Here is an 82,627-nt window from a genome sequence, read left to right on the forward strand (position 1 = left end):
TGGTGCCGACTACCGGAATCGAACTGGTGACCTACTGATTACAAGTCAGTTGCTCTACCTACTGAGCTAAGTCGGCACACTTTATTCTTTGTGCTTTTGTCCGTGTTATAACATTTCGTTAAGACACCAACAAATCAAATTGTGGTGCCCGGAGGCGGAATCGAACCACCGACACGAGGATTTTCAATCCTCTGCTCTACCGACTGAGCTATCCGGGCAACGGAGCGCTATTAAACGGATTTTCCCGCGTTGCGTCAACCACTTTTTTTAAATAATTTCAAAAAAGTGGTTGTTCGAACGCTTTTTATTCAACTGTCACTACAAAGTTTGCTTCGAGTTAAATTCCTTTTTGAAATTTGTAACTTTTTCTAGGTAGCGACGCGCTTCTGCGTTCGGGTGTTTCTTGGTTAACGCCCAATAAACTTGGTTGGGTTGCAATGAATTAAGATCTTGCATTGCGCGTTTGCGATCACTGCGATGAAATGTGTTTAAAACTCCTCCAGTACCGCCATTGTAAGCTGAAATCATGCTGTACTCGAGAGAGGTAGGGTGGCGGACTTCTCTTAAATAACGATTTTTTAAGATATAGAAATACGCAGTACCGGTATCTATGTTGTTTTCTGGATTAAACAAATATTCAGGGCTTGGTTGGCCCGAGCGCTTTTTCACGAGTTTGAACACATCTCGTCCCGCTGTTTTAGGTACAACTTGCATTAGGCCATACGCATTTGCCCAACTTACCGCGTATGGGTTGAAACTGCTCTCGGTTTTAATAATGGCGTATATCAAGTCTTCTGGAATGTCGTATTTCTTGGAAGCTCGACGCACGATATCGGCGTATTGGTAGCTGCGAGTTGAAAAGTGGTCTTCAACCATGGGAATTTCGACGTAATACGCTTTCTTGAAATCTACATTTTTGGTTTTTATTTTATTTGCGATGAGGTATTCCGCAAATCGGTTTGCCCGCCAAGACCATTGAATTGGCTTATTGTCTTGGTCGACAACTTGTTTATACAGGAATGGTTGCCCCTCTAACGTGATACCTTTAGAGGAGAATAAGTCGACGTGCGCGGGATCGTCTGGTGTTAATAAGGTGGTGACAATCGCGTCTTTTAGGTGTTTTTGGGGCTCGGTCGGTGATACGGTCTCTATCGTGATCACGCCTTTGCGAAAGTCGACCTCGGCGCGGCTAAGGTAGTTATCGATGTACTTAACGTAATTACTCTTGCCAGCGTACTTGATTTCTTTTTTACCCCAGCGCTTTTGAATATTGCCTGAAAAGCTATTGATTAAGGCATCTAGCGCCGCAGTATCTTTTTCAAATTGTCCTGGTAGCTCAGCTAAGTTATTGGCAAAACGGTTTGTTGGCTCGTAGTTGACGTCATAAATCTTTTCGACGAATTCACGGCTACAGCCTGCCATTAAAAGTGCGGCAGCAATAAAGACAATTTTTTTCATAAGTATCAGAGTTATTGAAGGTAATAGAAAAATGACACCACAAATGGTTGTGATGTCATTGTTTAACTCAAGCGACTTTATTCGCTCGGAGGTGTGTAACCTTCGATATGAACGTCTTTTCCTTCAAAGAGGAAATTTACCATTTCTGTTTCGATCAGTTTGCGGTGTTCTGGATCCATCATGTTGAGTTTCTTCTCGTTGATCAACATGGTTTGTTTGTGTTGCCACTGAGCCCACGCTTCTTTCGAGATGTTGTCGAAAATGCGTTTACCTAGTTCACCAGGGTAAAGTTGAAAGTCTAGACCTTCGCCTTCTTTCTTTAGTCGAGCACAAAATACAGTGCGGCTCATAATGACTCCTTGTATTCAATTAACGAAGTTCGTGGGGTAGCGTTTCCAGCAATAGTTTTACTGGCGCGGCTAAACCGACTTCTTCAGGTTTAGATAAGTTATACCAAAGACCTTTGTTGCCTTCCATTATCACGTCCGGTTGCTTTGATAAATCAATCAAAATTGGCGTGATATCTAGGTGGTAATGGCTGAATGTATGACGAAAGGTAATCAGTGTTTGCTTCTGTTTGATATTGCTGGCTTGAATGCCGCGTTGATCCAGTAGCAATTCAATGTCGCTTTCTGCATCCACATGTTCGGTTTGTGGGAAGCAGAATAAGCCACCCCAAATGCCTGTTTGTGGTCTTTGCTCCAACCACACCTCATGACCATTTTCGGTGTTGTGGTGAAGCATCACGAAACGAGTTTGCTTGATTGGTTTATCTTTCTTCGGTTTTTTGCCCGGGTAGTCGAGCACATTACCTTGTTGTTTTGCCACACACAGGTCAGCAACAGGGCAGAGGCTACATTTGGGTTTGCTGCGAGTGCAGACCATTGCGCCCATGTCCATCATTGCCTGGTTATACTTATCTACATCCGTTTGTGGGGTATGCGTTTCGGCAATTTCCCACAGCTGGTTTTCAACCTTTTTTTGTCCTGGCCATCCTGCAACTGCGAAACAGCGGGATAGGGTGCGCTTCACGTTACCATCAAGAATCGCGTGTGGTTGTTTATACACAGACGATAAAATGGCGGCAGCAGTAGAGCGACCAATCCCCGGTAGGGCGTTCATTTTCTCTATATCAAGAGGAAACTCACCATTGTATGTAGAGGCGACCTCTTGTGCTGCTTTGTGAAGGTTACGGGCTCGGGCGTAATACCCTAAGCCAGTCCAAAGGTGTAGGACTTCATCTTGCTCAGCATTGGCAAGATCGACCACGGTTGGAAAGCGCTCCAAGAAACGTTGGTAATACGGAATAACCGTAGTGACCTGAGTTTGCTGAAGCATAATTTCAGACAACCAGACACTGTATGCGGTCTTATTTTGTTGCCACGGAAGATCTTTTCTTCCATATGCGTCATACCATTCTAGGATGGCACTGGCGAAAGGTGTCACGACTTGCTCTGTATTCTATTATTGGTTAGGTGCAAAATTGCACCACATAATGGGCAAGAAGTACAACGGATAAACAGTAGGGATATAAAGAGGTGTGTCGTTGCTTTTGGGTTGCCATAGACCAAGAGCTCAACAAATACTTGCACCTAAGTAAATTCTTTGGATAATCCCCGCTTTGATTAATCAATGTGCAGGCAAAATCAATGAGTGAAGTAACCACTAACGAATACAACGAAGACGGAAAGCTGATCCGCAAAATCCGCAGCTTTGTACGCCGTGAAGGGCGTTTGACTAAAGGTCAAGAGAGCGCGATGAATGAATGCTGGCCTACGATGGGTATTGACTTCAAAGCTGAACTTCTCGATTGGAAAGAGGTGTTTGGCAACGATAACCCAGTAGTGCTTGAGATCGGTTTTGGTATGGGTGCTTCATTGGTTGAAATGGCAAAGAACGCGCCAGAGAAAAACTTCATCGGTATCGAAGTTCATAGCCCAGGCGTTGGTGCTTGTCTTGCCGATGCTCGCGAAGCGGGAATTACTAACCTGCGTGTAATGTGTCACGATGCGGTAGAAGTATTCGAACACATGATCCCAAATGGCAGCTTATCGACACTGCAATTGTTCTTCCCAGACCCTTGGCATAAGAAGCGTCACCACAAGCGTCGTATTGTTCAATTAGGTTTTGCGGAAATGGTGCGTGAGAAGCTTATCCCTAATGAAGGTATTTTCCACATGGCGACCGACTGGGAAAACTACGCAGAGCACATGATTGAAGTGATGAACCAAGCGCCAGGTTTCGAAAACATTGCTAAAGATGGTGATTTCGTTCCTCGTCCAGACGATCGCCCGCTAACGAAGTTTGAAGCTCGTGGTCACCGTCTTGGTCACGGTGTTTGGGATATCAAATATAAGCGTATTGCGTAACCAGAGGAGTTCATGGGATGTACCATTACGCGATATTAGCGAATCCGGGTCATAACCGAATTTACTTTGATAGCGCAATGACCATTGCCTGTTCTGAGCTAAAAGCAATTTTAGCTTCACAAGGCGTGGATGTGACAGAAATTGGTAGTAAAGACGTTGGCTTACCTGCTGCGTTGGTGTTTTCTTGTCAGGAAGCGCTAACCGATGAGCAGGCGCGAAGAATCGCAGCCTCTTCGATTTACTATGCGCTATTTGAAGTGCGCGAAGATGGTTTACTTCGACCAGTTCAAGCGCCCGTATTTAACACTTTCCCGGAAAGTATGAGCCAGATTTTGCGCTACACCGGGAAAACAAACGAGCAGTTTACCCGTTTGATGGTGAATATCGGCATTAGTGCGTCCAATACGGGAAGTGAACAACTGACCTTAATGGATCCAATGTGTGGTAAAGGTACAACCTTATTTGAAGGCTTGATCCACGGTTTGAACGTGGTAGGGGTTGAGATCAACGCCAAGTGGGTGCAAGAGATCCAGACCTTTATTGTTAAGTTCATGAAGAATGGCCGCTTTAAGCACAAAGTGAGCAAAGAAAAGCGCACTGCGGGTGGCAAGAAAGTGGCGGATGGTTTCGTGGTTGAAGCTGCAGCAAATAAAGAAGATTACAACCAAGGCAATCTTCAGTTTATGAAGCTGTATTCGGCTGATACTCGTATCGCTGATCAAGTCGTGAAAAAGAACTCAGTTGATGTGATGGTGTCTGATCTGCCTTATGGCGTGCAGCACGGCAGCAAAAATGCCAAGGACAGCAAACTGAACCGTAGTCCATTAGAGCTTTTAAAAGAGGCTCTGCCTGCATGGAAAGTGGTATTGAAAAAGCAAGGTTCAGTGGTGTTGTCTTTCAATGAATTCACATTGAAATGGAAAGATGTCGCGGCATTATTTGAAGAGCAAGGTTGGAAGGTACTTTCAGAAGAGCCTTACATCGGTTATCTTCACCGTGTTGATCAATCTATCAACCGCAATATTATTGTGGCAGTAAAACCATAATCGACTTGAGTCGAACGAACCCTATGGAAAAGCCAACGACACGTTGGCTTTTTTTACCTCTGAGCTCAACGAGTTCTCTTGTAAATAGAAGGTAGAGAATGAAACCGACAGTGGAAATTTTGACAGATATTTTGGCGGAAGTACGCCCTTTAATCGGCCAAGGTAAAGTGGCTGATTATATTCCTGCTCTGGCAAAAGTACCCAGCAACAAGTTAGGTATTGCGGTATACACCAACGAAGGTGAGGTTATTAAGGCGGGTGATGCCGATGAACCTTTCTCTATCCAATCTATTTCAAAAGCATTGAGCTTGACGTTAGCGATGTGCTTGTACAAGCAAGAAGAAATTTGGTCTCGAGTGGGAAAAGAGCCTTCGGGGCAGGCATTTAATTCGCTAATCCAGCTAGAAATGGAGCAAGGTATTCCTCGTAATCCATTTATAAATGCTGGAGCGATAGTAGTGGCAGATTTGTTACAAACTCGCTTATCTGCACCTCGTCAGCGCCTGTTGGAATTTGTGCGTCAGCTTTCTGGTGATACCCATATTGTGTATGACAAAGTCGTTGCGGCATCCGAAATGATGCATGGTGATCGTAATGCGGCGATTGCATATCTCATGCGTTCGTTTGGCAACTTCGAAAATGAAGTGATTCCAGTACTACAAAACTACTTCCACGCTTGTGCGCTGAAGATGAGTTGCGTCGATTTGGCTAAAACGTTTAGCTATTTAGCAAACAAGGGCACATCGGTACAAACGGGTAAGCCTGTAGTTTCTCCTGTGCAAACCAAACAACTTAATGCACTGTTAGCAACGTGTGGCTTGTATGATGGCGCGGGCGAGTTTGCTTATCGCGTTGGTATGCCTGGTAAGTCTGGTGTTGGTGGTGGCATTATTGCGGTAGTACCTGGTGAAATGACCATTTCAGTATGGTCTCCAGAGCTTGATCCTTCAGGTAACTCGCTTGCTGGTACTAAGGCGCTTGAGCTGCTCTCAGAGCGAATTGGCCGTTCAATTTTCTAATGTTGGAAATGTGTCAACCTTATTTAGGATGGTACTGTTTCTAAATAAAAAGCCTCTCAATTGAGAGGCTTTTTTTGTTTTGGGGTTGCGTTAGTCTTCGCTTTCTTCGGCCATAAAGGCTTCGAGCAAATCATTAAGGAAGAGCTTCCCTTTTTCAGTAATTTGCCAATGGGTAGCTGTTTCACTCAGGTAGCCCATTTCTATCGCCCAGTCGATGGTTTCTTGAATCGTACTGAGCGGTAAGCCCGTGGTGTCCACATAATCTTGCTTCGGACAGGCTTCGATTAAGCGGAATCGGTTCATAAAAAACTCGAATGGACGATCTTCATCCGCGACGACATGTTCTGTATGCAGATAAGGTTTGACCATATTTTGATAAGCCGCTAAATAGCCTCGCGGGTGTTTTACCTTTGTCGTTCGAATAATACGTCCGTCGGTAAAACTGAGTTTGCCATGAGAGCCACAACCGATACCAAGGTAATCACCAAAGCGCCAGTAGTTGAGGTTGTGCTGACACTGATAGCCCGGCTTGCTGTAACCGGAGATTTCATATTGCACATAACCCGCAGCTGCAAGTTTTTGGTGTCCGAGCTCGAAAATATCCCACAAGTCATCATCGTCAGGTAGCGTTGGTGGCTTGTAGTAAAACATGGTGTTTGGTTCGATGGTCAGCTGATACCAAGACAAGTGCGGCGGTGCCAACTCAATCGCTTTGTCCAAATCTGCCAAGGCTTGTTCGATGCTTTGATCAGGTAAGCCGTGCATGAGATCGAGGTTAAAGCTGTTCAAACCGATTTGGTGCGCCAGCTGAGCAGCGTTGACGGCTTCGTCTTGGCCGTGAATACGCCCCAAACGCTCAAGCTTTTGTTGCTCAAAGCTTTGCACGCCGATAGAGATACGCGTTACACCAGCTTTGCGGTAGCCAACAAAACGCTCTGCTTCGATGGTGCCTGGATTCGCTTCCATGGTGATTTCGATTTCAGGCTTGAACGGAATACGCGCTTCAATGCCCTTAAGTAGACGCTCGATGCCTTCTGCCGAAATCAAACTCGGCGTACCACCACCAATGAAGATTGAATGCAGTGGACGTGGCGCTTCGTTAAGTCGGTATTTCTCAATGTCGGTATCCAAATCTTCTAAAAGGGCACTGATGTACTCTTCTTCTGGAATCTCGGTTTTGAGCGCGTGAGAGTTAAAGTCGCAATACGGGCACTTTTGCATACACCACGGGATGTGTACATACAAGCTGAGTGCTGGGGGCGTTAACATGGTCTAATTCGCTCGTGATTACTGAGACACTTGCTCAGACAGTTGAGCAAACAATGACTTGAGCGCTTTACCGCGGTGAGACAGTTGTTTCTTACGTGCAGGTTCAAGTTCGGCTGACGCACAGTTGTCTTCAGGAACAAAGAAGATTGGGTCGTAGCCAAAGCCATTTTTACCGTGTGCTTCAGTTAGAATTCGGCCTTCCCATTTACCGTGACAGACGATAGGCGTTGGGTCGTTCTCGTGACGCATGAGGACTAATACGCAGTGGAAACGTGCTGTACGCTCTGCTTCTGGTACGCCTTCCATTGCCGCTAGCAATTTTTCTAGATTCTCTTGATCAGATGCGCTCTCGCCTGCGTAACGTGCAGAGTAAATGCCCGGAGCGCCTTTTAAGAAATCGACTTCTAATCCAGAGTCGTCTGCAATGGCAGGAAGCCCTGTTTCTTGTGCGGCATGGCGAGCTTTAATGATTGCGTTTTCAATGAAAGTTGTACCCGTTTCAGCTACTTCCGATACATTGAATTCACTTTGCGCTAATACTTCAAAGCCGAAGTCAGACAATAAATCTGCCATTTCACGAACTTTGCCTTGGTTACCAGTTGCTAGCACAATTTTTTTCATGGGAATCTCTTTTAATAGTGATAGAGGAGAACAAATCGTTCTCCTCTAGATATTCTTTAACTAATAAGTGGTTTTTAGCCTGCTTAGATCCAAAAGCTTTTGGAACATCACAACCCAATTACTCTTCAACATAAAACTTCTGGGTGAATTTAAGCTTACCTGAGCCTTTGTTTCCAGCTTTTACGTCAATATCGAAAGTAAAAGTTTCTTCGTGGGTAATTGGTAGTTCGGCTAAATAGTATATCGCATTGCCTTCTTTGACTTTACGAAAGGTCAAGGTCTGAGTTTGGCCGATAAGGTTCTTCGCGCGTCCAGCAATTTTTGCTTCTAATGCTGGTTTACCCAATGAAGCTCTATCTAACACGCTAATATTAACCACAGCGAGGTATCCATTACGTTTGATATCGTAGCTACGTGCGACTTTGGGTGTTAGGAATGTTGAGTTAAACGCGACATAGTGTACTTCGATATCTTTCATATTTTTAAACTGATCGGCGAAGCTTGGTAACGACAACAGGCTAATCAGTAATGCGGTAATCCATTTGCTCATTGTTACTTCCTCAAAGCTCTTGTTATAAAACAACCATAGCTGCAATTTTACCTTGGTCAGGGGGTAAAAAATGCGTACTCAGTCGTTGGTATTAGTAAGTGTGGTACAAAATCGTAAATAAAAAGCCATCATATGATGGCTTTAATTTCTGTCGGTATCTGGGTAGGCGATTCTATCCGAATTTGTTTGTGCCGTCCTAATTCACCTTTTTCTATGTGAACCAAACCCTTAGCGATTTTAAACTGCTTGGCTAAGAACTTAGTTAGGTGTGCATTAGCTTTGCCATCGACAGGTGGAGCAGTAATGGCGATTTTTAGCTCTTCACCATGCAAGCCAACGATTTTATCGCGGCTAGCTTTAGGTTGAATATAGAGCTTCAGGATGATGTCCTCACCATCTTGCCAAACTGCAGCTGACATTATAGCTGGAACCAAATTGGACCAATGATATCGCCCATTAAGAAGTTCGCGAACTGCAAGCCGATAAATAACACCAGTACGCTTAAATCAAGACCACCAATAGCCGGAAGAATACGACGGATTGGAGCGCACATTGGCTCGGTCAGTTGATGGAATACGTACTCGATAGGGCTGCGGCCTTGGCTTACCCAGCTCAAAATTGCACGGATCAATAGTACCCAGAACAATAGGCCACCTGCGGCTTTGATTAATGATAGTAAGCCCAAGAATAAGAAGTCAGCGCTGAAAGAGACGGAACCGTTCGAAGCTATTAGGATAAGCACGACAAATTTAAGCACACACAACACGTAGGCAAACAACACGGTTGCTAGGTCAATATTCCCCACGGAAGGGATAACGCGGCGCAATGGACCAATGACCGGCTGAGTCGCTTTTACTATGAATTGCGAGAATGGGTTGTAGAAGTCTGCGCGCGCAGCTTGCAACCAAATTCGCAAAATTACGACCATGATGTACAGGTCAAATAGGGTTGAGATGAGAAAACTCATTGAATTCATAAGGTACCCTTAACAAGTGATGGATGATACTAAACGGAGTTCATCCAAATAATTAAAACAGTTTTTCCATTTCTTCCGCGCGAGCCACAGCAGCTTGCATGGCTTTAGCGACAATATCTGAAAGTTGATGTTCGTTGAATGTACGCAGTGCTTCTGCCGTTGTCCCACCTTTCGATGTTACGTTCTCACGCAGGGTCGATAGCTCAGTTTCTGGGTTGCTAACCACCATACTAGCCGCGCCCAGTGCAGCTTGCTGAACCAATAGTCGAGCGGTCTCTTTATCAAAGCCTTGCGCAATCGCTTCTGCTTGCATCGCTTCCATAAACAGGAAGAAGTATGCTGGAGCACTGCCCGCTGCGGCAATCACATTATTGATACCTGACTCTTGCTCAACCCAACATACTTTACCGACCGCTTCCATTAACTCTGCGGCAAAAGCTTTGTCGTGCTCGGTTACATGAGTTGGTGCGAATAACCCACTCATACCCAACCCAAGTTGTGATGGCGTATTTGGCATAACACGAACCAAGTTCAATTTGGTGGCTAGCATATCATCCAATCGAGAACAGTTGATGCCTGCGGCAATAGAAATCACCAGTTTATTAGTGAAATCGATCGATTGCAGTGGTTTACAGACATCCGCCATCATTTGCGGTTTCACAGACAATACCACCACATCCGCCTCGGTCGCAGCTTGGATGTTATCGCTGGTGGTACGGATGCCAAAATCTTGTTCTAGCAGAAGGCGGCGAGCCTCTGAAGGAGCCGTCGCGGTAATGTTTTGCGCTGGGTATCCGTTAGCAACCAAGCCTGAAACAATGGCTCTCACCATGTTGCCAGCACCAATGAAGGCGATTTTTTTATGTTCCATTTGTCTGATTTCCATCATGATATTTAGAATTTGTTGTGCGCTCAGGTGTATAATGGCGCCGCTGTTACTTACTGCTCCTATTGGCGAGTAAGATGATTGCGCATTTACGCTCTAACGATTGACGACATAACTTATGTCGCGAGTGAGCGTTTTGTTGATTTAGCTGTAGTCTCGTGCGCCGAAAATAGCGGTTCCAATACGAACCATTGTACTACCAGCTTCGATTGCAGCGGTCATATCACCACTCATTCCCATTGATAATGTATCGATTTCTGGGAACTGTGCTTCGAGTGTTTGCTTCAACGTAGCCAACTTCTGAAATTCACGGAGTTGTGATTCGTAGTCAGACACGTTGGCAGGAATCGACATCAACCCTCTTAAAGTGAGGTTAGGTAGGCGAGAAATCAACTCCGCCAGCTCGAATACTTCCGCTTCAGTGACACCAGACTTAGATGCCTCACCACTGGTGTTAACCTGAATCAGAACTTGTAGCGGTTTAAGTTCGCTTGGCCGCTGATCATTCAGGCGTTGAGCTATCTTGGTTCGATCGATGGTGTGAACCCAATCGAAATGTTCAGCAACAAGTCGCGATTTATTGGATTGAATCGGGCCAATGAAGTGCCATTCGATTCGATTATCTGGATAATGCTCGACAAAGTGCTGAACTTTACTGACGCCCTCTTGAACGTAGTTTTCACCAAAGGCGGTTTGTCCCGCTTGGTAGGCTTCGAGAATTGCCTCGACAGGTTTAGTTTTGCTTACCGCTAGAAGTTGCACTGACTCTGGAGTTCGACCACATTTTTGCTCGTCATATCGAATTTGAGAGGTGATATGTTCAATATTTTGTTGAATACTACTCATAGCTGTACTTTAGACTTAAGGATTTTAAATGGATATCACTGAGTTACTGGATTTTAGTGTAAAACATAATGCCTCGGATCTACATCTTTCTGCAGGTGTCCCACCAATGGTTCGTATTGATGGGGATGTGAGAAAACTAGGCATTCCAGCGTTTACACACCAAGAAGTGCATCGTTTGGTTTTCGAAATCATGAACGATGCCCAACGCAGTGAGTTCGAAGAAAAACTCGAAGTCGATTTCTCTTTTGAGTTGCATAACGTTGGCCGTTTCCGTGTCAACGCTTTCAACCAATCTCGCGGTTGTGCGGCAGTATTTCGTACCATTCCAAGTAGCATTCCAACTCTGGAAGAGCTAGAAGCGCCAGAGATCTTCAAAAAAATTGCGAACGCTGAAAAAGGCTTAGTTCTGGTCACTGGCCCAACAGGTTCAGGTAAATCGACGACCTTAGCAGCCATTGTTGACTACATTAACCGTAATCACAACAAGCATGTACTCACAATTGAAGATCCGATTGAATTTGTTCACAACAACAATAAATGTTTGATCAACCAGCGTGAAGTTCACCGTGACACCCATAGTTTCCAAAATGCTTTGCGTAGTGCATTGCGCGAAGACCCAGACGTTATTCTGGTTGGTGAGATGCGTGACAAAGAAACCATCAGTCTAGCGCTGACAGCGGCTGAAACCGGTCACCTTGTTTTCGGGACGTTGCACACCAGCTCGGCGGCAAAAACCATCGACCGTATTATCGATGTGTTTCCTGGTAGTGATAAAGATATGGTTCGCTCGATGCTATCTGAGTCCCTTCGTTCGGTTATCGCGCAAAAGCTTCTGAAGCGTAACGGTGGTGGCCGTATTGCATGCCATGAAATTATGATGGCAACGCCTGCGATTCGTAACTTGATCCGCGAAGACAAAGTCGCGCAGATGTATTCGATCATTCAAACAGGTGCGGCTCACGGCATGCAAACCATGGAGCAAAATGCTCGTCAGTTAATGGCGCAAGGCATGGTTGCTCGTGAAGAGGTCGATAGTAAGATCGGATTAGAAGTGCAGCAATTCTCGTAACGTTCATACAGATAATGGTGAATACGGAAGATGGATCTAGATAAATTTCTCGAAGGCATGCTGGCGCTGAAAGCGTCGGATCTTTACATCACGGTTGGAGCGCCAATTCTATTTCGTGTGGATGGCGAATTGCGTCCGCAAGGGGAAAAACTTACCGAGAGCGATGTGGCTGCATTACTCGACAGCGCTATGGAACCAGATCGGCGTCAGGAATTTCGTAAAAGTCGCGAGTCGAATTTTGCCATTGTGAGAGATTGTGGCCGCTTCCGTGTGAGTGCCTTTTTTCAACGCGAGTTACCAGGCGCAGTGATTCGTCGTATTGAAACCAATATTCCTACTTTTGAGCAGTTAAAGTTACCGTTAGTATTGCAAGATTTGGCAATAGCTAAGCGTGGTTTGGTGCTGGTGGTCGGTGCTACTGGATCGGGTAAATCGACTACCATGGCGGCGATGACAGGCTATCGAAACAGCAATAAAACCGGGCACATTTTGACGGTCGAAGATCCGATCGAGTTCGTGCATGAACACAAGCGCTGTATTGTGACTCAACGTGAAGTTGGGCTAGATACGGAAAGCTATGAAGTTGCGCTTAAAAACTCGCTGCGCCAAGCACCAGATATGATTTTGATTGGTGAGATCCGTAGCCGTGAAACAATGGAATACGCGATGACCTTCGCCGAAACGGGTCACCTGTGTATGGCAACGTTGCACGCCAACAATGCAAACCAAGCTTTAGAGCGCATTCTTCACTTGGTACCGAAAGATCAAAAAGAACAATTCTTGTTCGATTTGTCGATGAACCTAAAAGGTGTGGTTGGTCAGCAGTTGATCCGAGATAAAAATGGGCAGGGACGTCATGGTGTATTTGAGATCTTGCTAAATAGCCCACGTGTGTCGGATTTGATTCGTCGCGGAGATTTACATGAGTTGAAGTCAACCATGGCTCGCTCAAATGAGTTTGGTATGCTGACGTTCGATCAATCTCTCTATAAGTTAGTGATGCAAGGTAAGATCAGCGAAGAGGATGCACTACATAGTGCCGACTCGGCAAATGATCTGCGCTTGATGTTGAAAACGCAGCGTGGTGAAGCATTCTCTACGGGCAGTTTGGCGAACGTTAAGATCGATATGGATTAATTCAATCCAGAAACAAAAAAGGTTGGCAGGAGCCAACCTTTTTTCATTGTGCTTGAAGTGTTTACTCATCCCAAAGGACTTCAAACCAGCTTTCTAGAATCACCACTGCTGACTGGCAGTCAACATTACCTTTCGATAGGGCTTTGTAGCCGCCCATGCTGAACAACTCCGCACGAGCTTCTGCAGTAGATAAACGCTCATCATGCAGTTCAACAGGCAATCCGTATCGGCCTTGCAGACGCTTAGCAAATTTTCGTGCACGAGGGGTTATGGTCTCAAGGTCTTTACCATGCAGATCGGTCGGTAAACCGACCACTAGCAAATCTGGTTGCCACTCTTTGATTTGCTTTTCGATATCGTCCCAGTTTGGAATACCGTCATTGGCTTTAAAGGCTTTTAATGGGGAAGCTGTACCAGTAATTTCTTGGCCAATAGCGCTACCAATGCTTTTGGTTCCAAAGTCAAAAGCCATAATTGTGCGTGACATAAGGTGTCTCTATCTAATGTAACTGTATATTTGGACTAAGCATGTCCAGAGTCTGCTGAAAGGTGACTTGGGTCGATGCCCAGCTTTTCGACCGCTTTCTTCCAACGCTCGTTGATTGGTGTATTAAAGATAATTTCAGGCGTCGCTTCAATGGTGAGCCAAGAGTTTTCGACCAGCTCACTTTCTAATTGGCCTGCACTCCAACCGGAGTAGCCAAGTGCCACTAGGTAATCACTTGGTTCTGCTTCTGTTCCTAACACCGAAAGAATATCTCGCGAAGTGGTTACCGCGAGGTCGTCGGTCATTTGGACGCTGGACTCGTAGTAATCTTTGGGTTTATGCAAAATAAAACCACGATCTTCCGAGATTGGGCCGCCATTGTAGACTGGTCTATCTAGACTGGCTTCAAATAGGCGCGGGTGTACTGGCTGAACTTCCACCTGCTTGAGCATGTTGCCGACGGTGATATCAACAGGAGCATTGATCATCAGCCCCATAGCGCCGTCTTCGTTGTGCTCACAAACGTAGATCACGCTGTTTTGAAAGTACGGATCTTTCATCCCAGGCATGGCAACCAAAAAGTGATTTGTGAGATTCATACTCATATTGACCCTTAACTCTCGTAAATGCCCTTAAGCAAACATCATACAATTTACCATCTAGGTATGTGCATGAGTTTGCTTAAGTTAATGTACTACGCTCTCTATTAACTGTAATACAGTTTGAGTTATTCGCCTTTTACTCGACGCTCAATCGCATCCATCAGCTTGCCTGTGATTGAGATATCAAAAGCTGCTTCAATTTCGCGAATACAGGTTGGGCTGGTGACGTTGATTTCTGTTAGCTTGTCGCCAATTACGTCAAGGCCAACAAAGATAAGGCCTTTTTCTTTCAGTGTCGGAGCAACGGTTTGCGCAATTTTGAGGTCGGTTTCGCTTAGCGGACGAGCTTCACCAGTACCACCAGCGGCTAGGTTGCCGCGCGTTTCGCCTTTAGCAGGAATGCGTGCTAGACAGTAAGGCATAGGTTCGCCATCTACCACTAGGATACGTTTGTCACCGTTGCTGATATCTGGCACGAAGGTTTGCGCCATTGCGTAGTTTTGACCGTGGTTAGTCAATGTCTCGATGATCACAGAGACGTTTGGATCGTTTTCCTTCACACGGAAGATGGACGCGCCACCCATACCATCAAGTGGTTTCAGGATGACATCACCATGTTTTTCACGAAATTCTTTAATTTTTTCTGCTTTTCGCGTCACGATCGTTGTAGGTGTCAGCTCTGGGAACCATGCTGTAAACAGCTTTTCGTTACAATCACGTAAGCTTTGAGGCTTGTTAACGATCAGTGCACCTTGTTCTTCTGCACGCTCAAGAATGTAAGTCGCGTAGATGTATTCAGTATCAAACGGAGGATCTTTACGCATTAGCACCGCGTCTAGCTCAGACAGTTCGATAGTTTGCTCTGATTTGAACTCGTACCAACCGTTTGGATCTTCTTTTAGTTCCACCACTTTAGTATCTGCAATGGCAACGCCTTGATCGAGATGCAGATCATTCATTTCCATGTAGTGGATTTCATAGCCGCGTCGTTGCGCTTCAAGCATCATGGCAAAGCTAGAGTCTTTTTTGATGTTAATGGACGAGATTGGGTCCATTACGATACCGAGTTTGATCATTATTTTTCTCCGTTTAACCAAGATCGCCGAAACGAACTTGTAAGGCTGTAATTGCTGTCAGAGCCGCTGTTTCGGTACGCAGAACGCGAGGGCCGAGTAGCGTTTCTTCAAATTGGTATTCTCGAGTCATCTCGATTTCTTCAGACGATAAACCGCCTTCAGGACCGATCAGTAGACGCACTTTTTCAACCGGGGTTGGCAAAGTGTTGATTGAGTATTTAGCACGAGGGTGAAGGTTAAGCTTTAAACCATCGTACTCTTCTTTACACCACTCTTCCAAGCTCATAATTGGACGAATTTCGGGCACGACATTACGCCCACATTGCTCACAGGCACTGATGGCGATTTTCTGCCATTGCGCGAGTTTTTTCTCAAAACGCTTTTGGTCAAGCTTGACACCACAACGTTCAGAAATCAGAGGAGTGATGGTATTGACGCCAAGTTCAACAGACTTTTGGATGGTGAACTCCATCTTATCGCCACGTGAAATGACTTGACCAAGGTGCAGATCTAAAGGGGATTCAATACTGCTTTCTACACGCTCGGTGATGTTAACCAAAACTGATTTCTTGCTGACTTCACTGATAACCGCTGGGAACTCTGCGCCACTGCCGTCAAAAAGGAGAACGTCTTGGCCTTCTTTCATGCGCAAAACACGACCGATATGGCCTGCTGCGTCGTCACTTAAAGCAAGTGAGCCAAGTTGATGAATAGTTTCTGGATGATAAATTCGAGGGGTACGCATGAGATTTCCAGCAAGAGAATAAACTTAAACCCTAACATGGATGCTTTGCACCGAAAAAACAAGGGGCAAGAAGCGTTTCAATATCAGTAATTGAAACGCTTCGAGGTCGGAGGTTACAGTGCGCGGCAGGCTTCTTGAACAAATGGGTTGTGATTGCCCTGTACTTTTGCAATGCGCTCGTCACGCTCACATTCCCATTTATCGACAGGATAGGTTTTGTTCCAAGCACTCATTAATTGCGTTTGCTGCTTCGACAGTTTGAAACCGTACTCTTTGCTCATGTATAGATAGGTACGAGCAATTGAGCCACGCGCACGGTCTGGTGGCATGACTTTACGCTGCTTAAAGTTCACTTGCATCTCACAGCGACCATAACTCACGCCATCCATACCGTTCCATTGGCTGAAGTTGTAGTTCGAACGGTCACCGTTTACTTCACCAATAGCAGGAGTTAGGTTGTGCAAGTCTGCTTCCATCAAACGAAAAGTTTTGTCTTTTTTCTTACAGTTTTTACGTCCGCCATCTTGCCAGCATTGACGCTGGTGGCCAAATTGCCACGCAGGAACAACGTGCTCCCATTCGATTCGTGCAGCCCGTTTTTCTTGTTTACGGACTTGGTAACCGCAAGAGGCTAAATCGGGTAAGCCTTTCTTGCCTTGCCATTGAATGTTACAGCCACAGTAGAAGCTTGTTGGGTGGTCTTGATAAATTTTGACCGCCTCACGTTTGGCTGCAGAGAATGAGCTCGGTGGCGCGGCAATCGCAGTGCTAGAAAGCGCGATAAGCAACAGAGAGAGTAAGTATTTCATGATAAAAGTCTTTATAAAGTATGACTTTATTCATGATAACACGCATAAAATAGCTTTAGTGATGAGTAAGTTAACAATAATTGGCGAAGGTAAGGTTTTGATCAACTCGATCTTTATTTTGGGAACGCAAGTAACACTATGAGGTAAGGGCTACGATAATTGAATGCCGGTGAAGTTAAGTGGTTGGCGGCATTTTTGACAAGAGTACGTCGCCTCTTTGCGCAGAACTTTATTATGACGGCGAATCGATAGAGGGTAGGTCATACAACCACAACGATACTCAAAGGTTTTACCTTGAACGGATTTTACTTCAAAGCTGTGAGTGGTTTTGGCTGGTACGTTAAACACGGCTTCCATGACGCCTTTCCATTCTTTACCGTGAGGCCTAACTCGCCCGTAAACCTGATAAGTAATCAGGTGTGCTACTTCATGAGGAATGACTTCATCTAAGAATGCTTGGGTGTTTTCGCGAAATAAAACAGGGTTTAGGCGTACTTGATTTAATTGAAGGTAGGCTTTTCCTGCCGCTTTCCCACGGACGTCGAAGGTGATTGTTGGAATCGGGAAAGAACGTTTGAAAGCTTGTTCTGCCATCGCGATACAGCCCGCCATCACTTGCTTGGCTTTATAGCTGAGTTCTATATCCACAATTCACCTCGATAAATCAAATAAAAAAGCCCCCGCATTTGCGAGGGCCAGATCATAGCATCAGTTAATTATGGTGTGTGTTTTTTCTTGATGGTGGCATGGTAAGCGTGCCATGTACCGTAGCCTAGAATTGGCATGGTAAACAACATTCCGATCCCGTAGGTCGCAAAGCCGATAAGAATACCGCCACAGATGATCGCTGCCCAAACAATCATTGCTGGAATGTTGGATTTCACGGCATTAAAGCTGGTAAATACAGCGGTCATCATGTCTACGCGACGCTCCATCATGAGCGGAATAGAAAAGGCTGAAATGCTAAACACCACACAAGCCAAAACAAAGCCAACTAAAGAGCCGATGACAAGGAAGGGTAGGAACTCACTTAAAGGTGCCCCTTGAACAGAAGGGTAGAGCGCATGAAGTAGAGCGGCAATGCGCATCCAAAATATCATACACACTGCGAGTAACACGGCGAACGCCCATTGAGATGTTGAGTTACGACCGATCGCTTTCATTGAATGGAACAAGCTTGCTTTGTGTCCGCGCTCTCTCTCCCAACTGGCATCATACAAGCCCAGCGCGAGAAACGGACCGATTAACATGTAAACAATCAAACTGGGCATGACGACTAAGTGTGTGCCTTGCCACTGTACGAGCAAAACAATGCCTATCGCAGCTGCCATAAAACAGATGCCATAGAAAGCACTAATAAGCGGCATTCGCACGAAATCATGCAGACCTAATGCGAGCCAATGAAAAGGTGCAGAAAGATTGACCGTATTGCACGGTATGGTTCTGGCGTATTCGTTGTCTGGCACTTCCTTTCGTTTGTTGTGGAAGTCCGATGGATTAACAGTTCGAGGCATAACTCCTCCTTGATTTATTCCCACATTATCCGCTTATACCAACTGACAGCGGTTTTTGTTCAGTCAAACTTGAAGCGACTTTTTCAAGTTTACATCTGAGCATTGGCTTAGTTTGGTATCGGCCATAAAGATGCCTGACTCATGTCTTTACTTAAGTGTTGCTTCCACAGTCGCCAGCATCCGACGTCTCTATTTAAATTGGAGTTAACAATATTTTAACTATTGGCGGAGATGGGATAATTTACAAATAATTGCTTAAAATTTATTCGGTATAAAAATGAGGGAGAAACAGGACTGCTTTGTGGGGCAGGGCGGTATGAGCCGAAATGGCTGGATAAAAGTTGCTGAAAATAAAAAGCCCCCGCCATAGGCGAGGGCTTGATTGATTCTTGCTTGGCTTGATTATTTGATGCCAGCGAAATCGCGTAGAAGTGCAGCTTTGTCTGTCGCTTCCCACGGGAATTCTTCACGACCGAAGTGACCGTATGCCGCTGTCTTCTTGTAGATAGGTTGAAGAAGGTTAAGCATTTCTTGTAGACCGTATGGACGTAGGTCGAAGAATTGACGAACCGCTTCAATGATGATGTCGTGAGGTACTTTCTCAGTACCGAACGTTTCCACCATGATAGACGTTGGATCAGCAACACCGATTGCGTAAGAAAGTTGGATCTCACAACGGTCAGCCATGCCTGCCGCTACGATGTTTTTCGCTACGTAGCGTGCTGCGTATGCTGCACTACGGTCAACTTTTGATGGATCTTTACCAGAAAACGCACCGCCACCGTGACGAGCTGCGCCGCCGTAGGTATCTACGATGATCTTACGACCAGTTAGACCACAGTCACCCATAGGACCACCGATTACGAAGCGACCGGTTGGGTTAATGAAGAAGTTTGTTTCTTTGTTGATCCACTCAGAAGGTAGCACTGGCTTAATGATCTCTTCCATTACCGCTTCACGCAGGTCTGAAGTTGAGATTGAATCACAGTGTTGAGTTGAAAGAACAACCGCGTCGATACCAACGATGTTACCTTGATCGTATTGGAATGTTACCTGAGATTTTGCATCAGGACGCAACCAAGGTAGTGTGCCGTTTTTACGAACTTCTGCTTGCTTTTGAACAAGACGGTGAGAGTAAGTAATTGGCGCTGGCATTAGTACTTCAGTTTCGTTACAAGCGTAACCAAACATGATGCCTTGGTCGCCTGCACCTTGTTCTTTAGGGTCAGCTTTATCAACACCTTGGTTGATATCTGGCGACTGTTTACCGATTGTGTTTAGTACCGCACAAGAATCTGCGTCAAAGCCCATATCTGAATGTACGTAGCCGATTTCACGAACGGTTTCACGAGTTAACTCTTCGATGTCTACCCATGCTGAAGTCGTGATTTCACCACCCACCATTACCATACCGGTTTTAACGTAAGTCTCACATGCAACACGAGCCTTTGGATCTTGCTCTAGAATCGCGTCAAGAACCGCATCAGAAATCTGGTCTGCAATTTTATCTGGATGACCTTCTGATACTGACTCAGAAGTAAACAGGTGCTTAGCCATGTTAGCTCCACTATATCTGGTTTAAAACTGGGGAATGATAAACTCTCCAGCGCAAATTAATACTAATTTTTGTAGGTGTATCTACATCTAGACGTCTATTCTAAATTTGATTGCTCGAATTACAAGCTCTTTTTTGGTTTTTGTTATAACCAAACGTTTGCCTGATTTATTGATAATTTTAAGAACTTCGAACGATTTGGCGCGAAAGGTGCAATATTTGTGAGGTTTTGGACTGGAAAACGTTTGCACACCCAACAGGGCTTTGAGAGAATTATGACCTACTTTTCGTTTCGCTTAATGTACTCAGGAGCAGACATGTCGTCTCGTAAACATCTTGCCAATGCAATTCGTGCTCTAAGCATGGATGGTGTTCAACAAGCTAACTCAGGCCACCCAGGCGCACCAATGGGTATGGCTGATATCGCTGAAGTTCTTTGGCGCTCTCACCTAAACCATAACCCTTCAAACCCAGAGTGGGCCGACCGCGATCGCTTTGTGCTGTCAAACGGTCATGGGTCAATGCTTATTTACTCTCTACTGCACTTAAGCGGTTACGAGCTATCTATTGACGATCTGAAAAACTTCCGTCAATTGCACTCAAAAACCCCAGGTCACCCAGAGTACGGCTACGCGCCTGGTATCGAGACAACAACGGGTCCTCTAGGTCAAGGCATCACTAACGCTGTTGGTATGGCGATCGCAGAGAAAGCACTAGCGGCACAGTTCAACAAAGAAGGTCACGATATCGTTGACCACTTTACGTATGTGTTCATGGGTGACGGCTGTCTAATGGAAGGCATCTCGCATGAAGCATGCTCTCTTGCTGGGACGTTAGGTCTAGGCAAACTGATCGCGTTCTGGGATGACAACGGCATTTCTATCGACGGTCACGTTGAAGGCTGGTTCTCTGACGATACACCTAAGCGTTTTGAAGCGTACGGCTGGCATGTAATCCCAGCAGTCGATGGTCACGACTCAGACGCGATCAACGCAGCAATTGAAGCAGCAAAAGCGGACCCACGTCCTACGCTTATCTGTACCAAAACAATTATCGGTTTCGGTTCTCCTAACAAGTCTGGTTCGCACGACTGTCACGGTGCACCACTAGGTCACGATGAGATCCAAGCGGCTCGTGAATACCTAGGTTGGGAGTACGGCCCATTTGAGATCCCGGCAGATGTTTACGTTGAGTGGGATGCAAAAGAAGCGGGCGCCGCGAAAGAAGCAGCTTGGAATGAAAAATTCGAGGCATACGCTGCAGCTTACCCTGCTGAAGCGGCAGAGCTTAAACGACGTCTAAACGGCGAACTTCCTGCACAGTGGGAAGAAAAAGCGAACCAAATCATTGCCGATCTTCAAGCAAACCCAGCGAACATTGCATCACGTAAAGCATCGCAAAATGCACTAGAAGCGTTTGGTCAAATGCTTCCTGAGTTTATGGGTGGTTCTGCTGACCTAGCGCCTTCTAACCTGACCATGTGGTCTGGTTCTAAGTCTCTAGAAACGGAGGACTTCTCTGGCAACTACATCCACTACGGTGTACGCGAATTCGGTATGACTGCTATCATCAACGGTATCGCATTGCACGGTGGTTTCGTTCCTTACGGCGCAACATTCCTAATGTTCATGGAATACGCTCGTAACGCAATGCGTATGGCTGCGCTGATGAAAATTCAGAACATCCAAGTTTACACGCATGATTCGATCGGTCTTGGCGAAGATGGCCCAACTCACCAACCTGTTGAGCAAATGGCGTCTCTACGTGTAACTCCAAACATGAGCACATGGCGCCCATGTGACCAAGTTGAGTCTGCAGTTGCATGGAAACTAGCGATTGAACGTAAAGATGCACCAACTGCACTTATCTTCTCTCGTCAAAACCTAGCGCAACAAGAGCGTACTGCTGAACAAGTCGCAGACATCGCGAAAGGTGCTTACATCCTGAAAGATAGCGAAGGTAAGCCTGAGCTAATCCTTATCGCAACAGGTTCTGAGGTTGAGCTTGCAGTGAAAGCCGCTGAGCAACTAACTTCAGAAGGCAAGAAAGTACGCGTTGTTTCAATGCCATCAACAGACGCATTCGACAAACAAGACGCCGCTTACCGTGAATCTGTACTGCCATCAGACGTAACGGCACGTATCGCTATCGAAGCGGGCATTGCTGATTTCTGGTACAAGTACGTTGGCTTTGACGGTCGCATCATCGGTATGACAACATTCGGTGAATCTGCACCTGCTGGTCAGCTATTCGAGATGTTTGGCTTCACGACTGAAAACGTAGTGAACACAGCAAAAGAATTGCTAGCGTAATTGTAGGACCGTCTAAACAGTCAAACGTAAACGACGATTGTTAAACGCTAAAGTTAGAAAGGCCATCATTATGATGGCCTTTTATTTTTGTCAGGTTTTCCAACCTTGTGGAATGCTTTGGTGAATGCAGTCTAGAAGTACGGATAAGCGCAGTGGTGGTCGTCCTGCTGGTGTATAGCAGTTAATGGAAATAGGCTCAGAAAGCCAACCTTCTAAGCAAGGTGTGATTCGCCCTGGGTGATGTTTCTCATAGCCGCATGCTGTCCAAGTCGGCAGCAGTCCAATACCATGACCATTCGCGATACTGTCTATTTGCATTGCTATGTTGTCGCTGTATAAGCGACTAACAAAGGGCTCTAAAAAGAACTCACCGTGTTGAGGGTGTGCTAGCATCAATCCATTTTCTTGCACTGAACCAAAATCGATCCATGGATGTGCTTCAAGTTCTTTGGGGTGCGGTATAGGCCCATGTTGTTTTAGATAATTTGGAGAGGCAAAAGGCGTATAGCGAAATACCCCCAGCACTTCTTTTCGCCAGTCTAGCTCTTTACGTTCACCGAGCCAGATGAACAAATCTGGGTCATGATGCGCCTCAGAAAAGTCACTGGTAAGTTGAACTCTAACATCGGGATTATCAGCAAGAAAACGATTGAGTACGCCGCCGAGCCAGCTTCTAACTAAGGCAGTGTGACAAACAATATGAAGTGGCCCTGAAACTTGGTTCGTTAAACCTTGAAGTGCATCATAACTCTCTTCACTTAACTCAAGAATCTGGCGGCTGTAGTGGGCAAAGATTTCTCCAGCTCTTGTCAGAACTAATCGATTACCTTGTCTGGCGGTTAGAGCCTGACCGAAGTCTTCTTCTAATTGTGCCAAGCGACGACTTAGCGTTGATTTTGGCTGATTAAGGGCTTTAGCAGCGGCTGTCAAACTTTTATGCTGATTGAGCGCATCAAAGGCTCTAATTGATGCTAAGTCGTGCATATTTATTTTACTCCTTACTGCGTTATGTACGAGTTCCATAAATGGAAAGAACCGTTCCATAACTCTCACTATGCATCTCATTCTATTTGTGAATAATTCACTTTCGAAAATAATAATCATTATCAATTATGGAGATGTAGATGTCTACTCTTAGACTGCCAGTTATTACCGCAACTGGTATTTTAGCCTTCGTCAGTGTCCCTCATGTTTTTGCCAATGATGCAGTTTCTAAAATGGAAACAGTGGTTGTAACTGCATCAAGCTACGAGCAATCTCAAGCGGACGCGCCTGCAAGTATTAGTGTGATTTCACGTGAGGAGTTGGACTCTCGTTATTACCGCGATGTGACTGATGCACTAAAAAGTGTACCAGGTGTTGTCGTGACAGGTGGTGGTGATACCACCGACATTAGTATCCGTGGTATGGGTTCTAAATACACTTTGATACTGGTCGATGGTAAGCGTCAAAGCACGCGTGAAACTCGTCCAAATAGTGACGGTCCTGGTATCGAACAAGGTTGGTTACCTCCTCTTCAAGCGATTGAGCGAATCGAAGTTATTCGCGGTCCAATGTCGACGCTTTACGGTTCTGATGCGATTGGTGGTGTGATTAACGTCATCACACGAAAAGATGCGCTAGAGTGGACGGGTAATGTTCAACTGGGCACGGTACTACAAGAGAATAGCCGCTCAGGTGGAGAGCAGAGCGCGAATTTTTTCGTTAATGGTCCGTTGGCTGAAAATTTATCTCTCCAAGTATATGGTCAGTACACAACCAGAGAAGAAGATGACATCGAATACGGTTATGAAGATAAAAATATGCAGAGTATCTCTTCAAAACTGACTTACCAGATTAATGATCGCCACTCGGTGCAATTAGAAGGTGGCACGTCGGCACAAAGTCGTCGTGGTAATGTGGGCCTTTCAGTGCCGACCACAGGGTGTCGTGGTGGGTGTGAAGATTCACTGAATGAATATCGTCGTAATTACGTAACGGTAAGCCACAACGGTGATTGGGATTCGGTGGGAATTTCAGATACTTACTTACAGCGAGAAGAGAGCGAGAACAAATCTCGTGAGATGACGATCACCAACACCACGTTCAAATCGAGCTTGGTGACTGGTATTGGAAACCATACGTTGACGACGGGTGTGGACGCTACTCATGCAGAGCTTGAGGATTTCACCTCCAACAAAGCGTCATCGAAGACTGAAACATCGAATACGCAGTGGGCTGTTTTCATTGAAGATGAATGGAGAATTGCTGATCCGTTTAGCGTTACGCTTGGCGGCCGTCTAGATCATGACGAAAACTATGGCGCGCATTTTAGTCCGCGTGTTTACGGTGTATGGCGAGTTGATCCGTCTTGGACGGTGAAAGGCGGTGTGGCAACAGGTTTCCGTTCTCCACAATTACGTGAAATTACTCCTGGCTGGGCGCAAGTCAGTGGTGGCGGTAATATCTACGGTAACCCAGATCTTGACCCTGAAACGTCGCTAAACAAAGAAATCAGCGTCTTGTATCAAGGTGATTCTGGCTTAGATGTCTCTTTGACAGCGTTCCATAACGAATTCAAAGACAAGATCACACGTGTTGTTTGTCCAGACACTATCTGTACTGATGGTCCAAACCAATGGGGCGCAGATCCAACGTACCGTATTAACGTGGATGAAGCCGTCACACAAGGTATTGAAGCGACCTTAGCATCGCCGTTAACGGAAACCATTTACCTTAGCTCGAGCTACACATTTACCGACTCAGAGCAAAAAACAGGTGAATACAAAGGCATGCCGCTGCAGCAGTTACCAAAGCATCTGTTTAATGTGGATGTGACTTGGCAAACGACAACAGATCTAGAGAGCTGGGCGAAAGTCACGTACCGAGGTAAAGAAATGGATCCGGTTACTGGCCCATCAAGAAACAGTATTGTAGAACCAGCTTATACCTTTGTGGACGCTGGTGTGACATACCAGTTAACCGACAATACTCGTATTAAAGGCGCTATCTATAACTTGCTGGACGAGGAAATCAGTTACGAAGAATATGGATATATTGAAGATGGTCGTCGCTACTGGTTAGGTTTAGACGTCGCATTTTAATTATCTATCGTTGTAATAAGGTCGAGCATAGTCTCGACCTTTTTTAATCCTGCTTTACTTTGATTCAACAGGTGCGTTTGTCAGCCTGATCAGGTAGTATCTGTGACACGAAATTTTTGGTAGGGCGAAGGATAAATGCTAAAGGTTGCGATCAATGGATTTGGACGTATAGGTCGTAATGTTCTGCGAGCGGTGTATGAAAGCGGAAAACACCAGCAGATCAAGGTTGTGGCGGTAAACGAACTAGCACAGCCAGAGGCGATGGCACACCTACTGCAATATGACACCAGTCATGGTCGCTTTGGTAAAAAAATTTCCCATGACCAAGAACATTTGCATGTTCATCATGACAGCGGTGAATATGATTCCATTCGCATTCTCCATCTCTCCGAAATCGAATTACTTCCTTGGCGTGATTTAGAAGTTGATATCGTCTTGGATTGCACTGGCGTATTTGGTTCGCAAGCGGATGGGCAAGCGCATATAGAAGCTGGCGCGAAGAAAGTACTGTTTTCGCACCCGGGCGCAAACGACCTAGATAATACGATTATCTATGGCGTGAACCACGAAACTCTGAAAGACGAGCACCGTGTTGTCTCCAATGGCTCTTGCACCACCAACTGTATCGTTCCCATCATTAAAGTATTAGACGAAGCCTTCGGCATAGAGTCTGGCACCATTACCACAATTCATTCGTCCATGAACGATCAACAAGTAATCGATGCGTATCATAACGACTTACGCCGTACCCGTGCTGCAAGCCAATCTATTATTCCGGTGGACACTAAGTTGCATAAGGGGATTGAAAGAATCTTCCCGAAATTTTCCAACAAATTCGAAGCAATTTCTGTTCGTGTTCCAACGGTTAACGTCACTGCAATGGATTTAAGTGTCACAATTAGTACAAATGTGAAAGTTAATGACGTAAATCAAACCATTGTTAACGCATCTCAGTGTACATTACGTAACATTGTTGACTATACTGAATCGCCACTCGTTTCCATCGACTTTAACCACGACCCCCATAGTGCGATTGTGGATGGAAGCCAGACTAGAGTGAGTAACGGGCAACTCGTAAAAATGCTCGTTTGGTGCGACAACGAATGGGGCTTTGCTAACCGGATGCTGGATACTGCCTTAGCAATGCAAGCTTCTTCGCAAGTGGAACAGTAATGACGAAGAAGTGATGGAGAATTTTTATTTCTAGCCTTGAAATAAATCCATAATATCTCCATATCTATAACCAGTTTGAAGAATTAACAGGCTTGGCAGGGTTGCCGAGTTTTCAAAAACTTTAATTATTAAATATTTGAGAGGACACATCATGTCTGTAATCAAGATGACTGACCTGGATCTTGCAGGTAAACGTGTATTTATCCGTGCTGACCTAAACGTGCCAGTAAAAGACGGTAAAGTAACTTCGGATGCACGTATCATCGCATCTCTTCCAACTATTAAGCACTGCCTAGAAGCAGGCGCTAAAGTAATGGTTACGTCTCACCTAGGTCGCCCAACTGAAGGTGAATACGCTGAAGAGTTCTCTCTACAACCAGTTGTTAACTACCTAAACGACGCACTAGATTGCGAAGTGAAGCTGGCAAAAGACTACCTAGATGGCCTAGAGCTAAATGCGGGTGAACTTGTTGTTCTTGAAAACGTTCGCTTCAACAAAGGCGAAAAGAAAAACGACGAAGAGCTATCTAAGAAATACGCAGCACTATGTGACGTATTCGTAATGGACGCATTCGGTACGGCTCACCGTGCTCAAGCATCTACTCACGGCGTTGGTATGCACGCAGACGTAGCATGTGCTGGTCCTCTACTAGCGAACGAACTAGAAGCGCTAGGCAAAGCAATGGACAAGCCAGCTCGTCCAATGGTTGCTATCGTAGGTGGTTCAAAAGTTTCTACTAAGCTAACTGTTCTTGAGTCTCTATCTAAAATCGCTGACCAACTCGTTGTTGGTGGTGGTATTGCTAACACATTCATCGCAGCTGCTGGCCACAACGTTGGTAAGTCTCTATACGAAGCAGACCTAGTTGAAACAGCTAAGAAGCTAATGGACGAGTGTGCAATTCCAGTAGCAACTGACGTTGCATGTGCGAAAGCATTTGACGAGAACGCAGAAGCTGAAATCAAGCACGTTTCTGAAGTACAAGACGACGACATGATCTTCGACCTTGGTCCAGATTCAACTGCTGAACTAGCTGAAATCCTTAAAAACGCTAAGACTATCCTATGGAATGGTCCAGTAGGCGTATTCGAATTCAAGAACTTCGAAGCAGGTACTAAAGGTATCTCTGAAGCTATCGCAGCTTCTGAAGGCTTCTCTGTTGCTGGTGGTGGTGACACGCTAGCGGCTATCGACAAGTTCGGTATCAAAGCGGATGTATCTTACATCTCTACTGGCGGCGGCGCTTTCCTTGAGTTCGTAGAAGGTAAAGTTCTTCCAGCAGTAGAAATGCTAGAAGCACGAGCTAAGTAATTAAAGCAAAGCGGGGGAGTGATTCTCCCGCTTTCTTGTTTGCTGCAACGTGTGAGGAACTCTGCTAGAATAGCCTCAGTTGTGAGCAAACGTTTGCAAGATTTTCAACTTAACAAGTTTTGTTTAAAAACGACAGATAAATAGGATTACATCCATGTCTAAGATCTTCGACTTCGTAAAACCAGGTGTTATCTCTGGCGATGACGTTCAGAAAGTATTTGAAGTTGCAAAAGAAAACAGCTTTGCACTTCCAGCAGTAAACTGTGTGGGTACTGACTCTGTAAACGCAGTACTTGAAGCAGCTGCAAAAGTTAAAGCTCCAGTTATCGTTCAGTTCTCTAACGGTGGCGCTGCTTTCTTTGCTGGGAAAGGTCTAAAACTTGAAGGTCAAGAAGCTCAAATCCTAGGTGCTGTTGCTGGTGCGAAATACGTTCACGCTGTAGCTGAAGCTTACGGTGTTCCAGTAATCCTACACACTGACCACGCAGCTAAGAAACTACTTCCTTGGATCGACGGTCTACTAGACGCTGGTGAAGAGTACTTCGCGCAAACTGGTAAGCCACTATTCTCTTCTCACATGATCGACCTTTCTGAAGAGTCTCTAGAAGAGAACATCGAAATTTCTGCTAAGTACCTAGAGCGCATGGCTAAAATGAACATGACTCTAGAAATCGAACTAGGTTGTACTGGTGGTGAAGAAGACGGCGTTGACAACTCTGATATGGATGCGTCTGAGCTATACACTTCTCCAGAAGACGTTGCATACGCATACGAGAAACTAAGCGCAATCAGCCACCGTTTCACTATCGCAGCATCTTTCGGTAACGTACACGGCGTATACAAGCCAGGTAACGTTGTACTAACTCCAACTATCCTACGTGATTCTCAAGCGCACGTTTCTGAGAAATTCGGTCTTCCAGCGAACTCTCTAAACTTCGTATTCCACGGCGGTTCAGGTTCTTCTCTAGAAGAAATCCGTGAATCTATCGGCTACGGTGTGATCAAAATGAACATCGATACTGATACACAGTGGGCTACTTGGGATGGTATCCGTAAGTTCGAAGCTGAAAACCACGATTACCTACAAGGTCAGATCGGTAACCCAACTGGTGAAGATGCACCAAACAAGAAGTACTACGATCCACGCGTATGGCTACGTGCAGGCCAAGCTTCAATGGTTACTCGTCTAGAGCAAGCATTTGCTGACCTTAACGCAGTTGACGTACTATAATCGTTACTGATTAAGTTACTTAAAAACCCGCTCTTTGAGCGGGTTTTTTTATATCTATCATTTTCTTCCCCTCTGCTTTCTCCCGATATTTTTATGCGTTAGGTTGTATTTGCTAGTGAGATATCTCACCTTTAACGTTTTTTTTAAAGAAAACATGGGAATATCAGTCTTAAGAGTGGCGAAATCAGAGTGCATTGCGTAACCTGTAACAAGTCAGTGTCAGAAAGCTCTGATAAAGTCTTGTTTTGCATATCTTTGCGAAACTCTGACTTTGAAAAAAGTCAGAGTTGGGATATTGTGCCAAAAATCTGACACTGTTCAGTGGAGCAATAGGGATGTTGTTTTAGAAAAGAGCCTTTAAAAAACAAGGTTCATAAATTAACGGCAATTGGATTTATATCTCTTTATTTTTGAGGATAAGAATTATGGCAGGTGAATCGGTGGGTATCGATACCACTTTAACGGATGGTCTAACTCAGGCTGAAACTTGGCTGACAAACAATTCAGATCTACTGGTTCAGTACGGTGTGAACATTATCTCTGCGGTGCTTATTCTGTTTATCGGTAATCTTATCGTTAAGGCAGTCGCTGGTAGTGTTTCTAAAGTACTAGAAAAGAAAAACATGGATAAGGCCGTCGTTGAATTTATTCACGGTCTTGTTCGTTACTTGCTATTTGTAATCGTGCTAATCGCGGCTCTTGGTCGATTAGGAGTTCAAACCGCTTCTGTTGTTGCTGTGATTGGTGCGGCAGGTCTTGCTGTTGGTCTTGCACTACAAGGTTCACTATCAAACTTTGCAGCAGGCGTACTTATTGTTGCGTTCCGTCCATTCAAATCAGGCGACTACGTAGAAATCGGTGGTGTAGCGGGTAGTGTTGAAGCAATTCAAATCTTCCAAACAGTTCTAAAAACACCAGACAACAAAATGGTTGTTGTGCCTAACTCTTCAGTTATCGGCGGTGCCATTACTAACTACTCTCGCCATGCGACACGACGTGTCGACCTAGTGATTGGTGTTTCATACAAAGCAGATCTTAAACTAACGAAGAAAGTGATTCGTGAGACGCTAGAGAAAGATCCACGTATCTTGAAAGACCCAGATATCACAATTGGTGTACTTACGTTAGCAGACTCTTCAGTTAACTTTGTGGTTCGTCCATGGGTGAAAACTGCAGATTACTGGGGCGTATACTTTGATGCAATGCAAGGTATTAAAGAAGCATTGGATGAAAATGGTATCGAGATTCCATTCCCACAAATGGATGTTCACCTGAACAAAGTCGACGCTTAATCAAAAGCAGTCGATATTCAAAAGCGAGGCCAATAGGCCTCGCTTTTTTATATTTCGTAAAGGGTGTGATGACCAGTAAGTAAGAGGCGTTTTAGATGTTTACCTGCAAATCCAAATGTGAACTCAGGTAAGCCAGGCGTATAGAGCAACTCTTGATGTTGATAGAGATTGGTATCAACAATGATAGTGATGTATTCCGGTAAGCCTATTGGGCAAACCGCGCCGGGTACGCAACCTAACACTTCGACCATTTCATCGTCATTACAAATAGAGGGACGTTTACCTGTAATCGCTTTAATCTGCTTGGCATCGAGGCGCGAGTCCTTATCTGTCAGATAAACCGCGTAACCTTGTCCTTTGAGTGTTAAAAAGAGGCTTTTGGTATGCGTACCCGTCCAACCAAGCTCTCTCGCAATGCGTATATCTGTCTCAAAGTCTAAGATGGCTTCGTGCTGCCATTCCCGAAAAGGAATAGAGAGCGCGTTGAATCGCTCTCTATTGTTGTTATAAATACGTTTTAGTGACTCCATGTCTTTGCTGCCTTACTACCTTATGATTACCAATACTTATCAATAAGCTCACTCGCTAAGATATACGCTATTGTGAACATCATCATTGCGATTGCAATGTCGATGGTTTTTTTCACTTTTGGTTTAGAGAGTGTTGGACCTAGTTTGGCGGCTCCTATCGATAAAGTGTAGAACCAAACAAAGGAAGCCATAATCGTACCTAGTGCAAAAGCAATGCGATCATGGCCTTCAAATTGTCCACCGATCGAACCTAGAATAACGACTGTATCTAAATATAAGTGCGGATTAAGCACAGTGACGGCTAACGCACCTAGAATAACCGTTCGACAACCTCGAGCTACGATCTCCCCTTTTGATTCCGATTCACTCTCTGGCTTAAAAGCACTTTTTAGTGAGAGCAGTCCATAGAAGCTCAAGAAAGCAATACCACCAAGTGTCACCGACGTCAGTAAGATTTCATTTTGAGACAGAATTGCACCACCACCAAAAATACCTAGAGAGATGAAAATCATATCTAGCACGCTACAAATAGTGGCGGTTGTTAGGTGGTGGTTACGCTTTATGCCTTGATTTAAAACATACGCATTTTGCGCCCCGATCGGAATGATCATTGATGCTCCTAAACCAAAACCTTGCAATAGAACCCACAAGCTCACACTTCACCTCACTTCAAAATAACAAATACATTTACAGAAAGGGGAAAGATAAAGCGTTTATCTAAATAAGTATAATTAATGATTTTAATCTTACATTAGATAGACTAATTTAACGGGAGGCGTTTGATCAAGAGTGAGAGGAAAGGTATGCGAGGGTTAGATTACAAATGGATTGAGGCATTAGACGCTATAGTTTATCAGGGTAGCTTTGAGCGTGCTGCCGAGCATTTATTTGTTTCTCAATCCGCCATTTCTCAACGTATCAAGCAGTTAGAGAAGTTTCTCGCGCAGCCTGTTTTAATTCGAAGCCAGCCACCTAAGCCAACGCTAATTGGTAAAAAATTGTTGGGTCTTTATCGGCGAGTACGCTTGCTAGAGCATGAAATTCTCCCCGAATTAAAAAATGATACCAGTACGCGACCTGTGCAACTCTCTTTAGCGACTAATGCAGATAGCCTTGCAACATGGCTACTGCCAGCGCTGCAAAATGTTATGAAGCAGCGTCAAGTTGAACTAAAACTGACTATCTATGGTGAATACCGCTCTATTGAAAAACTCAAAAGTGGCGAAGTGACAGGAGCGATCAGCTTGGAGTCCCAGCCAATCCCCGGATGCAGAGCAGACTATTTAGGTCGCATCGATTATGTTTGTGTCGCGAGCCCAGAGTTCTATCAGCGTTATTTTTCTAAAGGCGTAAATAATCAGACATTGGCAAAAGCACTGGCCGTTTCATATGACCAATATGATGATCTACATAAAACATTTCTTACCGAGCATTTTAACGTCAATCCTGACAGCGTTATTCATCACAACATCAGTAGTTCTGAAGCGTTTCTAAAAGTGGCGTTAGCTGGTGTTGCTTATTGCTTGATCCCCCGCTTGCAAATTACCGACGAATTAGACAGAGGTGTGTTGGTTGATGTGACTCCAGGTTTTTTAATGTCCCATCGGATTTATTGGCACCACTGGCAGTTAGAAACTGGGGTATTACAAGAAATCTCACACGCGATAGTGGGGTATGCGCAGCAGCATCTACCTCAATAAGTTTGTCAGAGCTGCATATCGTTAACTTAAGTGTGTTTTGTTTAAAAATTACGCCAATGTTACATAGTCAAAGTTGTGTTAGAAGTCACTATGGGTGCTTGGATAATCGGCGGAAGTTTCTATTATGAAACCACACGCTTTCTCAGCCATGATAGTGATGTTGGAATCTGAGATTAAGTACTTAATTTTGTATGGATGGATTTATTGAATGAAATTGTATTCATTTTTGCTGGCTTCAGCACTCAGCCTTACCAGTGCTTCAGTTTTGGCGAATACGCCAGAGTTTGCTCATGTTACGACAACGGGGTATGGCGAAGTGACGGCCACACCTGATATGGCTACGTTTTCTGTAAAAGTAGTCGATACGACAATGACGGCCGAACAAGCGAAATTGTCCGTAGATAAAACCGTTGAAGAGTTTCTAAAAAGCTTATCGGATGCCGGCTTATCAAAAGACAATATTACTAGCTCGAATTTATACCTTGCTCCTCAGTACCATTACCCTAAATCAGGAAAAGCAGAACTTGTTGGGTATCGAGCATCTCGCAGTATTGATGTCACGGTGACGGATCTGAAAAACCTTAACCAATACCTAGATATGGCGTTAGAAGCGGGAATTAATCAGGTTGATAATATTCAACTTAAGGTAAGCAACCAAGCCGAGTATCAGCAAAAGGCACGAATGGCTGCGATTAAGGACGCAAGAGAAAAAGCAGGGTCATTAGCGACTGGTTTTGAGAAAAAGTTGGGCGATGTATGGCAGATCAATTACAGACAGATGCACGTTCAGCCTGTGTTAATGCGTTCAATGGCGATGGATAGTAAAGAAGGAGCGAATAGCTACCAAGATTCAACCATGATCATTCGCGATCAAGTCGATGTCATTTATAAGCTAAAGTAAGGCTTAGCAAACAGTAAAAAGCAAAAGGCAGGGAGTTACAACCCCTGCCTTTGTCATTTCTATTTCACAGTTTAATGCAGGATACGAGCACGGATTGTGCCTTCAATGTTTTTGAGCTTTGTTAGAGCTTCTTCTGAGCGTTCAGTTTCAACGTCGATCACTACGTAGCCTATTTCAGCGGCTGTTTGTAGGTACTGCGCGGCAATGTTAATGCCTTCTTCAGCAAAGATGGTGTTGATCTGAGTTAGGATACCAGGACGGTTCTTGTGGATATGAAGCAGACGAGAGCACTCACCACTGTGTTCTGGTAATGACACTTCAGGGAAGTTTACGCTTGAAAGTGTCGATCCGTTATCAGAGTACTTAGCCAGTTTACCCGCCACTTCTAAGCCGATATTTTCTTGTGCTTCTTGTGTTGAACCACCAACGTGTGGAGTGAGGATGACGTTATCGAATTTTTGTAAAGGAGACTCGAACGGGTCAGCATTCGTTTTTGGTTCAGTTGGGAATACATCAATTGCAGCGCCGGCAAGGTGACCAGCTTCTAAGCTATGGCAAAGTGCAGGAATATCCACAACGGTGCCACGTGCCGCGTTGATAAAGATGGAACCTGGTTTCATTCGAGCAAATTCAGCTTCACCCATCATGTTTTTCGTTTCCGGTGTTTCGGGAACGTGCAAAGAAATCACATCACATTTGTTCAATAGTTCACTCATGGTATGTACTTGCGTCGCATTACCAAGGGACAGTTTGTTCTCAATATCGTAGTAGTAAACGCGCATACCTAAGTTTTCGGCAATAATACCAAGCTGAGTACCAATGTGACCGTATCCGATAATGCCAAGGCACTTACCACGAGCTTCGTAAGAGTTGTCTGCACTTTTCTTCCAAATACCGCGATGTGCAAGTGCATTCTTTTCAGGAATACCACGCACTAGTAAAAGGATTTGCCCAAGTACAAGCTCTGCCACGCTTCGAGTGTTAGAGAATGGTGCATTAAAGACAGGAATACCGCGTTTTGCTGCTGCGTCTAGGTTTACTTGGTTAGTACCAATACAAAAACAGCCAATTGCAACCAGCTTGTTCGCCGCATTTATTACCTCTTCGGATAGGTTCGTACGGGAGCGGATACCAATGAAGTGTACGTCTTTTACCGCTTCAATTAGTTCTTCTTCCGGAAGGGAACCTTTATGGTATTCAATGTTGGTATAACCAGCTGCTTGAAGAACTTCAACTGAAGAAGGGTGGAGTCCCTCTAACAAGAGGATCTTAATCTTTTCTTTTTCCAGTGAAACTTTGGCCATTTTTTCTCGTCCTTAAAATGGAAAGGTGGGCTAATGTGGCGCACATTGGGCAAAACTATTAAAAAGGGGATAATTAACAGTTTTGTAGGAAGACAAACGTTTCCCTGTGCGTCTTCTGTTCAATAAAGTAACAAAAAAAAATTGCTTTGGGTAAGAAAATTACGGAATAAGAGATAATTTTCTTATAGAAAGGAATAAAAAACGGTGCCTTTCAGCACCGTATGTAATGAAATAACAGAAAAGTGAACCAGATAGGTTCATTTTGGGCTGTTATTTACTCTTCAATTTTTGCACCTTCTGGTGTGCCAGTGATCACTACGTCTGCACCACGATGAGCGAAAAGACCCACAGTCACCACACCAGCGATGCCGTTTATTTTGTCTTCCATTTCTTTCGGGTTGGTAATTTGCATATTGTGCACATCCAGAATCACGTTGCCGTTGTCAGTCACAACGCCTTCACGGTAAGCTGGATCACCACCTAGTTTTACCAATTCACGAGCCACGTAAGAGCGTGCCATTGGGATTACTTCAACAGGCAATGGGAACTGGCCAAGTACGTCAACTGCTTTAGTGCCGTCAACGATACATACGAACTTATCAGAGATTGCTGCGACAATTTTCTCACGAGTCAGAGCCGCGCCGCCGCCTTTGATCATTTCACGTGCTGGGTTGATCTCATCTGCGCCATCAACATACACATCCAGCTTCATTACATCGTTACACTCGTATACTTCAATACCAAGCTCTTTAAGGCGCTCAGTTGAAGCGACAGAGCTAGACACTGCACCTTTAATATCATCTTTGATAGTGCCTAGTGCATCGATGAAGTGATTCACGGTAGAGCCAGTACCAACACCGACAATGCTGCCTTTCTCAACATATTTTAGTGCTGCCCAACCAGCCGCTTTTTTCATTTCATCTTGAGTCATGCCAATCTCCTGAATAGATGTTCGTTAACGTTTGCGGGCGTGATTATAGCGGCTTACTTGTCACTTTCCCATTGCCATATTTGGCTTGGGGTCACGATCTTAGGTAATGGAATATCCCAGCTTTCAATTGGTAAGCGTTCTACATGTTGGCAGTCATGAGCGATACCGACAGGTTTAGCACCCTCTCCAGTTATAAACCAACGTGACAGAGTACGATCGTAGTACCCTCCGCCCATGCCTAAGCGGTGTCCGATACTGTCGAACCCAACTAAAGGCGTGCAGATTAAATCAAGCTGGCGAACGGGTTTGAGGTGTCTGATATCGAGCTTGGGCTCTAAGATGCCGTACTTGTTGTAGATGAGCTGTTCATCACTTATATACTGAAGAAACAGTAACTGACCTTTAGAAAAGGGATGGATGACGGGCAGATAAACCGATTTTCCCTGTTGCCATAACCATTCAATGAGCGGTTTAGTATCAAGCTCACCGTCTGCAGAAAGGTAGATGGCAATATGTTGCGCCTGATCGATTTCAGGAAGTTGGGAAAATTGAGTAATAAGGTCGATTCCCGCTTGGTATTGCGTATCACTGCACAGAGCGTTGCGCTTTTCACGAATCAGTTTGCGGAAGTCTTGTCGAGAGAGGTCTGACATAGAGAGAATACCCCAGGGTGCCGTTGAGGATTGTGGCCCTTGAACCAGCTGGTTCAAGGCGGATCAGCAATGACAACCGTAGGCTTCTCGGTGCATGCCGAGCTTGCTCAATAGTTACCAAATACTAACCCTTAGGTATTGCTTATCGGCTCAGGGACTTAAATCCTGCTGACGCACACCCCAGGGTAAATTTTGTATTTACTGCTGTCCTTGCGTAACTTTGCTTAGTGCGTTCTCTAAAGACGCGGTGAGCTTTTCCATTCGCTCAGTAATTTCTTGCTGTTGACCATTGGATTCGTATGACTTGGTGTGCAACTCATAGCAAATATTCAATGCAGCAAAGGTCAGCAGTTGGATTTCATTGGTTACCTTAGTACGTTCGCTCATTTCTTTCAATCGGCGATCAAGATCTTTTGCCGCTGCAACAAGAGACTCTTCTTGTCCTGTCGGACAATTCACTCGTGTAAGTTTGCCTAATATTTCAACGTCGATCGCTTGATTGCTCATGATGAATAAACTCTATATTCGCGCTATCTAAGGTGTTGCTTCATACAACTACCGAGGAGCAAACTATAGGAAAACCGCTATTAAGATTCAAGCATTTCCCATCACAGAAAGAGAAATGATGACGAGATCACACAGGAATTGGGCAAATTGAACAAATGCTGTCCAAAATTGAATTTGATAGCCGTTTCAGACCACTAACCTTGATGGTAGGATATACCAATACATTATTACGCAAGAATGAGCCAAGTTATGAGTGAAATCACCCTTCCTGAATACCAATCTATTGCTGCTGAACTGCAATCGGCAAGCCTGGCTGTGACACCGGCGGAGTTACATGGCTTATTTGTTGGCATGTTAAGTGGTGGATTGGCGATCAATGATCAAACTTGGCAGCCGATTCTTTTTGACTACACCAATGATGGGATGGGGTGGCCCTCGACAGCACTCACTTTTGCTCAGAGCATATTCAACGTTACTGTTAATGAGCTTACTGGCACATCAATGGAGCTGTCTTTACTATTGCCAGATGAGCCGGGCGAAGAAGGCTTATTCGCATTAGCCGACAGTGTGTCCGACTTTGTAAACCACTTTATTTCTGGGCTAGGTCTAGCAGGCGTTGCGCTTAACAAAGCATCTGATGACGCTAAAGAAGCACTGGCTGATCTAGAAGAGATTGCCAAATTAGGCATTGATGAAGATGACGATCTTGGTGAACAAGCGCAATTGCTAGAGCAAGTGATTGAGCACATCAAAGCTTGCGTACTAACGATTCATGCTGAATTTGGTGTTCGTCCTGAAAGCAGCGACAAAAAACCTACTATTCACTAATCGTAGACCGTCCAGAGGTTAGTATGAAGCAATATGATGTAGTCATTGCTGGTGGTGCCATGGCTGGTGCAACGTTAGCATTGGCGATTGACCATTTGTCTCAGGGAAAGCTCCGCATTGCCGTCGTTGAGCCTTTTAAAGCACAATCAGATATGCACCCTGGTTTTGACTCTCGCTCAATCGCATTGTCTTACGGTACTGTCAATCTGTTGCGTCAACTACAGCTCTGGACGTCAGTAGAACCGTTTGTCACACCCATTGAACATATCCACGTTTCTGACCGTTCTCATGCTGGGATGACGGAGATTACCAAGCAAGAGGTTGGGGTTGAAGCTCTAGGGTATGTTGTAGAATTAGCCGATGTTGGGCGTGTATATCAAGAATTATTAGACAGCAGCGAATCAATTACGCTGTTTTGTCCTGACTCCGTTACCGATATCGAGCGCGAGCAAAACTGTACCCATGTGACGTTGAAAAGTGGTGAGCAACTTGAAGCAAAACTGCTGGTGGCTGCAGATGGTGCTGTTTCGACCTGTTGTCAGAAAATTGGTCTAGAACTTTCTGAGCAAGATTTTGAACAAGTGGCTGTCATTGCCAATATTGTGACTCAAGAACCTCATCAAGGTAGAGCCTTTGAACGTTTTACTGAAAATGGCCCTGTTGCTTTATTGCCAATGAGTGACAATCGAATGTCCTTAGTTTGGTGTTTGCACCCTGAAGAAGCCCAAGCCGTTCTTGAGTTATCTGATCAAGCATTTCTCCAGCGTTTACAGAACGATTTTGGTTGGCGTTTAGGCGCGATGAAAAAAGTGGGGCGCCGTGCAAGTTACCCATTGCTTCTTCGCCATCGAAAGCAAAATATTTCACATCGCTTTGCGATTGTTGGAAATGCGGCGCAAACGCTGCACCCGATAGCTGGACAAGGCTTTAATCTCGGTATTCGCGATGTAGTCTCACTAGCAGAAGAAATTGTGCAGCAAAGTGAGGATGTGGGTCTTTATCAAGGCCTGATGCGCTTTAGTCAACGTAGAGAAGCAGATCGAAGCGAAACTATTTGGCTAACCAGTGCCTTGGTGCATGTTTTTTCAAATGATTTACCCGCGATGCGAATTGGCCGAAATACTGCCTTAGCAGCGATGGATAACCTTTCTATTTTTAAGCAGCCGCTACTACGCCATACTCTTGGCTTGGTAAAACGATGAACGGCCGCACTGAATTAGGTAATAAAAAGCAATGATGCAAAGTGTAGATATCGCCATCATCGGCGGAGGGATGGTTGGGTTGGCACTTGCTGCCGCGTTTAAAGACAGTGATCTGCGTGTCGCCATTATTGAAGGTAAAGTGCCAGATGATTCGTTGAAAGAATTACCCGATGTTCGTGTGTCTGCGTTGAGCCGCTCTAGTGAGACGATTTTGCGTAAACTTGGTGCTTGGCAGGGCATAGAACAGCGCCGAGCTTCGCCTTACCATGGCATGGAAGTATGGGAACAAGATAGCTTTGCCAGCATTGAATTTAATGCACAAAGTATGGCACAACCTGATTTAGGGCATATTGTTGAGAATCGTGTGATTCAACTTGCACTGCTTGAACAAGTCCAAAAGCTCGATAACGTCACTATGTTTATGCCTGCACGTTGCGCGACTCTCGCGGTCGGTGAGCAAGAAAGCTGGCTGACGCTCGATAATGGCCAAGCCATGACCGCTAAATTAGTGGTCGGAGCCGATGGGGCGAATTCGTGGCTTCGCCATCAAATGGATATTCCATTAACGCATTGGGACTATGGTCATCATGCTTTGGTCGCGAATGTCAAAACTGCCATGCCACACAACAGCATTGCGCGCCAGATATTTACTCCTCACGGACCGTTGGCATTTTTGCCAATGTCGCAACCAGATATGTGCTCTATTGTTTGGTCCACGGAGCCAAATCGAGCAGAGCAGTTAGTGGCAATGAGTGAACATGATTTCAATAAAGCGTTGACGAGTGAGTTTGATGCTCGACTTGGTCTATGTGAAGTAGTGGGAGAGCGTGCTGCGTTTCCTTTGAAAATGCGCTATGCGCGAGATTTTGTTGTCGAGCGAGTCGCGCTGGTTGGTGATGCAGCTCATACCATTCATCCATTAGCGGGGCAGGGTGTGAATTTAGGTTTATTAGATGCGGCCAGTCTTGCTCAAGAGGTGTTAGCACTTTGGAAGCAGGGACAAGATATCGGTAGTAAACGCAACCTAAGAAGCTACGAGCGTTGGCGAAAAGCGGAAGCGGCAAAGATGATCGCTACTATGCAAGGGTTTCGAGATTTGTTCTCTGGCGAGAACCCAGCTAAGAAGCTCGTTCGTGGCATTGGCTTAAGTTTAGCGGGGCAACTGCCGGGAGCGAAAGATGAGATCATGAAGCGCGCGCTTGGTTTAAAGGGACACTTGCCGGATCTGGCGCGTCAGTAAGTGCAAAGCGAACTTCAAATACACAAAAGGCTGGTTAATCCAGCCTTTGTTTTATCAACATTTTGCTAAGCATATGCGCATCGGAGTTTCATTATTTCTTGATTGATCTCTTTGACCGCTCGGAAATGGCGTTGCTCTGCTTTCTCCGGCAGTATTAACTTACCGTTATCAAACTCGAATCTACCGACCCCGTAAATATAAATTCTTCCTTTAAAAAGACGACTTATATGTTTAGCAATCATACTTGGTGTATAGCGCTTAAACAGTCTCATATTTACTTTCCTTTTATCTAACCTAGCCTAGGTATTCTACGTTCTGGACGCGAAAATTATTGTGACAGCAATAGTATTAAATACAGATGTAGGGTGTTGCGTCAGAGAATTGTGTTGTCTTAGACAATTTGACAGAGTCATCTCTTAAATAGCGTGAGGATTACCCCAAAAGTAACCTCTCTAGAGGAACCCTTACGCCAATACACTCCTTTTTACGTGACGCATTAAGCAATAGTTTTGTTACAGAATTAAGAATAGAACGAAAACGGTTGTTTGCTAGTTGTTTCTATTAAGGTCGTGCTCCGCGTAACACACTTTACGTTCTAACGATTAGAGGAAATGAAAGAGAAAAAGTTCCACGTAAAAAAAAGCCCGCTTCAGCGGGCGAATAGTCACAGATGCATTACACAAAAGTGGATAACTAACTGCATGAATGCTGTCACTCAGCTAGCTGACTCACTTTATATTGGTTAAGTGCTTGTTTGAAACTTAACCAACAAATTCAGCATATACGAGTTTTATCTTTGTGACTATTTATGTTTTATATGTGATTAAAAATTCTCATGTCTATTTTTGTAGATATGAGCGAGATCACGCAGTGATAGAAACACTACGTGTCATTACATTGTTTTTAGACGATTAACGACAGATCTCAGCTACGGTCGGCTGGCACAATTGGATAAGATCTTGAATAGAAAGCGCCAGCCCAGCCATTCGATCGCCACTGCTGATCGTGACTTCCTGTTCTTCTAGTAAGCTGGGGTCGAACACGATTGGCATATGACGTTTGAGTAACAGAGGAGTGACAGTACCAACTTTGTAACCAGTGATGGACTCAACATCGGCTTGATCAACACAAGTCATCCGGCGACATTTCAGTAACGAGCGCACTTTTTTGGGATCAACGCTACGATCACCTGGTGCACAGGCGAGTGCATATTGATTACCCATGTCTCGTAGCAAGATTGCTTTCACCATTTGAGAAGGGCGAATGCCGCGTTGGTGCGCGGCATCCTCAATGGTGGTTGCTGGTCTTTGATGCGGTAACAGACGAAACGGAATGTGTTGGTCTGTGAGAAATTGCATCAAAGGAGTATTGATTGTATTACTCATCATCAAGACTGTAAGGCAGTGATTCGATTGTCCATTCACATTCTGGTTGCGCAACTAAACGAAGACGAGTGTCTTCATCGAGATTATTAGGCAGTACGATCAGGCCAATCGCGTGATTGTCACTGAACTGGTAGTGATTTAATAAAGCACCTACTGAACGCCAGTTTTCACCTACGCTGCGTTCGAGCTCAATTGGTTCGTCACTGAATGGAGCAGAAGTTGCACCTTTTACGATATACATCGCACGTTTATTGGTACCGCGATACTTCGCTCGTGCTACCGTTTCTTGTCCCGTGTAGCAGCCCTTTGTGAAGCTTATGCCTCCTAAAGCTTGCACGTTAAGTGCTTGTGGAATGTGAGCATTCTGCGCGGATGCAGAGACAAATGGTAGACCTGCCTCAATATCGAAACGATTCCAAAGCTCATTTGTCGTAAAGACAGCGTCGGTAGTTTCAACGATTTGCTGTGCTTCTGGCGCACTTAATATCAGTAACCAGCGATCTCGTGCAACTTGCACTGCTGTGCCACCGTCAACTGGGCGAACGCTGCCAGTTGTCTTGCTCATTGTTGAAATGAATTCGTCGGCTTTGACGCCAGCAACACCTAAGATAACGTCATCAGAAGCTTCAATCGTTACTTTAGAGAAAATGGCGTATTTCTTTATTTCATTAAGTTCTACGTCAATCGCCGATTTTGGTTGGATCATGCCGTAGCCATCATGATGATGGAAAAGGCGGAACACGCTCCACACTTTGCCTTTTGCATCACAATGTGCGCCCAGTGTTGATTGGTCTTGTTCTAAAGAAACAACATCGCAGGTAACCTGACCTTGTAAGTATGATTTTTTATCGTCACCGATCATGGTGATCATGCCGAAGTTATCCAGCAGTGAGATAGATAACTCTGGAAGTGCGTCTTGAGTTGAGAGAGGTAATGCTGAAAAACGAGTTTGCCATTCCATAATTACAATGCCTTTTGAAGATATTTTTCCGCTATGTTATACCCAAATAACCTTGAGATACTAGGGGAGCGATTTACGAATCAACATTTGTCTGCTTTCACTATCGTATTGTGACCCGCACACTAGTGACGTAGCACATCCCTTGTTACACTCCGCACTAACAACAAGACATCTATGAAGGAATAGTGAATGTACACTCCGGAAGAAAAAGCGCGTATTAAATGGGCTTGTCGTCGAGGCATGCTTGAGCTTGACGTAGTAATTATGCCGTTTTTTGAAGAGTGCTTTGATACTCTGAGTGAACAAGAGCAGCGTGACTTTGTTTCTTTACTTGAATGCGATGATCCTGATCTGTTTACTTGGGTAATGGGGCATGGCCGTAGCGAAAATTTAGGTCATGCAGCAATGGTTGATAAAATTGTCGCCCATAACCTCAGCAAAGTTCGTTAATTTTACTGCTTCTCCCTCTCTGACTGCCCGAGTCCTCAATGTTGTACTTTTCTTATTGATGACTTGGGCTGTTATCCTCTCTAGCATTCCGCTCGTATTATCGACTTATTTGTTATTACTGATTGTTAAGGCTCTCTCAAGCCAAGGCCTTGTTCAACCTACAAGTCATGGGCATTGGTATGTGCACTGCGATGGCTCGGTTAGGTTTGATGCCCTTGAGTATGGCGAATACTCGGAAGATATTGAGTCCGAAAAGGGTCATTTACAGCGAGTCGATACATCGGCATCACCATTCAAGATAACATTCCAATTGCAATCTGGCCGTAGTGTTACGATTTGGCGTGATAGCTGTGACGATGAGCAGTATCGTCAACTATCTTTGGTATTACGCCAATGGGAAATGAAACAGGGAGCTAATGCTCCCTGCTGATGTAATAGTTTAATTGGTAAAGTTAAAGCTGTTTAGCTGGAACCAAAATCGTTGGTCCGCTGTTTTCCAGTTGGTTCGGATAGTCAAGCGTGTAGTGCAAACCTCGACTCTCTTTACGCTGCATCGCACAACGAACCATCAACTCTGCTACTTGTAAAAGGTTACGCAGTTCTAATAAGTTGTTCGACACTCGGAAATTGCTGTAGTACTCGTGTGTTTCTTGTTGCAACAGTTGGATACGGCGTAAGGCGCGCTCTAAACGCTTGTCAGTTCGCACAATGCCCATGTAGTCCCACATAAACAGACGAAGCTCGTGCCAGTTGTGCTGAATGATCACTTCTTCATCACTATTGGTTACTTTACTTTCATCCCAACATGGCACCTGTGAGGGTAGCTCAACGTTAGTGTGATGTTTTAGAATATCTTTTGCCGCAGACCAAGCATAAACCACGCATTCGAGAAGTGAGTTTGATGCCATGCGGTTAGCACCGTGCAGCCCGGTGTAGCTAACTTCACCAATCGCATACAAATTTTTCAGATCGGTGCAGCCATTTCTATCCACCATGACACCGCCACAAGTGTAGTGTGCAGCAGGTACGATTGGGATTGGCTCTTTAGTCATGTCGATGCCCAAATCCATCAAACGTGAATAAATGGTTGGGAAGTGTTTCGTAATAAAGTCAGCAGGCTTATGACTGATGTCGAGATACATACAGTCGGCGCCTAAACGCTTCATTTCGAAGTCGATAGCACGAGCCACGACGTCACGCGGAGCAAGCTCTTTACGTTCATCGAAATCTGGCATAAAGCGAGAACCATCTGGACGACGCAGGTAAGCACCTTCGCCACGTAACGCTTCAGTTAGCAAGAAGTTACGTGCTTCTGGGTGATATAAACACGTCGGATGGAACTGGTTAAATTCCATATTAGCCACACGACACCCTGCACGCCAAGCAATCGCAATACCATCACCAGACGACACATCTGGGTTAGAGGTGTATTGATAAACCTTTGAAGCACCACCTGTAGCGAGAACCACAAATTTGGCTCGCACGGTTTCGACATGCTCTTCGTTGCGGTTCCAAATATAAGCACCGATAACTTTGTTTTTATCACCGCCAATTTTGTCTTCGGTGATTAAGTCCAGAGCATTGTGACGTTCGAGAACATGAATGTTTGGATGGTTATGAGCGTTATCTTGCAGGGAGGTTTGCATCGCCATACCTGTCGCATCTGCCGCGTGAAGAATACGACGACGGCTATGACCACCTTCACGAGTTAAGTGGTAGCGAGGTTCATCGTCAGAGTCATCTTCTTCACGATCAAATGGGACACCACCGTCAATCAACCACTGTACACACTCTTTTGAATGCTCAGCAATGAACCTTACGGTCTCCTCATCGCAAATACCATCCCCGGCGATTTGCGTGTCTTCAACGTGTGAATCAATGGTGTCTGACTCATCAAATACGGCAGCGATACCGCCTTGAGCATAGTATGTCGCCCCTTCGCTGCGTGGTCCTTTACTCAGCACCATCACCTTACAGTGGTTAGCAACGCGCAAAGCCAACGACAAACCTGCCGCGCCACTCCCTACCACTAATACATCACACTCATGTTCACGATTTGTGTTCATATAACTTTTATAATCCCAAGCTAAGGTAACAAAGTTACCTTGTGTATTATTTGCACACCATGTGCATTCCATTATCGCGACATCTGTCGCTAAGGGCTAAGTTGGGAGACCTATCGACGTCCGTGTTACGGCGGTGACTGAGCCACTCTTCTTTTTCATGCAGAGCATGAGCATGCTTCCTAAGTTATAATTTGTAACGCGGTGTTCAGATAGCCATTAGCCATGCAAATGAAAAGTAATAGTTTGTCAATGCCATTGCTTTTCCATGCTCGACCCAGCACAATCTGGGACAGAGATCATTCATTATACCCATTTCCCTCCAAGATGCTCGCTTGTCAAACTTAGACTAAAGTCAGGCAGCGGTGGTCATTTGGGTACAGACATCACACTGTGAAAAAACAATGACAAAAAACTTGAGAAACCATGGAACTTTCTCATTCACGTTAGGGTCACAATAGTGCTCAAGTAAGCAGTGGTGTCAATACTACGTTTTGCATAATTAGTACCCATATCTGAGAAGAGTAGGGGCATAACAAATAGGAGTATCCGCTCGAATGAACGAGCAGCTGACCGATCAAGTATTGATTGAGCGAGTTCAGAATGGCGATAAGCAAGCATTCAACCTGTTGGTAACAAAGTACCAGAATAAGGTATGTAATCTTATTTCCAGATACGTTAGTAATCCTGGCGATGTACCAGATGTAGCACAAGAAGCGTTTATTAAAGCTTACCGAGCTATCCCTAGCTTTCGTGGGGAAAGTGCGTTTTATACGTGGCTGTATCGCATTGCAGTGAATACTGCGAAAAATCACATTGTTGCTCAAGGGCGTAGACCTCCAGCGACAGATGTCGATGCTGAAGATGCTGAATTTTACGAAACAGGTAGTGCACTTAAAGAAATATCGAACCCTGAGAACTTAACGTTGTCCAAAGAATTGCAACGGGTGGTGTTCAGTGCAATCGAAGCTTTACCTGAAGATTTAAAAACCGCAATGACATTACGAGAGCTCGATGGCTTGAGTTATGAAGAAATTGCAGAAGTGATGGATTGCCCGGTAGGAACGGTACGATCGCGTATCTTCCGTGCTCGTGAGGCGGTGGAAAAGAAAATCAGACCTCTTTTGCAACGCTAGTACAAGTAATAACTATGGTGAAAATAATGGCTGACAAAGAAAAACTTTCAGCTCTCATGGATGGAGAATTGGTCGATAAGGCTTTAATTCAAGAGTTAGAGCAAGACCAAGAGAGCCGTGATGCTTGGCAGAACTATCACCTGATTGGTGATGTGATGCGAGGCGAAGCGCCAGCAAAACCTGAGTGGAATATTGCTGAAAGCGTGGCGTTAGCGTTAGAAGATGAACCTGCACACCGTGCGTTTGATTCGCACAGTGCAAATGTTATCTCAATTGCGGATACGCCAAAAGAGTCGCAACCAGAACCGCAAAAAGCAAAACGTCAGTTGCCAGGTTGGTTGACGCAGTTTGGTCAAGTTGCTGTTGCTGCATGTGTATCGCTTGTTGTTATTTTAGGTGTACAGCAGTACGGTGGTAGCGATTCAATGTCGCCGCAAACAGATCAATTACCTGTATTGCAGACGGTTCCGTTTGCTGGCAGCGCAGAACCAGTGAGTTTGACTCGTGAGTCTGTAGAACGTTCTGTAGGCGAGGCAAATATGCAAGAGCAGCGCAAGCGTGTTCATGCTATGCTGCGAGACTACGAATTGCAGTTACGAATTAACAGTGATGCATCTCAACAAGATGCAAATCTGAATCCGGATATTGAATGAAAAAATTTCTGATCAGCGCTTGCGCTCTGTTCAGTATGATGTCTTCTCAAGCCTTTGCTGGTGACAAGCCAGCGGAGGCTTTATTGCATCAAATGAGCGAGGCGAGTAAGAATTTAAGTTACGAACTCTCTTATATCCTTATCAAAAAGAACAGCATTGAGCCGTTGCTGTATCGTCATGCCACGCATGGTGACGATCAATATGCTCATCTTGTCTACTTAAGTGGCCCTGTGCGTGAAGTGATTCGTCGCGGAACTGAAGTAAGTTATATCGAAACGGGTTTAGAACCGTTCACCATCGAGTCAGGTAAAATGGTCGCTCCGACTATGCCTATGCTCAACACCAATATCGATGAGCTAAACTTGTATTACGACTATGTAAAAGTGGGTAGAGCTCGTGAAGCTGGTGTGGCAACACAAGTGCTGCGTATTGTTCCTAAAGACGGTCTGCGCTATTCATACGTACTATGGATCGATGAAAAGAGTAAATTGCCGTTGCGTGCCGACCTTGTGGACCGCGATGGTGAAATGCTTGAACAATATCGCACTATTTCTTACACGGTAAACCCAAAAATCGCAGAGTTAATGAGTGGCCTGCAAGATGTTCAATTACCTGCTGTTCTCACCATGCCAAAAGGCGATATTGGGACAAGTAATTGGCAGGTTGGTTGGATCCCTGAGGGTTTCGAGCCGAACGAGCTCAACCGCTATCGTATGGCCGTTACTAACCAAATGGTGGAGAGCCAGCTGTATTCTGATGGTCTGTTTAGCTTCTCTGTTTACGTAGCAAACAAAGATGAGCATTCGTTAAAAGGGCAGTTGGTTCGCCAAGGCAGAAGAACGCTACACAGTTTTGTGAGCGGTCAACATGAAATCTCTGTTGTAGGAGACATTCCACCGACCACAGCACAGCGTATCGCCCAATCTGTCACATTTAATGTAACAAAGAGTAAATAACAATGATGACCGCGTTGGCTACCGTGACAGACGTGCATCGTCGCGGCAAGCAATTCGAAATTGATTTAAGTTGCGAACAGCAGACCAGTTGCAGTAGTTGCTCTTCACAGAAAAGCTGTGGAACGGGCGTTGTTACTAAAGCCATTGGTAACAAGAGTTTATCTTGGCACCTGCGCACGGATAAATCGGTGAAAATAGGTCAAGTCGTCGAGATTGGTTTTCCTGAGTCGAGCCTAATAAAATCAGCAATGGCGGTTTATTTACTGCCATTGTTTGGTTTGATTATCGGTGCGATGTTTGGTCACTTCCTATTAGCGCCGCTGACAGCCGGCGGGGAAGGCATCATCATATTGGCATCGGTATTGTTTGCCGCTGGTGGAATGTGGATCGCAAAACGTGTTTCTCGTCCGTTAGAAGATGAATCTAAGCGCCAAGTTACCCTCGTTCGGGTACTTGGAGAGCCAATCCAGTAAGTGCTGTCCCCCTCCACTAAAGGTTATTTGGGTATGTACTTTAAATTACGTGCGCCCGTTAACGAAATTCGGTAGAATCTGCCAACTTGATTGAAATGCCGTCAGTAGATGGCGTTTCTTACTGTCCCTATTTGTAAAGAGTTAGTCACCCTAAATCTATGAAGCACATTCGTAACTTTTCGATTATCGCCCACATCGACCATGGTAAGTCGACCCTATCAGACCGTCTAATCCAAGTTTGTGGCGGGTTAACCGATCGTGAAATGGCCGCACAGGTTCTGGATTCTATGGATCTTGAACGTGAGCGTGGCATCACCATCAAATCTCAGAGTGTGACGCTAAACTACACCGCTAAAGACGGTGAGACGTATCAGCTGAACTTCATCGATACTCCGGGGCACGTTGACTTTGCATATGAAGTATCACGTTCTCTAGCGGCTTGTGAAGGTGCGCTATTGGTTGTGGATGCGGGTCAAGGTGTTGAAGCTCAAACACTGGCTAACTGTTACACCGCGATCGAAATGGATCTAGAGGTTGTGCCAATCTTGAACAAGATTGACCTACCAGCAGCCGATCCTGAACGTGTAGCGGAAGAAATTGAAGAAATCGTTGGTATCGATGCAATGGAAGCAACCCGCTGTTCTGCGAAGACAGGCATCGGTGTTGATGACGTTCTAGAGAACATTGTGTCAGCGATTCCAGCACCGGAAGGTGATCCAGATGCGCCACTACAAGCGCTGATCATAGACTCATGGTTTGATAACTACCTTGGCGTTGTTTCTCTAGTGCGTATTAAAAACGGCGAACTGAAGAAGAACGATAAGATCAAAGTGATGAGTACGGGCCAAGTTTGGGGTGTAGACCGCCTTGGTATCTTTACGCCAAAACAAGTGGATACCGATACCCTTCGTACTGGTGAAGTAGGTTGGGTTGTTTGTGGTATCAAAGACATTCTTGGTGCCCCTGTTGGTGATACGCTGACTCTAGCGAAGAATGGTTGTGATAAACCGCTACCAGGCTTTAAGAAAGTTAAACCTCAGGTTTACGCAGGTCTGTTCCCTGTATCTTCCGACGATTACGAAAACTTCCGTGACGCACTAGGCAAACTAAGCCTTAACGACGCATCGCTATTCTACGAGCCAGAAAACTCTGCGGCACTTGGCTTTGGTTTCCGTTGTGGTTTCCTTGGCATGTTGCACATGGAAATCATCCAAGAGCGTCTAGAGCGTGAATACGACTTGGATCTTATCACCACAGCACCAACGGTAGTTTACGAAGTTGAGAAGACGGATGGCGATCTGCTGTATGTTGATAGCCCAGCAAAACTACCAGCGATCAATGACATTGAAGAAATTCGTGAACCGATTGCGCGTTGTAACATCCTTGTGCCTTCAGAGTACCTAGGTAACGTAATCACACTGTGTGTTGAAAAGCGAGGCAGTCAAGTTGATATGGTTTACCACGGTAACCAAGTCGCTGTGACTTACGATATTCCAATGGCTGAAGTGGTACTGGATTTCTTCGATCGTCTGAAATCAACATCACGCGGTTACGCATCTTTGGATTACAACTTCCAGCGTTTTGAAGCTTCGAACATGGTACGTGTAGACGTTCTTCTTAACGGTGACACTGTTGATGCATTGGCGATGATCACACACAAAGATCAGTCTCAGACTCGCGGTCGTCAGTTGGTAGAGAAGATGAAAGAATTCATCCCTCGCCAAATGTTTGATATCGCAATCCAAGCGGCAATTGGTAACCACATTATCGCTCGTTCAACGGTAAAACAGTTGCGTAAGAACGTTATTGCGAAATGTTACGGCGGTGACGTAAGTCGTAAGAAGAAACTTCTGAAGAAACAGAAAGAAGGTAAGAAACGCATGAAGCAGATCGGTAACGTTGAGCTGCCTCAAGAAGCGTTCCTAGCCATCCTTCACGTAGGTAAAGACTAAAGTTGAACTTTGTCTCACACTTGTCGGTCTTAAGACGTTAGATATTAAAATAAGTGAAAGGGTTTCGGCTCTTTCACTTTCGTATTTTTAGATAAGGGAATTTAATGGCGAATACATTCTCACTGATGTTGGTTATTGCGACTTTGGTAACTGGCGTGGTTTGGCTATTGGAAAAGCTGGTTTTCGCGAAAAAGCGTCAGGAAAAACTGGCTGAGATTCAAGCTCAGACGTCTAATGGTTTGGATGCAGTGACCTTGCAAAAAGTTGAGCGTCAGCCTTGGTGGGTTGAAAATAGCGTCTCTATTTTTCCTGTGATCGCGTTCGTTTTAGTATTACGTTCTTTTATCTACGAACCATTTCAAATCCCATCAGGCTCAATGATGCCTACCTTGCTGGTTGGCGATTTCATTTTAGTTGAGAAGTACGCGTACGGTCTAAAAGACCCAGTATGGCGTACTCAGCTAGTGGAAACTGGTAAGCCTGAGCGTGGTGATATCGTGGTCTTCAAATACCCACCACAACCAAGTGTGGACTACATTAAGCGTGTAGTTGGTTTACCTGGTGATATCGTGCGTTATTCAAGTGATAAGCAGCTTTGCGTGCAAAGCCAAGGCGAATCGGCATGTAAGCCAGTCAAACTGAGCAATGTTGAAGAAAGTCAGTTTAGCTCGAACGGTATTCCAATGATCCAACTGGATGAAAAATTGGGTAACGTTGAGCACAATATTTTGGTTAACCCTCTTGTGCGTAACCGCGTGGAGCAATATTTCCCACGCAGCGGCACGACAGAGTGGGTTGTACCACAAGGTCAGTATTTTGTGATGGGTGATAACCGTGACAACAGTGCTGACAGCCGTTACTGGGGCTTTGTTCCAGAAGCAAACTTAGTCGGTAAAGCTGTCGCGATCTGGATCAGCTTCGAGTTTGATCGTGGCGCAGATAGTGTTCTACCTTCATGGATTCCAACTGGTGTGCGTTTTAACCGCATCGGTGGCATTCACTAACCATTCAAATATCGAGAGAGTATGAATTCTCCAATTGATAAACTAGAGAGAAAGCTCGGCTACCAGTTTCAAGATGCCGGGCTTATCAATTTGGCGCTGACGCACCGCAGCGCCAACAGTAAGCACAATGAACGTCTTGAGTTTCTGGGCGATTCAATTTTAAGTTTTGTCATCGCTGATGATCTGTACCATCGTTTCCCAAAAGTGAACGAAGGTGACATGAGCCGCATGCGTGCTACTTTGGTTCGCGGACATACATTGGCGGAACTGGGTCGTGAATTCGATCTAGGAGATTATTTAAAATTAGGTCCAGGTGAATTGAAGAGTGGCGGTTTTCGCCGAGACTCTATTTTAGCCGATGCGGTTGAAGCCATTATTGGCGCAATTTACCTAGACAGTGATCTTGAAGTTGTGCGAGGCATTGTACTGAGTTGGTATCAGTCACGCCTTGAAGCCATTAAACCAGGCGTTTCACAGAAAGATCCGAAAACTCGCCTACAAGAGTTCCTACAAGGCAGAAGAAAACCGCTGCCTGTCTACACAGTGACTAATATTAAAGGTGAAGCGCACAACCAAGAGTTCACGGTTGAGTGCGAAGTAGCAGGTGTGGATAAGCCTGTAATCGGTAAAGGCACCAGCCGCCGCAAGGCAGAACAAGCGGCTGCTGAAACAGCACTTGAGCAATTAACAAATGGCTGATAACGAATTCGATATCGATGCGTTTTTCGCATCACAGGGTGAGCCAAGCTCGCCAGAAAACCAACACTGTGGCTTTATTGCTATTGTTGGTCGTCCAAACGTAGGTAAGTCGACACTTTTGAACAAGATTTTGGGTCAGAAGATTTCGATCACCTCTCGTAAGCCGCAAACGACACGCCACCGTATTATGGGTGTGGATACGGACGGCGATTACCAAGCGATTTACGTCGACACGCCTGGACTTCACATTGAAGAAAAGCGTGCGATCAACCGTTTGATGAACCGTGCAGCTAACTCGTCATTGAGTGATGTAAACCTTGTGTTCTTCTTAGTCGATGGTACGCATTGGACTAAAGACGATGAGATGGTGCTGACCAAACTTCAAAAATCGAACTTCCCAGTTGTGCTTTGTGTAAACAAGGTCGACAACGTACAAGATCGTAACGACGTGATGCTACACATGGCGGAGATGTCGAAGAAGATGGACTTCGTGGATGTTGTGCCAATCTCTGCCAAGCAAGGTAAGAACATTGACGTACTACGTAAGCACGTGCGTAATCACTTACCTAAAGCAACGCATCACTTCCCAGAAGAATACGTGACTGACCGTTCTCAGCGTTTTATGGCGTCTGAGATTGTGCGTGAAAAGCTGATGCGCTTTACTGGTGAAGAGCTGCCATACTCAGTAACGGTTGAGATTGAACGTTTTGATTACAACCCAGAAACCGACGGTTTCCACATCAATGCCTTGATTCTTGTTGAGCGTAATGGCCAGAAGAAAATGGTGATTGGCAAAGGCGGCGAGAAGATTAAAACCATTGGTCGCGAAGCGCGTTTGGATATGGAAGAATTGTTCGGTCGTAAAGTTTACCTAGAAACCTGGGTAAAAGTGAAATCTGGCTGGGCAGACGACGAACGAGCGTTGCGATCGTTGGGTTATATAGACGATTTATAATCTTGGCTGCGAAGGTGCTTCGCTCCAACATCGATGAAAAATCAGTATCGATTAAAATAAGGAGCCGCTCGGCTCCTTATTTTTTATTTCACACTTTTTAGGCACAATGACTTAGATGAGTAATCTGTCTTCCGAAGGTTTACAGCGCTGTTTTGTATTGCACCGACGCCCTTACAGTGAATCGAGCTTAATCCTTGATGTATTTAGTGAGGAATATGGCCGAATGACTTTAATGGCCAAAGGCGCGCGCAGTAAGCGTTCGAACTTAAAAGGCGCATTGCAACCTTTTACCCCGCTATTACTTAAATGGTCGGGGAAAGGCTCAATGAAAACTTTGCGTCAAGCCGAGCCGATAAGTCTAGGTTTGCCGTTAACGGGCATTAATCTCTACTCAGCCATGTACGTCAATGAACTGATTGGCCGTATTTTGATGGCTGAAGTGCCGATGCCAGCACTATTTCATGATTATTTGCATGCGTTAACCGAGTTGGCGCACAACGAGAACCCTGAGCCTGCACTGCGTCGTTTTGAGTTAGCCTTGCTGTCTGCGATGGGGTATGGCGTGGATTTTTTGCATTGTGCAGGTACCGGCGAGCCCGTCGATCCAGAAATGACCTATCGTTACCGGGAACAGAAAGGGTTTATTGCTTCGGTTAGGCGCGATAACCTCACGTTTTTAGGGAATGAACTGATTGCTATCAGTGAGCGGCGGTTCGTCACTAAAGAGCAGCTAAAAGCGGCAAAACGCTTTACACGTATAGCCTTAAAGCCGTATCTTGGCGGCAAACCTTTAAAAAGTCGTGAATTTTTCATTCAGACCCCCAGAGCACGGAGTAACGGAAAATGAGCTCAATTTATTTAGGCGTCAATATCGACCATATTGCCACTCTACGTAATGCACGTGGTACAAAATACCCAGATCCTGTTCACGCTGCTGAAATTGCTGAGCGTGCAGGCGCGGACGGTATCACTATCCACTTACGTGAAGACCGTCGCCATATTTTGGATCGTGATGTACGTATTCTGCGTGAAACCATTCAAACGCGTATGAATCTAGAGATGGCAGTGACGGACGAAATGGTTGAGATTGCGCTGCAAACTAAACCAGAGTTTGTGTGTTTAGTGCCTGAAAAGCGTGAAGAACTGACGACGGAAGGTGGCTTAGATGTAGTAGGGCAGCTTGAAAAAATTAAAGCTGCGACGAAAAAGCTGACAGATGCAGGCATCAAAGTTTCGCTCTTTATTGATGCTGACCGTCAACAGATTGAAGCTGCGAAAAAGTGTGGCGCTCCGTTTATTGAGCTACATACTGGCCATTATGCAGATGCGACGACAGAAGACGAGCAACAAGCTGAACTGAAGAAGATTGCCGCTGGTGCTAGTTATGCACATGATCTAGGTATTATTGTTAATGCCGGGCATGGCCTGACTTATCACAATGTCGCACCAATTGCTGCATTACCAGAAATTTACGAACTCAACATTGGTCACTCAATCATTGGTCGCGCGGTATTTGATGGTTTAAATAAAGCGGTTGCTGACATGAAAGCATTGATGATTGAGGCTCGCCAGTCATAGGGCTATCTAGATGGCGATTATAGGGTTAGGGACCGACATTGCAGAAATTGAGCGTATTGAAAAAGCGTTAGCTCGTAGTGGTGAACCTTTTGCTCAGCGGATTCTTTCAGAAGAAGAAATGGCCAAATTCTCACAGCTTAAGCTGCAAGGTCGTTATCTTGCTAAGCGCTTTGCTGTTAAAGAAGCGGCCTCAAAAGCATTGGGGACAGGGATCGCAAAAGGGGTCACGTTTCACGACTTTTCCATCTCGAACGATGAGCTTGGAAAACCAGTACTCGCATTGACGGGCACAGCCAAGCAAATAGCGGATGCGATGGGTGTTAACCACATTCACCTGTCCATTTCCGATGAGCGTCATTACGCTGTGGCGACGGTCATTTTTGAATCCTAGCTTGTAAGTCTTAAACAAAATACTAAAAAGCCAGAGCATTTGCTCTGGCTTTTGTTTCTCTTCAATAGATCACTGTTCAAGGTATAACTTTGCGGTTGTTGTTACTTTAATCATTTCATCTTGCAGCTCGAACATTTCAGGCTCAACCTCCTCAAGACTGATCCCTGAGCGCAGTGCTTGCTCAAGCGTCGCACAGAGTGACTTCAGTCTTGGAACGCCACAATATGAACTACTGCCGTGCAGCTTATGGATGACATGAATTAGGTCATCACGAGAGATATCTTCTTGCTCCAGAGCTTGGTCAACGACTGCTTCTACTTCAGGGATGAACTCAATCAACATGCGTAGCATGTCTTTAGCGAGATCCTCTTTATTCGCGCTCTGTTTCAAGGCTGCTTGCCAATCAATAATCACATCCTGCTGAGGCGAAGAAACGGATTGTGGTGCGCTTCCTTCAGGTTCATCAACGTATGAAGGGGCGACTTTGCCAATGCTCTCTGTACAAGCATTTGGGTTCCAGTGAACCAAAACCTGTTGTAGCACATGCTCTTCAATAGGTTTGGTCAAGTAGTCATCCATTCCTGCCGAGAGCAAGCGGTCTCGTTCCCCTGCCATGGCATGTGCCGTTACCGCAATCACTGGCGTGTCTTTATTTAGCTCCAACTCTTTAATGTGCTTACAAGCGGTCACCCCATCCATTTGTGGCATTTGAATATCCATGAAGATTAAATCGTACTTTTTCTCTGTCGCCAGGTTCACCGCTTGCTGGCCATTGCTACAGGCGGTGACGGTTTCTACTCGTTCGCGGAGCAGTGCAGAGATCAGCTTCAAGTTTGCAGGGTTGTCATCCACTGCTAGTACAGTGAGAGGTAAACGGTCCCCTTCGCTTGGCGTAATTGGAGCGCTTAATACCGGTGGCGATTCTACATGTTCGCTAATCAGGCTTTGTAGCAACTTACGGCGAGACAATGGTTTCGTCAGGCACTGGACGTGATGCTCTGTCATTATTTGGTCCGCAAGCGCCAATTCGGTACTCGGTGTCCCTAGGAGAATACTCGGAGCCATGCGTTTCGCTTGTTCTATCCAAGGTGTAATAACTTCCGCATCGTGAGTCTGGTTGGCCGCTAAATTCAACAGTACATAATCATATTGTTCTTCGTTGTTTGGTAGCGAAGAGCGGTAGGTTACTAAAATACCCTCCTGACTTAGAATCTGTTGGGTTACGGATGCGGCTTGCATGTTTGGTTCAATCAGCAGTAACTGCTTCCCAGTCAGAAGTTCCACTTCAATCAGTTCGCTCATTGGCATCTCGGTTGAGTGCAAGCGCACCGTAAACCAGAAGGTTGAACCTTGGTGTAGACGGCTGGTTAAACTGATTTCGCCGCCCATCTGGCTCACCAGTTTCTGAGTGATAACCAGACCAAGACCAGTACCGCCGTAACGACGTGAAATACTTGCATCTGCTTGGCTAAAGGCTTGGAACAACTGCGCTTGCTGACGCTCAGAGATACCAATACCGGTATCTCGCACCATGAATTGCAGTTCGACGGAGTCTCCTGATTGAGAGCGCATTTCTACGCTAACATCAATGTTGCCTCGCTCGGTAAACTTGATTGAGTTACCGACTAAGTTCGTCAAAATTTGCTGGATACGTAGTGGATCCCCAACTAAACCTGGTGGAATTTTAGGGTCCACTTTTAGGGTGATTTCTAACCCTTTCTCATGTGCACTTGTGGCTTGTAGGTTAATTACCTCTTCTAAACTTTCTCGGAAATCAAAAGGAATGTTTTCGAGTGCCAGCTTACCCGCTTCAAGTTTCGAGAAGTCGAGAATGTCATTGATGATATTCAGCAGGTTGTTCGCCGATTTCTCAATCGTCTGTAGGTAATCCGTTTGGCTGTTAGAAAGCTGCGTTTTAAGCATTTGACGAGTAAAGCCAATCACCCCATTGAGCGGAGTACGCAGCTCGTGCGACATGTTCGCCAAGAACTCTGACTTAACCCTGGCCGCTTCTTGCGCGCGTTTCTTCGCGATATCCAACTCAACGTTCTGAATTTCTAGCTGCTCAAGCGTTTCACGTAAGTCGGACGTGGCTTGGTCTATACTGTGCTGCATCTCCACGTGATATTCTGATAACGATACCGCCATGGCGTTGATGCCATTTTTTAGCTGGTCTAACTCACCGTGCATTTTGCCTTCGATACGCACATCCAGATGACCACGGCGAATGCGGTCAACGACATTCTTCATGTGGGTGATAGGTTGGGTCACATCGTGCATTAGACGTGAAGCAAACACACTTGCTAAGCCAAGGCCGAGAACCAGAACTAAAAAAGCAGAGAAGACTTCTTGATACTGTTGCAGCCTCAAGGAGGAGAGATCTAACTCGACGGCGATGTAACCAATCGCTTTTGTGCCTTGGCTTTCGTTCGACAACTCCGCTAAGTAGTGACCTTCTGACAAAATGGGGACACGCAATATCAGTGAGTTTTCGTAGATTTCCGAATTACCCAGTTGCGGGATCGGTTTATCTTTGGGAAACATCAAGGCTTCAAAATTAGGATGAAAGTTAGAGGTCACAAAGAGCTCATGATGTTCATCAAATACCGCGATACTACGAACCAGTTTGGAGTTTTTGCGGTGCGCGTAGCTTATCAAGCGACGTACCGCCTCTCGGCTTTCTGATAGTAGATGAGTTTCACTGGCAATCGCCAGCGGCTCAATAATGCTGTTACCAGTGGTGATAACTTGTTTCTCAAGGTCTTGGTAGCGGTTAAATGAGAAAAAGCCGCTCAGTAATAAACCAATAATGAGAGTGGGAGCGAGAGTTAGTGTAATTACACGTGCTCGTAAGCCATATCTGGTCATGTTATCTAATTACATCGGAGTCTGGATATGGGAAAATAACGCATTATTTCTCAAGCGCACGATAAAGCCTTGAGCAAAGAAGTGACGTCACCGAATAAACGGTAAGCATAATCAAGTCACTCGAATCACACAACGGCTGCAATCAAGAATAGTGAAGCCGAAGAGCAATTACACATAAATCAGGCATAGAGCATGGCACGCATCTTTCAACCGAAAAAGAAAACCCAACTCAATACTCGGCACCAAGCAGTGCAAGTAGAGCGTTTAGATCACCACGGCGCAGGCATTGCTTACCTCAAAAAGAAGCCATTGTTTATTGATGGAGCACTGCCGGGTGAGGAGGTGGTCACTCAATTGGTGGAAGAAAAGAGCAAATACGCTCGCGGTAAGTTGATTAAAATCCTTAAGCCGAGTGAAGCTCGTGTGGAGCCATTTTGCCCACATTATCATGAGTGCGGTGGCTGTGATTTGCAGCATCTAGATTATGACCAACAATTGACGTACAAACAGCAAACGTTGCGTCAGCTAATGCGAAAATTTTCAGGCAGTGACATTGAACTAGATGCCCCGTTATTGGGATATTCGCAGGCCTACCGTCGCCGTGCGAGAGTGAGCTTGTTTGTTGATAAAAAAACACGTCAGCTACATTTTGGTTTCCGTAAAAAGCAGAGTAAGCAAATTGCGCAAGTGACCGATTGCCCAGTGCTGGCACCGGAACTGAATGTTTTGCTGCCAGAGATTTACTCAGCCCTAAAAGCGTTCAAAAAGCCTGAACAATTGGGTCATGTAGAGCTGGTACTTGGTGATAATGGGCCGTGTATTACGCTGCGCCACTTGAGCGCTCTGACAACGAGTGAAACTCAATCTCTAACGGAGTTGGCAAAACGTCATGGCGCATCGTTGTACTTAATGCCATCGACAGAACAATTAGACCTTATCGAAGGCGATATGCCTTTTTATCAAGAAGTTGGAGTGAAAATCCCTTTTGCACCAAATAACTTTATTCAAGTAAACCAAGGTGTAAACCAACAAATGGTCAAGCAAGCGGTTGAGTGGTTAGACCCACAAAAGAGTGACCGAGTGTTAGATTTGTTCTGTGGTTTAGGCAACTTTAGTTTACCAGTTGCGAAATTAGCTAAGCACGTGGTTGGAGTAGAGGGTGTTGCAGAGATGGTAGAAAAAGCCACAAACAATGCATCTTTGAACCAAATCAATAACGCGCAATTTTATCACGCTAACCTTGAGCAAGATTTTGAAGGCCAAGCCTGGGCCGCAGAGCGGTTTGATAAAGTATTATTAGACCCGGCACGCGCGGGAGCGAGTGGGATCATCGATCAAGTTTCTGAGCTTGGCGCACAGCGTGTAGTTTATGTTTCTTGTAATCCTGCTACCCTTGCTAGGGATAGTCAAAGCTTGATAGAGCAAGGCTATAAATTAACGAAATTAGGTATGCTGGATATGTTCCCTCATACCAGTCATCTAGAATCGATGGCATTGTTTGAAAAGTCCTAACTTTAGGACTTTGACCCCTTATTTGTGGTGGGTGGTCATAAAGCCAGCGTGTACGCGCGGTAAAAAGAACTAACCTGGACGGTGTTAGTCAAACCACACGAATATAATAATTAGGATGATGAGATGGTTGCGGTAAGAAGCGCGCATTTAAACCAAGATGAACAGTTTGAACTCGAAAACTGGGTGGCTAGCCTAGGACAAGAGAAAAACACAGCCTCACGCTTAATCGAAGTATATCGAGATTGCCAGACGGTATTAGCTGATAACGAGCAAGCGGAGCTGTTGTTGTGGCGTGGACGAGAAATGATCGAAATTTTGATCACCTTGTCTATGGATCAAGCCACTTTAGTGGCTGCTCAACTGTTTCCTTTGGTTTCAAGTGGTGCTTTTAACAGAGAAATTCTGGAAGAGAAATACAGCAAAGAAATCATAAAATTAATCGACGGCGTTGAAGAAATGGCTGCTATTGGCCAACTCAACGTCAACATGGAAGGCAGTGCAGCGTCATCTCAGGTAGATAACGTACGCCGCATGCTGCTTGCCATGGTGGATGACTTCCGCTGCGTGGTTATCAAGCTTGCGGAGCGAATTTGTAACCTTATTGAAGTTAAAAAAGCGCCTGATGAAGTTCGACGTGCGGCGGCAAAAGAGTGTGCCAACATCTATGCGCCGCTAGCAAACCGATTAGGCATCGGTCAGCTGAAATGGGAAATTGAAGATTACGCTTTCCGCTACCAACAGCCGGAAACTTACAAACAAATTGCCAAGCAGCTTTCTGAGCGACGCATCGTTCGTGAACAGTACATCAAAGACTTTGTTGAAGACCTCACGCACGAAATGGAAGTGTCGGGCATCAATGCCGAAGTGAGTGGTCGACCTAAGCACATCTACAGCATTTGGCGAAAAATGCAGAAGAAGAGTTTGGCCTTTGATGAGCTGTTTGATGTTCGAGCAGTACGTATCATCGCAGACAAACTGCAAGACTGTTACGCGGCTTTGGGTGTAGTTCACACCAAATACAAGCACCTACCGAGCGAGTTTGATGACTACGTTGCTAACCCTAAACCAAACGGTTATCAATCGATCCACACCGTAATTCTAGGGCCAGAAGGCAAAACCATCGAGATCCAGATTCGTACCAAGCAAATGCATGAAGAGTCGGAGCTGGGTGTTGCCGCGCACTGGAAATATAAAGAAGGGGCAAGCAGCCGAAGCGGTTATGATGAGAAGATCACGTGGCTGCGTAAGCTACTGGATTGGCAAGAAGAAATGTCTGACTCTGGCGAAATGCTCGATGAGCTGCGTAGCCAAGTCTTTGATGACCGTGTTTATGCCTTTACACCACGTGGTGATGTTGTCGATTTGCCAATGGGGGCAACGCCGCTAGATTTTGCCTATCACATTCACTCCGAAGTGGGACACCGTTGTATCGGTGCCAAAGTCGGAGGTCGTATTGTGCCGTTCACGCATAAATTACATATGGGTGACCAAGTCGAGATTATCACTCAGAAAGAACCTAACCCATCACGTGACTGGTTAAACCCATCATTAGGCTTCGTTCATTCTGGTCGTGCGCGTGCCAAAATTAACGCCTGGTTCCGAAAACAAAGCCGTGAGAAGAACCTCGAAGCAGGTCGTGAAATCCTTGAGCATGAGTTAGCCAAAATTGGCGCAACGTTAAAAGATGCAGAGCATTACGCCCTCAAGCGGTTTAACGTCAAAACACCAGATGAATTGTATGTTGGGGTAGGTAGCGGTGATTTGCGCATCAATCAAATCATTAACCATATCAACGCGTTAGTTAACAAGCCAACGGCAGAGGAAGAAGACCAGCAAGCACTGGAAAAACTGCAAGAAGCTGAGCATAAATCACCCGCGCAAAGCCGACCGAAAAAAGACGCAGTTGTAGTAGAAGGCGTCGATAACCTAATGACACATCTAGCACGTTGCTGTCAGCCAATTCCAGGTGACGATATCTCTGGTTACATAACGCAAGGTCGTGGGATTTCAGTACACCGTAGTGACTGTGAACAGTTAGAAGAACTGCGCCATCATGCGCCAGAGCGCATCATCGATACAGTCTGGGGCAGCGGCTTTGTGGGGTCATACATCCTCACCGTGCGTGTTGAAGCGATGGAGCGAGGTGGTCTACTCAAAGACATTACGACACTGTTCGCCAACGAAAAGATCAAAGTGACCAGTATGAAGAACCGAGTCGACTACAGACGTCAACTTGCCATCATGGACTTTGACCTAGAAGTCACCAATATTGAGGTGCTTTCGCGGGTTTCGAAGCGCGTGGAACAGATCAAGGATGTCATGACGGTGAAACGCCTCGGCTAAAACTCTCGTCATAGTTATCGTTATAGCGTTGTTGACTGTACGCACTTGCTCCATCACATGGTGAACCATGCTCAGGAGTCGCGAAAATTTGTTGCCTTGTCAAAGTAACAATTACTTAGTGAAAGCTGCTGAGAAAATACAATGTGGAAGGTGAGTGGTTTTGGCTGCTCACCTTTTTCTTTAATAGAAAGGTTTAAAGGAACAAAAAATGAGTCATCCAATTGAACAGTTAGAACAAATCATGGCGAAGTTGCGTGACCCAGAAAACGGTTGCCCTTGGGACTTAAAACAAACCTTTGACACCATCGTTCCGCATACTATAGAAGAAACCTACGAAGTGGTGGACGCGATTCAAAATCGAGATTGGCCCAATCTAAAAGAAGAGCTAGGGGATTTGTTGTTTCAGGTGATTTTTTACAGTCAGCTAGCGAAAGAGCAAGAGCTGTTCGACTTTTCGGATGTCGTCGAAACCGTGAACGAAAAACTGACTCGTCGCCACCCGCATGTTTTTTCAGATGTTGAGTTTGAATCTGACGAGGAAATTAACGCGAACTGGGAAGCGGAAAAAGCAAAAGAAAAAGCCCTAGTAGGCAAAGCGGAAGAAAGTATCCTAGACTCAATACCAAACTCTTTGCCGGCACTTTCTCGTGCTACAAAAATTCAGAAAAAATGTGCAAAATTTGGGTTTGATTGGGATTCACTTGGCCCGGTTGTCGATAAAGTACGAGAAGAAATTGACGAAGTCATGGAAGAGGCACTGCAAGTTCAGCCCGATGAAGAGAAAGTTGAGTTGGAGCTCGGTGATTTGCTATTTGCGACTGTCAATTTGGCTCGCCACCTTGATAAAAACCCAGAAGTCGCACTAGGAAAAGCAAACGTAAAGTTTGCGCGACGTTTTAAACAAGTTGAAGGCAAGGTCCAGCAGTCAGGCAAAGTACTTACAGATTGTTCTTTATCAGAACTTGACCATTTTTGGGATGAAGTAAAACAAGAAGAATCGAGGCAGAGGTAAACTGGCAGAATACATAATATAAGGTCAGCTTGTTTGGTTACACGAAAACGGACTTTGGTTTGTCTTTGCTCACTTTGATTTGAAGCAAAAAATAAAAAATTACGGTGTGATAGATTTCACGTTGTGGCGGTAAGGAGCTTCTGGTATATTTATCTCCCGTCCAGAAGCACTCCATTTCCCTCATTCAACCAATTTCAGGTTAAACATGACGACAAATTACATTTTTGTTACTGGCGGGGTTGTATCCTCTCTAGGTAAAGGTATTGCAGCAGCATCTCTTGCGGCTATTCTAGAAGCTCGTGGTCTTAAAGTGACTATGATGAAGCTTGACCCTTACATCAACGTTGACCCGGGCACAATGAGCCCTACTCAGCACGGTGAAGTGTTCGTTACAGAAGATGGCGCAGAGACTGACCTTGACCTTGGTCACTACGAGCGTTTCATCCGTACCAAGATGACCAAGCGTAACAACTTCACTGCAGGTCGTGTTTATGCCGACGTACTTCGTAAAGAACGTCGTGGTGACTACCTAGGCGCAACTATTCAAGTTATCCCTCATATCACTAACGCAATCAAAGATCGCGTTATTGCAGGTTCTGAAGGCCATGATGTGGCTATCGTTGAAGTTGGCGGTACTGTTGGTGATATCGAATCACTACCATTTATGGAAGCGATTCGTCAGCTAGCTGTTGAGCTAGGCCGTGAGCGCGCAATGTTCATGCACCTAACACTTGTTCCTTACCTAGCGGCAGCGGGCGAAGTGAAAACTAAGCCGACGCAACACTCTGTAAAAGAACTTCTATCTATCGGTATTCAGCCAGACATCCTAGTTTGCCGTAGCGATCGCGTTATTCCTGCGAATGAGCGTAAAAAAATCGCACTGTTCTGTAATGTTCCAGAAAAAGCAGTAATTTCAATGAAGGATGTAGACTCTATCTACAAGATCCCTCAGTTGGTTAAATCTCAAGGGCTAGATGACCTTGTGTGTGCTCGCTTTGGTATTACTGCTCCTGAAGCAGACCTTTCTGAATGGGAACAGGTTATCTACGAAGAAGCAAATCCTACTGGTGAAGTAACCATCGGTATGGTTGGTAAATACATTGAATTACCAGATGCATACAAATCTGTGAACGAAGCGCTTAAACACGCTGGCTTGAAAAACCGCCTAAGCGTCACAATTAAGTATGTAGACTCACAAGATATCGAAACAAAAGGCGTTGAACTTCTAGAAGGTTTGGACGCAATCCTAGTACCAGGTGGCTTCGGCGATCGTGGTATTGAAGGCAAGATCCGTGCGGCTCAATATGCACGTGAAAATAACGTGCCTTACCTAGGTATTTGTTTGGGTATGCAAGTTGCACTAATCGAATACGCGCGTAACGTTGCGGGTATGGAAGGTGCACATTCAACAGAATTTAACAAAGAGACTAAGTACCCTGTGGTAGGTTTGATCACAGAGTGGGTAGACGAATCAGGTAGCGTAGAAGAGCGTACTGAAAAGTCTGACCTAGGCGGTACGATGCGTCTTGGTTCACAGCTGTGTCACCTAGAGAAAGGGACTAAAGCTCGTGAACTGTACGGTAGCGCGACGATCCATGAACGTCACCGTCACCGTTACGAAGTGAATAACGTGCTTCGTCCGCAAATCGAAAAAGCAGGCCTAAAAGTATCAGGTCTATCTGCGGACAAGAAGTTAGTGGAAATGATTGAGAACCCAGCTCACCCATGGTTTGTAGCGGCTCAGTTCCACCCAGAATTCACCTCGACTCCTCGCGATGGACATCCATTGTTTGCAGGTTTTGTTAAGGCTGCGGGCCAAAACGCACGCGGCGAATTCGAGAAGTAAAAGGATACGGGCGGCGGCGAAGGTTGTGCTGCTGCCCTTTAAGATTGACATTTATATTTGAAACGAGAGGAAACATTAATGTCTAAGATCGTTAAAGTTCTAGGTCGTGAAATCATCGACTCACGTGGTAACCCAACTGTAGAAGCTGAAGTACACCTAGAAGGCGGTTTCGTAGGTATGGCGGCAGCTCCATCTGGCGCATCTACTGGTTCTCGCGAAGCTCTTGAGCTACGTGACGGTGACAAAGCACGTTTCCTAGGTAAAGGTGTTCTTAAAGCAGTTGAAGCTGTAAACGGCCCAATCGCTGAAGCTCTAGTTGGCAAAGACGCTAAAGACCAAGCTGCAATCGACGCAGTAATGATCGAACTAGACGGCACTGAAAACAAATCTAAATTCGGTGCTAACGCTATCCTAGCTGTTTCTCTAGCAAACGCTAAAGCTGCTGCTGCTGCGAAAGGCATGCCTCTATACGAGCACATCGCTGAGCTAAACGGCACTGCAGGTCAGTTCTCTATGCCTCTACCAATGATGAACATCATCAACGGTGGTGAGCACGCAGACAACAACGTTGACATCCAAGAGTTCATGATCCAACCAGTTGGCGCTAAGACTCTTAAAGAAGGTCTACGTATCGGTGCAGAAGTATTCCACAACCTAGCTAAAGTTCTTAAGTCTAAAGGCTACAGCACTGCAGTTGGTGATGAAGGTGGTTTCGCTCCTAACCTTAAATCTAACGCTGAAGCTCTAGAAGTTATCGCAGAAGCTGTTGCAGCTGCTGGTTACGAACTAGGTAAAGACGTAACTCTAGCTATGGACTGTGCTGCATCTGAGTTCTTCGACAAAGAAGCTGGCATCTACAACATGAAAGGCGAAGGTAAAACTTTCACTTCTGAAGAGTTCAACCACTACCTAGCTGAGCTAGCTAACCAATTCCCAATCGTTTCTATCGAAGACGGTCTAGACGAGTCTGACTGGGATGGCTTTAAGCACCAAACTGAACTACTAGGTGACAAGCTTCAACTAGTAGGTGACGATCTATTCGTTACTAACACTAAGATCCTTGCTGAAGGTATCGAGAAAGGCGTAGCTAACTCTATTCTTATCAAGTTCAACCAAATCGGTTCTCTAACTGAGACTCTAGCTGCAATCAAGATGGCTAAAGACGCAGGTTACACAGCAGTAATCTCTCACCGTTCTGGCGAAACTGAAGATGCAACTATCGCTGACCTAGCGGTAGGTACAGCTGCAGGTCAAATCAAAACTGGTTCTATGAGCCGTTCTGACCGTGTTGCTAAGTACAACCAGCTAATCCGTATCGAGGAAGCTCTAGGTGAGCGCGCTCCTTTCAACGGTCTTAAAGAAGTTAAAGGTCAAGCTTAATTCTTCACTGAATTAGCAGCTTAACTTAAAGCTTTTAAAACACCCTGCTTTGGCGGGGTGTTTTTTTATATAACGGAAGCGCTAAGTCCATGTTTCAAGTAAGCGGTCTTAAAGAAGTTAAAGGTCAAGCTTAATTCTTATTGAGTAAAGTTTCGCTAAATAGCTTTTTGAAACCATCGCTACGGCGGTTTTTTTGTATTTATAAGTTTGTATTTTTGGCTCTTACTTTGGTCATGGGTAAGGAGCGCTTCCTATGAGCTTGTTTCATTTTGCTGCTTATTTCTTGTAAGGAGCGTGTGAGTCTCCCTTTCTCCCCTAGAGGCAACCTCGCATTTATGCTATATATGTCACCTTATCTAATTCCTTCCGGTACAGAATGTTAGCAGCGATATGCGAATCTTTGTTATAGCCCTTACGCTACTGTTTGGCTTGCTTCAATACACTCTATGGTTTGGTAAAAACGGAGTGTCTGACTACTACACAGTAAAAGATGAAATTGAAGTTCAGCAACAAGTGAACAGCAAGCTACAAGCTCGCAACAATGAAATGTTCGCTGAGATTGATGACTTAAGGCAAGGTCTTGATGCGATTGAAGAACGTGCGCGTCATGAGCTCGGTTTAGTTAAAGATGGCGAGACTTTTTACCGCATTATAGGTGAGGAAAACCATTAAAATGTTGGATATGAACTCATCGCATATCGCAATTGTGCCTGCTGCGGGTGTGGGTAGCAGAATGAAGGCAGATCGCCCTAAGCAATATTTATTGATCGAAGGTAAAGCGGTACTGGAACATACCGTAGAGAAACTGCTTTCTCACCCAAATATTTCTAAGGTTGTCGTTGCCATTACTTACGGCGACCCATATTACCCAGAATTGTCCATTGCTAAGCACCCAGATGTGATTCGTGTAGCTGGTGGTAAAGAAAGAGCAGACTCTGTGTTATCAGGGCTAAACTATGTCAATGAGCATCTGGAAAGCGAGTGGGTATTAGTTCACGACGCTGCAAGGCCATGTGTATTAACATCCGACATTGACCGTTTGATTGATGTTTGCTGCGCTCACTCAACGGGTGGCATTCTCGCATCTCCTGTGAGAGATACAATGAAGCGAGCAAACGCAGTACAAGATATCGATCATACGGTAGATAGAGAAGCATTGTGGCATGCACTGACTCCACAAATGTTTAAAACTCAGCAGCTTACTCAAGCACTGGCTGACGCATTAGAACAGGGTGTAACCATTACCGATGAAGCCTCGGCTTTGGAATGGCTAGGCGAGAAGCCAGCCTTAGTTCAAGGGAATGCGAACAATATAAAAATCACTCAGCCAGAAGATCTTGCGTTAGCCGAGTTTTATCTAAGCCGTGAGCGCGGCGAATAAGAAAGGATAGAAAATGATTCGAATTGGTCATGGTTTCGACGTACATAAATTCGGCGGTGAAGGTCCGGTAATTATCGGTGGTGTAGCGATTCCTTACGAACAAGGTTTGATTGCTCACTCAGATGGCGATGTAGCGTTGCATGCGTTAACGGATGCTCTACTGGGCGCGATTGCTGCCGGCGATATTGGTCGTCATTTCCCAGATACGGATGATAAATGGAAAGGCGCAAACAGTCGTGAATTACTGAAAGACGTTTACCGTCGAGTTAAAGAGCAAGGCTACCGTCTTGGCAATGCTGATGTAACCATCATGGCACAAGCGCCTAAAATGGCACCACACATTGACGCAATGTGTGCGGCGATAGCCGAAGATCTAGAAACCGACATTAGTAACATTAACGTAAAAGCGACGACGACAGAACGTCTCGGTTTTACTGGACGCAAAGAAGGCATTGCAACGGAAGCCGTTGTACTTCTGTTTAAGCAATAACTAGCAATTTGCTCCCCTAAGCTGTGATATCAGCGGAAACACATCATGTCAGACATTTTATCTTCATTGGCTTACCTAACGGGTAAGCCAGTTGCATCGGCAAAAATTAAAGCGCAGCCAGAGCATTTTCAGGTTCGCGAAGATTTAGGTTTTGCCTTTACGGGCGAAGGCGAGCACCTAATGGTTCGTATCCGTAAAACGGGCGAGAACACCAGCTTCGTTGCTAACGAGTTAGCGAAAGCCTGTGGTGTTAAGTCGAAAGACGTTAGCTGGGCGGGTCTTAAAGACCGTCATGCGGTGACGGAACAGTGGTTAAGTGTCCATTTACCGAAAGGTGAAACGCCAGGTTTTTCAGCGTTTTTGGCTCAATACCCAAGTATCGAAATCCTTGCAACAGATCGTCACAATAAAAAACTGCGTCCTGGTGACCTAGTAGGGAACGAGTTCGTGGTTACTTTGTCTGAAGTGACAGATATAGCGGATGTAGAGCAACGTCTTGAAAAAGTGAAACAAGTTGGCGTGCCAAACTACTTTGGTAGTCAGCGTTTTGGTAACGATGGCAACAACCTTGAAGAAGCACGTCGATGGGGACGCGAAAACGTTCGTACCCGCAATCAAAACAAGCGAAGCATGTATTTATCAGCAGCTCGTTCGTGGATTTTCAACCGCATCGTTTCAGCTCGTCTAGAGAATTGTGTGTTTGATAAGTTCATTGATGGTGACATTGCACAGACGAATTCTGGCACTCAGTTGATTGATGCAAACAACATCACTGATTTGCAAGTGCAATTTGCACAAGGTGAAGCGGCAATTACCGCTGCGCTTGCTGGCGATAATGCACTGCCTACTCAAGCCGAGGCTCTGGCATTAGAGCAACCGTTTTTAGACGAAGAGCCTGACCTCATGGCGTTGATTAGTGGTAATCGCATGCGCCACGATCGTCGCGATATTGCGCTGAAGCCAAAAGATTTAGCTTGGACGGTTGAAGGTAACAACATTACGCTGACTTTCTCACTGGATGCGGGATCTTTTGCGACCTCTATTGTTCGTGAGTTAGTTAATGAGGTTGAAGTAGAAAGAGAATACTAATGGAACAGGATTCACGAAACCCGAAGCCCTTAAGAGTCTTAATCAGCAATGATGATGGTGTTCATGCACAAGGGATTCATGCCCTCGCTGATGAGTTGAGAGATATCGCCGAAGTGACCATTGTCGCACCTGATCGAAATCGTTCAGGTGCTTCGAATTCACTCACATTAGAACAACCATTACGCGTGACTGAAATTGCCCCAAATATCTACTCAGTGCAAGGCACGCCCACGGATTGTGTGCATTTCGCGCTGAATGAGCTAATGAAAGATGATTTGCCTGATCTTGTTCTGTCAGGAATCAACCATGGCGCTAATTTGGGTGATGATGTTCTTTATTCTGGAACAGTAGCAGCCGCCATGGAAGGTCATTTCCTTGGCGTTCAGTCGGTGGCTTTTTCTCTAGTGGGTAAGCGACATTTCGAATCCGCCGCTAAAATTGCACGTCACATTGTACAACAGCATTTAGCGTCGCCGATTCCAACGAATCGTCTACTGAACGTAAACGTGCCTGACTTACCATCAGAGAATTTAGGTGAAATTGAAGTTACGCGTTTAGGTGCACGTCATCACGCAGAGAATATGATCAAGCAGAAAGATCCGAGAGGCCATGACATTTATTGGTTAGGGCCACCAGGAAAGGAGCAAGATGCAGGAGAGGGCACGGACTTTTATGCAATTGAGCATGGCCGAGTTTCAATGACGCCTCTGCAAGTTGATCTCACCGCTCACGAGTCGCTGCGTGCTATGGATAGTTGGTTAAAGGAAGAGAAGTAATGAGTAACCCACATGCTGACAGGTTGATAGCGTTTCTTATCTCCAGTGGCATCAAAGACCAAAGAGTTCTGGATGCTATCCAACGCTTGCCACGAGAAAGCTTTGTTTCTCAAGCGATGATGCACCAAGCCTATGATAACAATGCGTTACCAATTGGTCAGGGACAAACTATTTCTCAGCCTTATATCGTTGCGCGTATGACCGAGTTGCTTGAGCTAGAGCCGGCGAGTCGTGTTCTGGAAATCGGAACGGGATCGGGTTATCAAACCGCGGTACTGGCGCAAATTGTTGATCATGTATACTCCGTTGAGCGAATTAAATCGTTGCAATGGGAAGCAAAGCGTCGCCTGAAGCAATTGGATATTTACAATGTTTCAACTAAGCATGCTGATGGGTGGCAGGGCTGGGAAGCGAGAGGTCCTTTCGATGCTATTATTGTTACCGCTGCCGCTGAAGTGATTCCCCAAGCTCTTCTCTCACAATTAAGAGATGGCGGCAAAATGGTCATTCCTGTTGGAGATACGGAGCAACAGTTATTAAAAATAGAGCGTAAGGGAGACGAATATCTCTCTACCGTTGTAGAAATGGTTCGGTTCGTACCTCTGGTTGCGGGTGATTTAGCTTAAGGGTTAGGGATAGGTGAATAAGTTACTACGTCATATTGGTATTAGCTTTGTGTTTGCTGCAGGACTAGTTGGTTGTGCAGCGCATTCCCCTGCACCTGTCTCTAGCCTAAAAAAAGACTATTCAAGCCTTGAAAGAGGGAGTTACAGAGGGAGTTATTATGAGGTAAAAAAAGGCGATACGCTTTACTTCATAGCTTATGTCACAGATAAAGATGTAAATGATCTTGTTCGTTACAATGAGTTAACTCAGCCTTACACTATCTACCCAGGACAGAGGCTAAAACTTTGGGCTCCGAAATATGTCGCCCCTAAATATGGTCAAAAAGTTGAACCCGTTGTGGCTCCTGTTGTTACGACCCCCCCAGCTCCAGTGACGAAAACATCAACAGCCTCTAAACCTAAACCTTCGAGTAAAAACTCTAGTCAAAAACCTACAGAGACTAAGCCTAAAGTCGTACAAAAACAGCCTCCAAAGAAGGTTGAACAATCGAAAACAAAGGAGTATGTTGGTTCAAAAGATAACCAAAAAGTGAAGCAAAAAGCGCCAACTACCACAGCAAAGAGTGATAAAGTCTCAAAGTGGTTGTGGCCAACAAAAGGGAGAGTAATCAAGAACTTTTCGGCGGGAGAACAGGGAAATAAAGGTATCGACATCGCAGGACAGCGTGGTCAACCTATCGTTTCAACCGCAGCCGGCACAGTCGTTTATTCAGGCAATGCGCTACGAGGTTATGGCAACTTAATTATAGTAAAGCATAACGACAATTATTTAAGCGCATACGCACATAATGACAAACTGCTGGTCACAGAAGGACAAAGCGTAAAAAGCGGACAAAAAATCGCCACCATGGGTAGTTCAGGTGCAAAGTCGGTCAAACTACACTTTGAAATTCGCTATCAAGGTAAATCAGTGAATCCAAAACGCTATTTGCCTTAAAACTTTGAAAAACAACTTGCGACATCATTTAGCGACATATTGAGTTGTCATGTCTTGCTAACTCGCCAGGGGGAGGCGTTATGAGTATCAGCAACACAGTAACCAAAGTTGAAGAGTTTGCATTTGACAATGCGTCAGTGAAGACCATTGATAACGAACTCGAAAGATCATCATCCACAGAAAGCAAAGCGACTGCGCGTGAAGAATTTGACGCGAGCAGTAAAAGCTTAGATGCAACTCAGTTGTATTTGGGCGAAATTGGCTTCTCACCTTTACTTACTGCCGAAGAAGAAGTGCTTTACGCAAGACGCGCCCTACGTGGCGACGAAGCAGCACGCAAACGTATGATCGAAAGTAACCTACGTTTGGTTGTTAAGATTTCTCGTCGATACAGTAACCGTGGTCTAGCACTACTCGATCTGATTGAAGAAGGTAACCTCGGCTTGATCCGAGCGGTCGAAAAATTCGACCCAGAACGTGGTTTCCGTTTCTCTACTTACGCAACGTGGTGGATCCGACAAACGATAGAGCGAGCGTTGATGAACCAAACTCGCACGATCCGTCTACCTATCCATGTAGTGAAAGAGCTGAACATTTATCTGCGTACTGCGCGTGAACTTTCTCAAAAGCTCGATCACGAACCGACCGCAGAAGAAATTGCTGCTCAATTAGATATTCCAGTCGAAGACGTAAGCAAAATGTTACGCCTTAATGAGCGTATTAGCTCTGTCGACACGCCAATCGGTGGTGACGGTGAGAAAGCGCTGCTGGATATTATTCCTGATGCAAACAACTCTGATCCAGAAGTTTCGACTCAAGATGACGACATCAAATCATCGTTGATTCATTGGTTAGAAGAGTTGAATCCGAAACAGAAAGAAGTGCTTGCACGTCGCTTCGGCCTACTAGGCTACGAGCCTTCGACGCTGGAAGAAGTTGGTCGAGAGATTGGTCTGACACGTGAGCGAGTACGTCAAATACAAGTGGAAGGTTTACGTCGTCTTCGTGAAGTCCTAATCAAACAAGGTTTGAATATGGAAAACTTGTTTAACGTAGAAGACGATTAAATAATCCGTATTTCACTAGATACGCAAAAGGCTATGGTTCCCCATAGCCTTTTTTCTTTTTTGCTCGTTGGTGTGAGTCTGTTTACAGCATCTTCTTCAAGCGATACAGCTCTTCAAGAGCTTGGCGTGGCGTTAAGTCGTCAGGATCAATACCTGACAGAGCTTGTTCGACCTCGCTAGGCTCTGGAATCAGGCTCAACTGGTTAGCCACATCTACTGCACTTGGACGCGGTGTGTCACTGTTTTGCCCCAGTTGCTCTAGCTGAGATAGCTTGTTACGCGCATTTTTGATGACCGTTTTTGGTACGCCAGCTAAGCCCGCAACAGCCAAGCCGTAAGACTTACTTGCCGCACCTTCTTGAACTGCGTGCATAAAGGCAATGCTATCTCCATGTTCTACGGCATCCAAGTGAACGTTCGCTAAGCTTGGCAGTTGGTTCGGTAACTCTGTTAATTCGAAGTAGTGAGTTGCAAATAGGGTCATCGCACCAATTTGTGTTGCGAGCCATTCCGCACTTGCCCAAGCTAAAGACAGACCGTCGTAAGTACTAGTACCGCGTCCGATTTCATCCATTAGCACCAAACTGTTCTTAGTTGCGTTGTGAAGAATATTGGCTGTTTCGGTCATTTCTACCATGAAGGTCGAGCGGCCAGATGCAAGATCATCTGATGCACCAATACGAGTAAATATACGATCTAAAGAACCAATCTGTGCGGATTCTGCCGGTACATAAGAGCCGATATGTGCCATCAATGCAATCAGCGCAGTTTGACGCATGTAGGTTGATTTACCACCCATGTTTGGACCGGTGATGATCAACATCTTCCGGGCTGGGTTAAGCTCAATTGGGTTCGCGATGAACGGCTCTGTTGTTACTTGTTCTACGACTGGATGACGGCCAGCTTGAATGTGAATTCCTGCGTCTTTCACAAGCGTTGGGCGGCAGTAATCTAACGAATCTGCACGCTCTGCTAGGTTTTGTAATACATCTAGCTGAGACAGAGCAGAAGCTAGGTTTTGCAGCTTCTCAAGGTTTGGCATCAATAGATCAAACAGTTCTTCCCACAACTGTTTCTCAAGTGCTAACGCTTTAGACTTCGAGTTAAGTACTTTGTCTTCGTGTTCCTTAAGCTCTGGGATGATGTAGCGTTCAGCGTTTTTGAGTGTTTGGCGACGTACATAATGCGGTGGAACCAAATGGCTCTGGCCACGGCTCACTTGGATAAAGAAGCCATGAACGTTGTTATAGCCTACTTTAAGCGTATCGATACCGTGTCGTTCACGCTCATCTCGCTCAAGCTGCTCAAGATATTCTGTTGCACCGTCTGCCAATTTTCGCCATTCATCGAGTTCCGCATTGTAGCCTTCAGCGATGACGCCACCATCACGAATAACAACCGGCGGATTTTCTTTAATCGCGCGTTCTAACAGGTCACATACTTCGTCAATCGGAGCTGCATACTTCGCCAATTTCGTTAGGTACGGATGGGTCAAAGAAGCGGTGACAGATTCTAGCTCTGGTAGCTGTTGCATGGCATTGCGAAGTCTAGCCATATCGCGAGGGCGAGCAGAGCGTAATGCAAGGCGCGCTAAGATACGTTCAATATCGCCAATTTGCTTTAACGTTGGTTGAAGATCGGCAAACAGAGCTTGTTCTTTAATCTCACCAATCGCATCAAGGCGATTGTTTAACGTTTCAATGCAACGCATAGGCTGATGCAACCAACGCTTCAGCATTCGGCTGCCCATCGGAGTTGCACAATGGTCGAGTACTGCAGCGAGCGTGTTATCGGTTCCGCCTGCTAGATTTTGAGTAATTTCCAGATTACGTCGGGTAGCAGCATCAAGGATTACGGATTGATCCTGATGATCAAACGTTAAAGAGCGAATATGAGGTAAAGCCGTACGTTGAGTATCTTTTACGTACTGGATCAAACAACCAGCAGCACACAGCCCTAAGGACGCATGTTCTACACCAAAACCAACCAGATCTTTTGTGCCAAATTGTTGATTGAGTTGTTGCTTAGCCGTATCAAGCTCAAACTCCCAGACTGGGCGACGACGGTTACCATTGCGGCTCGCCATTAAATGTACAGGTTCAAAATCTTCTGGGAACAGTAGCTCACGTGGTGCAGTGCGTTGAAGCTCGGCTGTCATCGCTTCTTCAGTTTCTGGTTCTGTCAGTTGGAAGCGACCAGAGGTGACATCCAGCGTCGCATAACCGAACTTACCGTTGTGATGGTAAATTGCTGCGATTAAGTTATCGACACGCTCAGAAAGCAGCGCTTCATCCGTCACAGTACCTGGTGTCACGATACGCACAACTTTACGTTCTACCGGGCCCTTGCTGGTGGCCGGATCGCCAATCTGTTCACAGATCGCCACAGACTCACCAAGCTGAACAAGTTTTGCCAGGTAGCCCTCTACGGCGTGAAATGGCACACCCGCCATTGGGATAGGTTCACCTGCAGACGCACCACGTTTGGTCAATGAAATATCAAGAAGCTGAGAAGCTCGCTTGGCATCATCGTAAAAGAGTTCGTAGAAATCGCCCATGCGGTAGAACAGCAAAATCTCTGGGTTCTCAGCTTTTAGCTTGAGGTATTGCTGCATCATCGGAGTGTGTTTTTGTTCAGCTTTCACAGGTAAGTTCTTTTGTTTATTTCCGTAGCGGCTTAGGATACGTGAATCCCTATCAAGTAAAAAGAGACAAAGGGCATTTTGGCTATGGAAAAAACAACAAAATTGAGTGCCGATTTAGGCGCATTATTGGCTAAACACGGGCATCTTTTAACGACCGCAGAATCATGCACAGGTGGTGGTGTTGCAACCGCCATTACTGACATTGCTGGTAGTTCAGCGTGGCTTGACCGTGCGTTTGTCACCTACAGTAATGAAGCGAAAATGGAGATGCTTGGTGTGCAAGCTTCAACGTTAGAAGCGCATGGTGCAGTGAGTGAGCCAGTTGTGATTGAAATGGTACAGGGTGCAATTAAAAACTCCAATGCGACCATCGGTGTGTCCATCAGTGGTATTGCAGGGCCGGGTGGTGGCAGTGAAGAGAAACCAGTCGGCATGGTCTGCTTTGCTTTTGCTGATAACCAAAGTTGGCAGCAAGTCGAAACCATGCATTTTACTGGTGACCGTGCAGAAGTTCGCAAAAAAGCGGTCGAGCATGCGCTGACTCAATTGTATCAACATCTACTCTAGAATTTCTTAAATTGTTTTAGCCCAGCATTGATAAGGGCTAGAGCAAATCATGACTTTAGGTCAGCCAAATTTTTTTCATACAGGTATGGACACTGTATGAATCAACAGTATAATAACTTTCATTGCTGAGCAGTTCTTCTGCTTAAGAAAAATGAATTACTATTCGTCGCCCAAAGAAGATGAATAAATCGGAGAAAGTAATGGACGAGAACAAACAGAAAGCGCTCGCCGCTGCGCTAGGTCAAATTGAAAAGCAATTCGGTAAAGGCTCTATCATGCGCCTTGGTGATAACCGCGCAATGGACGTAGAAACCATCTCAACGGGTTCTCTTTCTCTTGATATCGCTTTGGGTGCTGGTGGTCTACCAATGGGTCGTATCGTAGAAATCTACGGTCCAGAATCTTCAGGTAAAACAACGCTAACCCTTGAGCTTATTGCTGCTGCACAACGTGAAGGCAAAACGTGTGCGTTTATCGATGCAGAGCACGCTCTAGATCCTGTATACGCGAAGAAACTTGGCGTTGATATCGATGCATTGCTAGTTTCTCAGCCAGACACAGGTGAGCAAGCGCTAGAGATCTGTGACGCACTTGCACGTTCTGGTGCTATCGATGTTATGGTTGTCGACTCTGTCGCAGCACTAACACCGAAAGCAGAAATCGAAGGCGAAATGGGCGATAGCCACATGGGCCTGCAAGCACGTATGCTTTCTCAAGCAATGCGTAAGCTAACGGGTAACCTAAAGCAGTCTAACTGTATGTGTATCTTCATCAACCAAATCCGTATGAAGATTGGTGTGATGTTTGGTAACCCAGAAACAACAACAGGTGGTAACGCACTTAAGTTCTACGCTTCTGTTCGTCTAGATATCCGTCGTACTGGCGCAATCAAAGAAGGTGACGAAGTCGTAGGTAACGAAACGCGCATCAAAGTTGTTAAGAATAAGATTGCAGCACCATTTAAAGAAGCAAACACACAAATCATGTACGGCCAAGGCTTTAACCGCGAAGGTGAACTTGTCGATCTAGGTGTGAAGCACAAGTTAGTTGAAAAAGCCGGTGCTTGGTATAGCTACAATGGCGATAAGATTGGTCAAGGTAAAGCGAATGCGTGTAACTACCTGCGTGAGCACCCTGAAGTGGCTAAAACTATCGATACAAAACTGCGTGAAATGTTGCTAGCGCCAGCACTTGCGGAAGCGCCTGAAGCTGGTGAAGCGCCAGAGCAAGCTGAAGAGTTTTAATCTCTCATAGATTAATAAATGACAAAGCCCTGCAATGCGGGGCTTTGTTGTATCTATTGAAATCAAAAATCGAATTATCACAAAGGCCATTGAGAGCCTGTACAGCAAAAATACTTTTAGGATCATCATGTACCAAAAACGCCAGGCGCCAACATTATCGAGCAAAGAGGCAGCTATCCAATTGCTTAGCCGTCGCGATCATGGTCAGTATGAGCTTTACCAAAAATTATCGATGAAGGGCTATGAAGAATCAGACATCGACATCGCAATTAATTTTTGCCTAGACCATAATTATCTAGATGATTTACGTTACGCGAAGAGTCAAATTAGACAGCATGTATACAAAGGACATGGAGAGCGTCGAATTCGTCAAGAGTTAAACCAGAAGCGTGTTGCGGAATCGGTGATTGAGCAAGCTATGGCTGAAGAGCCGCAAGATTGGTTTGAACTGGCTAAACAGGCGGCAGAAAAGAAATTCAAAGGTATTAAAGCCAAAGACCAGAAAGAGTACGCTAAACAGGTGCGATTTCTGCAATATCGTGGCTACAGTTTTGACCAAATCAGCTACGCGCTGAACTTTGAGGACGAAGATTAACGGTCAGTCGTCCGCACTGATTTTTGTTTTGCTTCAAATTTTTTCTCCTACTCCCTCTTTTCCTCAAGAAAACTAGTCTCAGCTGTTTGCATGATCTACAATACGGCAAAATTCTAACTCGACTATTTTCAGGAAGAGCTGCATGTACATGAGCACTGATGAGGTTCGTAACGCGTTCCTCAAGTTCTTTGAGAGCAAAGGACACCAAATCGTAGAAAGTTCATCGTTAGTTCCACATAACGACCCAACCCTGTTGTTCACAAACGCAGGTATGAACCAATTTAAAGATTGTTTCTTAGGCTTAGAAAAACGAGCCTACACTCGAGCGACTACGGCTCAGCGTTGCGTACGTGCTGGTGGTAAACATAACGACCTAGAAAATGTTGGCTTTACTGCTCGTCACCACACATTCTTTGAAATGTTAGGCAACTTCAGCTTTGGCGATTACTTCAAAGAAGATGCGATCTCCTTTGCTTGGGAATTCTTAACCGAAGTTCTTAAACTGCCAGCGGATCGTTTATTGGTAACTGTTTACGAAACCGATGACGAAGCGTTTGACATCTGGAACAAGAAAGTTGGCGTGCCCGCAGATCGTATTGTTCGCATTGGTGACAAAGAAGGCGGCAAGCCGTACGAGTCTGATAACTTCTGGCAAATGGGCGACACTGGCCCTTGTGGTCCATGTACTGAAATCTTCTACGATCACGGTGAGCACATCTGGGGTGGTCGTCCTGGCACGCCTGAAGAAGATGGCGACCGTTTCATCGAGATCTGGAACAACGTATTCATGCAGTTCAACCGTCACGCAGACGGCACTATGGAACCGCTACCCAAACCATCGGTAGATACTGGTATGGGTATCGAGCGTATCTCTGCAATCATGCAGGGAGTTCACTCAAACTACGAAATCGATGTATTCCAAGCTCTTATCAAAGCAGCAGCAGAAGTGATCGGTTACGAAGACCTATCAAACCAATCACTACGCGTTATCGCTGACCACATCCGTTCATGTTCATTCCTGATCGTGGATGGCGTTATGCCTTCAAACGAAGGTCGTGGTTACGTATTACGCCGTATCATCCGTCGCGCAGTTCGTCACGGTAACAAGCTGGGCGCACAAGGTGCATTCTTCCACAAGTTGGTTGGCGTACTGGCAGACATCATGGGTACGGCTGGTGAAGAGCTGAAGCGTCAACAAGCTGTGGTTGAAAAAGTACTGCGTATCGAAGAAGAAAACTTTGGTCGTACACTTGAGCGCGGTATGGCGATTCTAAACGAAGCATTAGATAACCTAGACGGTAAAGTACTGGACGGCGAAACCGTATTTAAACTTTACGACACTTACGGCTTCCCAGCTGACTTAACTAACGACGTTGCACGTGAGCGTGAGTTCGCAATCGACGAAGAAGGTTTTGAGAAAGCGATGGAAGAGCAGCGTCAACGTGCGCGTGAAGCGGGTAACTTTGGTACTGACTACAACGCAGCAATCAAAGTTGATACGCAAACAGAATTCTGTGGTTACACAGGTACTAAAGGCTCTAGTTCTGTCGCAGCGATGTTCGTTGAAGGCAACGAAGTAGATTCGCTATCTGCGGGCGACAAAGCAATCATCGTACTTGGTGAAACACCATTCTACGCAGAGTCAGGCGGTCAGTGTGGTGACGCTGGTGAAATCCGTACTGAGTCTGGTGTATTCCGCGTTGAGGACACTCAAAAACTAGGTAACGCAATCGCGCACCACGGTGTAATGGCAGAAGGCGTTCTAGCGAAAGGTGATGAAGTAGCAACTATCGTTGACGCAGAGCGTCGCGCAGCTATCTCTCTAAACCACTCAGCAACGCACTTGCTACACGCAGCACTACGCCAAGTTTTAGGTGAGCACGTAACGCAGAAAGGCTCATTGGTGAAGGCAGACAACCTACGTTTCGACTTCTCACACCTAGAAGCCGTAACTGCAGCAGAACTGAAAGAAGTTGAGCGTCTAGTTAACGCGCAAATTCGTCGCAACCACACGATTGAAACCAACGTGATGGACATTGAGTCTGCTAAGAAGAAAGGCGCAATGGCACTGTTTGGTGAGAAGTACGATGACGAAGTACGCGTACTGTCTATGGGTGACTTCTCGACAGAGCTTTGCGGTGGTATTCACGCATCAAGCACAGGTGATATTGGCCTATTCAAAATCACTTCAGAAAGCGGCATTGCTGCAGGTATTCGACGTATTGAGGCGGTAACAGGCGAGGCTGCATTAGACGCGATTGAAGCTCAAAACGCGAAGTACGAAGAGAAACTGGCAGAATCTGCACAGAAAGCAAAAGCGCTAGAGAAAGAAGTGCAGAAGCTAAAAGATAAGATGGCGGCAGCAGAAAGCGCTAACATCATGGGCAAAGCGGTTGAAGTCAATGGTACAAAAGTTCTAGTCGCAGCTCTTGAAGGCGCTGACAGCAAGAACCTACGTACTATGGTTGATGACATCAAGAACCAAATGGGGTCTGGTGTCGTACTGCTTGCCAACGTGACAGGTGACAAGGTTGGCCTGATTGCTGGTGTGACTAAAGATCTAACTGGTAAAGTAAAAGCTGGTGATCTAGTTAAGATGATTGCTGAGCAAGTCGGTGGTAAGGGCGGTGGTCGTCCTGACATGGCTCAAGCTGGTGGTACTGATGTAGCCGCACTACCAGAGGCAATTAAAACAGTTCAGCCTTGGTTAGAAGAGCGCTTATAAGCTTTTAACTACTAAAATTACGCTCAATCAAGTTTCTTTGATTGAGCGTAATTTTTTTTAGCAGCCAAGTGGTTTAATTGACCAAAAGTTAACCGAGTCATTTAGGCTATTTGGTTTTTGTTGTAACTACTGCTTATATAATTTTTCTAAAAGGAAATACTGACGATGTAAGCAGTTCTAAAGAGACTTCGGTCTTGGGAAGGTGAAGACTGGTGAAAAAGCCCCTTATCGTGCAAAAGTTTGGCGGAACCTCCGTGGGTTCAATTGAAAGAATCCACCAAGTTGCTGAACACATCATTAAGGCGAAAAATGATGGCAATCAAGTTGTTGTTGTCGTGTCTGCAATGTCAGGCGAAACAAACAGACTGATGGACCTCGCTAAACAGATAGATAGCGTGCCTACAGCTCGAGAACTTGATGTTTTGCTCTCTGCTGGTGAGCAAGTGTCAATGGCACTGTTAGCAATGACACTCAATAAATTGGGTCATGCTGCACGCTCGCTTACCGGAGCACAGGCGAATATTGTGACGGATAATCAACACAATGACGCAACGATTAAACACATTGATACTAAGACAATTCTGGGATTGCTTGAGCAAGACCAAATCGTGATTGTTGCAGGCTTTCAAGGTGTGAATGAGAACGGGGATATCACCACATTAGGTCGAGGTGGCTCAGATACGAGCGCTGTGGCACTGGCAGGCGCATTGCGCGCTGATGAGTGTCAAATCTTTACCGACGTTGATGGTATTTATACTTGTGACCCACGTGTAGTGAAAAACGCGCGAAAATTGGCGGTTATCGATTTTCCTTCCATGGAAGCGATGGCAAGCCGAGGCGCGAAAGTATTACATTTACCTTCAGTGCAATTTGCATGGAAGAATAATGTGCCACTGCGCGTGCTTTCGACATTTGATGTTAATGAAGGCAGTCTGGTAAAGGGGGAGTTAGGCAATCAAGCCGTCTCTGGTATAGCCATTCAACGTGACCTTGCCATAATCGAAGTCGATAAAGAACATTTATCTAGTGCTACAAAACAATGTCAGATGTTGGGTATCGACATTTGGAATGTGATCGAGGAAACAGAACGGGCAGGCATCATGATAAAACAAGATGCATGTGCCAAGTTCGATCTGGTGTTCAGCGACAAAATCCGTAATAGTGAAGTGGTAAGCCTGTTGACCGCAGTGGGGCTTGAGGCCAATGGAATGGTAGAGCACGCATGCGATTTGTTGGCAAAGCGAGATATTGAGATCAATTTCAGCGCAACGAATGCACTCACTATGATGCTAGTTTTAGCACCCGAATGTGTGGATACAGCAGCAAACATTCTGCATGATGCTTACATTACGTCTAGTGAAGCATTAAACATTCAACAAAAACATGCCTTTTTAGGCTGATTTTCGCTAACAAGGTAGTTTACGAAAATATAACTTTTGTTGGATAATAGCTTTGTAGCAAGAAAATTTAGAGATTACTCAAGGAGCAAAGAATGCTAATTTTGACTCGCCGCGTAGGCGAAACACTGATGATTGGTGATGAAGTGACTGTAACTGTACTAGGTGTTAAAGGTAACCAAGTGCGTATCGGCGTTAACGCTCCGAAAGAGGTTTCAGTTCACCGTGAAGAAATCTACATGCGCATTCAAGCTGAAAAAGGCAATGGCAACGTTGCTTCAGGTAACTACTAAGTCGCTCCTGTTTACAGAGCTTAGTTTGAATGAAAAAGGCTAACCGAAGGGTTGGCCTTTTTAGTTTTTACTGTTTTTGAAAATTTGCAGAAACTATTGTGTTGAGTATGGCTGTGAATTCATCAATAATGTTGATTCGAACTTCAGAAAGTTATTTGAAAATAAATGTCTTTTTTTCAGAGAAGACTCTCTTTTTTTCATCATAATAGAGTGATAAAGTTCGTTTAATAGTCACTTTGATTAAATCAGCAACGGTTAAGCCAGTTTCGTAGATTTTTTCAAAGAAAGTGTTTGACATATTTTCGGTAAAACGTAATATGTGCCTCCGCAAGACGGTGAGGTGGCCGAGAGGCTGAAGGCGCTCCCCTGCTAAGGGAGTATACGGTTTATCCCGTATCGAGGGTTCGAATCCCTCCTTCACCGCCATTCTTGCAACGTTGATTTATCAACAAAAAGTGCGTCCTTAGCTCAGCTGGATAGAGTACCTGGCTACGAACCAGGCGGTCGGAGGTTCGAATCCTCCAGGACGCGCCATATCTCTTTTGAGATATAACAATGAAAACGGTGAGGTGGCCGAGAGGCTGAAGGCGCTCCCCTGCTAAGGGAGTATACGGTTTATCCCGTATCGAGGGTTCGAATCCCTCCTTCACCGCCATTCATTGACTGGCCCGATGGCCTTTTTTTTGTTTCGTAAGAAATGAATGTGATTTACTTCACAACTTCTTAGCAAGAAGATCTGCGCGTCCTTAGCTCAGCTGGATAGAGTACCTGGCTACGAACCAGGCGGTCGGAGGTTCGAATCCTCCAGGACGCGCCACTTATTAAAGGGTAATGCCCTGATGTTGACGAAAGTCGATGTCGAAAATTGCGCGTCCTTAGCTCAGCTGGATAGAGTACCTGGCTACGAACCAGGCGGTCGGAGGTTCGAATCCTCCAGGACGCGCCA

The 82,627-nt window shown here is 45.3% G+C and carries 79 protein-coding genes, 7 tRNA genes and 1 other RNA gene; 53 read left to right on the plus strand and 34 right to left on the minus strand.

Annotated elements, in window-relative coordinates:
• From R7Q11_RS14275 to mutY, 5 genes are all read right to left on the minus strand, one after another.
• A tRNA-Thr gene (locus R7Q11_RS14275) sits at positions 1 to 76 on the minus strand.
• Between the two features lie 66 nt (positions 77 to 142).
• A tRNA-Phe gene (locus R7Q11_RS14280) sits at positions 143 to 218 on the minus strand.
• Positions 219 to 318: 100 nt separating this feature from the next.
• Positions 319 to 1,458 (minus strand): membrane-bound lytic murein transglycosylase MltC, encoded by a 1,140-nt coding sequence (gene mltC / locus R7Q11_RS14285; protein WP_005381001.1) that lies wholly within the window; start codon positions 1,456 to 1,458, stop codon positions 319 to 321.
• Between the two features lie 77 nt (positions 1,459 to 1,535).
• Positions 1,536 to 1,808 carry an oxidative damage protection protein gene (locus R7Q11_RS14290; RefSeq protein WP_005381002.1) on the minus strand — a complete coding sequence of 91 codons (273 nt, stop codon included), beginning with the start codon at positions 1,806 to 1,808 and terminating at the stop codon, positions 1,536 to 1,538.
• 19 nt (positions 1,809 to 1,827) lie between these two features.
• The gene (gene mutY / locus R7Q11_RS14295; protein ID WP_225466536.1) at positions 1,828 to 2,904 is read right to left on the minus strand and encodes an A/G-specific adenine glycosylase; all 1,077 of its coding nucleotides are present in this window, start codon (positions 2,902 to 2,904) and stop codon (positions 1,828 to 1,830) included.
• 203 nt (positions 2,905 to 3,107) lie between these two features.
• Between mutY and trmB the strand changes: the two genes are divergently transcribed.
• From trmB to glsB, 3 genes are all read left to right on the plus strand, one after another.
• On the plus strand, positions 3,108 to 3,827 hold the full coding sequence (gene trmB / locus R7Q11_RS14300) for a tRNA (guanosine(46)-N7)-methyltransferase TrmB (protein ID WP_005384506.1): 720 nt from the start codon (positions 3,108 to 3,110) through the stop codon (positions 3,825 to 3,827).
• A gap of 17 nt (positions 3,828 to 3,844) precedes the next feature.
• Positions 3,845 to 4,873: a TRM11 family SAM-dependent methyltransferase gene (locus R7Q11_RS14305; RefSeq protein ID WP_005384509.1), complete on the plus strand. Its 1,029-nt coding sequence runs from the start codon at positions 3,845 to 3,847 to the stop codon at positions 4,871 to 4,873.
• 98 nt (positions 4,874 to 4,971) lie between these two features.
• Complete coding sequence (glsB, locus tag R7Q11_RS14310; protein ID WP_005381007.1) at positions 4,972 to 5,892, plus strand: glutaminase B; 921 nt, start codon at positions 4,972 to 4,974, stop codon at positions 5,890 to 5,892.
• 90 nt (positions 5,893 to 5,982) lie between these two features.
• Here glsB and hemW read toward each other — a convergent pair whose 3' ends face one another.
• The 7 genes from hemW to R7Q11_RS14345 all read right to left on the minus strand — a co-directional run bounded on the left by hemW (position 5,983) and on the right by R7Q11_RS14345 (position 11,040).
• Positions 5,983 to 7,161, minus strand: coding sequence for a radical SAM family heme chaperone HemW (hemW, locus tag R7Q11_RS14315; protein WP_225466537.1), 1,179 nt, complete (start codon positions 7,159 to 7,161; stop codon positions 5,983 to 5,985).
• A gap of 18 nt (positions 7,162 to 7,179) precedes the next feature.
• The gene (locus R7Q11_RS14320; RefSeq protein WP_167415453.1) at positions 7,180 to 7,782 is read right to left on the minus strand and encodes an XTP/dITP diphosphatase; all 603 of its coding nucleotides are present in this window, start codon (positions 7,780 to 7,782) and stop codon (positions 7,180 to 7,182) included.
• Between the two features lie 118 nt (positions 7,783 to 7,900).
• The gene (locus R7Q11_RS14325; protein ID WP_225466538.1) at positions 7,901 to 8,332 is read right to left on the minus strand and encodes a DUF4426 domain-containing protein; all 432 of its coding nucleotides are present in this window, start codon (positions 8,330 to 8,332) and stop codon (positions 7,901 to 7,903) included.
• Between the two features lie 128 nt (positions 8,333 to 8,460).
• Positions 8,461 to 8,751 (minus strand): DUF167 family protein YggU, encoded by a 291-nt coding sequence (gene yggU, locus R7Q11_RS14330; RefSeq protein ID WP_005381011.1) that lies wholly within the window; start codon positions 8,749 to 8,751, stop codon positions 8,461 to 8,463.
• Positions 8,751 to 9,308, minus strand: coding sequence for a YggT family protein (locus tag R7Q11_RS14335; RefSeq protein ID WP_005381012.1), 558 nt, complete (start codon positions 9,306 to 9,308; stop codon positions 8,751 to 8,753). Before R7Q11_RS14335 ends, yggU begins: the two co-directional genes overlap by 1 nt.
• Before the next feature lie 52 nt (positions 9,309 to 9,360).
• Positions 9,361 to 10,179, minus strand: coding sequence for a pyrroline-5-carboxylate reductase (gene proC, locus R7Q11_RS14340; protein WP_005381013.1), 819 nt, complete (start codon positions 10,177 to 10,179; stop codon positions 9,361 to 9,363).
• 159 nt (positions 10,180 to 10,338) lie between these two features.
• The gene (locus tag R7Q11_RS14345) at positions 10,339 to 11,040 is read right to left on the minus strand and encodes a YggS family pyridoxal phosphate-dependent enzyme (RefSeq protein ID WP_225466539.1); all 702 of its coding nucleotides are present in this window, start codon (positions 11,038 to 11,040) and stop codon (positions 10,339 to 10,341) included.
• A gap of 28 nt (positions 11,041 to 11,068) precedes the next feature.
• On the opposite strand from R7Q11_RS14345, the gene R7Q11_RS14350 reads away from it, so the two are divergent.
• Together R7Q11_RS14350 and R7Q11_RS14355 are read left to right on the plus strand one after the other, a co-directional pair.
• Positions 11,069 to 12,109, plus strand: coding sequence for a type IV pilus twitching motility protein PilT (locus R7Q11_RS14350; protein ID WP_005381015.1), 1,041 nt, complete (start codon positions 11,069 to 11,071; stop codon positions 12,107 to 12,109).
• Between the two features lie 30 nt (positions 12,110 to 12,139).
• A complete protein-coding gene (locus R7Q11_RS14355; RefSeq protein ID WP_005381016.1) occupies positions 12,140 to 13,246 on the plus strand; it encodes a PilT/PilU family type 4a pilus ATPase in 1,107 nt (368 codons plus the stop codon).
• A 61-nt stretch (positions 13,247 to 13,307) separates the two neighbouring features.
• Here R7Q11_RS14355 and ruvX read toward each other — a convergent pair whose 3' ends face one another.
• The 8 genes from ruvX to metK all read right to left on the minus strand — a co-directional run bounded on the left by ruvX (position 13,308) and on the right by metK (position 20,036).
• On the minus strand, positions 13,308 to 13,733 hold the full coding sequence (gene ruvX, locus R7Q11_RS14360; protein ID WP_213905016.1) for a Holliday junction resolvase RuvX: 426 nt from the start codon (positions 13,731 to 13,733) through the stop codon (positions 13,308 to 13,310).
• 35 nt (positions 13,734 to 13,768) lie between these two features.
• Positions 13,769 to 14,332, minus strand: a complete 564-nt coding sequence (locus R7Q11_RS14365) for a YqgE/AlgH family protein (RefSeq protein WP_005381020.1) — start codon at positions 14,330 to 14,332, stop codon at positions 13,769 to 13,771.
• Between the two features lie 128 nt (positions 14,333 to 14,460).
• The gene (gshB, locus tag R7Q11_RS14370) at positions 14,461 to 15,411 is read right to left on the minus strand and encodes a glutathione synthase (RefSeq protein WP_005381021.1); all 951 of its coding nucleotides are present in this window, start codon (positions 15,409 to 15,411) and stop codon (positions 14,461 to 14,463) included.
• A 13-nt stretch (positions 15,412 to 15,424) separates the two neighbouring features.
• Positions 15,425 to 16,156 carry a 16S rRNA (uracil(1498)-N(3))-methyltransferase gene (gene rsmE, locus R7Q11_RS14375; RefSeq protein WP_017821890.1) on the minus strand — a complete coding sequence of 244 codons (732 nt, stop codon included), beginning with the start codon at positions 16,154 to 16,156 and terminating at the stop codon, positions 15,425 to 15,427.
• Between the two features lie 113 nt (positions 16,157 to 16,269).
• On the minus strand, positions 16,270 to 16,965 hold the full coding sequence (endA, locus tag R7Q11_RS14380; RefSeq protein ID WP_053306786.1) for a deoxyribonuclease I: 696 nt from the start codon (positions 16,963 to 16,965) through the stop codon (positions 16,270 to 16,272).
• A 150-nt stretch (positions 16,966 to 17,115) separates the two neighbouring features.
• A complete protein-coding gene (locus R7Q11_RS14385) occupies positions 17,116 to 17,613 on the minus strand; it encodes a SprT family zinc-dependent metalloprotease (RefSeq protein ID WP_005381025.1) in 498 nt (165 codons plus the stop codon).
• Positions 17,614 to 17,681: 68 nt separating this feature from the next.
• Positions 17,682 to 18,479: a DUF2189 domain-containing protein gene (locus R7Q11_RS14390; RefSeq protein ID WP_005381026.1), complete on the minus strand. Its 798-nt coding sequence runs from the start codon at positions 18,477 to 18,479 to the stop codon at positions 17,682 to 17,684.
• A gap of 402 nt (positions 18,480 to 18,881) precedes the next feature.
• On the minus strand, positions 18,882 to 20,036 hold the full coding sequence (metK, locus tag R7Q11_RS14395) for a methionine adenosyltransferase (RefSeq protein WP_005384541.1): 1,155 nt from the start codon (positions 20,034 to 20,036) through the stop codon (positions 18,882 to 18,884).
• 315 nt (positions 20,037 to 20,351) lie between these two features.
• Here metK and tkt point away from each other — a divergent pair, with 315 nt between their 5' ends.
• Positions 20,352 to 22,346 (plus strand): transketolase, encoded by a 1,995-nt coding sequence (tkt, locus tag R7Q11_RS14400; RefSeq protein WP_225466540.1) that lies wholly within the window; start codon positions 20,352 to 20,354, stop codon positions 22,344 to 22,346.
• A gap of 90 nt (positions 22,347 to 22,436) precedes the next feature.
• Here tkt and R7Q11_RS14405 read toward each other — a convergent pair whose 3' ends face one another.
• Entirely contained in the window at positions 22,437 to 23,330 is an 894-nt protein-coding gene (locus R7Q11_RS14405; RefSeq protein WP_017633561.1) for a LysR family transcriptional regulator, read from the minus strand.
• A gap of 140 nt (positions 23,331 to 23,470) precedes the next feature.
• Between R7Q11_RS14405 and R7Q11_RS14410 the strand changes: the two genes are divergently transcribed.
• From R7Q11_RS14410 to mscS, 5 genes are all read left to right on the plus strand, one after another.
• Positions 23,471 to 25,429, plus strand: a complete 1,959-nt coding sequence (locus R7Q11_RS14410; protein WP_225466541.1) for a ligand-gated channel protein — start codon at positions 23,471 to 23,473, stop codon at positions 25,427 to 25,429.
• 135 nt (positions 25,430 to 25,564) lie between these two features.
• Positions 25,565 to 26,602: an erythrose-4-phosphate dehydrogenase gene (gene epd, locus R7Q11_RS14415; RefSeq protein WP_005384545.1), complete on the plus strand. Its 1,038-nt coding sequence runs from the start codon at positions 25,565 to 25,567 to the stop codon at positions 26,600 to 26,602.
• Positions 26,603 to 26,753: 151 nt separating this feature from the next.
• Positions 26,754 to 27,914: a phosphoglycerate kinase gene (locus R7Q11_RS14420; protein ID WP_005384547.1), complete on the plus strand. Its 1,161-nt coding sequence runs from the start codon at positions 26,754 to 26,756 to the stop codon at positions 27,912 to 27,914.
• Positions 27,915 to 28,068: 154 nt separating this feature from the next.
• Positions 28,069 to 29,145: a class II fructose-bisphosphate aldolase gene (gene fbaA, locus R7Q11_RS14425; RefSeq protein WP_005380996.1), complete on the plus strand. Its 1,077-nt coding sequence runs from the start codon at positions 28,069 to 28,071 to the stop codon at positions 29,143 to 29,145.
• Positions 29,146 to 29,570: 425 nt separating this feature from the next.
• Positions 29,571 to 30,437 (plus strand): small-conductance mechanosensitive channel MscS, encoded by an 867-nt coding sequence (gene mscS / locus R7Q11_RS14430; protein WP_005384548.1) that lies wholly within the window; start codon positions 29,571 to 29,573, stop codon positions 30,435 to 30,437.
• 47 nt (positions 30,438 to 30,484) lie between these two features.
• Here the strand turns inward: mscS and R7Q11_RS14435 are convergent, their stop codons facing one another.
• Together R7Q11_RS14435 and R7Q11_RS14440 are read right to left on the minus strand one after the other, a co-directional pair.
• Positions 30,485 to 30,967, minus strand: a complete 483-nt coding sequence (locus R7Q11_RS14435; protein WP_047103188.1) for a YbaK/EbsC family protein — start codon at positions 30,965 to 30,967, stop codon at positions 30,485 to 30,487.
• A gap of 26 nt (positions 30,968 to 30,993) precedes the next feature.
• Complete coding sequence (locus R7Q11_RS14440) at positions 30,994 to 31,623, minus strand: LysE/ArgO family amino acid transporter (protein WP_225466542.1); 630 nt, start codon at positions 31,621 to 31,623, stop codon at positions 30,994 to 30,996.
• Positions 31,624 to 31,770: 147 nt separating this feature from the next.
• On the opposite strand from R7Q11_RS14440, the gene R7Q11_RS14445 reads away from it, so the two are divergent.
• Both R7Q11_RS14445 and R7Q11_RS14450 read left to right on the plus strand, forming a co-directional pair.
• Positions 31,771 to 32,667, plus strand: a complete 897-nt coding sequence (locus R7Q11_RS14445; protein WP_225466543.1) for a LysR family transcriptional regulator ArgP — start codon at positions 31,771 to 31,773, stop codon at positions 32,665 to 32,667.
• Between the two features lie 208 nt (positions 32,668 to 32,875).
• Complete coding sequence (locus tag R7Q11_RS14450) at positions 32,876 to 33,568, plus strand: oxidative stress defense protein (RefSeq protein WP_005384550.1); 693 nt, start codon at positions 32,876 to 32,878, stop codon at positions 33,566 to 33,568.
• 71 nt (positions 33,569 to 33,639) lie between these two features.
• On the opposite strand, the gene serA is transcribed toward R7Q11_RS14450, so the two are convergent.
• From serA to R7Q11_RS14475, 5 genes are all read right to left on the minus strand, one after another.
• Positions 33,640 to 34,872, minus strand: a complete 1,233-nt coding sequence (gene serA, locus R7Q11_RS14455) for a phosphoglycerate dehydrogenase (protein ID WP_005384551.1) — start codon at positions 34,870 to 34,872, stop codon at positions 33,640 to 33,642.
• A 274-nt stretch (positions 34,873 to 35,146) separates the two neighbouring features.
• Complete coding sequence (rpiA, locus tag R7Q11_RS14460) at positions 35,147 to 35,803, minus strand: ribose-5-phosphate isomerase RpiA (protein WP_005380982.1); 657 nt, start codon at positions 35,801 to 35,803, stop codon at positions 35,147 to 35,149.
• Between the two features lie 53 nt (positions 35,804 to 35,856).
• Positions 35,857 to 36,456 (minus strand): 5-formyltetrahydrofolate cyclo-ligase, encoded by a 600-nt coding sequence (locus R7Q11_RS14465; protein ID WP_053350725.1) that lies wholly within the window; start codon positions 36,454 to 36,456, stop codon positions 35,857 to 35,859.
• 5 nt (positions 36,457 to 36,461) lie between these two features.
• Positions 36,462 to 36,646: non-coding RNA, 6S RNA (ssrS, locus tag R7Q11_RS14470), on the minus strand.
• An 8-nt stretch (positions 36,647 to 36,654) separates the two neighbouring features.
• A complete protein-coding gene (locus tag R7Q11_RS14475; protein ID WP_005384553.1) occupies positions 36,655 to 36,963 on the minus strand; it encodes a cell division protein ZapA in 309 nt (102 codons plus the stop codon).
• Between the two features lie 249 nt (positions 36,964 to 37,212).
• On the opposite strand from R7Q11_RS14475, the gene R7Q11_RS14480 reads away from it, so the two are divergent.
• The 3 genes from R7Q11_RS14480 to R7Q11_RS14490 are packed head-to-tail and all read left to right on the plus strand — an operon-like array spanning position 37,213 to position 40,233.
• Entirely contained in the window at positions 37,213 to 37,791 is a 579-nt protein-coding gene (locus R7Q11_RS14480; protein ID WP_005380976.1) for a YecA family protein, read from the plus strand.
• Between the two features lie 23 nt (positions 37,792 to 37,814).
• Positions 37,815 to 38,993 carry a 2-octaprenyl-6-methoxyphenyl hydroxylase gene (ubiH, locus tag R7Q11_RS14485; RefSeq protein WP_005380974.1) on the plus strand — a complete coding sequence of 393 codons (1,179 nt, stop codon included), beginning with the start codon at positions 37,815 to 37,817 and terminating at the stop codon, positions 38,991 to 38,993.
• A gap of 31 nt (positions 38,994 to 39,024) precedes the next feature.
• Complete coding sequence (locus tag R7Q11_RS14490) at positions 39,025 to 40,233, plus strand: FAD-dependent 2-octaprenylphenol hydroxylase (RefSeq protein WP_025768841.1); 1,209 nt, start codon at positions 39,025 to 39,027, stop codon at positions 40,231 to 40,233.
• Positions 40,234 to 40,298: 65 nt separating this feature from the next.
• On the opposite strand, the gene R7Q11_RS14495 is transcribed toward R7Q11_RS14490, so the two are convergent.
• The 3 genes from R7Q11_RS14495 to ygfZ form a co-directional block, all read right to left on the minus strand.
• A complete protein-coding gene (locus R7Q11_RS14495; protein ID WP_005380970.1) occupies positions 40,299 to 40,505 on the minus strand; it encodes a DUF1107 domain-containing protein in 207 nt (68 codons plus the stop codon).
• Positions 40,506 to 41,144: 639 nt separating this feature from the next.
• Positions 41,145 to 41,618 (minus strand): aminoacyl-tRNA deacylase, encoded by a 474-nt coding sequence (locus tag R7Q11_RS14500; RefSeq protein WP_053306796.1) that lies wholly within the window; start codon positions 41,616 to 41,618, stop codon positions 41,145 to 41,147.
• Entirely contained in the window at positions 41,611 to 42,579 is a 969-nt protein-coding gene (gene ygfZ / locus R7Q11_RS14505; RefSeq protein ID WP_053306778.1) for a tRNA-modifying protein YgfZ, read from the minus strand. Before ygfZ ends, R7Q11_RS14500 begins: the two co-directional genes overlap by 8 nt.
• 189 nt (positions 42,580 to 42,768) lie before the next feature.
• On the opposite strand from ygfZ, the gene R7Q11_RS14510 reads away from it, so the two are divergent.
• Positions 42,769 to 43,029 carry a succinate dehydrogenase assembly factor 2 gene (locus tag R7Q11_RS14510; RefSeq protein ID WP_005380951.1) on the plus strand — a complete coding sequence of 87 codons (261 nt, stop codon included), beginning with the start codon at positions 42,769 to 42,771 and terminating at the stop codon, positions 43,027 to 43,029.
• Positions 42,998 to 43,459, plus strand: coding sequence for a protein YgfX (locus R7Q11_RS14515; RefSeq protein ID WP_224721353.1), 462 nt, complete (start codon positions 42,998 to 43,000; stop codon positions 43,457 to 43,459). Before R7Q11_RS14510 ends, R7Q11_RS14515 begins: the two co-directional genes overlap by 32 nt.
• Before the next feature lie 22 nt (positions 43,460 to 43,481).
• On the opposite strand, the gene nadB is transcribed toward R7Q11_RS14515, so the two are convergent.
• Positions 43,482 to 45,095: an L-aspartate oxidase gene (gene nadB / locus R7Q11_RS14520; RefSeq protein WP_005380947.1), complete on the minus strand. Its 1,614-nt coding sequence runs from the start codon at positions 45,093 to 45,095 to the stop codon at positions 43,482 to 43,484.
• Positions 45,096 to 45,649: 554 nt separating this feature from the next.
• On the opposite strand from nadB, the gene rpoE reads away from it, so the two are divergent.
• The 11 genes from rpoE to acpS all read left to right on the plus strand — a co-directional run bounded on the left by rpoE (position 45,650) and on the right by acpS (position 54,889).
• The gene (gene rpoE, locus R7Q11_RS14525; RefSeq protein ID WP_005380946.1) at positions 45,650 to 46,228 is read left to right on the plus strand and encodes an RNA polymerase sigma factor RpoE; all 579 of its coding nucleotides are present in this window, start codon (positions 45,650 to 45,652) and stop codon (positions 46,226 to 46,228) included.
• A gap of 26 nt (positions 46,229 to 46,254) precedes the next feature.
• A complete protein-coding gene (locus R7Q11_RS14530) occupies positions 46,255 to 46,881 on the plus strand; it encodes a sigma-E factor negative regulatory protein (RefSeq protein ID WP_005380944.1) in 627 nt (208 codons plus the stop codon).
• Entirely contained in the window at positions 46,878 to 47,837 is a 960-nt protein-coding gene (gene rseB / locus R7Q11_RS14535; RefSeq protein ID WP_005380941.1) for a sigma-E factor regulatory protein RseB, read from the plus strand. Before R7Q11_RS14530 ends, rseB begins: the two co-directional genes overlap by 4 nt.
• 2 nt (positions 47,838 to 47,839) lie before the next feature.
• The gene (locus tag R7Q11_RS14540) at positions 47,840 to 48,310 is read left to right on the plus strand and encodes a SoxR reducing system RseC family protein (protein WP_005380936.1); all 471 of its coding nucleotides are present in this window, start codon (positions 47,840 to 47,842) and stop codon (positions 48,308 to 48,310) included.
• 158 nt (positions 48,311 to 48,468) lie between these two features.
• On the plus strand, positions 48,469 to 50,262 hold the full coding sequence (lepA, locus tag R7Q11_RS14545; RefSeq protein ID WP_005380934.1) for a translation elongation factor 4: 1,794 nt from the start codon (positions 48,469 to 48,471) through the stop codon (positions 50,260 to 50,262).
• 104 nt (positions 50,263 to 50,366) lie between these two features.
• Positions 50,367 to 51,266: a signal peptidase I gene (gene lepB, locus R7Q11_RS14550; protein WP_005380933.1), complete on the plus strand. Its 900-nt coding sequence runs from the start codon at positions 50,367 to 50,369 to the stop codon at positions 51,264 to 51,266.
• 21 nt (positions 51,267 to 51,287) lie between these two features.
• Entirely contained in the window at positions 51,288 to 51,965 is a 678-nt protein-coding gene (gene rnc, locus R7Q11_RS14555; RefSeq protein WP_005380932.1) for a ribonuclease III, read from the plus strand.
• Complete coding sequence (gene era / locus R7Q11_RS14560; protein ID WP_005380931.1) at positions 51,958 to 52,920, plus strand: GTPase Era; 963 nt, start codon at positions 51,958 to 51,960, stop codon at positions 52,918 to 52,920. Before rnc ends, era begins: the two co-directional genes overlap by 8 nt.
• Before the next feature lie 115 nt (positions 52,921 to 53,035).
• Positions 53,036 to 53,767: a DNA repair protein RecO gene (recO, locus tag R7Q11_RS14565; protein ID WP_005384578.1), complete on the plus strand. Its 732-nt coding sequence runs from the start codon at positions 53,036 to 53,038 to the stop codon at positions 53,765 to 53,767.
• Positions 53,764 to 54,498 (plus strand): pyridoxine 5'-phosphate synthase, encoded by a 735-nt coding sequence (gene pdxJ, locus R7Q11_RS14570; protein WP_005384579.1) that lies wholly within the window; start codon positions 53,764 to 53,766, stop codon positions 54,496 to 54,498. The genes recO and pdxJ overlap by 4 nt, the downstream gene beginning before the upstream one ends.
• A 10-nt stretch (positions 54,499 to 54,508) precedes the next feature.
• The gene (gene acpS, locus R7Q11_RS14575; protein WP_005380927.1) at positions 54,509 to 54,889 is read left to right on the plus strand and encodes a holo-ACP synthase; all 381 of its coding nucleotides are present in this window, start codon (positions 54,509 to 54,511) and stop codon (positions 54,887 to 54,889) included.
• A gap of 69 nt (positions 54,890 to 54,958) precedes the next feature.
• Here acpS and barA read toward each other — a convergent pair whose 3' ends face one another.
• Positions 54,959 to 57,757 carry a two-component sensor histidine kinase BarA gene (gene barA / locus R7Q11_RS14580; protein WP_025768845.1) on the minus strand — a complete coding sequence of 933 codons (2,799 nt, stop codon included), beginning with the start codon at positions 57,755 to 57,757 and terminating at the stop codon, positions 54,959 to 54,961.
• Positions 57,758 to 57,949: 192 nt separating this feature from the next.
• Between barA and rlmD the strand changes: the two genes are divergently transcribed.
• From rlmD to rpoS, 13 genes are all read left to right on the plus strand, one after another.
• On the plus strand, positions 57,950 to 59,269 hold the full coding sequence (gene rlmD / locus R7Q11_RS14585; RefSeq protein ID WP_154205033.1) for a 23S rRNA (uracil(1939)-C(5))-methyltransferase RlmD: 1,320 nt from the start codon (positions 57,950 to 57,952) through the stop codon (positions 59,267 to 59,269).
• A 123-nt stretch (positions 59,270 to 59,392) separates the two neighbouring features.
• Entirely contained in the window at positions 59,393 to 61,612 is a 2,220-nt protein-coding gene (gene relA, locus R7Q11_RS14590; RefSeq protein ID WP_005380915.1) for a GTP diphosphokinase, read from the plus strand.
• A 208-nt stretch (positions 61,613 to 61,820) separates the two neighbouring features.
• Positions 61,821 to 62,624, plus strand: a complete 804-nt coding sequence (mazG, locus tag R7Q11_RS14595) for a nucleoside triphosphate pyrophosphohydrolase (protein WP_005383780.1) — start codon at positions 61,821 to 61,823, stop codon at positions 62,622 to 62,624.
• 205 nt (positions 62,625 to 62,829) lie between these two features.
• Complete coding sequence (locus R7Q11_RS14600; protein WP_132936931.1) at positions 62,830 to 64,470, plus strand: CTP synthase; 1,641 nt, start codon at positions 62,830 to 62,832, stop codon at positions 64,468 to 64,470.
• A 78-nt stretch (positions 64,471 to 64,548) separates the two neighbouring features.
• Positions 64,549 to 65,850 carry a phosphopyruvate hydratase gene (gene eno, locus R7Q11_RS14605; RefSeq protein WP_005383785.1) on the plus strand — a complete coding sequence of 434 codons (1,302 nt, stop codon included), beginning with the start codon at positions 64,549 to 64,551 and terminating at the stop codon, positions 65,848 to 65,850.
• A gap of 390 nt (positions 65,851 to 66,240) precedes the next feature.
• Positions 66,241 to 66,522: a cell division protein FtsB gene (ftsB, locus tag R7Q11_RS14610; protein WP_005380907.1), complete on the plus strand. Its 282-nt coding sequence runs from the start codon at positions 66,241 to 66,243 to the stop codon at positions 66,520 to 66,522.
• A 1-nt stretch (position 66,523) separates the two neighbouring features.
• Entirely contained in the window at positions 66,524 to 67,231 is a 708-nt protein-coding gene (gene ispD / locus R7Q11_RS14615) for a 2-C-methyl-D-erythritol 4-phosphate cytidylyltransferase (RefSeq protein WP_137282365.1), read from the plus strand.
• Positions 67,232 to 67,244: 13 nt separating this feature from the next.
• Positions 67,245 to 67,721, plus strand: coding sequence for a 2-C-methyl-D-erythritol 2,4-cyclodiphosphate synthase (ispF, locus tag R7Q11_RS14620; protein WP_005380896.1), 477 nt, complete (start codon positions 67,245 to 67,247; stop codon positions 67,719 to 67,721).
• Positions 67,722 to 67,766: 45 nt separating this feature from the next.
• Complete coding sequence (gene truD / locus R7Q11_RS14625) at positions 67,767 to 68,810, plus strand: tRNA pseudouridine(13) synthase TruD (RefSeq protein WP_225466544.1); 1,044 nt, start codon at positions 67,767 to 67,769, stop codon at positions 68,808 to 68,810.
• Positions 68,810 to 69,586 (plus strand): 5'/3'-nucleotidase SurE, encoded by a 777-nt coding sequence (gene surE, locus R7Q11_RS14630; protein WP_047103164.1) that lies wholly within the window; start codon positions 68,810 to 68,812, stop codon positions 69,584 to 69,586. Before truD ends, surE begins: the two co-directional genes overlap by 1 nt.
• On the plus strand, positions 69,586 to 70,212 hold the full coding sequence (locus tag R7Q11_RS14635) for a protein-L-isoaspartate(D-aspartate) O-methyltransferase (protein ID WP_005380892.1): 627 nt from the start codon (positions 69,586 to 69,588) through the stop codon (positions 70,210 to 70,212). The genes surE and R7Q11_RS14635 overlap by 1 nt, the downstream gene beginning before the upstream one ends.
• Positions 70,213 to 70,225: 13 nt before the next feature.
• Complete coding sequence (locus tag R7Q11_RS14640) at positions 70,226 to 71,149, plus strand: peptidoglycan DD-metalloendopeptidase family protein (protein WP_017633546.1); 924 nt, start codon at positions 70,226 to 70,228, stop codon at positions 71,147 to 71,149.
• 80 nt (positions 71,150 to 71,229) lie between these two features.
• Complete coding sequence (rpoS, locus tag R7Q11_RS14645) at positions 71,230 to 72,216, plus strand: RNA polymerase sigma factor RpoS (protein WP_005380887.1); 987 nt, start codon at positions 71,230 to 71,232, stop codon at positions 72,214 to 72,216.
• Between the two features lie 82 nt (positions 72,217 to 72,298).
• Here the strand turns inward: rpoS and mutS are convergent, their stop codons facing one another.
• Positions 72,299 to 74,860 carry a DNA mismatch repair protein MutS gene (gene mutS, locus R7Q11_RS14650; protein ID WP_017633545.1) on the minus strand — a complete coding sequence of 854 codons (2,562 nt, stop codon included), beginning with the start codon at positions 74,858 to 74,860 and terminating at the stop codon, positions 72,299 to 72,301.
• A gap of 84 nt (positions 74,861 to 74,944) precedes the next feature.
• Here mutS and pncC point away from each other — a divergent pair, with 84 nt between their 5' ends.
• The 11 genes from pncC (at position 74,945) to R7Q11_RS14705 (ending at position 82,627) form a co-directional block, all read left to right on the plus strand.
• Complete coding sequence (pncC, locus tag R7Q11_RS14655; protein WP_017633544.1) at positions 74,945 to 75,427, plus strand: nicotinamide-nucleotide amidase; 483 nt, start codon at positions 74,945 to 74,947, stop codon at positions 75,425 to 75,427.
• A gap of 200 nt (positions 75,428 to 75,627) precedes the next feature.
• Entirely contained in the window at positions 75,628 to 76,671 is a 1,044-nt protein-coding gene (gene recA / locus R7Q11_RS14660) for a recombinase RecA (protein ID WP_005380874.1), read from the plus strand.
• A gap of 127 nt (positions 76,672 to 76,798) precedes the next feature.
• Positions 76,799 to 77,266 (plus strand): recombination regulator RecX, encoded by a 468-nt coding sequence (recX, locus tag R7Q11_RS14665; RefSeq protein ID WP_005383799.1) that lies wholly within the window; start codon positions 76,799 to 76,801, stop codon positions 77,264 to 77,266.
• A 142-nt stretch (positions 77,267 to 77,408) separates the two neighbouring features.
• The gene (gene alaS / locus R7Q11_RS14670) at positions 77,409 to 79,991 is read left to right on the plus strand and encodes an alanine--tRNA ligase (RefSeq protein WP_005380872.1); all 2,583 of its coding nucleotides are present in this window, start codon (positions 77,409 to 77,411) and stop codon (positions 79,989 to 79,991) included.
• Between the two features lie 212 nt (positions 79,992 to 80,203).
• Positions 80,204 to 81,391, plus strand: coding sequence for an aspartate kinase (locus tag R7Q11_RS14675; RefSeq protein WP_005383803.1), 1,188 nt, complete (start codon positions 80,204 to 80,206; stop codon positions 81,389 to 81,391).
• Between the two features lie 92 nt (positions 81,392 to 81,483).
• The gene (csrA, locus tag R7Q11_RS14680; RefSeq protein WP_004415691.1) at positions 81,484 to 81,681 is read left to right on the plus strand and encodes a carbon storage regulator CsrA; all 198 of its coding nucleotides are present in this window, start codon (positions 81,484 to 81,486) and stop codon (positions 81,679 to 81,681) included.
• A 334-nt stretch (positions 81,682 to 82,015) separates the two neighbouring features.
• A tRNA-Ser gene (locus tag R7Q11_RS14685) sits at positions 82,016 to 82,107 on the plus strand.
• 31 nt (positions 82,108 to 82,138) lie between these two features.
• A tRNA-Arg gene (locus R7Q11_RS14690) sits at positions 82,139 to 82,215 on the plus strand.
• Positions 82,216 to 82,244: 29 nt separating this feature from the next.
• Positions 82,245 to 82,336: transfer RNA gene (locus R7Q11_RS14695), tRNA-Ser, on the plus strand.
• 85 nt (positions 82,337 to 82,421) lie between these two features.
• A tRNA-Arg gene (locus tag R7Q11_RS14700) sits at positions 82,422 to 82,498 on the plus strand.
• Between the two features lie 52 nt (positions 82,499 to 82,550).
• Positions 82,551 to 82,627, plus strand: a tRNA-Arg gene (locus R7Q11_RS14705).

Source organism: Vibrio sp. 970 (assembly GCF_033339075.1).

What these genes read in the sequence shown, in the direction of transcription:
- mltC (WP_005381001.1), bottom strand. Translation starts at nt 1,458, where the DNA reads ATGAAAAAAATTGTCTTTATTGCTGCCGCACTTTTAATGGCAGGCTGT.
- R7Q11_RS14290 (WP_005381002.1), bottom strand. Translation starts at nt 1,808, where the DNA reads ATGAGCCGCACTGTATTTTGTGCTCGACTAAAGAAAGAAGGCGAAGGT.
- trmB (WP_005384506.1), top strand. Translation starts at nt 3,108, where the DNA reads ATGAGTGAAGTAACCACTAACGAATACAACGAAGACGGAAAGCTGATC.
- R7Q11_RS14305 (WP_005384509.1), top strand. Translation starts at nt 3,845, where the DNA reads ATGTACCATTACGCGATATTAGCGAATCCGGGTCATAACCGAATTTAC.
- glsB (WP_005381007.1), top strand. Translation starts at nt 4,972, where the DNA reads ATGAAACCGACAGTGGAAATTTTGACAGATATTTTGGCGGAAGTACGC.
- hemW (WP_225466537.1), bottom strand. Translation starts at nt 7,161, where the DNA reads ATGTTAACGCCCCCAGCACTCAGCTTGTATGTACACATCCCGTGGTGT.
- R7Q11_RS14320 (WP_167415453.1), bottom strand. Translation starts at nt 7,782, where the DNA reads ATGAAAAAAATTGTGCTAGCAACTGGTAACCAAGGCAAAGTTCGTGAA.
- R7Q11_RS14325 (WP_225466538.1), bottom strand. Translation starts at nt 8,332, where the DNA reads ATGAGCAAATGGATTACCGCATTACTGATTAGCCTGTTGTCGTTACCA.
- yggU (WP_005381011.1), bottom strand. Translation starts at nt 8,751, where the DNA reads ATGTCAGCTGCAGTTTGGCAAGATGGTGAGGACATCATCCTGAAGCTC.
- R7Q11_RS14335 (WP_005381012.1), bottom strand. Translation starts at nt 9,308, where the DNA reads ATGAATTCAATGAGTTTTCTCATCTCAACCCTATTTGACCTGTACATC.
- proC (WP_005381013.1), bottom strand. Translation starts at nt 10,179, where the DNA reads ATGGAACATAAAAAAATCGCCTTCATTGGTGCTGGCAACATGGTGAGA.
- R7Q11_RS14345 (WP_225466539.1), bottom strand. Translation starts at nt 11,040, where the DNA reads ATGAGTAGTATTCAACAAAATATTGAACATATCACCTCTCAAATTCGA.
- R7Q11_RS14350 (WP_005381015.1), top strand. Translation starts at nt 11,069, where the DNA reads ATGGATATCACTGAGTTACTGGATTTTAGTGTAAAACATAATGCCTCG.
- R7Q11_RS14355 (WP_005381016.1), top strand. Translation starts at nt 12,140, where the DNA reads ATGGATCTAGATAAATTTCTCGAAGGCATGCTGGCGCTGAAAGCGTCG.
- ruvX (WP_213905016.1), bottom strand. Translation starts at nt 13,733, where the DNA reads ATGTCACGCACAATTATGGCTTTTGACTTTGGAACCAAAAGCATTGGT.
- R7Q11_RS14365 (WP_005381020.1), bottom strand. Translation starts at nt 14,332, where the DNA reads ATGAATCTCACAAATCACTTTTTGGTTGCCATGCCTGGGATGAAAGAT.
- gshB (WP_005381021.1), bottom strand. Translation starts at nt 15,411, where the DNA reads ATGATCAAACTCGGTATCGTAATGGACCCAATCTCGTCCATTAACATC.
- rsmE (WP_017821890.1), bottom strand. Translation starts at nt 16,156, where the DNA reads ATGCGTACCCCTCGAATTTATCATCCAGAAACTATTCATCAACTTGGC.
- endA (WP_053306786.1), bottom strand. Translation starts at nt 16,965, where the DNA reads ATGAAATACTTACTCTCTCTGTTGCTTATCGCGCTTTCTAGCACTGCG.
- R7Q11_RS14390 (WP_005381026.1), bottom strand. Translation starts at nt 18,479, where the DNA reads ATGCCTCGAACTGTTAATCCATCGGACTTCCACAACAAACGAAAGGAA.
- metK (WP_005384541.1), bottom strand. Translation starts at nt 20,036, where the DNA reads ATGGCTAAGCACCTGTTTACTTCTGAGTCAGTATCAGAAGGTCATCCA.
- tkt (WP_225466540.1), top strand. Translation starts at nt 20,352, where the DNA reads ATGTCGTCTCGTAAACATCTTGCCAATGCAATTCGTGCTCTAAGCATG.
- R7Q11_RS14405 (WP_017633561.1), bottom strand. Translation starts at nt 23,330, where the DNA reads ATGCACGACTTAGCATCAATTAGAGCCTTTGATGCGCTCAATCAGCAT.
- R7Q11_RS14410 (WP_225466541.1), top strand. Translation starts at nt 23,471, where the DNA reads ATGTCTACTCTTAGACTGCCAGTTATTACCGCAACTGGTATTTTAGCC.
- epd (WP_005384545.1), top strand. Translation starts at nt 25,565, where the DNA reads ATGCTAAAGGTTGCGATCAATGGATTTGGACGTATAGGTCGTAATGTT.
- R7Q11_RS14420 (WP_005384547.1), top strand. Translation starts at nt 26,754, where the DNA reads ATGTCTGTAATCAAGATGACTGACCTGGATCTTGCAGGTAAACGTGTA.
- fbaA (WP_005380996.1), top strand. Translation starts at nt 28,069, where the DNA reads ATGTCTAAGATCTTCGACTTCGTAAAACCAGGTGTTATCTCTGGCGAT.
- mscS (WP_005384548.1), top strand. Translation starts at nt 29,571, where the DNA reads ATGGCAGGTGAATCGGTGGGTATCGATACCACTTTAACGGATGGTCTA.
- R7Q11_RS14435 (WP_047103188.1), bottom strand. Translation starts at nt 30,967, where the DNA reads ATGGAGTCACTAAAACGTATTTATAACAACAATAGAGAGCGATTCAAC.
- R7Q11_RS14445 (WP_225466543.1), top strand. Translation starts at nt 31,771, where the DNA reads ATGCGAGGGTTAGATTACAAATGGATTGAGGCATTAGACGCTATAGTT.
- R7Q11_RS14450 (WP_005384550.1), top strand. Translation starts at nt 32,876, where the DNA reads ATGAAATTGTATTCATTTTTGCTGGCTTCAGCACTCAGCCTTACCAGT.
- serA (WP_005384551.1), bottom strand. Translation starts at nt 34,872, where the DNA reads ATGGCCAAAGTTTCACTGGAAAAAGAAAAGATTAAGATCCTCTTGTTA.
- rpiA (WP_005380982.1), bottom strand. Translation starts at nt 35,803, where the DNA reads ATGACTCAAGATGAAATGAAAAAAGCGGCTGGTTGGGCAGCACTAAAA.
- R7Q11_RS14465 (WP_053350725.1), bottom strand. Translation starts at nt 36,456, where the DNA reads ATGTCAGACCTCTCTCGACAAGACTTCCGCAAACTGATTCGTGAAAAG.
- R7Q11_RS14475 (WP_005384553.1), bottom strand. Translation starts at nt 36,963, where the DNA reads ATGAGCAATCAAGCGATCGACGTTGAAATATTAGGCAAACTTACACGA.
- R7Q11_RS14480 (WP_005380976.1), top strand. Translation starts at nt 37,213, where the DNA reads ATGAGTGAAATCACCCTTCCTGAATACCAATCTATTGCTGCTGAACTG.
- ubiH (WP_005380974.1), top strand. Translation starts at nt 37,815, where the DNA reads ATGAAGCAATATGATGTAGTCATTGCTGGTGGTGCCATGGCTGGTGCA.
- R7Q11_RS14490 (WP_025768841.1), top strand. Translation starts at nt 39,025, where the DNA reads ATGATGCAAAGTGTAGATATCGCCATCATCGGCGGAGGGATGGTTGGG.
- R7Q11_RS14495 (WP_005380970.1), bottom strand. Translation starts at nt 40,505, where the DNA reads ATGAGACTGTTTAAGCGCTATACACCAAGTATGATTGCTAAACATATA.
- R7Q11_RS14500 (WP_053306796.1), bottom strand. Translation starts at nt 41,618, where the DNA reads ATGAGTAATACAATCAATACTCCTTTGATGCAATTTCTCACAGACCAA.
- ygfZ (WP_053306778.1), bottom strand. Translation starts at nt 42,579, where the DNA reads ATGGAATGGCAAACTCGTTTTTCAGCATTACCTCTCTCAACTCAAGAC.
- R7Q11_RS14510 (WP_005380951.1), top strand. Translation starts at nt 42,769, where the DNA reads ATGTACACTCCGGAAGAAAAAGCGCGTATTAAATGGGCTTGTCGTCGA.
- nadB (WP_005380947.1), bottom strand. Translation starts at nt 45,095, where the DNA reads ATGAACACAAATCGTGAACATGAGTGTGATGTATTAGTGGTAGGGAGT.
- rpoE (WP_005380946.1), top strand. Translation starts at nt 45,650, where the DNA reads ATGAACGAGCAGCTGACCGATCAAGTATTGATTGAGCGAGTTCAGAAT.
- R7Q11_RS14530 (WP_005380944.1), top strand. Translation starts at nt 46,255, where the DNA reads ATGGCTGACAAAGAAAAACTTTCAGCTCTCATGGATGGAGAATTGGTC.
- rseB (WP_005380941.1), top strand. Translation starts at nt 46,878, where the DNA reads ATGAAAAAATTTCTGATCAGCGCTTGCGCTCTGTTCAGTATGATGTCT.
- R7Q11_RS14540 (WP_005380936.1), top strand. Translation starts at nt 47,840, where the DNA reads ATGATGACCGCGTTGGCTACCGTGACAGACGTGCATCGTCGCGGCAAG.
- lepA (WP_005380934.1), top strand. Translation starts at nt 48,469, where the DNA reads ATGAAGCACATTCGTAACTTTTCGATTATCGCCCACATCGACCATGGT.
- lepB (WP_005380933.1), top strand. Translation starts at nt 50,367, where the DNA reads ATGGCGAATACATTCTCACTGATGTTGGTTATTGCGACTTTGGTAACT.
- rnc (WP_005380932.1), top strand. Translation starts at nt 51,288, where the DNA reads ATGAATTCTCCAATTGATAAACTAGAGAGAAAGCTCGGCTACCAGTTT.
- era (WP_005380931.1), top strand. Translation starts at nt 51,958, where the DNA reads ATGGCTGATAACGAATTCGATATCGATGCGTTTTTCGCATCACAGGGT.
- recO (WP_005384578.1), top strand. Translation starts at nt 53,036, where the DNA reads ATGAGTAATCTGTCTTCCGAAGGTTTACAGCGCTGTTTTGTATTGCAC.
- pdxJ (WP_005384579.1), top strand. Translation starts at nt 53,764, where the DNA reads ATGAGCTCAATTTATTTAGGCGTCAATATCGACCATATTGCCACTCTA.
- acpS (WP_005380927.1), top strand. Translation starts at nt 54,509, where the DNA reads ATGGCGATTATAGGGTTAGGGACCGACATTGCAGAAATTGAGCGTATT.
- barA (WP_025768845.1), bottom strand. Translation starts at nt 57,757, where the DNA reads ATGACCAGATATGGCTTACGAGCACGTGTAATTACACTAACTCTCGCT.
- rlmD (WP_154205033.1), top strand. Translation starts at nt 57,950, where the DNA reads ATGGCACGCATCTTTCAACCGAAAAAGAAAACCCAACTCAATACTCGG.
- relA (WP_005380915.1), top strand. Translation starts at nt 59,393, where the DNA reads ATGGTTGCGGTAAGAAGCGCGCATTTAAACCAAGATGAACAGTTTGAA.
- mazG (WP_005383780.1), top strand. Translation starts at nt 61,821, where the DNA reads ATGAGTCATCCAATTGAACAGTTAGAACAAATCATGGCGAAGTTGCGT.
- R7Q11_RS14600 (WP_132936931.1), top strand. Translation starts at nt 62,830, where the DNA reads ATGACGACAAATTACATTTTTGTTACTGGCGGGGTTGTATCCTCTCTA.
- eno (WP_005383785.1), top strand. Translation starts at nt 64,549, where the DNA reads ATGTCTAAGATCGTTAAAGTTCTAGGTCGTGAAATCATCGACTCACGT.
- ftsB (WP_005380907.1), top strand. Translation starts at nt 66,241, where the DNA reads ATGCGAATCTTTGTTATAGCCCTTACGCTACTGTTTGGCTTGCTTCAA.
- ispD (WP_137282365.1), top strand. Translation starts at nt 66,524, where the DNA reads ATGTTGGATATGAACTCATCGCATATCGCAATTGTGCCTGCTGCGGGT.
- ispF (WP_005380896.1), top strand. Translation starts at nt 67,245, where the DNA reads ATGATTCGAATTGGTCATGGTTTCGACGTACATAAATTCGGCGGTGAA.
- truD (WP_225466544.1), top strand. Translation starts at nt 67,767, where the DNA reads ATGTCAGACATTTTATCTTCATTGGCTTACCTAACGGGTAAGCCAGTT.
- surE (WP_047103164.1), top strand. Translation starts at nt 68,810, where the DNA reads ATGGAACAGGATTCACGAAACCCGAAGCCCTTAAGAGTCTTAATCAGC.
- R7Q11_RS14635 (WP_005380892.1), top strand. Translation starts at nt 69,586, where the DNA reads ATGAGTAACCCACATGCTGACAGGTTGATAGCGTTTCTTATCTCCAGT.
- rpoS (WP_005380887.1), top strand. Translation starts at nt 71,230, where the DNA reads ATGAGTATCAGCAACACAGTAACCAAAGTTGAAGAGTTTGCATTTGAC.
- pncC (WP_017633544.1), top strand. Translation starts at nt 74,945, where the DNA reads ATGGAAAAAACAACAAAATTGAGTGCCGATTTAGGCGCATTATTGGCT.
- recA (WP_005380874.1), top strand. Translation starts at nt 75,628, where the DNA reads ATGGACGAGAACAAACAGAAAGCGCTCGCCGCTGCGCTAGGTCAAATT.
- recX (WP_005383799.1), top strand. Translation starts at nt 76,799, where the DNA reads ATGTACCAAAAACGCCAGGCGCCAACATTATCGAGCAAAGAGGCAGCT.
- alaS (WP_005380872.1), top strand. Translation starts at nt 77,409, where the DNA reads ATGTACATGAGCACTGATGAGGTTCGTAACGCGTTCCTCAAGTTCTTT.
- csrA (WP_004415691.1), top strand. Translation starts at nt 81,484, where the DNA reads ATGCTAATTTTGACTCGCCGCGTAGGCGAAACACTGATGATTGGTGAT.